A 115,343-nucleotide genomic window follows, 5' to 3' on the forward strand; every position below is an offset into this window, starting at 1 on the left:
AGTGAGCCGGTTATTTTGCTACGTACGATACAGCGCGAATTACTGCTGTTGGTCAACTTAAAACGGCAGTCAGCCCATACGCCTTTGCGCTCGTTGTTTGATAAACACCGGGTGTGGCAAAATCGCCGGGGTATGATGGGAGACGCGCTAAACCGGCTGAATCCTGCGCAGTTGCGTCAGGCGGTAACGTTGTTAACGCGTACGGAAATTACGCTTAAACAAGACTATGGTCAGTCAGTGTGGGCGGAACTTGAGGGGCTTTCCCTTTTGCTCTGCCATAAATCGCTGGCCGATGTTTTTATTGATGGTTGATATGAAATCATTGCAGGCTCTGTTCGGTGGCACCTTTGATCCGGTGCATTATGGTCATCTTAAACCAGTTGAAATTCTGGCGAATCTGATTGGCCTTTCCCGGGTCATTATCATGCCCAATAACGTGCCGCCGCATCGTGCGCAACCCGAAGCGTCCGGCGAACAACGTCAACGCATGGTTGAACTGGCCATTGCCGATAAGCCGCTGTTCTCCCTTGATGAACGCGAACTGAAACGCGATACCGCCTCCTACACCGCGCAAACGCTCAAAGAGTGGCGCGAGGAGCAAGGACCGGAAGTACCGTTAGCGTTTATTATTGGCCAGGACTCACTGCTTACCTTTCCGTCCTGGCATGACTACGACACGATTCTGGGTAACACCCACCTCATTGTCTGCCGACGTCCGGGCTATCCGCTCGAAATGGCGCAGGAAAAGCACCAGCAGTGGCTGGAGGATCATCTGACCCATTCGCCAGATGATCTGCACAACTTGCCTTGCGGGAAAATTTATCTGGCTGAAACGCCGTGGTTTAACATCTCCGCCACGCTCATCCGTGAGCGTCTGGAAAAAGGCGAGCCGTGCGACGACCTGATGCCAGATGCAGTGCTTGACTATATCAATCAGCAAGGGTTGTACCGCTAAGCACCTTGCGTAAAGCCGCCAACAGGCGGTTATTCTCTTCCTGGCTGCGAACGGCTACCCGATAATAGCGCGCATCCAGCCCCGGATAATTAGCACAACTGCGAATCAAGACATGTTGCTCCAGCATTGCGCGTTGCAGATCAAAATCCGCCCGCTCGGAGCGCAATAAGCGATAATTTGCCCTGCCAGGATACACCGTCAGGCCGGGCAGTTCTTTCAACTGCCGATCAAACCTCGCACCCTCTTGCTCCAGCCACTTCCACGTTGCCTGCTGATATGCGCTGTCGTGTAAAATAATCTCGCCTGCCAGTGCAGCAAATGCGTTAATTGACCACGGCATTTGTCGACGGCGCATCTGTGCAACAGCCTGTTCATTACTGTTGACCAGATACCCCAACCGGAGCCCCGGTATCGCATAGAACTTGGTGAGAGAGCGCAGCACCCAAATATGCGGGTTATCACGAAGCAGCGGAATAAACCCCTGCTCCCCGGCAATAAAATCGATAAACGCTTCATCAAGGATCAGATTGATCCCAAGCAACTCACAACGCGCGGCTATTTCGCGCAGCAGGCGGTTATCTGGCAGCAAGCCAGTGGGATTGTTGGGCGTACAGAGAAACAGGCAGTCCAGCTCTGGGGTTAACGCATCGATGATTGCATCAGTAAGCTGCCAACCATCGTCTTCGCGTAGCGCAAACTCATGGATCGTACAGTCTCCCCATTGCAGCGCCCGACGATATTCAGCAAACCCGGGCGTCACGATCATCGCATGGCGTGGTTTAAGATCTTGCACCAAAGTGAAAATCGACTCAGTCTCGCCGCTTCCGGCAAGTATCCATGAGGCAGGAATCTGATGATGCTCCGCCAGCGCCGCATGCAGTTTAGCGTAATCAACATCCGGGTAATGCTCCGCGCAGTCTAGGTTGTCGACGATCGCGCGTTTTAAACTTGCCGGCATACCCAGCGGATTAATATTCGCGCTAAAATCCAACAATTGCTCAGGCGAGATGCCCAACAGTTCGGCGGCTTCTCGGGTATTGCCACCATGCGCGCTCTTCAATAAAGACATCGTGCCGCTCCACGCAAAAAAAGGTATTTTAGTGAAAAATCTCTGCGCAATCAGGGCAAACATCATGTTTTGTGCGAATAACCTCAAGAGGAAAAAATGAGACTCTGGTTAGTACGTCATGGAGAAACTGAAGCCAATGTCGCTGGTTTATACAGCGGCCACGCCCCCACACCGCTAACGGGACGGGGTATCGCTCAGGCGCAAACACTGGGTACGCTGTTACGCCATGTGCCTGTCGACAACGTTCTGTGCAGCGAGTTGGAACGTGCCCGCCATACAACGCAGTTGATCTTAGGCGATCGCGAGGTTCCTGTGCGCAACATGCCTGAGCTCAATGAGATGTTTTTTGGTGACTGGGAAATGCGCCATCATCGCGATCTGGCGCGAGAAGACGCCGAAAACTACGCCGTGTGGTGTAACGACTGGCAGAATGCGACGCCAACCAATGGTGAAGGTTTTCAGGCGTTTTCCCAGCGCGTGGAACGCTTTATTGCTCAGCTCGCTGATTACAAAACGTGCCAAAACCTGCTGGTGGTGAGTCATCAAGGTGTTCTGAGCGTGTTGATCGCCCGTCTGCTGTCCATGCCGGCTGCAGCAATGTGGCATTTTCGCGTCGAACAAGGTTGCTGGAGCGCAATTGATTTTTGCGACGATTTTGCGGTTCTTAAAGTGCTCAACAGCCGGGCAGTATGGCACGACGGGGAGTGAACGCACTGTTTTTTCTGCCGAAGGGCTTCTCTCCCATTGACACCCCATGACAGGCTGTTATTCTCCGCAACCTGACTTTTCCCGCCCTTCAGAGCTTTGCAGAAATTGTTTTACAAAAATGGCGATGCATTCTGCGGCGTGGGGTGGGATGATAGCGCACTTCAAAAGCGCTTTCGGAGACATTTGTCCCGATATCGCCTCTGGTTCAGGTATACTAACAGACGTTTTTAACTCTTTTCACCCAGGGGGAACACTTGCAGGGTAAAGCACTTCAGGATTTTGTAATCGACAAAATTGATGACCTGAAAGGTCAAGACATCATCGCCTTAGACGTTCAGGGCAAATCCAGCATCACTGATTGCATGATTATCTGCACCGGCACGTCCAGCCGTCATGTAATGTCTATCGCAGACCACGTTGTTCAGGAGTCCCGCACAGCTGGCCTGCTGCCGCTCGGCGTAGAAGGCGAGAACGTTGCAGACTGGATCGTCGTTGACCTCGGTGATGTGATTGTCCACGTGATGCAGGAAGAAAGCCGTCGCCTGTATGAACTGGAAAAACTCTGGAGTTAATGCGTGAAGCTGCAACTTGTCGCTGTGGGTACGAAAATGCCTGACTGGGTGCAAACCGGGTTTACGGAGTATCTCCGTCGGTTTCCGAAAGATATGCCCTTTGAGCTGATCGAAATCCCGGCAGGAAAACGCGGCAAGAACGCGGATATTAAACGCATTCTCGACAAAGAGGGTGAGCAGATGCTGGCTGCCGCAGGCAAAAACCGCATCGTCACCCTTGATATCCCTGGTAAACCCTGGGACACGCCGCAACTGGCGACTGAACTGGAACGCTGGAAACTGGACGGTCGTGACGTCAGTCTGTTGATTGGCGGGCCGGAAGGTCTCTCTCCTGCCTGTAAGGCGGCAGCGGAACAAAGCTGGTCACTCTCTGCGTTAACCCTTCCTCACCCTCTTGTTCGGGTTCTGGTCGCGGAGAGTCTGTACAGGGCGTGGAGCATCACCACCAACCATCCTTATCACCGTGAGTGATCATTGATTCTTGAGTAGATTAAGCAGCGGATGAAACTACAGAATTCTTTTCGCGACTATTCGGCTGAGTCCGCGCTGTTTGTGCGCCGGGCGCTGGTCGCTTTTTTGGGGATTTTGCTGCTCACCGGCGTGCTGATCGCCAACCTTTATAATCTGCAAATCGTTCGCTTTACTGATTACCAGACCCGCTCGAACGAAAACCGCATCAAACTGGTGCCTATCGCCCCCAGTCGCGGCATCATTTATGACCGTAACGGAATTCCGCTCGCCCTTAACCGCACCATTTATCAGATAGAAATGATGCCGGAAAAGGTCGACAACGTTCAGGATACCCTCGACGCGCTGCGTAACGTCGTAGACCTGACGGACGACGACATTGCCGCCTTTAAAAAAGAGCGCGCCCGTTCACACCGCTTCACCTCCATTCCGGTAAAAACTAACCTGAGTGAAGTGCAGGTGGCACGGTTCGCCGTTAATCAATATCGCTTTCCCGGCGTCGAAGTTAAAGGCTATAAACGCCGCTATTACCCCTACGGCTCTGCGCTGACCCACGTCATTGGCTACGTATCGAAGATCAACGATAAAGACGTGGACCGCCTGGACAAAGACGGCAAGCTGGCCAACTACGCGGCAACGCACGACATCGGTAAGCTGGGTATTGAACGCTATTATGAAGACGTACTTCACGGCCAGACCGGTTATGAAGAAGTTGAAGTGAACAACCGTGGCCGCGTCATTCGCCAGTTGAAAGAAGTGGCGCCGCAGGCCGGGCACGATATCTATCTAACCCTTGACCTGAAACTCCAGCAGTACATTGAAACGCTGCTGGCGGGCAGTCGTGCCGCGGTGGTAGTCACAGACCCGCGTACCGGTGGCGTTCTCGCACTGGTGTCCATGCCGAGCTACGACCCGAACCTGTTTGTCGATGGTATCTCGAGTAAAGATTACTCCGGGTTGCTCAATGACCCGAATACCCCATTGGTTAACCGCGCGACTCAGGGTGTCTACCCTCCTGCTTCGACGGTTAAACCTTACGTCGCGGTTTCTGCATTAAGTGCGGGCGTCATCACCCGCAATACTGGTCTGTTCGATCCGGGTTGGTGGCAATTACCGGGCTCTGAAAAACGTTACCGCGACTGGAAAAAATGGGGGCACGGCCATCTGAACATCACCCGTTCTCTGGAAGAGTCGGCGGATACGTTTTTCTATCAAATCGCCTATGATATGGGGATAGACCGCCTTTCAGAATGGATGAGCAAGTTTGGCTACGGCCAATATACGGGCATCGATCTTGCCGAAGAGCGCGCCGGAAACATGCCAACCCGCGAGTGGAAGCAAAAACGGTTTAAAAAGCCATGGTACCAGGGTGATACCATTCCGGTCGGCATCGGTCAGGGTTACTGGACGGCAACCCCTATCCAGATGAGTAAAGCGCTGATGATCCTTATCAACGACGGTTTGGTAAAAGTCCCGCATCTGCTGATGAGCACAGCAGAAAACGGCAAGCAAGTGCCGTGGATACAGCCACACGAGCCACCTGTTGGTGACATTCATTCCGGTTATTGGGAAATCGCAAAAGACGGCATGTACGGTGTAGCCAACCGTCCTAACGGTACTGCACACAAATATTTCGCTGGCGCACCTTACAAAATCGCGGCGAAATCCGGTACTGCACAGGTCTTTGGCCTGAAAGCCAATGAAACCTATAACGCACATAAGATCGCCGAGCGCTTACGTGACCACAAGTTGATGACGGCCTTCGCACCCTATGATAAGCCCCAGGTTGCTGTCGCCATAATCCTTGAAAACGGTGGCGCGGGCCCGGCTGTGGGTACCATTATGCGCCAGATCCTTGACCACATTATGTTGGGCGACAATAACACCAATCTGCCTGCAGAAAACCCCGCGGTTGCAGCAGCGGAGGACCAATAATCGTGACGGATAATCCGAACAAAAAAACATTCTGGGACAAAATCCACATCGATCCCACGATGTTGCTTATTTTGCTGGCGCTGCTGGTTTACAGCTCGCTGGTCATCTGGAGCGCCAGCGGCCAGGATATTGGCATGATGGAGCGCAAGGTCGGTCAGATCGCGATGGGCCTGGTCATCATGGTGGTGATGGCGCAAATCCCGCCCCGAGTTTATGAGGGCTGGGCACCCTATCTCTACATCTTTTGCATCATTCTGTTGGTGGCGGTAGATGCCTTCGGCGCTATCTCCAAAGGCGCGCAGCGCTGGCTGGATTTGGGGATTGTGCGTTTTCAGCCTTCCGAAATCGCCAAGATTGCCGTGCCGCTGATGGTCGCGCGCTTCATCAACCGTGATGTTTGCCCGCCATCGCTAAAAAATACCGCCATTGCGTTAGTGCTGATATTTATGCCCACCCTGCTGGTGGCCGCCCAGCCAGACCTCGGAACTTCAATTCTGGTCGCCCTTTCCGGTCTGTTTGTTCTGTTCCTTTCTGGTTTGAGCTGGCGTTTAATCGGTGTTGCAGTGGTCCTGGTTGCGGCGTTTATCCCGATACTGTGGTTCTTCCTGATGCATGATTATCAACGTCAGCGCGTCATGATGTTACTCGATCCGGAAACTGATCCGCTGGGTGCGGGTTATCACATCATTCAGTCTAAAATTGCTATTGGCTCCGGCGGTCTACGTGGTAAGGGCTGGCTACACGGTACGCAGTCGCAGCTTGAGTTTTTACCCGAACGTCATACAGATTTTATCTTCGCGGTATTAGCGGAAGAACTGGGTCTGGTAGGGATCTTAATTCTGTTGGCGCTGTACATTTTGCTGATTATGCGCGGATTATGGATCGCTGCCCACGCGCAAACCACCTTTGGTCGCGTTATGGCGGGTGGTTTAATGTTGATATTATTCGTTTATGTCTTCGTAAATATTGGTATGGTGAGCGGTATTCTGCCCGTGGTTGGCGTTCCTCTCCCACTGGTCAGTTACGGAGGCTCGGCACTTATCGTGCTGATGGCTGGGTTCGGGATTGTTATGTCGATCCATACCCATAGAAAAATGTTGTCGAAAAGCGTGTAAGGGGTACGCAATGCGTAAGCAGTGGCTTGGTATCTGCATCGCAGCAGGAATGCTCGCGGCGTGTTCGAGTGATGATGGTCAGCAACAGGGTGCTGTCGCGCCGCAGCCTGCGGTGTGTAATGGTCCGATTGTTGAAATCAGCGGGGCCGATCCGCGCTTTGAACACCTGAACCCAACGGCGAATCAGGACTATCAGCGTGATGGTAAGAGCTACAAAATCGTCCAGGACCCTTCCCGCTTTAGCCAGGCAGGGCTTGCCGCTATCTATGATGCGGAACCCGGAAGCAACTTAACCGCGTCTGGTGAAGTGTTCGACCCGATGCAGTTAACCGCTGCGCATCCGACGCTGCCAGTCCCAAGCTATGCCAGAATAACTAACCTGGCAAATGGCAGGATGATTGTCGTGCGCATTAACGATCGCGGCCCTTATGGCAACGATCGCGTGATTTCACTTTCACGTGCAGCAGCCGACCGTCTGAATACCTCCAACAATACCAAAGTGCGTATCGACCCGATCATCGTCGCCCAGGATGGTTCCTTGTCCGGGCCGGGAATGGCTTGTACCACGGTAGCGAAACAAACCTATGCCCTGCCCGCGCGTCCTGATTTAAGCGGCGGTGGCAATATGGGCAGCATGCCTGCGCCATCGGATGCGGGTCAGCCGCAAGGCGATATTCGTCCGATCAGCAATTCCACGTTGAAAAGCGATGATACAACCGGTGCGCCAGTGAACAGCAGTGGATTCCTCGGTGCGCCGACCACGCTCGCTGCAGGCGTGCTGGAAGGTAGCGAGCCGACTCCGGCTCCGCAACCGACCACCACCGCACCGGTAACACCAACCGCACCAGCAGCAACACCAGCCGCCGTCGCTGCACCTGCGCCAGCGGCAGTAGCCAACGGACGCTACGTGGTTCAGGTTGGCGCAGTCAGCGAGCAGTCGCGTGCGCAGCAGTATCAAAAACGTTTAAGCCAGCAATTTGGCGTCCCAGGTCGGGTGGTACAAAACGGCGCAGTCTGGCGTATCCAGATGGGGCCGTTCGCCAGCAAAGCTGAAGCCTCCACATTGCAGCAGCGTCTTCAAGCCGAGGCGCAATTACAGTCCTTCATCACCGGCGTGTAATAACGTAAATCAGGTATCTGAACTGTCAGTTTCTGTAAATGACATTAACAAAGTCACGCGGAAAGTCAGATGCCTGCCCGTTTTGCATTTGCTATAGTAGGGCACTTTTTTTAATTTCATCACGGACGTCGTAGTTCAGACCATGAAGACCACTTTTTCCGCTCGTTTCGTGCAGCGTATGGCGCTCACCGCGGCTCTCTGCGCAGCTTCTCTCTCTGCTGCCCATGCCGATGACCTGAATATTAAAACCATGATCCCGGGTGTTCCGCAGATCGATGCGGAGTCATATATCCTGATTGATTACAATTCAGGCAAAGTTCTGGCAGAACAGAACGCTGACACTCGCCGCGATCCCGCCAGTCTGACCAAAATGATGACCAGCTACGTCATCGGCCAGGCGATGAAAGCCGGGAAATTCAAAGAAACTGATCTGGTCACCGTCGGCAATGACGCCTGGGCTACAGGTAACCCGGTCTTTAAAGGTTCATCATTGATGTTCCTGAAACCTGGCATGCAGGTTCCTGTTTCTCAGCTTATCCGTGGTATCAACCTGCAATCCGGGAATGACGCGTGCGTGGCAATGGCGGACTTCGCAGCCGGTAGCCAGGATGCTTTCGTCGGTCTGATGAACAGCTATGTGAACGCGCTGGGCCTGAAAAACACCCACTTCCAGACCGTTCATGGTCTCGATGCTGACGGTCAGTACAGCTCGGCTCGCGACATGGCGATGATTGGTCAGGCGCTGATTCGCGACGTGCCTAACGAATACTCTATCTATAAAGAAAAAGAGTTCACCTTTAACGGCATCCGTCAGTTAAACCGTAACGGCCTGCTGTGGGATAACAGCCTGAATGTCGACGGTATCAAAACCGGTCATACCGACAAGGCTGGCTATAACCTCGTTGCATCCGCAACCGAAGGTCAGATGCGTCTGATCTCCGCCGTCATGGGTGGCCGCACCTATAAAGGTCGTGAAACCGAAAGTAAAAAACTGCTGACCTGGGGCTTCCGTTTCTTTGAAACCGTGAACCCACTGAAAGTCGGTAAAGAGTTTGCTTCAGAGCCCGCCTGGTTTGGTAATACCGATCGTGCATCGTTAGGCGTAGATAAAGATGTCTACCTGACTATTCCGCGCGGCCGCATGAAAGATCTGAAAGCAAGCTATGTGCTGAACACCACGGAACTGCACGCACCGCTGCAGAAAAACCAGGTTGTCGGCACCATCAACTTCCAGCTTGATGGCAAAACTATTGAGCAGCGCCCGCTGGTAGTCCTGCAGGAAATCCCTGAAGGCAACTTCTTTGGGAAAATCATTGATTACATTAAATTAATGTTCCATCACTGGTTTGGCTAAAAATCGAACACTTGAAAGTGTGATTTACGTCCCCATATACTAGGTATCCAGATAACTCCCACGCGCTGTGGGAGTTATTATTTATTGATGTAACGCCGGAGCTGACATGAAAACCAAACTTAACGAACTGCTTGAATTCCCTACTCCATTTACTTACAAAGTAATGGGGCAGGCGTTGCCTGAGCTGGTTGATCAGGTGGTTGAAGTGGTACAGCGCCATGCGCCAGGTGATTACTCTCCGACGGTAAAACCGAGCAGCAAAGGCAACTACCACTCGGTCTCAATCACTATTACTGCTACACACATTGAGCAGGTTGAAACGCTGTACGAAGAATTAGGCAATATCGATATCGTTCGCATGGTGCTGTAAAAACCTGTTGGTTACCCGCTGCATCCCCGCTCGGGTAACCCCTCCCTCCTGTGATATACTTTTTCCCCTCTTTTATATTCTCTACTCTATGTGAGTATCTACGGAGATGCCGTTTTGTATCAGGATAAAATTCTTGTCCGCCAGCTCGGTCTTCAACCTTACGAGCCAGTTTCTCTGGCCATGCACGAATTCACCGATACCCGCGATGAAAACAGTTATGACGAAATCTGGCTGGTAGAGCATTATCCTGTTTTTACCCAGGGTCAGGCAGGTAAAGCAGAGCACGTACTGATGCCGGGAGATATTCCGGTGATCCAGAGCGATCGTGGCGGTCAGGTGACTTATCACGGGCCGGGCCAGCAAGTCATGTATGTGCTGTTGAACCTGAAGCGTCGTAAACTTGGCGTTCGCGAACTGGTTACGCTGCTGGAGCAAACCGTTGTGAATACCCTTGCGGAAATCGGTATTGACGCCCACCCGCGAGCCGATGCGCCTGGCGTATACGTTGGAGAGAAGAAAATCTGCTCTTTGGGGTTACGTATTCGTAAAGGTTGTTCATTTCACGGCTTAGCGCTCAATGTGGATATGGACTTGTCGCCTTTCCTGCGTATCAATCCTTGTGGTTATGCCGGAATGGAAATGGCGAAGGTATCGCAGTGGGATAGCACTGCCACGACCGAGAGCATTCGCCCAAGGCTGCTAGCCAACATTCTGGCGCTGTTGGGTAACCCACCGCACGAGTACATTGCGGACTGAAAATACGCGCATACTTTGCCACGGCATATGTTGTGGCAAATGGCACAAAACAACAACTATTTTACATTTTGCCAGCCTGTCAGGCTGCTTTCTGGCCCGTTTCAATGATATACTGCGTATCACTAATTCAAAAATAGTTGATAAATGCAACATTCCCTTGAATTGAAACGCTTTCCTTCGTAATTCGCAACTGGAACACGCAAGCTATGAGTAAACCCATTGTGATGGAACGCGGTGTTAAATACCGCGATGCCGATAAGATGGCTCTTATCCCGGTAAAAAATGTGGCAACAGAGCGTGAAGCCCTGCTGCGTAAACCGGAATGGATGAAAATAAAACTGCCAGCGGACTCCACTCGCATCCAGGGCATCAAAGCGGCAATGCGCAAAAATGGCCTGCACTCTGTCTGCGAAGAAGCTTCCTGCCCTAACCTGGCTGAATGTTTCAATCACGGAACTGCAACCTTTATGATCCTCGGCGCAATCTGTACCCGCCGTTGCCCATTCTGTGACGTTGCCCATGGCCGTCCGGTTGCTCCTGATGCTAACGAGCCGTTAAAACTTGCTCAGACGATTGCTGACATGGCGCTGCGCTATGTCGTCATTACCTCCGTTGACCGCGACGATCTGCGTGACGGCGGCGCTCAGCACTTTGCTGACTGCATCACCGCTATTCGTGAGAAAAGCCCGTCGATTAAAATCGAAACGCTGGTGCCTGACTTCCGTGGTCGTATGGATCGTGCGCTGGATATCCTCACGGCCACCCCGCCGGATGTGTTTAACCACAACCTCGAAAACGTACCACGTATTTATCGCAATGTTCGTCCAGGTGCTGACTACAACTGGTCACTGAAGCTTCTGGAACGTTTCAAGGAAGCGCACCCGGAGATTCCGACCAAATCAGGTCTGATGGTCGGTCTGGGCGAAACCAATGCGGAAATCATTGAGGTCATGCGTGACCTGCGCAGCCATGGTGTCACCATGCTGACATTGGGACAGTATTTACAACCAAGCCGCCATCACCTGCCGGTTCAACGCTATGTAAGCCCGGATGAGTTCGATGAGATGAAAGCCGAAGCTATGGCCATGGGCTTTACCCATGCAGCCTGCGGTCCATTCGTTCGCTCTTCATACCATGCTGACATGCAGGCCAAAGGGCTGGAAGTGAAGTGATCGTGTAATACTCACTTACATTTCAGCAATAAAAAAACCGGCAAATTGCCGGTTTTTTTTCATGCAGAATATGCAGTATGAGCATCATGCTCCTGACATTACTCTTTATGAGAAAGCTTCTCAGCCTGAACGCTACCATCAGCATCTTTCTTAGCATCGGCATTATCGTCGTTCATTGCTTTTTTGAAGCCCTTGATTGCCGTTCCCAGGTCTCCACCCAGTGTACGTAACTTCTTGGTACCAAACAGCAGAACAACCAGTGCGGCAACCACCAGCAGTTTGGTAATACTAATCTCACCCATAGATACCTTCTTGACTTAAACCAGGCTGCATAAAGCGCCATATTAACCTGAGAATATTAACGGCCTTTCGACGCGCGCACACAATAGCAATCTGTAACAAGGTGAATCAAGCCTTGTTTAAAAAAACGTCATAATAATTGCGGTGGCGCAAAGCGTCGGTTACTTAACACCGGGAGTTGTGCCCTAACCTGCCTCACCCGCTCGGCGGAAACCTCGGCCATAATTAGCGTGGGCGTTTCTGCCGCAGCAGCAATGGTCACACCAAAGGGGTCGATGACCCTGCTTTGGCCGATATTCTTGTTACCGCACTCTCCCGCCGCAATCAAGTAACACGTCGCATCTAACGCTCTTGCCGCCAAAAGCGTAGCCCAGTGATGCTCTTTAAGCGATCCCCGAACCCAGGCTGCGGGTAAGACAAGAATTTCCGCTCCCTGCAATGCGTGCGCCAGCGCCAGCTCAGGAAAGCGCAGATCATAACAGGTCATTAACCCTACTTTTAACCCGTCTACGTCCAGCAGCGGCGCTATGGCGTCCCCTGCATCCACATTACGTGACTCCTGAATCGAAAAGGCATCATAGAGATGTAATTTAGCGTAATGGGCCACGACCTGACCTGCCCGTAGCGCCACCAGCATGTTAAACGCCCGGCCTGGCACAGAAGGAACATGAATTGTCAGGATTGTCGTCATCTCGTTTTGCGCGCTTTCTCGCAGCAAGCGCGTCAAAAATCCGCCCTCCAGCAGTTGAGCTGATTTCACTGACAGGTCTGGGTCCAGATCGTCACGGGCCAGAAGCGCCTCCGGTAATACCAGCAGCGACGCTCCCTCTCCTGCAGCCTGTGACATCAATAAGACGCAGGTTTCTGCATTTTTTTCCCATGAAGGTCCCACGGCAAATTGCCCTGCTGCAACGAACATATTTCCTCCAGAAAACGTTGTTAGGCTCGCCAACCACGATTATTCAGCGTTACACTCATCCTATATACAATCAAATAGCAGGATTATGCAGTGTTACAACTCCTTTTAGCGGTTTTTATCGGTGGTGGTACAGGTAGTGTAGCAAGATGGATGTTGAGCATGAGGTTTAACCCGCTCCATCAGACCATCCCATTCGGTACGCTGGCTGCAAACTTACTTGGCGCATTTATCATTGGTATGGGTCTGGCGTGGTTTAATCGCATGACTAACATTGATCCAATGTGGAAGGTACTGATTACCACTGGCTTTTGCGGGGGACTAACAACGTTCTCCACTTTCTCAGCTGAGGTGGTGTTTTTGCTACAGGAAGGACGCTTTGGTTGGGCTATGGTGAATGTACTGGTTAATCTGTTGGGATCATTTGCGATGACCGCCCTGGCATTCTGGCTGGTTTCGGCCTCTCCCGCGCACTGAAGCGAAAAAAAACCCGCAATTAAGCGGGTTTTGAATGCTTGCTGTCGTATGCTTACAGAGCGATTACGTTTGCAGCAGAAGGGCCTTTGGCACCGTTAGTGATTTCGAACTCTACACGCTGACCTTCAGCCAGAGTTTTAAAACCATTGGTCTGGATTGCAGAGAAGTGTACGAACACGTCTTTGCTGCCATCTTCCGGAGTAATGAAACCGAATCCTTTGGACTCATTAAACCACTTAACGTTACCTTTAATCTTAGACATCAAAATTACCTTTACATGAAAAATAGACACAAATGCTGTGTCGGGTATCAGTACAACAATTGTGGTGGACTTTGTCCAGTCGAACTTTATCAAAAAGTGATAAATGTCGCGTTATTTTTCAGTTAAAGTTAATATCACACTGTTTTTAAAAGACTTTTTAATAATCCACCTGACAATACAGGTAGTCCATCAAAACTGGAAACGCATCCATGCAAAGTAGACGTTACCGTTGTTGTACGTTCCCGGAATGTAGGTCATCTGGAACGTTGCCGGACCATACCCTATCGATGCCAGCGGTAACAGCACGGGTACCGGAATGTAGTTCCAGTTATCGCGCGCGGTAAAACCAGCGGTAAAACCGAGACCTGTATGGAAATTTTCATCTGCCAGCGGTCGCCAGGTTTTTTCCCAGCCATAACCACCAATGGGTTCCCATTTATTGTAGGAATCCTTAAAGGCCATTATATAAAGCCCGTGCCAGTTACCTTTATCATCCCAACGAGATTGACCAAAGCCCGCCCCCCATGGGCGTTCATTGTAGCGATCCGTTTTTTCTTTATCATAAGCAAAACGCGCATGCCAGGTAATAGCCGGCACGTACAGATCATAATGTTCTGGCTGCTGCCAGGTTTCACTGACATTGTCTTTAAAAGTAGCGAACCAACCTTTATCTTCAGCAGCGCCCTGGGGAATGAAAGCTAACTGAATAAAAAGAAATGAAAAAATGAGAAAATATCGTTTAGCGACAATCACAACTTAATTACCATCCTGGGATTTATTATTAATTGTAGCAAACCCAACCTTAATGTTAGCTTAACAAAAATGCGCAGCTAAAAAATCAGAATAATCCTCAGCCTATAATTTTTAAGATAAATATCCATGAATTTATTGAGTCATCTGATAGGAACTATTTTCTCTTTATTGCCATTAAATTGTTCTTTCCTGCGGGAAAAGTTAAATAACATTACAATAAATTAACAATTAAGAATCAATATCACCACAAAACACACACAGCGGCGCTGCACTTCACAGTTTTTTATTGTGAGATTCTTTTTTTAACCACGATGCTGAAAAATCGGCTTAGCCATCGCTTGAATCCGTATTTTTATTGATTTTAATCAGCAAGAGTTATCGGTTTATTAGGCACATTCTGTCACCACTTTTTACTTTTTTTAGTTTTTTTACTTTCTGGGCAGCAATGCGACAGGGGAAACGATGTTGACATTTATTGAACTCCTTATTGGGGTTGTGGTTATTGTGGGTGTAGCGCGCTACATCATTAAAGGTTATTCCGCGACAGGCGTACTGTTTGTTGGCGGTCTGGTTTTGCTGATTATCAGTGCGCTGATGGGGCATAAAGTTTTGCCGTCCAGCGCGGCGTCGACAGGCTATACGGCAACAGACATTGTTGAATATATTAAAATTTTGCTGATGAGCCGTGGTGGCGATCTCGGCATGATGATCATGATGCTGTGTGGTTTTGCCGCTTATATGACCCATATTGGCGCGAACGATATGGTCGTTAAGCTGGCCTCCAGGCCTCTGCAATACATCAACTCTCCTTACCTGCTAATGATTGCCGCCTATTTTGTCGCCTGCCTGATGTCACTGGCGGTTTCGTCAGCAACCGGTCTGGGCGTATTGCTGATGGCAACACTGTTCCCGGTCATGGTTAACGTAGGGATCAGCCGTGGCGCCGCAGCGGCCATTTGCGCCTCCCCTGCTGCAATTATTCTTTCACCAACATCCGGTGATGTGGTGCTGGCGGCAAAAGCTGCGGAAATGCCGCTGATCGATTTCGCCTTTAAAACCACGCTGCCAATTTCCATTGCCGCCATCATTGCTATGGCGATTGCCCACTTTTTCTGGCAGCGTTTTCTGGATAAAAAAGAGAACATTTCTCATGAAATGTTAGATGTAGCTGAAATCACCACGACTGCCCCGTCATTTTACGCCATTCTGCCGTTTACCCCGATTGTTGGCGTCCTGATTTTTGATGGTAAATGGGGCCCGCAGCTGCATATCATTACGATTCTGGTTCTGTGCATGCTCATCGCAGCTATTCTGGAATTCGTACGTGGGTTCAACACCCAAAAGGTTTTCTCTGGTCTGGAAGTCGCTTACCGTGGCATGGCGGATGCCTTTGCTAACGTGGTGATGTTGTTAGTCGCTGCGGGTGTTTTTGCCCAAGGTCTGAGCACAATCGGCTTTATTCAGAGTCTGATTTCTATCGCCACCTCGTTTGGTTCGGCGAGCATTATTCTGATGATGGTGCTGGTGATCCTGACTATGCTGGCGGCAATGACTACGGGTTCCGGTAACGCTCCGTTCTATGCCTTCGTTGAGATGATCCCTAAGCTGGCGCATTCCTCCGGCATTAACCCAGCTTACCTTGTTATCCCGATGCTGCAGGCGTCAAACCTTGGACGCACAATCTCCCCGGTCTCCGGCGTGGTGGTTGCTGTTGCAGGTATGGCGAAGATTTCTCCGTTCGAAGTGGTGAAACGTACTTCGGTTCCGGTTCTGGTTGGGCTGTTGGTTGTGATTATCGCAACTGAAGTGATGGTACCAGGCTCTTCTTCAGCCGTCGTTGGCGGCTGATACTCAGTGAAATGTAGGCCGGATAAGGCATTCACGCCGCATCCGGCATTTCGACTGCAACGTTGCCGGATGTCGATGCTAAAGCATCTTATCCGGCCTACGTCAGAAATTAGCATTTAGCCGCCGTGATAGATACGCTGCGGCCTACCCACCTTACCGTGAATAATCTCCGCAATAATCAAATGACGGCTGGCACAGTACTCCAGGTAGCGTCTGGAAGTCGTTCGGCTGATGGTGAGCGCCTGGGCGATCGTTTCTGCTGTATGGTGTACCGTCGGATCGGCGAATAATTTCAACACTGCATTCAGCGTTAACGCATCAATCCCGGTCGGTAAATCCCCTTTCGGCTCGCCCCGCGCGTAGGCATTAAACATCTCATCTATCTGCTTTTGACTGGCGCTATCATTACCGGCCAACATGCGTCGACGCTGTTGATAACGCGTCAGGGTCTGCCCCAGCCGCTCGTAGGCAATGGGTTTGACCAGGTAATCAAACGCGCCGCTGCGCACAGCTTCGGAGACTGTTTCCATGTCGCTGGCCGCCGTGGTAAACACCACACCGCCCGGATAACGCGCCTGGGTTAGCTCATGCAATAAGGTAATTCCCTTGCCGTCCGGCAAGTAGTTATCGAGCAGAATCAAACCGGGCTTAAAACGCTCAATCATCATCCTCGCCTGCTCAAGATTACCCGCCAGCCATATCTGGCTGAAGCCGGGTATATGGCGGATATATTCAGCATGCATTTCCGCCAGTAGCGTTTCATCCTCAACGATCAATAGCGTTAATGGTTCCGTCATTGTTTTTTTTCACTTTCGGAAGAAATAAAGAAAATAAGGTGCCGCAGGGGGAGTTATCTTCGAGCGTAATCACCCCGTCACAGCGCCTCACATAGCTTGCAATAAGATACAAACCGATGCCATGTTCACCTGGTTCATCGGTACGGGTGCTCACACCCTGTTCAAATATTTTTTCACGCAATGCTTCCGGCACACCGCATCCCTGATCGGCAACTTCGATGATCACGTCATCCCCTTCATCGCTCAAATAAAGCTCTACGACCTTGTTGCCTTGCTGGGTGCGCAAGCTCGCTTCAAATGCATTATCAAGCAGATTGCCAACAATTGCTGCAAACTCTGTGCTATCCAGCCCCTCGGGGAGTTGATGCAGTTGGCTGCCCGGAACAATAGTCATGGTGAGACCCAGTTCCCGCGCGCGCTGCACCTTGCCAAACAACAGACCGGCTACCTGACGATCGGCAAACGCGCCGCGCAGGCTGTCAATCAGTTGCTGTTGCGCCTGGGATTCTCCCTGCACCATGGCCAGAACCTTGTCATACTCTTTCATTTGCAGCAGACCATTGATGGTCGACATCCAGTTCAGGTGCTCATGACGCAGCGTTCTCAGGCTCTCTACATACTGTTTGATCTGCGTTAACTGCGCATTAAGAGTAGCAATTTCATCTTTACTACGAAAACTGATGATTGCCCCAAGCAGTTCGTCACCGGAGCGAATCGCCTCACGGTTGGCGATAACGCTCAGTCCATTAAAGTTGACCATCGCATCCTGTCGTTTTTCCGCAATCTGTTGGGTGAAAAAGTCCGCTGGCTGAACCACCTCACTCACCGGTTTTCCAAGCCACTTTCTCCCAGGTGAAGACAGCACCAGCATTTTCCTCGCACTGCGATTTATTGCGGTGATATATCCATCAGGATCCACGGCAATCAATCCTTCATATACCGAGCTAAACAACGCTTCCTGCTGACGCACCACCCGCGCAATTTGTTTCGGTTCCATACCCAACATCTGCCGACGAATATGGGCAGCGAAAAACCAGGAGAGCAGCATAAGTACCAGCAACAGCAGGATAAACACGCCGGCCATCGGAAGTAAGAAGTCCGATCGCCAGCTATCGATTTTGCTGATCAGATAACCAATTGAGACTACGCCAATGATTTTGCCATCGTCATCAAAGATGGGCGTTTTAGCGCGCATTGCCATCCCGATGGACCCTTTACCGGTAATAAAGTAGCTCTCCCCTTTTTCCAGCGCGCCGGGTTTGGTGAACTGCATCGGATAGCCAATCTTTTCCGGGTTCGGATGATATAGACGAATGGAGTTGGTGTCCCCGATAACCACATAGTCGAAGTCAGTTCCGCTCTGCAGTTTGTCGGCAATCGTCGCCAGCCGCTTGTAATCACGATGCTTAACCGCCGTGATGATACTGTCGTTAGAGGCGATGATTTTGGCCTGATTCATTGCCATATCGCGGACATGCGTTGCCAGATAATCTTCAAAGCTGGCGGTAAAGTATTGTGCCAGGGCGGCAATGATAAAAACAGAAACGACCAGAATAAGCAGAAAGATACGTAAAGGAAACGCCAGACTGCGGAAAAAAGGAAACCGTGTTTTATTTTTCTGTTCTGTCATCACATTTTTCCTCACAGACGTTAACTAAAACTAATTTCTCATTGTAGTTGTAATTAAAATGTTCTATTTACACGTTATGGTATAAAACATGATCGTTGCAGATTCCCCACCTTAAATCAATTAAACAAATTAAAACCACACCTTATTTTAGGGTTAAATTAATTAAAAAACTTAAAACCATAAAACACATTAAAACCTTCTAACTTATTGTGAAATAAATCAAAAATTACCTCCAAAATACCCCTTACGATGTATGCAGCAGGGAAAAAAAGAAATACTCCGTAATAAAAAACCATTCCCTTCAATTGCAAACAAAACGTTATCAGGTTGCTAAACAGAGCAACAAAAACAGAAACCCAGTAACAAATATAGCATCGGGGCTCTATTCACTATGTTCGGTAATAATATATTCACGCAAGTTAAACGCTCAGAAAATAAAAAGATGGCGGCTATCGCGCAATTTCTGAAAGAGAATGATTTGAGCGTAGATACGACCGTCGAAGTATTTATCACCGTCACCCGTGACGACCGTCTGATTGCCTGCGGTGGTATCGCTGGGAATATTATTAAGTGTGTCGCAATCTGTGAATCTGTCCGCGGCGAGGGTTTAGCGCTAACGCTGGCGACCGAGTTAATCAACCTTGCCTATGAACGCCATTGTACGCACCTCTTCATCTATACCAAAACCGAGTACGAATCGCTGTTTAAACAGTGCGGTTTTTCTACGCTCACCAGCGTTCCCGGCATTATGGTATTGATGGAAAACAGCACCACACGTCTGAAACGCTACGCCGAATCACTGGCAAAACAGCGTCATGATGGGAAAAAAATTGGCTGTATCGTCATGAACGCCAACCCCTTCACCAACGGACACCGTTTTCTGATCCAACAGGCAGCCGCGCAATGTGACTGGCTGCATCTGTTTTTGGTGAAAGAAGATACCTCACGTTTTCCGTATGAAGACCGCCTGGATCTGGTGCTTAAAGGAACAAAAGACATTCCACGTTTAACCGTGCATCGCGGTTCGGAGTACATCATTTCCCGCGCCACGTTCCCGTGTTACTTCATCAAAGAGCAGAGCGTTATTAACCACTGCTACACCGAAATAGACCTGAAAATCTTCCGCCAGTATCTGGCTCCGGCTCTCGGCGTCACGCACCGCTTCGTCGGTACTGAGCCGTATTGCACTGTCACCTCCCAGTATAACAACGATATGCGTTACTGGCTGGAGACCCCAACGCTTCCCGCCCCGCCGATTGAACTGGTGGAAATTGAGCGGCTGTGTTTCCAGGAGATGCCGATTTCCGCCTCCTGGGTGCGCAAGCTGCTGGTTAAAAAAGATCTCACGGCTATCGCATCCCTGGTCCCTGACGCCACGCTGCAGTATCTGCAAAGCATGGTTGAACGAGCCTCATCGGGTGCGGCAGTCCGCCAAAATACCCCCGCATTAGCAACAGGTGAAAAATGAAAATAAACCAGGCAGCCGTCGCAGGCACACTCGAGTCCGGTGATGTGATGATTCGCATCGCCCCACTCGATTCGCAGGATATTGACCTGCAGGTTAACAGTAGCGTCGAAAAGCAGTTCGGTGATGCCATACGGGCCACCATTCTGGACGTTCTGTCCCGCTACAACGTACGCGGCGTGCAATTGAATGTTGATGATAAAGGCGCACTGGACTGCATTTTACGTGCGCGACTGGAAGCACTACTGGCCCGCGCTGGCGGTATTCCGGCACTGCCATGGGAGGATTGCCAGTGATTTCCGAATCTTTGCAGCAACGTAAAACCCGTACTCGCCGCAGCATGTTGTTCGTACCGGGCGCCAATGCCGCCATGGTCAGCAACTCGTTCATCTACCCGGCAGATGCACTAATGTTCGACCTGGAAGACTCTGTCGCGTTGCGTGAAAAAGATACCGCTCGCCGCATGGTGTACCACGCGCTGCAACATCCGCTGTATCACGACGTTGAAACCATCGTGCGTGTAAACGCACTCGACTCCGAATGGGGAATCAACGACCTTGAAGCTGTGGTACGCGGCGGTGCTGACATCGTACGTTTACCGAAGACCGATACCGCGCAGGATGTCATCGACATCGAAAGCGAAATTCTACGTATCGAAAATGCCTGTGGCCGTGAGCCAGGCAGCACCGGTCTGTTGGCTGCCATCGAATCGCCGTTAGGCATTACCCGCGCGGTAGAAATTGCCCATGCTTCCGAACGTCTGATCGGTATTGCCCTGGGTGCGGAAGACTATGTACGTAACCTGCGCACTGAGCGCTCACCGGAAGGTACTGAACTGCTGTTTGCCCGCTGCTCTATTTTGCAGGCTGCACGTTCTGCCGGTATTCAGGCGTTCGACACCGTGTATTCCGATGCCAACAACGAAGCGGGTTTCCTGCATGAAGCCGCACACATCAAGCAACTGGGTTTTGACGGCAAATCGCTCATCAACCCGCGCCAGATCGAACTCCTGCACAACCTGTACGCCCCAACGCGCAAAGAGCTGGCTCACGCCCGTCTGGTCGTAGAAGCCGCTGAAGCCGCTGCTCGCGAAGGTCGTGGCGTAGTTTCCCTGAACGGCAAAATGGTCGACAGCCCGGTTATCGAGCGCGCCCTTCTGGTTATCTCCCGTGCAGAACTTTCCGGCATTCGCGAAGAATAAGGCAAAAAAATGACGCAGAAAATCGAACAGTCTCAACGCCAGGATCGCGTGGCGACCTGGAGCCGTCATGCAGAAAGTGAGCTTTCCGCTTACCAGAGCACCGCAAAAGTAGAATTGCAGGCGCAAAAACCGCGCGACAAAAAGCTGTGCGCTAACCTGGAAGACGCTATTCGTCGTTCAGGTTTACAGGATGGTATGACCATCTCTTTCCACCACGCTTTTCGTGGTGGCGATCTGACGATTAACCTGGTGATGGACGCCATCGCCAATATGGGCTTTAAAAATCTGACGCTGGCCTCCAGCTCTCTGAGCGACTGTCATGCTCCACTGGTTGAGCACATCCGTCAGGGCGTGGTTAGCCGCATTTATACATCCGGTCTGCGTGGTCCGCTGGCGGAAGAAATCTCACGTGGCCTGTTGGCCGAACCGGTACAAATTCACTCCCACGGTGGCCGCGTGCACCTGGTGCAAAGTGGCGAACTCAGCATTGATGTGGCGTTCCTCGGCGTGCCGTCCTGCGACCAGTTTGGCAACGCCAACGGTTATACCGGTAAAGCGTGCTGCGGCTCACTGGGCTATGCCCGCGTAGACGCCGAAAACGCGAAACAGGTTGTCCTGCTGACTGAACAGCTGCTGCCCTATCCGCATAACCCGGCCAGCATTACGCAGGATCAGGTAGATCTGATCGTGCAGATCGATCAGGTTGGCGATGCTGACAAAATTGGTGCCGATGCGACCCGCATGACCACCAACCCACGTGAACTGTTAATCGCCCGTAGCGCGGCTGAGGTCATTGCTAATTCCGGCTACTTCAACGAAGGCTTCTCACTGCAGACAGGAACCGGCGGCGCCTCTCTGGCCGTTACGCGTTTCCTGGAAGACAAAATGCGCAGCCGCGATATCCGTGCCGACTTCGCGCTGGGCGGCATTACCGCTACCATCGTTGACCTGCACGAAAAAGGCCTGATTCGCAAACTGCTGGACGTACAGAGCTTTGACCGTAACGCCGCGGAATCGCTGGCCCGCAATCCAAACCACATTGAGATCAGTGCCAACCAGTATGCCAACTGGGGCTCAAAAGGCGCATCCGTCGATCGCCTGGACGTCGTGGTGCTGAGCGCGCTGGAAGTTGATACCAGCTTCAACGTGAACGTTCTGACCGGTTCTGACGGCGTACTGCGCGGCGCATCCGGCGGTCACTGCGATACCGCGGTTGCCGCTGCGCTGTCTATCATCGTCGCGCCGCTGGTTCGTGGACGCATCCCGACGCTGGTTGATAACGTGCTGACCTGCGTAACCCCTGGCTCCAGCGTTGACATTCTGGTCACTGACCACGGTATCGCCGTCAACCCTGCACGTCCGGAACTGGCAGAACGTCTGAAAGAAGCCGGTATGAAAGTGGTGTCCATTGAATGGCTGCGTGAACGTGCACAGCAACTCACCGGTCAACCACGCGCTATCAAATTCACTGACCGCGTGATTGCCGTTGTGCGTTACCGCGATGGTTCAGTGATTGACGTAGTGCACCAGGTGAAGGAATAAGCCATGCACCTGCTCCCTGAACACGCCACCCAACACGCGGTTTCCATTCCCGAGCTGCTCGCCAGCCGTGATGAGAGACAGGCAAGGCAACAGGACTGGCTGACACGCCACTCTGCGCCGCTGGTCTCGTTTACCGTAGTCGCACCGGGTCCGATTAAAGACAGCGAATTAACTCGTCGCATCTTTAATCACGGCGTAACCGCCCTGCTCGCGTTGGCGGAACAATCCGCCTGGATTGTCAGGGAGCAAACAGCGCTGGTTTCTGCCAGCGGTCCGGAAGGTTTTTTGTCTATTGAGGCTCCGGCCCTCGACCTCAAGCTCGCCACAATTGAACTTGAGCATTCACACCCGCTGGGACGGCTATGGGACATCGATGTTCTGACCCCTGAAGGGGAAATTCTGTCCCGGCGTCATTTCGCACTCCCTGCCCGCCGCTGTCTGCTGTGCGGGCAAAGTGCTGCCGACTGTGCGCGGGGTAAAACCCACGCGCTTTCCGACTTACTCACTCAGATGGAGGCACTGCTGCATGATGCCGATTCCCGCAACATCAACCAATAACGCAGTCCTTCCTCTGGATCTGCCTGATGCTTACGCAACGCTTGCGTGGCGCGCCATGTTGACTGAAGTCAACCTGTCGCCCAAACCCGGCCTGGTAGATCGTATTAACAACGGCGCGCATAAAGATATGGCGCTGGAAGATTTTCATCGCAGTGCTGAAGCGATTCAGTCATGGCTGCCACGTTTTATTGAATATGGGGCGTTTAGCGCACAGCTGTCGCCTGAGGATGTATTGAAAGGACTGCGCCCGCTGGGCATGGCCTGCGAAGCCGATATGTTCCGCGCCACCGCCGGGGTGAACACCCATAAAGGGAGCATCTTTTCACTGGGACTGCTGTGCGCCGCCATTGGCCGCCTGCACCAGCTCCAACTCACTGTTACCGCTGAAACCATTTGCTCTACGGCAGCAACATTTTGCCGTGGCCTGACCGAGCGCGAACTGCGCCAGAACAATCAACAACTCACGGCTGGCCAACGTCTTTATCAGCAACTGGGATTAACCGGCGCACGGGGCGAAGCCGAAGCGGGATATCCGCTAGTCATCCAGCATGCCCTGCCGCACTACCGCGCACTGCTGACTCAGGGCCGCGACCCTGAACTGGCGTTACTCGACACATTATTGCTGCTGATGTCTATCAACGGCGACACCAACGTGGCTTCACGTGGCGGCGCAGAAGGTCTGCGTTGGCTACAGCAGCAGGCCACCGCCCTGATGCAGCAAGGGGGGATTCGTACCCCTGCCGATCTCGAATATCTACACCAGTTCGACCAACAGTGCATTGAACGCAACCTCAGTCCCGGAGGCTGCGCCGATCTGCTGATCGTCACCTGGTTTTTAGCTCAGATTTCACAAGTTCATCATTATCACAATTAAAGATCCTTTCCGGAGAATCACACACATGTCTTTAGCAAAAGATAAAATATGGAAGTTACTGGCCCCATTGGTCGTCATGGGTGTCATGTTTCTTATCCCCGTCCCTGATGGAATGCCTCCACAGGCCTGGCACTACTTTGCCGTATTCGTGGCAATGATTGTCGGTATGATCCTTGAGCCAATCCCGGCAACAGCGATCAGCTTTATCGCCGTAACGATCTGCGTTATCGGCAGCAACTATCTGCTGTTTGATGCTTCAGAACTGGCCGACCCGGCGTTTAAAGCGGGCAAGCAAGCGCTGAAATGGGGTCTGGCTGGCTTCTCCAGCACCACCGTGTGGTTGGTGTTTGGTGCGTTTATCTTCGCACTGGGTTATGAAGTCACCGGTCTGGGCCGTCGTATCGCGCTGTTCCTGGTGAAATTCATGGGTAAACGTACCCTGACGCTTGGCTATGCGATTGTTATCATCGACATTCTGCTGGCACCGTTTACTCCATCTAACACCGCGCGTACCGGTGGCACCGTATTCCCGGTAATCAAAAACCTGCCGCCGTTGTTTAAATCATTCCCGAACGATCCTTCCGCGCGCCGTATCGGTGGATATTTGATGTGGATGATGGTCATCAGTACCAGCCTGAGCTCCTCGATGTTCGTGACCGGCGCTGCACCTAACGTACTGGGTCTGGAATTCGTCAACAAAATTGCCGGTATTCAAATCAGCTGGTTGCAGTGGTTCCTTAGCTTCCTGCCGGTCGGTATTATTTTGCTGATCGTTGCTCCGTGGCTGTCATACGTTCTGTACAAACCAGAAGTTACTCACAGTGCTGAAGTTGCCGCTTGGGCCGGTGATGAACTGAAAGGCATGGGTAAACTGACCCGTAAAGAGATAACGCTGATCGGTCTGGTATTGCTCAGTCTGGGTCTGTGGGTCTTCGGTGGTAAACTGATTGATGCAACCGCAGTGGGCCTGCTGGCTGTTTCCCTGATGCTGGCGCTGCACGTTGTACCGTGGAAAGACATTACCCGTTATAACAGCGCATGGAACACTCTGGTTAACCTCGCCACGCTGGTCGTTATGGCGAATGGTTTAACCCGTTCAGGCTTCATCGACTGGTTCGCCAACACTATGAGCACGCACCTGGAAGGCTTCTCGCCTAACGCGACCGTGATCGTTCTGGTACTGGTGTTCTACTTTGCTCACTACCTGTTTGCCAGCCTTTCCGCTCACACCGCCACCATGCTGCCGGTTATTCTGGCCGTCGGTAAAGGTATCCCGGGCGTCCCGATGGAACACCTGTGTATCCTGCTGGTACTGTCCATCGGTATCATGGGCTGTCTGACTCCATATGCAACAGGCCCTGGCGTTATCATCTACGGCTGTGGTTATGTGAAGTCAAAAGACTACTGGCGTCTGGGTGCTATCTTCGGCGTTATCTACATCGCTATGCTTCTGCTGGTCGGCTGGCCGATTCTGGCAATGTGGAGCTAATCATCCCGGTTCACGCCTGATGAAAATGATGCCAGTCAGCTAAACCTGACTGGCATTTTTTATGATTAAATAGATGATATTCAGAATTTATATAAGTGTCCGAAATCATCATGACATCAACATGGCGTTATTCTTCGTTGCTGGCAGCACTCCTGCTGCCAGTTTCTGCAGCTCAAGCCGATGAACTTCAGGCAAAACAGTACGCTGATTTTGACAGCTACGTGCTGGCTCTCTCCTGGCAAACCGGATTTTGTCAGAGCCAACACGAGCGTAATCGTCAGGAGCCTGACGAATGTCGTTTGCAAAAAGAGAGCGCAGACAAAGCGGATTTCCTGACCGTTCACGGTTTATGGCCCAGCCTGCCTAAATCCATTGCCGCCCGTGGAGTAGACAATCGCCGTTGGATGCGTTTTGGCTGCGCGACTCGCCCCATTCCCAACCTGCCTGAAGCCCGCGCAAGCCGTAAATGCGCGGCCCCCGAAACCGGACTGTCGCTGGAAAGCGCGGCAAAACTCAGCGCTGTAATGCCCGGTGCTGGAGGGAGATCCTGTCTGGAACGTTACGAATATGCCAAACATGGCGCGTGTTTCGGTTTTGATCCCGACACATACTTCGGCACTATGGTACGGCTGAATAATGAGGTTAAGAACAGCGAGGTGGGCAAATTCCTGGCGGAAAACTACGGCAAAACCGTCAGCCGTAACGCATTTGACGCCGCCGTTGCCAAAAGCTGGGGCAAAGAGAACGTCAAAGCTGTGAAGCTAAGCTGCCACGGTAATCCAGCGTATCTCACTGAGATCCAGTTATCCCTGAAAGCCGACAACATCAACCAGACGTTATCTGCCCAGTCATTCTTACCGCAACCGCATCCGGGTAACTGCGGTAAACAGTTTATTATCGACAAAGTCGGATACTGAAACTTGCGACCGACGCTGCGAGCTGGCGTCGGTCCGTAAACTTAGCGTTTTGCACGGGCGTCCGGGCGAACTAAATCAAAACGGTGTGTTTCACTGATCGAATAATACGCCGTTGGCCCACCTGCACGCAGCACCGGCTTCGCTTTCGCCGTCTGATAGATGCCGTCTTCCAGGAGCGTTTCATCTATGTGAATGCCTACCACTTCCCCCAACACCAGCCAGGTATCAACCGGTGAGCCATCAGCAGTAGTTAGTTGCAGAGTTTGCGATAAACGACACTCAAAATTGACCGGGCTTTGCGCCACGCGCGGCACGTTGACTATCCGGCTATCTGCCTTGCTAAGCCCGGCGGCAAAAAACTCGTCCTCACCGTGCGGCAAGCTGGCTGACGTTTCGTTCATCGCAGTGGCCAGCTCAAGAGTCGTCAGGTTCCAGACAAATTCACCGGTTTCGATAATATTCTGCACGCTGTCTTTCCAGCCGCTGCTGGCGAAACCGATAATCGGCGGGTGATAGTTGAAACAGTTAAAGAAACTGTATGGTGCCAGATTGTGCCGACCGTTGCTGTCACGCGACGCAATCCAGCCAATCGGGCGCGGTCCAATGATGGCATTTAGCGGATCATGCGGTAAGCCGTGTCCCTGTGACGGTTGATAGAAATACATAGCGTTCCCTGTTGAAGTTAACGTCAGCGCAGCACAAATTATGCTTCGCTCATCCCCCTGGAAAAAGAAGATCAGCGTAGAACAATCTGCCAACGATTACGACTGAATAAAGTTGAGCAGGTCACCGTTGATCTGTTGCTTATGGGTGGTGCAAATGCCATGCGAGCCGCCGACATATACCTTCAATTGCGAGTCCGGCAGTATTTCCGCCGCGACCTTTCCGCAGGTTTCAAACGGGACAATCTGATCGTCATCACCGTGGATCACCAGCGTCGGGATGGTCATCTTTTTGAGGTCTTCACGCATATCTGTTTCCGAAAACGCGTGTATACAGTCGTACAATGCTTTGATGGAACCTTGTAAACCTTGTTCAACAAAGCTTTCGCGAACGGCTTTCGACTCTTTTGCGCCAGGACGATTGTAGCCATAGAATGCAGCGGTCAGCTCATAGAAAAAGGCGGCGCGATCGTTCACAACCCCCTCACGGATGCCATCGAATACCTCTTTCGGCACGCCATTTGGGTTAAAGTCAGTCTTGATCATGATGGGCGTCACTGCGCCAATTAACACCGCTTTTGCCACCCGCTGCGTCCCATGCCGGCCAATATAACGAGCCACTTCCCCACCGCCGGTAGAGTGTCCAACATGTACGGCATCTTTAAGATTGAGATGCGCGGTAAGTTCAGCCAGGTCATCAGCATACTGATCCATATGATGACCATCCCAGGGTTGGGCCGAACGCCCATGTCCACGCCTGTCATGGGCGATCACACGAAATCCTTTCGATCCAAGGAACAGCATCTGATCTTCAAACGCGTCTGCCGTCAGCGGCCAACCGTGACTGAACACAATAGGTTGTCCACTTCCCCAGTCTTTAAAATGCAAATAGCTGCCGTCTTTCAAGGTAAGTTTGTCGTACTGGCTCATGAGATCTCCTGTCGCGGAACACTGAGTTGTTTGACGCGCCCGCAGCGAGCGCTTAAAAAGCATAATGCAAATTGGAGAACGATCACGTTTTTCGGCTAAAATCACACCATATGCGACAATATTGATGATTTACCTGAATGTGAACTAAATCACTTCAAACATGGGGTAAGTCTCAGTATCATCATAAAAGCTAAACCCTTGCCGCCTGACGGTGAGGGTTTTCTTTTGGGATTATTTACCTGCGCACCCGCAGTATCGACGACATGGAGTAATAAATGTCCAGACCAACTATCATCATTAACGACCTCGATGCAGAACGCATTGACCGCCTGTTGGAGCAACCTGCGTTTGCTGGTTTACCGATTGCCGACGCCCTTAACGCCGAGCTGGATCGTGCCCAAATGTGTTCTCCAGAAACCATGCCGCACGACGTCGTGACCATGAACAGCCGCGTGAAATTCCGCAATCTGAGTGATGGCGAAGTCCGTGTGCGTACCCTGGTGTATCCGGCCACTATGACTGACAGCAACACACAGCTTTCGGTAATGGCACCTGTCGGCGCTGCACTTCTGGGGCTGCGCGTTGGTGATACCATTCACTGGGAACTGCCAGGCGGGACCTCAACGCACCTCGAAGTTATCGAGCTTGAGTACCAGCCTGAAGCTGCAGGCGACTACCTGCGCTAACTCTGTCTTATCAAAGCCACTCGCTTTATCTTACAGGGGATGCATCCGCATCCTCTTTCCGGTTAGATCTCCCTGCTCCTCGCTTTCTTTCCTGTTCGCAAAACATAAATCTGTGTCGTGACTGACAGAATCGTTTTTAATACTATGCTGTCATGTGTTCATGTAATGACAAGGAGAATGTTTATGTACAACACAATCATAATGCCTGTTGATGTATTCGAAATGGAACTGAGCGACAAGGCTATTCGCCATGCAGAATTTCTGGCCCAGGATAAAGGGGTTATCCATCTGCTGCATGTGCTGCCAGGCTCAGCGAGCTTAAGCCTGCACCGCTTTGCAGCCGATGTCCGTCGTTTTGAAGAACATCTGCAACACGAAGCGGAAACCCGTCTGCAAACGATGGTCGGTCACTTCAGCATCGATCCTTCCCGTATTAAACAACATGTCCGCTTTGGCAGCGTACGTGACGTGGTCAACGAGTTGGGTGAAGAGTTGAATGCGGATGTCGTTGTCATTGGGTCGCGTAACCCATCAATCAGCACCCATCTGCTCGGCTCAAACGCTTCCAGCGTTGTCCGTCACGCGACTTTGCCAGTGCTGGTTGTTCGTTAACAGCCACTGATTTGATAAAGAAAACCCCTGCCAGGTTAACGCCTGACAGGGGTTTTTATAGTGCAGGTGAGTCTTACTTTTTTTATGCTACTGTCGTGCGAATCAGATAATCAAACGAACTTAACGAAGCCTTCGCGCCTTCACCTGTCGCGATGATAATCTGCTTATACGGTACGGTTGTGCAGTCGCCGGCAGCGAAAACGCCTTTCACGCTGGTTTCGCACTTGGCATCGATGATGATTTCACCCATACGGTTACGTTCAACGGCACCTTCCAGCCAGTTGGTGTTCGGCAGCAGACCAATCTGAACAAAGATACCTGCCAGTTCCACATTGTGAACATCGCCGCTCACACGGTCACGATACTCCAGGCCAGTAACTTTGCTGCCATCGCCTTTCACTTCTGTCGTTTGCGCATTCAGAATGATGTCGACGTTTTTCAGACTGCGAAGCTTATTTTGCAGCACCTGGTCGGCCTTCATTTCAGGAGCAAATTCCAGCAGCGTCACATGTTCAACAATACCTGCCAGGTCGATAGCCGCTTCAACGCCGGAGTTACCGCCGCCAATCACCGCAACACGCTTGCCTTTAAACAGCGGACCATCACAGTGCGGGCAGTAGGTTACGCCTTTGGTGCGATACTGATCTTCGCCCGGAACGTTCATGTTGCGCCATTTCGCGCCGGTGGCGATGATAATGCTGCGTGCTTTCAGCACCGCGCCGGAGGCCGTTTCAATCTGATGTAGACCGCCTTCCTGCGCTGCCGGGACCAGTTTGCTTGCGCTCTGGCTGTCGATCACATCAACATCATAATCATCAACGTGTGCTTTCAGCGCGCCTGCCAGTTTCTGACCTTCGGTTTTCGGCACCGAGATGTAGTTTTCAATATCTACAGTATCAAGAACCTGACCGCCAAAACGCTCGCCCATCAGACCGGTGCGAATGCCTTTACGTGCAGAGTACACCGCTGCCGCCGCACCTGCAGGACCAGAGCCGACAATCAACACGTCATAAGCATCGCGCTTATTCAGCTCTTCAGCCGCACGTTTTTCTGCGCCAGTATCCACTTTCGCCACGATCTCAGTCAGCGTCATACGTCCCTGACCGAACTCTTTGCCGTTCATAAATACCGCCGGAACGCCCATCACGTTACGATCGGTGATTTCGTTCTGGAATGTACCGCCGTCAATCGCCGTATGCTTGATACGTGGGTTCAGCACCGCCATCAGGTTCAGCGCCTGCACCACATCCGGGCAGTTATGGCAGGAAAGCGAATAATAGGTTTCAAATTCAAAATCACCGTCGAGATCGCGGATCTGCTCCAGCAACGTCTGCGCCTCTTTTGAGGGATGGCCGCCAGTCCACAACAGCGCCAGCACCAGAGAGGTAAACTCATGTCCCAGCGGAGAACCGGCAAAACGCGGTCCCTGGTGAGAACCGGGATTGGTAATAAGGAACGATGGCTTACGCACCGCCAGAGTATTGTCTTCTTTGAAGGTGACTTTTTCTGACAGTTCAGCAATTTCAGTCAGCAGTTCCTTAATTTCTGCCGATTTAGCGCTGTCATCCAGCGTCGCAATCAGCTCAACAGGTTTGGTCAGTTTCTCAAGGTAAGCCCTGAGCTGGGTTTTCATATTTGTGTCGAGCATTCTTCTTCCCTCTCTGAAAACATCATCATGCAAGCCGATTTTGCGGGACTGCATTAATGCAACTTGCGTCATGGTGCTGGAATGAAACAGGCGCAAATTTGCGCCTGTGGAATGCCGGATGCACTACGTTTATCCGGCCTACAAACTATGCGACTTAGATTTTACCAACCAGGTCCAGAGATGGCGCTAAGGTTGCTTCACCTTCTTTCCATTTCGCCGGGCAAACTTCACCTGGGTGGGAAGCGACGTACTGTGCGGCTTTGATTTTACGCAGCAGGTCAGACGCATCACGGCCGATACCTTCAGCAGTAACTTCGATTGCCTGGATGATACCCTGCGGGTCAACAACGAAGGTTGCGCGGTCAGCCAGACCTTCATCTTCACGCATGTTGTCGAAGTTACGGGTCAGGGCGCCAGTCGGGTCGCCGATCATCGCGTATTTGATTTTCGCGATGGTTTCAGAGCTGCTGTGCCATGCTTTGTGGGTGAAGTGGGTGTCGGTAGACACGGAATACACATCTACGCCCAGTTTCTGCAGTTCTTCATAGTGGTCAGCCACATCGCCCAGCTCGGTCGGGCATACGAAAGTAAAGTCAGCCGGGTAGAAGAAGAAGACGCTCCAGCGACCTTCGGTATCTTTCTCGGTTACTTCGATGAACTCACCGTTTTTGAACGCCTGGTTTTTGAAAGGTTTAATTTTGGTATTAATCAAAGACATCTGTACTTCCTCCGTGTTTTCGTTGAGAGATAAGTTAACGAAAATCTCTTCGCAGGGCTAATGCGTTTCCTTTATCAAATCAATAAGCGTTAACTAACAACCCACTCAAACTCATGTTGTGAACCTAAAGATAAAAGTAAAAAAGGCCCCCTTTGCAGGGAGCCTCATTACCCGAGCTACCCGCAGGTAACGTCAGTGCCAGCAGGGCTGGCTATGTGTTGCGCTCTACATTACCTTAACAAAGGTCGTAACAGCGATGGGGATTACATCACCCAACTCAAGAAAGGGCAATCGACAGACCGTCGATCTTACCTATGGCTGTGATAGGTTTTGCAATCAAGCCCCCTTTCCTGCTGATTTTATAAGGAAAATCAATGTTTAAACGCACCTTACTCTTAACTCTTCTCCCCGCTATCGTGCACGCAGAGGAGCTCCCTGCCCCAGTTAAAGCCATTGAGAAACAGGGAATTACCATCCTGAAGCCCTTCGACGCGCCGGGAGGAATGAAAGGCTATCTGGGAAAATACCAGGACATGGGGGTCACTATCTATGTCACACCTGACGGTAAACATGCCATCTCCGGCTACATGTATAATGAAAAAGGCGAAAACCTCAGTAATGCGCTCATAGAAAAAGAGATCTATGCCCCTGCCGGACGTGAGATGTGGCAGCGAATGGAAAAAGCGTCGTGGATTCTGGACGGGAAAAAAGAGGCCCCGGTCATCGTCTACGTGTTTGCCGATCCCTTCTGTCCTTATTGCAAACAGTTCTGGCAGCAGGCGCGCCCATGGGTAGATTCCGGTAAAGTTCAGTTGCGTACATTACTGGTTGGCGTCATAAAACCCGAAAGCCTGGCCACCGCTGCGGCAATTCTGGCAACCAAAGATCCGGCTAAAACCTGGCATGACTATGAAGCCTCCGGCGGGAAAATGAAGCTGGAAATCCCGACTTCGGTCCATCCTGAACAGATGAAGGTACTGAATATCAACCAAAAACTCATGGATGATTTAGGTGCTAATGTGACGCCCGCGATCTACTACATGAGCAAAGACGATACGTTACAACAGGAAGTGGGATTACCCGATAAAGATAAATTAAATATTATTATGGGAAATAAATAAAGGTAACAGAATGAGTGATTGTTATGGTTCTCATTTCAATCACTCTTTTAAATGTATTTTTATCGTAACCATCACGCAATCTGTGTTATTTTAGTTTAAGTTAATTATTCATTAAGTACACAAGCATAAATTTTAAGAATGATTAGAATTTAAATTATTCAATAATTGAATTATTCAACATATTACCATCACGGGAAGGTATGCATGGCTAACCTCTATGACCTCAAAAAATTCGATCTTAACCTGTTGGTAATTTTTGAATGTATTTATCAACATTTGAGCATCAGTAAAGCTGCGGCCACACTGTATATCACCCCTTCAGCCGTCAGCCAGTCATTACAGCGACTGCGGACACAGTTTAACGACCCCTTGTTTATTCGCTCCGGCAAAGGCATTACGCCCACGGTCACAGGGGTAAATCTTCATCTTCACCTTGAAAAGAATCTTAATAATCTGGAACAAACCATCAATATCATGCACGGTTCCAGCCTGAAAAATAAATTTGTAATCTACAGTCCGCAAATTACAACCAATCTGAATGTGACATCTTTAATTAATAACCTCAGAGAAAACTCAGATATTGAAATTGAGCATCATGATATATTGATGTCAGCAGAATCGGCTGAAAATATCCTTGCCTATCGTAAAGCCGATCTGGTTATTTCAATAACACCGATCCACAATCGGTCTATTGTATGCACTCAGTTCAAGACCATTGAGTGTGTTTTAGTATGCAGCGGCAACCACCCCAGAATAAATGAAGCGAGTACGCTCAAACAAATTCAGCAAGAGCAATTTACATATTTTTCCTCTGAAGATCAGGGGATTAAAGACTATCGTTCCCGTGCCAGTGAATCGATGGCATTCCATAAAGTGGGGTTTAGTAGCGACTCCTTACTCTCAATTGCTAACGTTATCGCCACTACGGATATTATTGGTGTAATCCCCAAACAAATTTATGAACTCTATCAACCAGCATTGAAATTTAAAGAAATTAAAACCGATTTTGAATTGCCAAAAATCAAATTATTCATCATGTATAACCGCGCATCACTGAATAATAAAGCCTTTGCAGATTACATAAACAAACTGTCTTTAGATAGTTAATGATAACGCATTTAAATTCACATGAATTATACAACAGCACAATAGCATACAAATAATTAATACATTTAAATATTGCATGCCGCAAGAAAAAGCCTATTTTATTACGGACATTTATTATGGTTGCAAATAATAAAAATTCGATATAGGTTTTGTATGTCTGTTTATAAAATACCGCTGGATAAAAATGTTCTGCAAGCTGCGCAGGAACGTATCGCATGGACACTTGAAACCTTGCCGCGTGTCTGCGTTTCTTTCTCTGGGGGTAAAGATTCAGGGCTAATGTTGCATCTGACCAGCGCCATTGCCCGTCAGTTACAGAAAAAAATAAACGTCTTATTTATCGACTGGGAGGTTCAGTTTTCCTGCACTATCGATTATGTCCAGGCGCTACGCGAGAGTTATTCCGATGTCATTGAAGAATTTTATTGGGTCGCTTTGCCGCTGACGACGCAAAATTCACTGTCACAGTTTCAGCCTGAATGGCAATGCTGGGAACCGGGCACTCAATGGGTGCGCCAACCGCCTGCAGATGCCATTACCGATCCCGAATATTTCTCTTTCTACCAACCCGGTATGACTTTCGAGCAATTTGTTCGCGAGTTTGCTGAGTGGTTTTCGCAGAAACGACCGGCCGCCATGATGGTCGGGATCCGCGCCGATGAGTCATATAATCGCTTCGTCGCCATTGCGAACTCGAATAAACAGCGTTTTGCCGATGATAAACCCTGGACCACCAGCGCCCCCGGCGGGCATACCTGGTATATTTATCCGATTTATGACTGGAAAACTGCAGACATCTGGACGTGGTTTGCGAAGTCAAGACTCCCTTGTAATCCCCTGTACAACCTGATGTATCAGGCGGGTGTTCCCACACGATATATGCGCATCTGCGAACCCTTTGGACCAGAACAACGCCAGGGACTGTGGCTTTACCATGTTATTGAGCCTGAACGCTGGGCGATGATGTGCTCCCGCGTCAGCGGGGTAAAAAGTGGCGGGATATATGCTGGTCAGGACAACCATTTTTACGGTCACCGCAAAATATTAAAACCCGAACATTTAAGCTGGCAGGAATACGCCATGCTGTTATTGAAGAGTATGCCGGAAACGACCGCTGAACATTACCGCAATAAAATCGCCGTCTATTTACAGTGGTATAAGAAAAAAGGCATGGAGAATATCCCACAAACCCAGGAAAGAGATATTGGTTCAGTGGATATTCCGTCGTGGCGGCGTATCTGCAAGGTCCTGCTGAATAACGACTATTGGTGCCGGGCACTCTCATTTAGTCCAACGAAACCCAAAAACTATCAACGTTACAATGAGCGCATGAAAACAAAACGCCAGGAATGGGGACTCTTATGCAACAACGATTAACTCAGGAACTCCTCGGCTTTCTTTCTGGTTTATCAGAACCAGAGAGAATTGAAGCCATAAATGAATTCAGAAAAGCAATACACAGCGTCAGTCCCTTCCGCGAGGAGCCCGTAGATTGCGTACTTTGGGTTAAAAATGATCATATTTCACCCAATGACTACAACCCCAATAACGTTGCGCCACCGGAGAAAAAGCTGCTGCTGAAGTCCCTCGAGGCTGACGGGTTTACGCAGCCCATTGTAGTGGTTCACTCAACGGCTGAAGAATACGAAATTGTCGACGGTTTCCACCGCCACGAGTTAGGTAAAGCCAAAGCCTCACTGAGGCCCAGGCTGAAAGGATATCTGCCGGTTGCCTGTTTAGAACGCGAACGCCATGAGCGAATGGCGGCAACCATTCGCCACAACCGCGCTCGCGGGCGTCATCAAATCCACGCCATGTCCGAGATTGTCCGCGAGCTATCGCAACTGGGATGGAGTGAAGAAAGAATTGGCAAGGATCTCGGTATGGACAACGACGAGGTGTTACGCCTGAAGCAAATCAACGGCCTGCAAGCGTTGTTTGCCGACCGTCGATTCTCCAAAGCCTGGACCGTGAAATAGCTACAGCGAAACCAGACGCTCGGCTGCCGCTAACAGCGTCGATTCTTGCTTGGCAAAACAGAGGCGAATCAGTTTATGCGGGAAAGGATCGGCGCAGAACACCGACAGCGGGATTGCCGCAACGCCCACTTCAGTGGTCAGCCACTGGCAAAACTCCACGTCGTTAAGCGAGGAAACGGCGCTGTAATCGACCAGTAAAAAGTACGTGCCTTCACACGGCAGAATTTCCAGTCGGCTGTCACGCAACGCGTTCACCAACACGTCGCGTTTTTTCTGATAAAACGCGGGCAGTTCGCGATAGTGTGCAGGATCTTCTCGTAGCATATCCGCCAGTGCGAGCTGAGCCGGCGTGTTGACGGAAAACGTCAGATACTGGTGCACTTTTCGTAGCTCAGCGCTAATGGCGGCTGGCGCAACGCAGTATCCGACCTTCCAGCCGGTCATGTGGTAGGTCTTACCAAACGATGAAACAGCAATAGCGCGTTCCCGCAGCTCTGAATGTGCCAGCACGCTGGCATGCCCCTGTTTGGCGAAACAGATATGCTCATACACTTCGTCGCTGATGACAAAGATCTCGCGTTCTTTAATCGCCTGCCATAGCGCGTCGAAATCGGCGTGATGCCACACAGTGGCAGAAGGGTTATGCGGCGTGTTCAGGATAACCAATCGGGTACGGTCGCTGAGTAAGGCACCAAACGCCTGCCAGTCGACGCGAAAAGCCGGTGGTTGCAGGGCGATACGTTTAACCACACCGCCGGATAATTCAACCGCAGGCGCATAGCTGTCGTAGCTCGGGTCAAAACAAATCACCTCATCACCAGGGCGCACCAGCGCAGTGATCGCGGCATACAATGCTTCTGTGGCTCCCGCCGTGATGGTCACTTCACTATTCGCGTCAGGTTTATAGCCGTACAGGTCTGCCGTTTTATCCGCGATAGCTTCGCGCAGCGGCTGCACGCCCGTCATCGGCGCATACTGGTTTGCGCCATGCGCGACGTGATACGCCAGACGCTCTTGCAAAAAGAGTGGACCGTCAAAATCAGGAAACCCCTGCGAGAGGTTAATGGCCTGATGCTGCTGCGCCAGCGCACTCATTTGCGTGAAGATAGTAGTGCCCAGATTAGGCAGTTTGCTTTGCGGAATCAGCGGGTTATTACTCATTATTGTTATCCCAGCGTGTGATGTTGTGGTTGAAGCCACTATAGCACGATGCTAGTATTTGGCAATCAAGACGTTCAGACGTCTATATAAAAATAACCAGCCTGGACAGGACAGCCAAAAGGACAACACAACATGAGTAATACCGAAATTCGCGTCGTCACCGGCCCGGCCAACTATTTTTCCCATCCCGGCAGCCTGGTAAGACTCAACGATTTTTTCTCTGCCGACCAACTTTCACGCGCCGTGTGGGTTTATGGTGAACGCGCCATCGATGCAGCCCGCCCTTACCTGCCAGAGGCTTTTCATCTTGCCGAGGCTAAACGCCTGCTGTTTACGGGACATTGCAGCGAAACCGATGTTGCTCAACTGGCAAAAGAGTCGGGAGAGGATCGCAGTGTGGTGATTGGCGTGGGAGGCGGTACATTGCTCGACACCGCTAAAGCGTTGGCCCGTCGTCTGGATCTGCCGTTTGTCGGTATTCCTACGATTGCGGCGACCTGCGCTGCCTGGACGCCACTCTCCGTCTGGTATAACGATGCGGGCCAGGCTCTACATTTCGAAATTTTCGCTGACGCGAATTTCCTCGTGCTGGTCGAACCCGAGATCGTTCTCAATGCGCCAGAAGAATACTTACTGGCGGGGATCGGCGACACGCTGGCAAAGTGGTATGAAGCCGTCGTGCTCGCACCTCAGCCGGAAACACTGCCATTGACAGTACGTCTGGGTATTCAAGCCGCGCAAACCATCCGCGATGTCCTGCTGGAAAGCAGCGAGCAGGCGCTGGCAGACAAACAACAAGGCACGCTAAGCCGCACGTTTTGCGATGTAGTAGATGCAATTATTGCCGGAGGCGGCATGGTTGGTGGTCTGGGCGAGCGCTACACCCGCGTGGCGGCGGCGCATTCTGTTCACAATGGCCTGACCGTCCTCCCACAAACTGAGAAGTTTTTACACGGCACCAAAGTGGCGTACGGCATCCTGGTGCAGAGCGCGCTGCTGGGACAAGATGATGTGCTGGCGCAGTTAATTACCGCTTATCAGCGATTCAACCTGCCAACCCGATTAGCTCAACTGGAAGTGGACATCAATAACCGCGCCGAAATCGACAAAGTGATTGCGCACACTCTGCGCCCGGTGGAGTCCATTCACGCCCTGCCGGTAACGTTAACGCCGGAGACACTGCGCGCAGCATTCGAAAAGGTAGAGTCGTTTACGGTGTGACTAGGGTGCGGGTTGCCTGATGACGGCTTCGCCTTATCAGGCCTACGACGACAAATTACGCCAATACAATGTTGTAGGCCGGATAAGCGTCAGCGCCATCCGGCAAAAAATCAACAGCACTTCGCGCCACCTTTCCCGCCATAGCGCGCATCCTGGCGCTCACGGAAAAATTCTTCGTAGGTCATTGGCGTCTGGTCCGGATGCGTGACGCGCATATGTTCAACATAGTTGTCGTAATCCGGCACACCTATCATTAATCGGGCGGTTTGACCTAAATACTTCCCGGCTTTGGCGAGTGTTTCAAACATAGTGTTTCCCTGTCGTACAAACGCCCTCCCCGTTCAGGAGAGGGCTGGTTGGTTAAGAGAATATTAGTGCGCACCTTTCGCCTGCGCCACGATCTCTTCGACATTCTCAGGCATCGGCTCGTACGGTGTCTCTTTCGAAGTTGGTTTGTCCTCTTTCAATGCTGCCATCGCAGTTTTGATGGAGAACAGACCCAACACCACAACGACGACCATGAAGAAGATGGTGAGACCCGCATCCAGGCGGTTGTTAAACACCAGTTGCGTCAGCTGCGACTGGGTGTACTGCGCCGGAATGTTACCGCTGTCGATCATCGCCTGGAACTTGTTGGCGATAGCCAGGAAGCCGATTTTCGCATCCGGGCTAAACGCTTTCTGCCAGCCAGCGGTCAGGGTACAAATCAGCAGCCAGGCCGTTGGCACCAGCGCCACCCATGCGTAGCGCTGGCGTTTCATCTTGAACAGCACCACAGCACAGAGCATCAACGCCATACCGGCCAGCATTTGGTTAGCGATACCAAACAGCGGCCACAGGGTATTGATACCGCCCAGAGGATCAACCACGCCCTGGTGTAAGAAGTAACCCCAGGCCAGCACACACAGCGCTGTAGCCAGCAGGTTTGCAGGCAGCGAATCGGTACGTTTCAGGCTCGGTGATACCACGCCCAGCAAGTCCTGCAGCATAAAGCGCGCGGCGCGTGTACCGGCATCTACCGCCGTCAGAATAAACAACGCTTCAAACAGAATGGCGAAGTGATACCAGAACGCCACATCCATCATGCCGCCCAGCGCGCCGTGCAGAATGTACGCCATCCCGACGGCCAGCGTCGGCGCACCACCTGCGCGGGAGATGATGGATTGCTCACCCACTTCATTGGCGATTTGATGCAGGGTGTCTGGCGTAATGGCAAAGCCCCAACTGCTGACTACCTGTGCCGCAGAAGCCACTACGTCCACCGTCCCCGCAGGAGCCAGCACCGCCATCGGGCTGTTCATCGCAAAGTACACGCCCGGATCGATGATGCACGCGGAAACCAGCGCCATAATGGCGACAAAGGATTCCATCAGCATTCCGCCGTAGCCGATAAAGCAGGCCTGCCCTTCATTCGCCAGCATCTTCGGCGTGGTTCCGGAGGAGATCAGCGCATGGAAGCCAGATACCGCACCACAGGCAATGGTAATAAACAGGAACGGGAACAAGTTACCGGTCCAGACCGGGCCAGTACCGTCAACAAACTTGGTCAGCGCAGGCATGGTCAGCGTCGGACGCATGATCAAAATCCCTACCGCCAGACCAACAATGGTGCCGATTTTCAGAAAGGTAGAGAGGTAATCACGCGGGGCCAGCAGCAGCCACACCGGCAGGACGGCGGCAACAAAACCGTAGCCCACCAGCATCCACGTCAGCTGTACGCCGGTAAAGTCAAAGTACGGTGCCCAGGTCGGGCTTTCAGCCACCCAGCCGCCGGAAATAATGGCAAACACCAGGAACACCAGACCGATGACCGACACTTCGCCAATGCGGCCCGGGCGCAGATAGCGCAGATAAATCCCCATGAAGATCGCCAGCGGGATGGTGAACGCCACGGTGTAGGTTCCCCACGGACTGTGGGTCAGCGCTTTCACGACGATCATCGCCAGTACCGCGAGAATAATCACCATGATCATAAAACAGGCCACCAGCGCAATAACGCCCGCCGTTGGGCCCATCTCTTCTTTCACCAGTTCGCCAAGGGAACGACCATCGCGACGGGTAGAGACAAACAGCACCATGAAGTCCTGCACCGCACCCGCCAGTACCACCCCGGCGAGCAGCCAGATCATCCCCGGCAGATAGCCCATTTGCGCCGCCAGCACCGGTCCAACTAACGGACCCGCTCCGGCAATTGCCGCAAAATGGTGACCAAACAGCACTTTTTTATCGGTGGGAACATAATCCAGACCGTCGTTATGGCGCACGGCTGGCGTCATACGCGTCGGGTCAAGCGCCAGTACATTTTTCGCGATGTACAGGCCGTAGAAACGATAAGCGATAAGGTAGACACAGACCGACGCCACGACTATCCACAACGCGTTGATCTGTTCACCACGATTTAATGCGATATAGCCGAGGGCAAATGCTCCCATAACGGAGAGCACTGTCCAGACGAGGTACTTCCCTGATTTGTTCATAGTTGTTATCCGTTGTCCGATCCAGAGAGATGTTACATTTTGTTTCTATAACATCTTTTTTGAATTTAACAACCTGACAACCATACAAACCCGAAGTATCACTGAGTATTTACATTGCATTGTTAACTAGATCACTTCATTCACCTGTTAACTCTGCAATTTCATTTTACTTTGCCGGGTGACCTCACCCCATCACCGCAGTGCCTAAACGGCAGGTGCAACAGCGTCGTCCCTGCTCATCAAAGATAACAATTTCCCAGCTTTGATTTTGACGCCCAAGGTGCAGCGGCTGACAAACGCCGCGCACTTTCCCCTGCGATACCGCCCGATGATGCGTGGCGTTGAGTTCCGTCCCCACCACGCACTGCCCGTCGCGCGTCATCAGATAACCCGCCATCGAACCCAGCGTTTCCGCCAGGGCCGCGGATGCGCCGCCGTGCAGCAGGCCAAATGGCTGATGCGTACGGCTATCCACTGGCATTTCGGCTTCCAGCACATCATCACCCAGCCGGGTATAGACCATGCCTAAATGCGCCACCATCGTGTTCTGACTGGTGGCATTGAGTTCATCCAGCGTTAAATGACGCTTCCAGATCATCGTCATGCCCCCAGCGTGGAACCGCCGTCCACCACGATATCCTGTAACGTAATGTGGCTGGCCAGATCAGAGGCGAGGAATAAAATAGTGTTAGTGATCTCTTGTGGCCGGGCAATTTTCCCCAGCGGAATCCCGAGCTTAAACTGCTCGCCAAATCCACGAATACGCTGTTGCTCCGCGTCATCGCTAACCCACAGCGTGCGCTGCATATCGGTGTCGGTCGAGCCTGGCGACACCACATTACAGCGCACACCGCTACCCGCCAATTCAAGTCCGACGGTCAGCGCCAGACTTTTCAACGCGGCCTTTGACGCACCGTAAGCACTCATGCCGATACGCGGCGTGTGCGCCGCATCCGACGCGACTGTCACGATCGCCCCGCCCTGCTGGCGACGAAACTGCGCCATCGTCTGCTGAAACAGATTGAACGCCCCACCAACGTTAACCGTAAACGTCTGCTGCCACTCCTCAACGCTCAACGCATCGGTGGCCCCCATACGCAAAATACCTGCGGCATTGACCAACACATCCAAACGCTCGCGCACTTTGAGGACGCGCTGGCACACCTCAGCCACCTGTCCGGCATTTGCCACATCCAGCACTTCGGTCGCAAACGGGTAGTTATCCTGAGGAAATTCGCGATCGAATCCTGTCACCTCAGCACCAGCCTTCGCAAATGCCAACGCCGTGGTGTAGCCAATCCCTTTACCCGCGCCGGTTACCCAGACGGTTTTCCCGGCAAAATCAAATCCAGCCATTACTTCACCTCACGGGAGAGCAGTGCCCACCATGCGTCAATGGTCGGTTTTTTCGCCAGCATCACGAAATCAATGTCACCATGAACCTTACGCCAGCGCGCCGCCAGCGCCATCATGCGCACGGAATCCAGCCCGTAGTCGATCAGGTTTTCGTCATCCATCGGCTCTTCGGACTCATCCAGCAGCGGCAGAATAACGCTGCGCAACGCATCTTTACTGGCCGGGACCGGCGTCGGCAATAATTCTTGGGTCATTACCACACGCCCAGAGCGCCCCGCCACGTATTTCAGCGACATCAGGTGTTCGTCACGGCTAAAGTCCGCCAGCGCATCGGCAACCATAAACGGCTTGATATCACGCATGAAGGCGTCCGTTGCGGTGGTCATACAGCCAATATGTGCATACACCCCGGTAATGATCAGTTGATTACGTCCAGTTTCCTTGAGCATCTGTTCCAGCGGGGAGCGATGAAATGCGCTATAACGCCATTTCACCAGAATGGTATCCGCTTCATCCGGCGCCAGCGCCTCAACGATCTTTTGTTGTTCCGGCGAACGCGTCAGGCCCGGTCCCCACATATCATTGAGCAGAGCACGATCTTCATCACTCTGTTCTTTCGGCTGAGCGGTGTAATACACCGGAATGTTATGCTCTTTGCAGTACTGGCGCAGCGCGGCGATGTTCGCGATGACCTGCTCCATCATCGGGCAGTTATCGCCCCAAAAGCCGATAAAATAATCCTGCATGTCGTGGATCAGCAGCGCGGCGCGTTCAGGGTCAAATGCCCAGTCGACTTTGTTCACCGGAACATCGAGCGCCGTTGGTAGCGCATAAGCCTGCAGTTTAGGAATTGCCATTTCTATTTCTCCTTCAGGCCAGTGAACGTGATGCCAGCCACTGACGTAATTGTTTTTTATCTACCTTCCCCACTGGAGTCAGCGGTAATGACTCAACGCACTCAACACGATCGGGTAATTTGAATTCCGCTATGCCCTGTTCGCGTAGAAAACGGCGCACCTGCACCGCGCGCAGCGGCTCTTTCACCACCAGCCAGGCACAGCTTTTCTCGCCCATCAGTTCATCATCCATACTGACCAGCGCGGCATGGATCACCATTGGATGGCGCAGTAGCAGGTTTTCAATCTCTTCAGCGGCGATCTTCTCCCCGCCGCGATTGATCTGATCCTTTTCACGCCCCTGAACGGTGATGTAACCATCCGGATCGATAGCGATCAGATCGCCGGAACAGTAAAAGCCGTTGGCGTCAAAGGCGCTGGCATTATGCTCAGGACTTTTGAAATAACCGCGGAAGGTGTACGGACCACGCGTCATCAGGCGTCCGGTCTCTCCCTGGGCTAAAGGGTTGCCGTCAGCGTCTGCTACCCAGACTTCATCATCGGGACACATCGGGCGACCCTGGGTATTGATGATGCGCTCAGGACTGTCGTCCAGACGGGTGTAGTTCACCAGCCCTTCCGCCATGCCGAAGACCTGCTGCAACTGGCAGCCAATCTCGGCTGGAATACGTGCCGCAAGCGTGGCGGAAAGTCTCGCGCCACCGACCTGAAGCAATTTCAGCGAAGCCAGTTGCGCATTGCTGCCCCACTCCGCAATCGCCTGCAACCACAGGCTCACCGCAGGTGGCACCAGCGCCGTGACGTTAACCTGATGCTGTTCAATCAGCGGGAAACACAGAGTGGCACTCGGGTCAGCCGCCAGTACCACGGTGCCGCCGGCCAGGAACACGCCCAGCGCGCCAGGTGAGCTCATGGCGTAGTTATGCGCCGCCGGGATCGCGCACAAATAACGCGTTTCCCCGGTGAAGCGGCAAATCTCATTGCTGCGACGCACGCTGTAGTAGTAATCGTTATGAGTGCGAGGAATCAGCTTTGGCGTCCCGGTCGTCCCCCCAGAAAGCTGGAAGTACGCCACCTCATCAGCAGGCGATGGCGTGGCGCTAAAATCAGTCGCAGGCTGGTTTATCGCCGTTTGCAGATTGTGTTCACCTTCATCATTGCGCAGTTGCACCACGCGCACTGAATTGTGTTCAGCCACAAAAGCGTTAAGAAAATCGTCCCCGCTAAACAGCGCATGCTGGCGATCGGCAATCAGCAGCGCCGGTTCAATCTGTTTGGCATAGGCGTTGAGTTCGTTACGCTGATGGCTGAATAACGCCAGCACCGGGGCTACGCCCAGCTTGAGCAGCGCAAAGAAGGTGATATACAGCTCAGCCACGTTGCCCAGTTGCAACAGCGCGGTTTCGCCGGGTTTGATCCCCTGACGACGCAGGCTGCAGGCAAGATTATCAGCGGCCTGATTCAGTTGGCGATAGCTCAGATGGCGTTCACCATCAATTACCGCCGTATGCTCGCTGTCGGCGTGACGGGTCAGAATGTCGGTCAGCGGCAAATCCTGCCAGTAACCTTTTTCACGATAGCGGCGGGCAAACTCTTCCGGCCAGCGGGTGAAAGGAATACTCATTATTGCTCCTTAAAACCAGTCTACAAGGCTCTTAATGCAGTCCAAAAACATTCAACATCGTGGAGAGCTTAGCCCCCGTTTCACGCCATTCCGCAACCGGGGAAGAGGCTGGAACAATTCCGGCTCCGGCAAAGAAACGTACCTGATTGCGCAGCAGCTTCGCACAGCGGATCGTCACCACCCACTCACCGTTACCTTCGGCATCACACCAGCCGACAATGCCGCCGAACAGTTCGCGATCGAACGGCTCCAGCTCAGCGATAAGCTTGCGCGCAACCTGATGTGGGAAGCCGCTCAGCGCAGGCGTCGGATGCAGCAGGCACGCCAGCGTCAGGGCGTTTTCCTGCGCGTTGGCTTTACCTTCAAACGGCGTGCCGAGATGCCAGAGCGTCGGCGTGGTAACCAGCTGCGGAGAAGAAGGCAGTTGTAGTTCACGGCTGCGATCGCGCAATACCGTTTTCATCGCTTGCGTCACCAGTTCGTGCTCATGGCGGTCCTTCTCAGATGCCAGCAGGCGGATCCCTGCTTCGCGATCCAGCACATCATCAGGCTGACGACGTGCAGAGCCCGCCAGCGGCAGAGAACTGAAACGATCGCCTTCTTTGCGCAGTAACAGTTCCGGGCTGGCACCAATCAATACGCCGCCGTCTTCAATCGGTACATGGAAGTTGTAGCTCGCCGGATTTTGCGCCACCAGGCGCTCCAGCAGCGCACCGCTGTCAATGTTGGCATCGGTGGTGATATCGATCAGGCGTGACAACACCACTTTGTCGACTTCCGGAGTGGACGTCAGCGCAGCCGCCCGGGCGACCATATCTTCAAAAAAGTCCTGTTCCGGGATCGATTTACGTTCAACGACGTTCAGCGACTGATGCGCGGTAAAGTAACGTGATGATTGCTGCTTCGCCGTACGAGAGAAGCTCTGCCATGATTGGGGAATAAACAGCGATGATGGCTGGCGGGTATCAAAGGGAATCGCCCCGACCATGACAGGGTTCGCGATGCCCTGAGATTTGGCATCAGCAAACAGTGCGTTCATTTTTTGTTGGAAAGGGCTGTCTGGCGAATCGCCATCAATTGCCGGTTCCGCATAGCGGGCGAAGCATCCTGACGTCGTAAAACTACGGTACGGCGACATAAAGAAAAAACTGTCGGGAGCGAGCGTCGGCATAGTCTGCGTTTTTTCCTCGGCCAGTGACGTATCCATATCATCCTCCAAAAATGATAAAGGCTCTAATAATGATTATCATTTATATTTTCGGTCGCTAACCTAAAAGTAAAGCGGCGGTATGTCAACTCTTGTGGTAGCACAATGTGCGACTTTGGCTTGCATCCTTGCTCGCTAACAATGAAAATGAGAAGCATTACTCATACAGATAACAGGAAGCCGATTCGTGAGTCTCCCCTCTTTTTGCCGCACCGTGTTCTTACTGGCAGGTTTATCTCTTTCAGGAATTTCTTCAGGTCACGCCGCCGACTGGCCGCGTCAGGTTACTGACAGCCGCGGCACGCATACGCTGGAACATAAACCACAGCGAATTGTCTCCACCAGCGTGACCCTCACCGGCTCGCTGCTGGCGATTGATGCCCCGGTCATTGCCAGCGGTGCCACTACGCCGAACAATCGCATCGGCGATGCGCAGGGCTTTTTACGCCAGTGGAGCGAAGTGGCAAAAGAACGCAAACTGAGCCGCCTGTATATCGGCGAACCGAGCGCCGAGGCTGTCGCAGCTCAAATGCCGGATCTGATTCTGGTTAGCGCCACCGGGGGAGATTCTGCCCTCGCGCTATACGATCAGCTGTCCACCATTGCGCCAACGCTCATCATTAATTACGACGATAAAAGCTGGCAGTCGCTGCTGACCCAGTTAGGTGAAATTACCGGTCAGGAGCAACAGGCAGCTGCGCGAATTGCCGAGTTTGATAAGCAACTTCAGGCGGTTAAGCAACATATTACCCTGCCACCACAGCCGGTCAGCGCGCTGGTATATACCGCCGCGGCGCACAGCGCCAACCTGTGGACGCCTGAGTCAGCGCAAGGCAAGCTGATGGAGCAGTTAGGGTTCACGCTGGCAACGCTGCCTGCCAACTTGCACACCAGCCAGAGTCAGGGCAAACGCCACGATATCATCCAGCTTGGCGGTGAGAACCTGGCGGCAGGCCTGAACGGTGAAGCGCTGTTCCTGTTTGCTGGCGACAGCAAAGATGCCGACGCTATTTACGCCAATCCGCTTCTGGCGCATCTGCCTGCCGTGCAGAATAAACGCGTTTACGCCCTGGGTACGGAAACCTTCCGTCTCGACTACTACAGCGCCACGCTGCTGCTGCAACGTCTGTCGGCTCTCTTTTAATTGTCAGCGCCGGATGCGGCTCACGCCTTATCCGGCCTACAACCGTAGAGCACAACGCGATCAGACATTCACAGGGACTTGCCGGAATCGGCGCACTTCTCCCAACAACAGCAGCAGTAGCAGACCGACAATCACCAGCCCAAACCCACTCACGCTTGCCGAAGCAACCGGCGTCATCATCGCGCCCAGACCACCTAACAACGCCGCGCCAATCGCATCGCCGGTGACGTTCTGTGCGGTCCACAAACCATTAATTCGCCCGAGCATCGCTTCCGGTGTCTGCGTCTGTAACAGGGTGTACTGCAACAAAGAGCTGACCGCGCTCAACCAGCCAAACAGCGCCAGACAAACCACACCAAGCTGCCAGACGGGCATCAAGCCAAACAGGCCGATAGCCAGAAATGAAGCCACGGTCGATGCCAGCATAATCAGTCCCGGGCGAACGCTGTGCGCCAGTTGTCCGCTAGTCAATGCGCCCACGGCTGCCCCTAGCGGAATAGCCGCATACAACAGGCCAATTTGCGCACTCGACATGTGCCAGTTAATCGCCAACGCCGGATACAGCACACGCACGGCGCTCGCCATGGTTAACAGACCACCGAGCAGCGCAATGCCGCCAATCAGCGGGCTGGCAAGCAGAAAGCGGAATGCCGCCAGCAGCGATTTCAGCGGATGCTCGCGCGGCTGCGGCGGAGGCGGCAACGCAGGAAGGCTCAGCAACGGTAGTAAGGTAATGAAGGTTCCCGCTGCCGCCAGTCCGTAGTTCCAGGCCACGCCGCCAGTCGCGAGCAGCACCCCGCCAAGCATCGGTGAAATTACCGATCCCAGACGCACCGTCAGCATGGTAATCGCCCCAGCCTGCATCAAATTCTCGCGCCCAACCAGCGCTGGCGTCGCAGCCAGCAATGCGGTCACGCCCAGAGAGGCAAAGAAACCGTCCCATAAGCCAAGCAGATAAATCGCCAGCAACGACGGTTCGGGCAGCAGCGCATTCAGACACAGGCCAATAAAGCCAATACCACAGGTTCCACGCACCAGCAGGATCACTTTTTTACGCTCATAGCGGTCGGCCAGCACTCCGCCCACCATCAGGCCAATAAACATTGCGCTACCGGTCAACGTCACCGACAACCCCACCTGCCAGGTCGACTGGGTCATCATCTGGATCTGTACCGGAACCGCCACGCCGAGTAGCCCCAGAGAGACAATGGAAATAAAACGGGCGAGGAAGACAGCGCGAAATGCTGGGTGGGTCTTTAACAGGCTGAGATTGAGCAGCCAGGATTGTCGATTCATTACAGAGCCTTACCAGGTACTTTTTCAATATCCATTCGATGGCTGCACATGCTAACATATCCAAATAAGATCGATAACGATAATTACTATCATTATCAGGGATGTTGATATGTCATGCTCTGTTTCCGCGACACGTGCCTTCGCCGTGCCCGGACTATTGTTGTTACTTGTTCTCACCACGTTATTAAGTCTGGTTATTGGCGCCAAGTCGCTACCTGCCTCCGTGGTGCTGGATGCGCTCACCGGCAGTTGTCAAAGTGCTGATTGCACCATCGTGCTGGACGCGCGCCTGCCGCGCACGCTGGCGGGGCTGCTCGCCGGTGGCGCGCTGGGCCTGGCTGGCGCACTTATGCAAACGCTCACGCGTAACCCTCTCGCCGATCCCGGCATTCTGGGTGTCAACTCCGGCGCCAGCTTCGCTATTGTGCTGGGGGCCGCGCTGTTCGGCTTTTCCTCTGCGCAAGAGCAGCTGCTGATGGCCTTTTGCGGTGCGCTGGCTGCGTCGCTGATCGTAGCTTTTACCGGCAGTCAGGGCGGCGGGCAGTTAAGCCCGGTACGTCTGACGCTGGCGGGCGTTGCGCTGGGCGCGGTGCTGGAAGGATTATCCACCGGCATCGCCCTGCTCAACCCGGACGTTTACGATCAGCTGCGTTTCTGGCAGGCCGGCTCACTGGATATCCGCAGCCTGCAAACGCTGAAGGTTGTGCTGGTACCGGTACTGATTGCCGCGGCTGTCGCACTGTTCCTCAGTCGCGCCCTGAATAGCCTGAGCCTCGGCAGCGACACCGCTACCGCGCTTGGCAGTAAAGTCGCTCGCACGCAGTTTATTGGCCTGCTGGTTATTACCGTACTGTGCGGCAGTGCGACCGCGATTGTCGGTCCTATCGCCTTTATCGGCCTGATGATGCCGCACATGGCACGCTGGCTGGTGGGGGCGGATCACCGCTGGTCACTGCCCGTAACCCTACTGGCAACGCCTTCTCTGTTACTGATTGCCGATATAATCGGTCGCCTGATTGTCCCCGGCGAGCTGCGCGTGTCGGTAGTCAGTGCGTTTATCGGTGCACCGGTGCTTATCTTTCTGGTACGCCGTAAATCGCGCGGAGGTGGCGCATGATGCACCTCTCCCGCCGCCTGATAATCAGCAGCCTGCTGCTGGTTGCAGGTTGTCTCGTCATGGGTTTGTGGAGCCTGCGTAGCGGCGTTGTTACGCTGGAAACCCAGCAAATTATTGCCGCCCTGCTCGGCGATGCGCCGCGCAGTATTACGCTGGTGGTGACCGAATGGCGTTTGCCACGCGTGCTCATGGCGCTATTGATTGGCGCAGCGCTCGGCGTGAGCGGCGCAATATTCCAGTCGCTGATGCGCAACCCGCTGGGCAGCCCGGATGTGATGGGTTTCAACACCGGGGCCTGGAGCGGTGTGCTGGTGGCAATGGTGCTGTTCGGACAGCATCTCACCGCTATCGCGCTGGCAGCCATGCTGGGTGGGATCCTGACTTCTCTGGTGGTCTGGGCGCTCGCCTGGCGCAATGGTATCGACACCTTCCGGCTGATTATTATCGGTATCGGCATTCGCGCCATGCTGGTGGCGTTCAACACCTGGCTGCTGCTGAAAGCATCATTAGAAACCGCGCTGACGGCTGGGCTGTGGAACGCCGGATCGCTCAATGGCCTGACCTGGGCCAAAACCTGGCCGTCTGCCCCGCTGATTATCATCATGCTGGTATGCGCCGCGCTGCTGGTACGCCGGATGCGCTTACTGGAAATGGGTGATGACAGCGCCTGTGCGCTTGGCGTCAGCGTTGAGCGTTCACGTCTAATGATGATGCTGGTTGCGGTGGTACTAACCGCTGCCGCAACCGCGCTGGCCGGTCCTATCTCGTTTATTGCTCTTGTCGCGCCGCATATCGCGCGACGTATAAGCGGTACATCGCGCTGGGGATTAACCCTGTCGGCGCTGTGCGGCGCGTTGCTGTTGCTGATGGCGGATTTATGCGCCCAACAGCTGTTTATGCCTTATCAGCTTCCGGTGGGCGTTGTCACCGTAAGCCTCGGCGGTATTTATCTTATCGTCTTGTTAATTCAGGAGTCCCGCAAAAAATGATCGAATCAGTAGCCCGTTTGCGTGGCGACCAGTTAACGCTGGGTTATGGCAAATTTACCGTGGCGGAAAACCTCAATGTGTCGATTCCCAACGGCCATTTCACCGCGATTATCGGGCCAAACGGCTGCGGGAAATCAACATTACTGCGCACGCTGAGTCGTCTGATGACGCCCGCGCACGGCAAGGTCTGGCTCGACGGCGAGCATATTCAGCACTATGCCAGCAAAGAAGTCGCCCGTAGAATAGGTTTGCTGGCGCAAAACGCCACCACGCCGGGGGATATTACGGTACAGGAGCTGGTTGCCCGCGGACGCTACCCGCACCAGCCGCTGTTTACCCGCTGGCGGCAAGAGGATGAAATTGCGGTCTCAAACGCCATGCAGGCGACGGGTATCACCCACCTGGCATCACAAAGTGTGGATACCCTTTCCGGCGGACAACGTCAGCGTGCATGGATTGCGATGGTGCTGGCGCAGGAAACGTCGATTATGCTGCTCGATGAACCCACCACCTGGCTGGATATCAGCCATCAGATTGATCTGCTGGAACTGCTGAGTGAGCTAAATCGGGAAAAAGGCTACACGCTGGCCGCCGTTTTGCACGACCTGAATCAGGCCTGTCGTTATGCAACACATCTGATCGCGCTGCGTGACGGAAAAATTATTGCCGAGGGTGCACCGAAGGAGATCGTCACCGCGCAGCTTATTGAAAAAATCTATGGACTGCGCTGTATGATTATCGACGATCCGGTTGCCGGAACGCCGTTGGTGGTGCCGCTTGGACGCAACAAATAACACGCGTTACAGTATGGCGGCCAGCTTGCCGCCATACGACAATTCATCACACCATTTGCTGATCAATAAACGTCATTTTTTGCTTACGCGACATCATGGCATGGTTCAACAGAACACCACCACACGCCACCATTCCCCCCAGTAATGCGGCCAGAATAACGATCATTGATTTAGCCGGACCATCTTTTTTCACCGGCAGCGAAGGTGAAAGTTGATATTTAAACGGTGTGAATTTTACGTCGCTCACATTCATCGCTAACAGCTGCTCAACGTGATATTGACGATTACGTAATTCCCCGTTAATTTCAGCAACATCCGTTACTGATTTTTCTATTTCTAATTTACGTTCGATGCCGTCAGCACCCAGTGAAATAGAGAAATCGGGGTCATCTTTCACAGCCTGACCATTACTATAAACCGGTTTTTTAATCCCGGCAGCATTGGCGATCTCCAGCGAGTAGTTCAGTCGCTGGATATTTGCTTCCAGCTGGTTTTTGAGCCTGACGCGATCCATCTCCAGTCTCTCTTTCTCATAACTGGTTTTGATGGACAATTTATTGCGAATATCTTCCAACGTTTCCTTCACCACAAGGGCAGAAATATACTGGATATATCCCTTCAGCACTGACTGGGCTTCTTCGGCCTGAGGTGCGGTAAAACTCAGCGTCCATGAGGTATACAGCGAAGTTTCGTTCTTCTTACCCAGGTTAGTATCAACCGCTTTCATTTTCTCACTGAGCCTGACAATTGCCTGATGCAACTCCATTTCGTCGATATCAGCACCTTTCAATTGATCCATTACGTAAGGCGAAGAGCGCAGATATTCTTCTAACAATGAAGGCGACTGGAATTTTTTGATAAACAGGTTAAACACATCACCACTGCTAACGCTAATATCCATATCCAGCACGCGCAATTTGGTCAGCGTATTCTCTAATCCCTGCCATTGAACCGCTTCCGCTGGCGTCACGATGGCCTGACTGGTCCATTTTTGTGGCAGCAGAAAAGAGACCAGAATACCCACACAGGCAAAGGCGAAAACGGTCGCTATAATTTTCGTTCTTGCGCGCCATAAGATTTCGATTAGATTCACTAAATCGATTTCATTTGCGTTTGCCGTTGGCTGAGGATACCCAGTAAATTCCGAAACGTTATCTTGCTTTATATTTAATGATGACATGTTGCGTGACCTGAAAACTTTCCTAAAAGAAAAACATTCCTGTGGGAGAAGTCTACCAGTTAGTCAGAATTATCCGAAACATTCTTTGTGCTTGTTGCCCTACCAAAAATTATATTCGGAATTTATTCACCCCTTTCATCACCTTGCACCGCACAAAAAAGAACAATTCCATAACATATTTTTTACATTATGGAATTGTTCGATCACCGCGATAGCAATATTCGTCTTGTTACACAGATTTATTAATCAGTGTATTTATTACAGGTCCTATCACCTCAAATGCGGTGGGGGAAATAATATCAACATGCGCGCAATCCTGGCGGTAAACATCCAGACTGGATATCCACGGCGACCAACTGCGCTCAGGACTCACACCCGGTACTAACGTGCGCTCAGCGACGAAAAGCGTGGCGTGACCTGCAAACGGCACGCTGTGCGCCGTGGTAAGCAGGCGAACCGCATCGGCGTAGTTGCCTTCGATTGCGTTAAATAAAGCCTCTGACGCATTCCCCTGCTGCGCCGCCAGAAACGCTTCGCGTTCACGCTCGATCTCCGCCAGTACCGCTGGATCCAACCCATTAGCCTCTTTTTCTTGCCAGTTTTGCGTTTCCGGCGGCCAGGTATCCAACAGCCCGAGGAATGCAACCGTCTCTCCTCTGGCATGTAAGCGCGCGGCGATCCCCTGTGCCAGCGTGCCGCCCAGCGAATAACCTAATAAATAGTAAGGTCCGTGAGGCTGTTGACTGAGCAACGTTGCCAGATGATGTTCGCATACCGCGTCGAGGTTTTCCGCCGTCTGCATAGGCCCATCCGGTCGTGGCGACTGAATACCTATAATCGACCACTGCGGGCTGAGATATCGCGACAGCACGCTAAACTGCCAGGCAAAACCCGACGCCGGATGAAAACAGAACAGCGTTGGGCCGTGACTTTCACGCAGCGGCAGCAGTGCCTCAAATCCCAGACGCTGCGACTGTTCATCATCAGTGCTCTCCAACAGAGCGCTCAGTTGTTCAACGGTAGAGGCCACCATAATCTGCCCCGGCGTCACCTGACGCTCAAAAACCCGGCTCAACTGTGCTGCCAACTTCATCGCCAGCAACGAATGTCCGCCAAGCGCAAAGAAGTCTGCCGCCACGTCATTCACCTCGCAATTCAGTAAAGCCGCAAAAGACTGCGCGATGGTGGTTTCAGTCCCTGCTCGCGGTGCGCGCCCGGAAACACGCGACGTCAACTGTGGCATCGGCAGCGCTTTACGATCCAGTTTACCGTTCGCGCTAAGCGGCAGCTCCGCCAGTTGCAACAATACTGTCGGCACCATATGCGCAGGCAGTTTTTCACGCAGCTTTTCCCGCAACGCGGACGTATCCAGCGGTAAACCCGATTGTGACACCAGATACCCCACCAGTTGACGCGCATCGCCGCCTGTCGCCGCCGCCTGGTTGAATACGCAGGCGTGGGCAACGGCATGCTCGACATCTGGCAATTGCTGCATCACCCGGTCAATCTCGCCGAGCTCAATGCGTTGTCCGCGAATTTTAAGCTGGTCATCGCTGCGCCCAAGGTATTCCACAGCGCCATTTTCCAGCCAGCGAGCCACATCCCCGGTACGGTACATGCGTTCGCCAGCGTTAAACGGATCGGCGATAAAACGGCTTGCGGTCAAATCCGGACGGCCCAGATAACCTTGCGCCAGTTGGATCCCCGTCAGATATAAGTCACCAGCCACGCCGAAAGGCACCGGGCGCATCATGGCATCCAGAATACGTAAACCGGTATTCCATACCGGATAGCCAATCGGCACGCTGTTGCCGGTTACATCAGCAAGGTCTTCCCCCCAGGCCGGATACCAGCTCACATCAACCGCCGCTTCCGTTGGTCCGTACAAATTGTGCAGTGGCGCATGAGTTAACTGTTCCCACTCACGGCATAAATCTGCAGGCAAGGCTTCGCCGCTGCAAAATACCCGTTTCAGCGAGGCACAACTCTCCCGCGCGGTTTCCGGCGTCAGTGAAGCGACAAAAGCGGCCAACATAGAGGGAACAAAGTGCGTGGTCGTCACCCCATATTGGGCAAAGAACTGCTGCATCGCCAGCGGGTCGCGGTGCGCCTCAGGCTCTGCCATTACCAGCTTTGCCCCGGCAATAAACGGCCAGAAAAACTCCCATACCGAGACGTCAAAACTGCACGGTGTTTTTTGCGCCACCACATCATCCGCGGTCAGCGGATAGTGATTTTGCATCCACAGCAGACGGTTAACGATGGCGGTTTGCCCAACCATCACCCCTTTTGGTCTACCGGTAGAACCGGAAGTAAAAATGATATAGGCAGTATGATTGGGCTGAGATACTGCCAGCGGAGCAGCATCTTCTGCTGGCAGGGGTGAGTCATAGCACAGACTTTCCAGCCCAGGAATATCGCTAAAGCGCGCCAGTTGCTCATTGGTCGCGATCAACAATTTTGGCTTCGCGTCTTCGAGCATCATCCGCAGGCGATCGTCCGGGTATCCGGTATCCAACGGCAGCCAGGCTGCACCGGCTTCAACAATACCGTGCAGCGCCAGCGTCAGGAACACGGAACGCGGTAATGCCACGGCGACGCTGTCGCCAGGCTTGACGCCGCGTGCACGCAAAAGGCTCGCCAGCGCCACGACCTGCTGGCGCATTTCGCGATAGCTAAACTGATAGCGGGCATCGGCCAACGCCGGGGCATCCGGCGTTTTATCGGCCTGCGGTGCCACCAGCGCGCTCAGCGTAATGAACGGGATCTCGACGATCGTGTCGTTAATCTTCGCCAGCCGCTCATGTTCTGTTGGCAACAGCATCCCGGCGTCGCCGCAGCATAGCGCCGGATTGTCGGCAAACTGCTCGATAAGCCCGATTAAACGCGAGGCATGCTGCGCCAGCATTTCTGCATCGTAGCGCTGTTTATTGGCCAGAATTTCAATACTCAGCCCACCGTTTTCATCCGGGAATAACGCCAGCTCAAGATCGTTCACCGGCCCTGTCGCCAGCGTGTGGGTTTGTGCCTGAACGCCGGGAATATTCAGCTGATAGTCGAATATTTTCACGTTCAGCACCGGGCCAAACAGCGGCTCGGCACCGGCTGCACGCCCGCTGTCGCGAACGATTTGTTCGGCATCATAACGTTGATGCCGACGCATTTTCTTCAACTGTCCGGCCAGTCGTTGTGCAAGTGCAGGCAAGCTTTCTGCCGCATCCAGCCTCACACCAAATGGCAGTACGTTTAAAACCGGTCCAGTGGAGGTCAACGCCGCCGACCCCATACGCCGCATAAAGATAAACCCGGCGGCATAATCCATTCGGCTGCATAAACGTCCCAGCCACAATGCCACCAGCGCGAGGGCCAGATCCGCACGCTGAACGTCAGGCATACGTGCCGCAAGCCGACGAAACGCCCCTTCAGGCGCGGTTAACTTCATACGAATAATATCCGCGCTGGCCGATCGTCCCGGCAACGGATTGTTCGACAGCGAGGCAGGAGGCGGGAGTTGCTTTCGCTGCTCGCGCCAGAAAGCGCCGTCGCGTTGCCAGGCATCGCTTTGACGGTACTGTTGATACTCTTCCACCACCTCGGCGAACGGCGTAAAAGGCGAGTCAGGCGTAGGCTCGCCGTGTAGCCATGCGCGATAAATTGCGGCTATCTGGCGGGTAATGGCTGGAAAACTGAAGCCATCGACCAGCAAATGATGGTAACGCTGATACCAATACCAACGCTTTTCTCCCACCTGTATAAGCAGGTGAAAAACCAGCGGCTTATTGCCATCAGCACGTATGTCCTGCTGCAGGTCTGCCTGCATCAACGCACGCGCCGCCTCATGTGGATTGGCTTTTTCGCGCAGGTCGATAATTTCAGGTTGCGCAAAGGCGAGCGCAGAATCCACCCATTGCCAGATCTCACCGTTATCTTCGCTAAACCGCATCCGCAGAGTATCGGCCTGCTCCAGGCCAGCCACAACTGCTTTCGCCAGCAACGACGCGTCCAGTTCGCCAGTTAATTCTACGTAGTGCGCCACGCTCCACGCCGAGGGCAATGTGGAGAGTTTTTCCGCCATCCAGATCCCCGGCTGAGCCGCCACTAACGGTAAACGCTGAGTCATGGAGCCTCCTGCACATCGACGTAGTTCGTTGGCGTCAGCGTGGTCCAGTTTGCATCCAGCCATTGCTGGCAGGCTTCCTGGGATTGAGGTTCGCAAGCAATTTGCCAGCCAGCAGGAAGCGAGCACTGCTGCGGCCAAAGGCTAAACTGACGTTGGGGATTTTGCAGAATGTAAAACTGGCCCTGCGGATTATCGAAGGGGTTACTGAATTCCATACTCAACTCCTGTCGTGGAACATCGTCCGGTTAAATCGTGTCGGTAAGCGGTTGCCAGAGCGTCATTAGCCCTTGCATCAGACCGCCGCGCCAGCAAAGCGCATCGTGTCCGCCATCAACCTGACGCCAGAAAATAGACTGTGGTGCAGAAGGTAACTGGGCATATAACGCCTGATTAGCGCGATAAATAATGGGCTCGCGGATCCCCGTTTCCAGGACAATACGCAGCCCCTGAGCGCTGACGGTCCCGGTCTTCAGTTGCTCGACGATCGCCCCGTCCTGATGACCACCACGATGCGGCCACCAGTAAGAACCGGACTGGCTAAGCACACAGCCAAAGCGCGCGGGCCAGTTCAGCCCGGCATACAGCGATGACAACCCGCCAAAACTTTGCCCAGCCACCACGGTGCGCTGCGGATCGTCACTAAACGCGGTCGTTGTCTTCACCAGTGGTAATAGCTCCTCCTGCACCGCCAACCAAAAATCCGCATTACACGGTAGCTCATGGCTGCGGTGAGCCGTATCAATGGCATCAATCAGAATATAAACGGCAGAAGGAAGGTGTCCGCGATGCGTGAGTGAAGTCAACGCAGGCCAGACCGGCATACTCTGTGCCCAAAACTGCCCATCCAGCAGGATAGCCAACGGACGCGTTTCGGGTTGAGCATCACCGGTGGTAAACACCCATACGCGACGCGTATTGCCGAGCCTGGCGCTATGCCATTGCAGGCAAACTGCGGGTGAATCTGGGTTTTCAGGTCGATCCCATCCAGGCTGTACGGGTGCCTCCGGCATTTCCAGCGCAGACACCGCGTGGCCACGACCGCCCCGCCAGCTCTGCGGATTAAGGGGATCGGCAATGGCCTGCGGCAGCAATTGCCGCCAGCCTTCACGCAGGATGCTTCGGTCAGGCGCAGCGTCCGCCGCCAGCGAGGAGAAGATATCGTTTCGTGCTGTTGGGATAAAACAGTAGCTGCCACGCCAGTTGGCGCTGAGGGAAACACTCCAGCACCAAACATTTGTTCCATCAATGCGTCGCATCGACTGAGGGATGGCATTTTGATGGTGGTCGGTGACGCCGGTGATATAAACCCAAACGCGATGAATGGCTGACTCTTTTTCCGTTCCCCGTGGGTCACGCCACCAGAAGGTTACCCGATAATTTCCGTTGTCTTCACGCTCCCACTCCGGGCCTTTTTTCGACTGCCACCACGCCTCGCTTCCCATCTTTAACGTCGTCACAGCCATAACCCCATGTTTATTGTGAAATTTTATGATCTAGCGTGAAATATATTGATAATATTATTGATAACTATTTGCATTTGCAATAGCGTATTGTCGCGCTGTGGGAAGCGCGTACAGTTTTTCACCACTTATAAACCGACCTGGCGCTGCGTACTTTTTCTGGAATGGATAGTTTACGCAGATGCGGGCGACATCAGGCCAAATGCCGCACCACGGCACATTGGTACTCGTGGCTAAAAGAACAGCAGGACATACAATGAACAACAAGATTCATTCACTGGCCTTATTGGTCAATTTAGGGATTTACGGGGTAGCCCTGCCAGCAATGGCAGAAGATCAAACCGATAGCGTCGCTGTCTCTCATGAAGACACCATCGTCGTTACCGCCGCCCAGCAGAACCTGCAGGCGCCGGGTGTTTCAACCATTACCGCTGATGAAATTCGTAAGAACCCTCCCGCTCGCGATGTGTCGGAAATCATCCGTACCATGCCTGGCGTTAACCTGACCGGCAACTCAACCAGCGGTCAGCGCGGCAACAACCGCCAGATCGATATTCGCGGCATGGGGCCAGAAAACACCCTGATTTTGATCGACGGTAAACCGGTTACCAGCCGTAACTCCGTACGCCAGGGCTGGCGCGGCGAGCGTGATACCCGCGGCGATACCGCCTGGGTTGCTCCGGAAATGATTGAACGTATTGAAGTGCTGCGCGGTCCTGCCGCAGCACGCTATGGCAATGGCGCAGCTGGCGGTGTGGTGAATATCATCACCAAGAAAGGCGGCGATGAGTGGCATGGTTCCTGGAATACCTATTTCAACGCCCCGGAACACAAAGAGGAAGGTTCAACCAAGCGTACCAACTTTAGTCTGAATGGACCGCTGGGCGGAGATTTCAGCTTCCGCCTGAACGGTAACCTCGACAAAACCCAGGCCGATGCCTGGGACATTAACGACGGTCACCAGTCAACACGTACGGGCGATTACGCAGATACGATGCCTGCGGGTCGTGAAGGGGTAAAAAACAAAGATATCAACGGCCTGCTGCGTTGGGATTTTGCCCCAATGCAATCGCTGGAGTTTGAAGCTGGCTACAGCCGTCAGGGCAACCTGTATGCGGGTGACACCCAAAACACCAACAACGATAACAAAACCAACGGACTGGTGAAAAAATACTACGGTAAAGAAACCAACCGTATGTACCGCCAGAACTATGCGCTGACGTGGAACGGCGGCTGGGACAACGGCATTACCACCAGCAACTGGGCGCAATACGAACACACCCGTAACTCCCGTTTGGGTGAAGGTCTGGCAGGTGGCCTTGAAGGGTTATTTAACAGTAATCAATTTACCGACACTGACCTGGCGGATGTCACCCTGCACAGCGAAATTAGCATTCCATTCGACCTGTTAGTTAACCAGAACCTGACGCTCGGTACCGAATGGAACCAGCAGCGTATGAAAGACATGAGTTCCAATACCCAGACCTTTATGGGCGGGAACATACCTGGTGCCAGCAGCACCGATCGTAGCCCGTATTCGCAAGCTGAAATTTTCTCCCTGTTTGCTGAAAATAACATGGAGCTGACCGACAGCACCATGTTGACGCCGGGTCTGCGCTTCGACCACCACAGCGTCGTTGGCGACAACTGGAGCCCGTCCCTGAACCTGTCCCAAGGTCTGGGCGACGACTTTACGCTGAAAATGGGTATCGCACGGGCCTATAAAGCACCTAGCCTGTACCAGACTAACCCGAACTATATTCTGTACAGCAAAGGCCAGGGCTGCTATGCCACCGGATCTGCGACGGGCATTGGTTGCTACATGATGGGCAACGATGACCTGAAGGCCGAAACCAGTATCAACAAAGAGATTGGTCTGGAGTTCAAACGTGACGGTTGGCTGGCCGGCGTCACCTGGTTCCGCAACGATTACCGTAACAAGATCGAAGCGGGGACTGTACCGCTAAGCAGAACGTCAATTACCCAGAAAAACCCGACTACGGGTAAAGAAACAACAACCTACACCGATATCTATCAGTGGGAAAACGTACCTAAAGCGGTGGTGGAAGGCCTGGAAGGGACGTTAAACGTACCGGTTAGCGAAACCGTTACCTGGACCAACAACATCACTTACATGCTGCAAAGTAAGAATAAAGAGACCGGCGAACGCTTGTCGATTATTCCTGAATACACGCTGAACTCAACGCTGAGCTGGCAGGCGCGTGAGGATTTGTCACTGCAATCCACCTTTACCTGGTACGGCAAACAGCAGCCGAAGAAATATGATTACCAGGGTAAACCAGTGACCGGCAGTTCAGCCCAGGAAGTGAGTCCGTACAGCATCGTCGGCCTGAGCGCGACCTGGGATGTGACGAAAAACGTCAGCCTGACCGGCGGCGTGGATAACGTCTTCGACAAACGTCTGTGGCGTGAAGGTAATGCCCAGACCACCAGCGACAACAAGACTGGCTATTATATGGCGGGCGCTGGCGCGTACACCTATAACGAACCGGGTCGGACGTGGTTCATGAGCGTTAACACACACTTCTGATAACGCTTTCCCTCTCCTCGCTGCGGGGAGAGGGAAATCATAACTATGATGCACACCACGCACACACCGCTCACTTTCGCAGACCACACGCTGCACATTGTCGAGTTCGATCCCGACAGCTTCCATGAGCACGACCTGCTCTGGCTCCCCCACCACTCTCAGCTTCAATCCTGTGGACGTAAGCGTAAAGCTGAGCACTTAGCAGGGCGTATTGCCGCAGTACACGCTTTGCGCGAATTTGGCCTTAAAACGGTACCCGGCATCGGTACACAACGCCAACCGGTATGGCCGCAGGGGCTGTTTGGCAGTATCAGCCATAGCGCATCAACTGCGCTGGCGGTGGTATCAAGACAGCCGGTGGGTATTGACATAGAAGCCATTTTTACGCCACAAACGGCAACCGAACTGGCAAGTAGCATTGTCACTCATGCTGAGAAAGAATTGTTGGCAAACAGCGGCTTGTCTATTGAACAGGCGCTCACCCTGGCGTTTTCCGCCAAAGAGAGCGCTTTTAAAGCAACCCGGACATCAAGACAAGCAGACGCCGGGTTTACGCAATATCAAATCGTGGTGTTACAGCGTAACCAGATGATCCTCCGCGCGCACCACCAAACGTATCGTGTGCAATGGCGTTTTTCGGACAACGCTGTAATCACACTGGCAACAGTATAGAATTCAAAGCAGTTCGCGGGCCAGAGCCGCGATGGCTGCGGCGTCAAAGCCATGGTGCTGGCGTAACCAGCCTCGATCCGCCGCCGCCGCGTACTCCCCATCCGGGATGCCTAAACGCTTCAAAATTGCCCCCATTCCGGCCTCTGCCAGCACTTCGGCCACCAGGCTTCCCAACCCGCCATTAATATTATGCTCTTCCACGGTAATCACCGCTTTACAGCCTTGTAACGCAGATAACAGGGCTTTGGTATCGCAGGGGCGAATTGAAGGCACACTGACCACCTTCGCCTGAATTCCCGCGTCAGCTAACAGCGCGGCGGCATCAACAATTTCATGAACTGTCGAGCCCGTTGCCACCAGCGCCACATGCTCCCCCTCACGCAGCGTCAACACCGCCCCCGGAACAAAACGGTAACTCTCGTCATGAAGTTCCGGCAGAGCTTTTCCATCAAGACGAATATATACCGGTCCCTGATAGCCAATCGCATAATCGATAATCTGTCGGCACTCTCGTGGCGAAGATGGGGCGAAAATCTGGATATTGCCGAAGCCTCGCATAATGGCAATATCATCGATCGAATGGTGAGTGCTCGCCAGCGGGCCATAGCTGGCACCAGCATTAAGACCGAATAGCTTCACATTGGTATTGTTGTAGCAAACATCGACTTTAATTTGCTCATTGGCACGGGAGATAAGAAATGGCGCAGCGTTACAGGTGACGGCGACCTTACCGCCAAGTGCAAGTCCTGCCGCCGTTCCAACCATGCTTTGTTCGGCAATACCTACGTTGACCAGGCGACCGGGAAACTGCTTTATAAAAGGAGCAATTTTCGCGGTTGATGTCGAGTCCGCTACGACCGGCACCAGGTCAACACCTTGTTCCACTGCATCAATGAACGCCTGAACCATGACGTTCGCGAGGTGTTCTGCATTACTCATCTTTTAATTCCTCCAGAGCCAGTTCGATCTCTTCACCTTTTGGCACCCGATGGTGCCATTCAGGGCGCCCCTGGATAAAAGATATACCCGCGCCTTTCGTGGTATTGGCAATGATGACGTTAGGTTTGCCATCCTGCTTAAGTCCTTCCAGCGTGGCGACAACCGACGCCATATCATTCCCCTGACACTCAGTCACCGTCATACCAAATGCCTGCCATTTTGCGGCAAGCGGATCGGTATTCATGATTTCGCGAGTCGGTCCGGCTAATTGAAGATTGTTCTTGTCATTAATAATGATCAGGTTATCGAGGCCATAATGAGCAGCAGCCAGCGCCGCTTCCCAGTTACTTCCTTCGGCCAGTTCGCCATCGCCTGTGATTAAAAAGATGCGGCGTGAACTGTTACTTTTCTTCGCAGCCAGAGCCAGTCCCACCGCAACAGGTAAACCGTGGCCCAGAGCACCGGTATTCAGCTCAATACCCGGCGTTTTCTGGCGCACCGGGTGTCCGGGAAGATGTGAATTGGCATGTTGATAGGTTTCCAGCCAGTCAACGGGAAAAAAACCCGCCTCCGCCAGAACGCAGTAGTAACAGCCTACCGCGTGACCTTTAGACTGGATGTAGATATCCCGAGCCTCATCAGCGATACGCTCCGGAGCGACATTGAGTATACGAAAATAGAGTGCCGTCAACAGCTCAACTTGAGACAAGTCCGCACCAGTATGCCCACCCGCAGGGCTGTTAGCATTTAATCTAACAATGTGACGGCGAACCGCCCGCGCTTTGCGCTCAAGAGTCTGGATATCATAGTTCCAGGGATTCATTTAGCACCTCTGAATTTATTTTCAATATGGAATATTTATTCCGCATGGGACTAAAAAAACCAGAATTTCCCATACGTCACATCTTCAGGCTTACGCCGTTGTATCATACTCAGGAACATTCTGCCTCCTTACCGCGACCACACTGACGCTGGTAATAATAAGTTGACCTGTAACCATCATGAATATATATTCACAAATGATTCTTTATTCAATTATGCAACCTAATTTTCGTATTTGTCCATAGCTGTTTTGGAGGATTGGTTAAAGTTAGAGCTTTATCACACTTACCTGTCTTCAATTTTCGCGTATGATAAAACGCATTAAGATAATGGCGGTACGTAAATGATTTTCGAGGAAATATATGGCTAAGCAGGACGAACAACGGCTATTGGTTAAAATCGCTACCCTTTACTATCTTGAAGGACGCAAACAGTCCGATATTGCTCAACTTCTCTCGCTTTCTCAGTCGTTTATCTCCCGCGCCATCACCCGCTGTCAGAAAGAAGGGGTGGTGAAAATCAGCGTTGTCCAGCCCTCAAATATCTTCCTGAATCTTGAAAAAGGGATCGAGGAACGTTACGGCATTAAGCAGGCCATTGTGGTTGATACCGAAGAGGATGCCAGCGACCACACCATCAAACGCGCCATTGGTTCTGCCGCAGCCCACTATCTGGAAACCAGGCTGCGCCCCAAAGATCTGGTGGGCGTTTCCTCATGGAGTTCGACTATCCGAGCGATGGTGGATGAAGTCCATACGCAGAACCTGAAGGCCGGCGGCGTAATTCAATTGTTGGGCGGCGTGGGTCCCAACGGCAACGTACAGGCCACAATTCTGACGCAGACGCTGGCACAACATCTGAATTGTGAAGCCTGGCTGCTTCCTTCGCAGAGTATCGAAGGCTCGGTTGAAGAGAAAAACCGTCTCGTTGCCAGCAAAGATGTCGCCGATGTGATTTCACGCTTTGATAATGTAGACATCGCCATTGTTGGCGTCGGGATCCTCGAACCGTCCCAATTGCTGAAAACATCAGGCAACTACTACCACGAAGATATGTTGCAGGTACTGGCAGATCGCGGCGCGGTCGGAGACATTTGCCTGCATTACTACGACAACAAGGGCCAGCCGGTATTGCAAGATGACGAAGATCCAGTGATTGGCATGGCCCTGGACAAGGTAAAAAAATGCCCGAATGTCGTGGCGCTTGCTGGCGGTACAGACAAAGTCGCGGCAATTAAAGGGGCGTTGAACGGAGGTTATATCGACGTGCTCATTACCGACTATCCTACGGCCCGCATGCTGGTCACCTCCTGATCCTCAATTCGCTGATAGCCTTTGCACGAAAGATAAAAAGCAAAGGCTGTGACTAAAATCCATATATTTCAATAGACTGAATGGTTTCACCTCGCCTTAATTTACTCTTTTTTCTGTTATTGTCCCGTCTGTGTAAGTGTGATTCTCAGCACAATTGATGATTTTTTCTGTAGCCCAACGGAAAGATTGTGGCTAAGGTATTAAATAAATAATCACTATCGAATATATATTCAATAATTGAAAAGCGATGTCACAGCCAGGCCTGATGTAGTAATGACGCGACAATGAGGGGGCTTTATCCTCCAAACCGGGACGCAATGTGACTCAGGAGATAATCTATGTGTGCAGCGAAGAAAGAGTTCATCATTGCGCTGGATGAAGGCACAACTAACGCCAAAGCGGTTGCGCTTGATGCACAGGGCAATGTGGTGGCAAAGTTTTCTCAGCCACTGGCGATTCAGACCCCTCGGGATGGCTGGGTTGAACAATCTGGCGAGGTGTTGATTGATGCTTCTATTGGTGTCATTGCCAAAGCTGTGAATCATGTTGGTGCTGAAAACGTCGCAGCACTGGCTATCAGTAATCAGCGTGAAACCGCCATAGGCTGGTATCGCCAGACTGGCAGACCGCTAAATTCCGCAATCACCTGGCAATGTACGCGCAGTGCGGCTTACTGCGAGGAACTGCGGCATGAAAATAAAGAACAACTAATAAAATCAACCACTGGTCTGCCAATCGCACCACTTTTCTCCGCATCAAAAATGCGCTGGCTACTGGAATCCGTGACCGATGGCCCACAGCTGGCTGCGCAGGGACAAATTTGCCTGGGAACGATCGACAGTTGGTTGCTATGGAATTTAACCGCTGGTGAAGCCTTCTGCTGTGACTATTCCAATGCCGCCCGCACACAGTTGCTAAACCTGCACTCTGGAGAGTGGGATGAAGCCATGCTGGCACTCTTCCACATTCCGCGCGCCGCCTTACCGGAAATAAAACCCTCCAGTGGATTATTTGGTCATACTCGTGGACTCAATGGCATCCCAGACGGCATTCCTGTGATGTCGATGGTGGGTGACTCACATGCCGCTCTGTTTGGCCATGCTCTTGGCGAAATGGGATGCGTTAAAGCAACTTACGGTACCGGGTCATCGGTGATGGCGCCGGTCAAATCAGCCCAATGCGATATTGACGCACTGGCTACAACCATCGCCTGGCACGATGGAAACAGCATCATATACGGACTGGAAGGCAATATCCCGCACACGGGTGATGCGGTGGCATGGATGGCAGACAGTACGGGTCTGAGCGAACTTTCGGATGCCGAACTGACCTACGAACTCAACACCCTTCCCGCCTCCGTTGATTCAACCCTCGGCGTTTATTTTGTGCCAGCACTGACCGGGCTTGGCGCACCGTGGTGGGATGACAGTGCCCGTGGAGTCATCTGCGGACTCAGTCGGGGAGTTAAACGAGCACATCTCATTCGTGCCGCACTTGAGTCGATTACCTATCAAATCGCCGATGTTGTAGTTGCCATGCAGCAGCACGATGATTTCAAGTTAACTGCATTAATGGTTGACGGTGGCCCCACCAAAAACGACTGGCTAATGCAATATCAGGCAGATCTGCTTGGTTATCCGGTTATGCGTAGCGATGTGCCAGAACTTTCCGCCATTGGCGCGGCATTACTGGCGCGTAAAGCGCTTTACCCTGGCTCACTGACTGATTTAAAAGCTTTTTTAACCGTACATAGCACATTTCAACCCGACATGGATCGCCACCATCGGTTGCAAAAAAGATGGCAGGAATGGCGCCATGCGGTAAACAGAACATTATGGAAACCGGCCCCGTCCGCCTGATGCCTCACCTGGGAAAACGCGCGACGTTATTTACCACATATACAGGAGGACACCGGACCATAAGAAATTCAAGCTTTACGTTGTTTCACCGTACCCGACAATAACAACACAGAGAGAACATTGTCATGAAATTACGTTTAACGCTGTTAACTGCTGCAACCCTGACTGCTTTGTCTTTTACTGCTCATGCAGCGGAAAAAGGGACAATCATGATTATGGTGAATTCACTGGATAACCCGTATTACGCCTCAGAAGCAAAAGGTGCCAGTGAAAAAGCCAAGGAACTGGGCTACAAAACCACAATTTTGTCGCACAGTGAAGATGTGAAAAAACAGAATGAATTGATTGATACGGCAATCGGCAAAAAAGTCCAGGGTATCGTTCTGGATAATGCAGATTCAACGGCCAGCGTCGCGGCAATTGAAAAAGCGAAAAAAGCTGGAATTCCCGTCATATTAATCAACCGTGAAATTCCCGTTGATGATGTTGCACTGGTGCAAATTACCCACAATAACTTCCAGGCGGGTTCCGAAGTTGCAAATATTTTCGTCGAGAAGATGGGCGAAAAAGGTAAATATGCTGAACTGACGTGTAACCTTGCGGATAATAATTGTGTTACGCGCTCCAAATCCTTCCACCAGGTTATTGATCAGTTCCCGGATATGGTTAGTGTCGCCAGACAGGATGCCAAAGGTACGCTTATCGACGGTAAACGTATTATGGACAGCATCCTACAGGCCCACCCGGACGTGAAAGGTATCATCTGCGGTAACGGTCCTGTTGCACTGGGCGCTATTGCTGCATTAAAAGCGGCGAACCGCAGCGACGTGGTAGTGGTCGGTATCGACGGCAGCAACGACGAACGTGATGCGGTGAAAGCAGGCACTCTACAGGCAACCGTCATGCTCCAGGCTCAGGCTATCGCAGCACAAGGGGTTACCGATCTGGATAACTACCTGCAAAAAGGCATAAAACCCGAAAAGCAACGCGTCATGTTCCGCGGAATTCTTATCACTAAAGAAAACGCAGATAAAGTGCAGGATTTCAATATCAAGTCCTGATCCCGGGTTGTTGCGCCTCTCAGGAGGCGCAGAGGAGAACATTATGTCTAAAAAAGCCTGGCTTGCGCTGGCCTTGTTGACCGTGGGCGGATGCCGCATCGTCTCGCAGCAGGAACTTGCGGACCTCAAGTCGCCACCGAATCCACACATGGCCAATATTGATCAAACGTGGCAAAACAAAATTGTTCCGCAAATTGTCGGGCAGGCTCGTCCGGTGGCCGATTTATTAATGGCCTTGCATGCTGAAAAAGATTTTGATAGCGCCTGTAAAAATCTCGGCTACCGTTCTCAGGAAGAGAATCCCTGCATCTTTTACGTACAAGTAGAAGGAAAAATTAGCAATCTTGATACCGCCTCTCGTAGTGGAAAAATGACTATCGCCGATAAAAGCGGCAACAGCATTATTGTGCAGATTGGTCCGACGCTGCGCGGCACACAATTACGCGATGCCTTTAAAGGCACAAGTTATAGTGATTTCAATGACCAGGTATTATTTGGTGAATATGGTCGAGGAATTAACGAACAAGCAATAAAGATGATCCAATCTGCGCAGCTTAAAACCGGAGAATCAGTACACGTTTATGGTGTTTTTTCTGAGTGGGAGATACCAAAATCCATCCCGGTTATTACACCAGCGAAAATTGAATCTGTAGGAGGACAATAACATGCAGCAGCAAGATATCGTCACTCCTCATTCCGTCGAATCTGAAGTTATTATCGAAACACACGATTTATCGCGTGTTTACCCTGGGGTAGTGGCATTAGATAGCGTCAACTACCGGGTATATCGGAATAAAGTAAACGTGCTGATCGGAGAAAATGGTGCGGGTAAGTCCACCATGATGAAAATGCTTGCTGGTGTCGAAAGTCCCTCTTCCGGACAAATTATTATGGATGGCATACCCGTCACATTAAATTCGACCCATCAGGCCGAAAAACTGGGTATCAGCATTATTTTTCAGGAGTTGAATTTATTCCCAAACATGAATGTCATGGATAATATTTTCATGGCTAACGAGTTCTTTCAAAAAGGGAAAATCAACGAAAAATACCAATACGCACTAGCAAAATCCTTACTGGAAAGACTCGAGCTGGATGTTGATCCGTATACACCTCTGGAGGAACTAGGGATCGGTCATCAGCAACTGGTCGAAATTGCTCGTGCGCTCTCCAAAGATACCCGCGTTTTAATCATGGATGAACCAACCTCCGCACTCAGCCAGTCTGAGGTGAAAGTGTTGTTTAACGTCATTGAGCAACTTAAACGGCGCGGTGTCACCATCATCTATATATCTCACCGTCTGGAAGAGTTGATGGAAATTGGTGATTACATCACGATTTTCCGCGACGGTCGTTTTATCAGCGAACGCCCAGTCAATGATGCCAGTATTCCGTGGATCATTGAACAAATGGTGGGTGACAAGAAAAAACATTTTGATTATCAACCCGCACCAAAAGGTGAAACGGTTCTATCCGTACAGGGTCTCACAGCCCTTCATCCGAGCGGCGGCTATAAGCTTAATGACGTGACGTTTAGCCTCAGTAAAGGCGAAGTCATCGGAATCTATGGTCTGCTGGGCGCTGGACGCACGGAACTGTTCAAAGGTCTGGTGGGACTTATGCCCTGCCAGAGTGGGAGCGTGCAGCTTAACGGCGAATGCATTGATAAAGCCCATTTTCAGTCACGTCTTAAAAAGGGGCTGGCGTTGGTGCCTGAAGACCGTCAGGGCGAAGGCGTTGTTCAGATGATGTCGATTCAGTCCAACATGACGCTGTCTGACTTCAGCCTGCAAGGCTTTCGCCGTGCCTGGAAATGGCTGAACCCGCACAAAGAGCAGTCCAGTGTGAAGGCAATGATCCAGCAACTGGCTATCAAAGTGAGCGATCCCGAACTGCCTATCACCTCATTAAGCGGCGGTAATCAGCAAAAAGTGGTGCTGGGTAAGGCATTGATGACGCAACCGCAGGTGGTTTTCCTTGATGAGCCCACCCGAGGCATTGATGTGGGTGCGAAAACCGACGTGTATCACCTTATTGGCAAAATGGCGCAGCAAGGGCTGGCGGTGATGTTCTCTTCATCAGAGCTGGACGAAGTGATGGCGCTGGCGGACCGCATTCTGGTGATGGCCGATGGCCGAATCACCGCTGATGTCCCCCGTCATGCGGTTACCCGCGAGACATTAATCGCGGCTTCTACACCTCAAGATTAATCAGGCTGGAATCCATCATGAACCAGAAATATATGATTTATATGTACCTCCTGAAGGCCAGAACGTTTATCGCACTGCTGCTGGTTATCGCATTCTTTAGCGTGATGGTACCTAATTTCCTGACCACCTCTAACCTGTTGATCATGACCCAGCACGTCGCCATCACGGGCTTACTGGCAATTGGTATGACGCTGGTGATACTCACTGGCGGTATCGATCTGTCCGTCGGGGCGGTAGCGGGTATTTGCGGCATGGTTGCAGGCGCCTTGCTTACCAACGGTCTGCCCATCTGGGGTGGCAACATCATCTTCTTCAACGTACCAGAGGTCATAATCTGTGTTGCCCTCTTCGGCGTTGTCGTTGGTTTTGTCAACGGTGCCGTCATCACGCGTTTCGGCGTTGCGCCGTTTATCTGTACGCTCGGCATGATGTACGTTGCCAGAGGATCTGCTCTTCTGTTTAACGACGGCAGCACTTACCCAAATCTTAACGGCATGGACGCGCTGGGCAATACCGGTTTTGCCACGCTGGGTTCAGGTACTTTGTTGGGGATTTATCTCCCTATCTGGCTGATGATTGCCTTCCTGCTGCTGGGCTACTGGGTAACCACCAAAACCCCACTTGGCCGCTATATCTACGCGATTGGAGGGAACGAGTCAGCCGCACGTCTGGCGGGTGTCCCTATCGTAAAAGCGAAGATCTTTGTGTACGCCTTTTCCGGCCTGTGTGCCGCTTTTGTTGGGCTGATTGTGGCTTCACAACTGCAAACCGCACATCCGATGACCGGCAATATGTTTGAGATGGATGCCATTGGCGCAACTGTGCTGGGCGGAACTGCGCTCGCGGGAGGACGCGGACGCGTCTCCGGCTCCATTATCGGTGCCTTCGTAATTGTCTTCCTCGCCGATGGCATGGTGATGATGGGCGTCAGCGACTTCTGGCAGATGGTTATCAAAGGTGTGGTTATCGTCACCGCCGTTGTTGTCGATCAGTTCCAGCAAAAGCTGCAGAACAAAGTCATTCTTATGCGTCGCCATGAAGAAAAGTTGGCGGCAGCACCTTCAGTAAATACCGTATCCAGTTAAGCAGCAACATTCCGCCGGGCATCTTTTGCCCGGCCTATACAGGGGATAAAAATATGCAACGTGATTTTCATGGTAAGACAATTGTCATCACTGGTGCTTGTCGAGGGATTGGCGCAGGTATCGCCGAACGTTTTGCCCGCGACGGCGCAAACCTGGTGATGGTATCTAATGCAGAGCGCGTCCACGAAACAGCGGAACAGCTTCGTCAGCGCTATCAGGCAGATATTTTATCTTTGCAGGTGGATGTCACCAATGAGGCGCAGGTGCAATCTCTGTACGAGCAGGCCGCAGCGCGCTTCGGCACCATTGATGTCTCGATTCAAAACGCGGGTGTTATCACCATCGACTATTTCGACCGCATGCCGAAAGCCGATTTCGAAAAAGTCCTCGCCGTAAATACCACTGGCGTATGGCTCTGCTGTCGGGAAGCAGCAAAATATATGGTTAAGCAAAACCAGGGCTGTCTGATTAATACCTCTTCCGGTCAGGGACGCCAGGGTTTCATCTATACCCCACACTACGCCGCCAGCAAGATGGGCGTAATTGGTATTACGCAAAGCCTGGCGCATGAGTTGGCACCGTGGAATATCACCGTCAACGCCTTTTGCCCAGGGATAATCGAAAGCGAAATGTGGGATTACAACGATCGTGTCTGGGGCGAAATTCTCAGCACAGATGAAAAACGCTATGGCAAAGGTGAACTGATGGCGGAATGGGTTAAAGGCATCCCCATGAAACGCGCGGGCAAACCTGAGGATGTCGCCGGACTGGTCGCTTTTCTCGCCTCTGACGATGCGCGTTATCTCACCGGACAAACCATCAACATCGATGGCGGCCTGATTATGTCTTAATGCCCACCAGGGTATCTGTTAAGAGAGTCATCACTATGATTACAAAAGATTTTGCTCAACAACTGTTTAATCTTGAGGGGCGCGTCGCTTTCGTTACTGGCGCAGGTAGCGGCATCGGTCAGACTATCGCCTGCGCACTTGCCAGCGCGGGCGCGCACGTGATCTGTTTTGATTTGCGCGAAGACGGCGGGCTGAACGCGACCGTTGATGCTATCACCGCTATTGGCGCCCAGGCTGCGCTCTATACGGGCGATGTCCGCCAGCTTAGCGACCTTCGCGCCGCGGTAGCCCTGGCGAAGGAACGCTTTGGTCGTCTGGATATTGCGGTCAATGCCGCAGGCATTGCCAACGCCAACCCTGCGCTGGAAATGGAAAGCGAGCAGTGGCAGCGCGTTATCGACATTAACCTCACTGGCGTGTGGAATTCCTGTAAAGCCGAAGCCGAGCTGATGCTGGAATCCGGTGGTGGCTCGATTATTAACATCGCATCCATGTCCGGGATTATTGTTAACCGAGGCCTTGAACAAGCCCATTACAATAGCGCTAAGGCGGGGGTGATTCATCTGTCGAAAAGCCTGGCGATGGAGTGGATTGGAAAAGGAATACGCGTGAACTCCATCAGCCCGGGATATACCGCCACGCCGATGAATACTCGACCGGAAATGGTTCATCAGACGCGGGAGTTTGAAAGCCAGACGCCAATTCAGCGCATGGCAAAAGTGGAAGAGATGGCGGGCCCGGCACTCTTTCTGGCCAGCGATGCCGCTTCATTTTGCACCGGTGTAGACCTGGTTGTAGATGGCGGATTTATCTGTTGGTAAACAGCAATACGCCCGCAGCCATTGTTAGCTGCGGGCGTTAATTTATTCGCGGCTACAGGCAGCCAGCGTTTTTCGTTGCCGCCCGTGTTCATCAAAGTTCCCTGCGGCCAACCAGCGCTGTAACACGGCGTCACACTGGGGCCATTCGCTATCAATCATTGATAACCAGTCGCTGTCGCGATTACGCCCCTTGCGCACAATCTTCTGGCGAAAGCGACCTTCGAAGATAAACCCAAGGCGTTCCGCTGCCCGTCGAGAAGCGGTGTTCAGAGAATCGCATTTCCACTCCACGCGACGATAGCCCAACGCAAATGCCTGGCGCAGCAGCAGCCAGATGCTTTCGGTGCCAAGAACCGTATTTTTCATACGCGGTGACCAGGTCACATGACCAATTTCGACCGAACCGTGCTCTCGTTCAATCGCCATAAAGCACACCAGTCCGACAGCTCGTCCTGAACGCTGTTCAATGACGGCATAGGGAACCAGAGATGCATCAGTAACTTTCCCCTGCACCCAGCAAACTGCGGCCTCGACGCTTGTGGGGCGAGAGCTTGCAAGCCAGGTCCAGTCGCGATCGTCCGGCGCCTGCGCGTAAGCATCAAACAAATCGGCGGCATGGCTGTCGGCATCCAAGGGAACCAGTCGACAATATTGCCCTATCAGCGTTTCCCGTGGCAGTACGGCAACGCCATTCCAGTCCGGCACGACATCGCCGACGGTCTGCCCATAAAGATTTATTTCCGGCACGATTCAACCCCAGTAGCGAAGTAAAAAATAGTTATAACACTGGCCATTACACCTTCAAAGCGTCGCAAGGGTGATTTTGACGACGAACAGAAAATCAGCAGTCCTTCTATACTGATTAAAAATCAACGCGGAAGAGAGCCTTATGCCACTACCTGATTTTCATGTTTCCGACCCTTTTACGTTAGGCATTGAACTGGAAATGCAGGTGGTCAATCCGCCAGGTTACGACCTGAGTCAGGATTCTTCCCGGCTGATTGACGCCGTAAAACCGCAGCTCACCGCCGGAGAAGTGAAGCACGATATCACCGAAAGTATGCTGGAGATGGCGACCGGAGTTTGCCGAAATATCGACCATGCTGATGCTGAATTGTCCGCTATGCAGCAGATAATTATGCGAGTTGCTGCAGAGCATCACCTCGCCATTTGTGGCGGTGGCACACATCCATTTCAAAAATGGCAACGTCAGGAAGTCTGCGATGACGAACGCTATCGGCGCAACCTGGAAAATTTTGGCTATCTTATCCAGCAAGCGACGGTATTCGGCCAACATGTGCATATCGGCTGCGCAAACGGCGATGATGCCATTTACCTGCTACACGGCCTGTCGCGATTTGTCCCCCATTTTATTGCGCTCTCGGCCGCCTCACCTTATATGCAGACGTCCGACACGCGGTTTGCCTGCGCGCGCCTGAATATTTTCTCCGGATTTCCCGATAATGGCCCGATGCCATGGGTGAATAACTGGCAGGAATTCGAGGGGCTATTCCGTCGACTGGCTTACACCAGCATGATTGATAGCATTAAAGATTTACACTGGGATATCCGCCCCAGCCCGCACTTTGGCACGGTAGAGGTTCGGGTAATGGATACGCCGCTGACCCTTGATCATGCGGTCAATATGGCAGGACTTATTCAGGCTACCGCCCACTGGTTACTCACCAAACGCCCGTTCAAACACCATGAGCGTGATTACCTGTTGTATAAATTCAATCGTTTTCAGGCCTGTCGCTTTGGTATGGCGGGAATCGTCACCGACGTCAATACCGGCGACGGCTGCCGCCTGTCAGAAGACACATTGCGATTACTGGAGAATATCGCTACCTCTGCGGGTAAAGTGGGCGCAACCAGCGCGATTGAAGCTATACATCTGCAGGTTAAAAATGGTCATGATGAAGCACAAAACATGCGTGACTTTGTCGCCGAAGGCGGGTCACTGAGTGGCCTGGTGAAAAAACATTGTGAGATTTGGGCGGGGTTGTAAGCGTGGGTATTTGCGTTGCCCGCTGAGATCCCGGACAATAGCTTTTTAACTCAAGTTTAACAATGTCATGAAACACCCGCTTGAATCACTGATGACTGTCGCAGGGATCCTGCTACTGGCTTTTTTGTCTTGCCTGCTGCTGCCCGCCCCCTCGCTTGGCCTGGTGCTGGCGCAAAAACTCGTCGCCATTTTTCATCTGATGGATCTCAATCAGTTTTATACTTTGCTGTTTTGCCTGTGGTTTTTACTGCTAGGCGTGATTGAATATTTGGTGCTGCGCTTCATCTGGCGGCGCTGGTTCTCGCTGGTGGATTAGGCCCGCGAGAACCCCTCTGCTGTTAATGCGTTCGGCTATGATTTTCTTTGCGATAAGCTCCCGGCGGCTGGCTGAACGTACGGGTGAAAATACGCGTAAAGGTCTGCTGCGAATCGAATCCGTATTTCAAACAGATGTCGTACACTTTCTGGTCGGTATCGCGTAGATCGCGCGCCGCCAGCAGCAGCTTGCGCTCGCGGATGTAACGCCCAAGACTTTCGCCTTTGTACTGCATAAAAAGACGCTGCAGGTGCCATTTGGAATATCCCGCATGGCGTGCAATATCATCAATGCGCAATGGCTGATTCAAATTATCATCAATCCATTCAACAATCGTATCAATTACCTGAGCAGAAATCGTCATCATGCTCTCCCCTGTATTCATTGAGTCACCTGTTGCCACCAGGCCGTAAACGGTTGGTCCGGTTCGGACAGTATTACCGGTTCACCCAGCATTGGCGTCAGCAGTCGGTAATCCTGATGACGGCTGGCAAGCGCCAGTCGTTTGTATGGATCATCCCAGGTATGTTTCGCCAGAACGAAACGGCCGGCATGCCCTGGCAACACAGCCTTCGCATGTAGATCTGCCGCAGCCTGCGCCGTCTCTTCCGGCATCATGTGAATAAACTTCCAGTCCTGGTCATACTGACCGTTCTCCATAATCGCCAAATCGACAGAGCCAAACTGCTCGCCGATGGCTTTAAAATGCGGTCCATAGCCGGAATCGCCGCTGTAATAAACGTTCTGCTCCGGCGTTTCGAACATGAAGCTCGCCCATAGCGTTTGGTTGCGTTTGATACCGCGTCCCGAGAAATGACGAGCAGGCAGCACATGAACGATCAGCGAATCCGTCACTCTGACGGACTGATTCCAGTCCCGTTCTTCGATTATCTCGCTGCGCATTCCCCAGTAACGCAGATGCGACCCGACGCCAAGCGGTGTAATCACCCGCTTAATTTTTGGCATTAGCGCCTTGATAGTGGCGAGATCCAGATGGTCATAGTGATCGTGGGAGATGATGAGCAAATCAATCTCCGGCATCGTCTGCGCAGTCCATGGATAATCACCGGCAAAGGCCTTGTTCAGGAACGAGAACGGTGCGGCATAATTGCTGAACACCGGATCAATCAGGATACGTTGACCCGCCAGCTGTAAATACCACGAAGAGTGGCCCAGCCAGACCAGGGTATCCTGCTGCGGCGAAAGCCCGGCGAGATCGGTCGCGACCATAGGTAACGGCTGCGCTGGACGTGCATTTTCACGCTTAGCGACCAGAAACTCCCACCAGGCCGCCAGCATACCTTTGTTGCCGGTATAGCCCGGTGTCGGCACCTGGTTATGAAACTGTCCATCACGATAGTGCGGTGACTGTTCAACCTGACTCAGCTGTGCCCCTTGCGGTGCCTGACCAAACCCGGCATTGAGTACAAACGGTAAACTTGCAGCTGCGGCAATAAGCATAATAACAACCACACAAACTGTGAGACGCTTCATATCCTGACCTTAAACGCGCCCCCTTTCCGCTGGTTTGCGCGACTGACTCTTGATTATGAGTGAGTAAGCACTCATTATAGAAATCGAAAGTTCTCCGTCAAGATGATTTTCAATCTTTGACATTCGCCGTTGCGGCGCAGCAATCGCCGTGATTCAATCATGTTTTTTACAGACTTAAGGGTAAAGTGTAGTGGCTCGTCCGAAGAGTGAAGACAAAAAACTGGCATTACTGGAAGCTGCAACCACAGCATTTGCACAATCAGGTATTGCGGCGTCTACCGCCGTGATAGCCCGCAATGCAGGGGTTGCGGAGGGAACGTTGTTTCGCTATTTCGCAACCAAAGATGATTTGATCAACGAGCTTTACCTCTTTTTAAAGCAAGACCTTTGTCAGTCGATGATGGCAAATCTGGATCGCTCAGTGACCGATGCCAAATCCATGACTCACTACATCTGGAACAGCTACATTAGCTGGGGCCTGAACCACACCTGCGGGCATCGCACGATTCGCCAGTTAGCCGTTAGCGAGAAAATCAGCAAAGAAACAGAACAGCAGGCTGACGATATGTTCCCGGAACTGCGCGATCTTTGTCATCGTTCCGTACGACCCGAGTTTATGTCTGACGAATATCGCGCCTTTGGCGACGCGCTGTTTCTTTCTCTGGCAGAAACCACCATGGAGTTCGCCGCCCGCGACGCTGCCCGCGCAAATGACTATATTTCGATGGGATTTGAAGCCATGTGGCGAGCACTGACCCGCGAGGAACAATAATGGACGGCCAGACCCTACCTGCCTGTGCGAAACGCCTTGCGCTTGAACTGCCTTTTACCGAACACTGCTGGCCATTTGGCCCGGAATACGATGTCTTCAAGGTTGGCGGTAAAATTTTTATGCTGGTCACGGAGCTTCGCGGACGGCCGCTTATTAACCTGAAATCCGATCCGCAAAAATCACTGTTAAACCAGCAGATCTATCCCAGCATTAAGCCCGGCTATCACATGAATAAAAAGCACTGGATCTCGGTCTATCCTGGTGACGATATTACCGAGTCATTACTGGCAGAGCTGGTGAATGATTCCTGGCACCGCGTCGTCGACGGCTTGCCGAAGCGGGATCAAAAACGCCTGCGTCCAGGTTGATTTATCGCTAACCCCGATAAGTGTTTTTGCATTTTCCTGTCTTATCTTTTTCCTGCTAACCCTGTACCCTGCTGAAACAAAACGCACCCGCAGGGTATGAAAAATCACCAGGAGTAGTTATGGATATTGTTTCTGTCGCCTTAAAACGTTACTCCACTAAGGCATTCGATCCGAATAAAAAACTGACCGCTGAGCAGGCCGAAAAATTAAAAACGCTGCTGCAGTTTAGCCCGTCCAGCACCAACTCTCAGCCATGGCACTTTATTGTCGCCAGCACTGACGAAGGTAAGGCGCGTGTGGCTAAATCCGCAGCCGGCGGCTTTGTATTCAACGAACGTAAAATGCTGGATGCTTCCCACGTCGTGGTGTTCTGCGCCAAAACGGCGATGGACGATGCGTGGCTGGAACGCGTGGTGGATCAAGAAGAAAGCGATGGTCGTTTCGCCACGCCTGAAGCGAAAGCCGCAAACCACAAAGGCCGCACTTTCTTTGCCGACATGCATCGCAAAGAACTGAAAGATGACAACCACTGGATGGCAAAACAGGTGTACCTGAACGTCGGTAACTTCCTGCTGGGCGTTGCGGCGATGGGTCTGGATGCTGTGCCGATCGAAGGCTTTGATTCAGCAGTCATGGATGCAGAATTTGGCCTGAAAGAGAAAGGTTTCACCAGCGTAGTGGTGGTTCCGGTGGGTCATCACAGCGTAGAAGATTTCAACGCCGCGCTGCCGAAATCTCGTCTGCCGCTGGAAACGACGCTGACGGAAGTCTAATCCTCCGCATTTGCATAAGCTCCGCACAGCGGTCATCATAGACCGCTGTTTATTAAGGAGACATTATGCAGGAATTGATATCTCAGGTAGAAGAACTCGGCATTGAAATAAATCACACCACCTCGCTGGTGATGATTTTTGGCATTATTTTTATCACCGCCATTATTGTTCACGTTATTTTGCACTGGGTGGTACTACGCGCATTTGAAAAGCGCGCCAACGCCAGCTCCCGCCTGTGGCTACAAATCATCACGCAGAACAAGTTATTTCACCGGCTGGCATTCACCCTGCAGGGTATCATTGTCAATATACAGGCTGCACTCTGGCTACAGAAAGGCAGCGAAGCCGCAGAAATATTAGTAACCTGCGCACAGCTGTGGATCATGATGTACGCCCTGCTGTCACTGTTTTCTCTGCTGGACGTTATTCTCAATCTGTCACAAAAACTCCCTGCTGCGTCGCAACTGCCGCTAAAAGGCATATTCCAGGGCATCAAGCTAATCAGCGCAATCCTCGTCGGAATATTGATGATTTCCCTGCTGATTGGCCAGTCACCGGCAATACTGATAAGCGGTTTGGGTGCAATGGCCGCCGTGTTAATGCTGGTATTTAAAGATCCAATTCTCGGACTGGTGGCCGGAATACAGCTCTCCGCCAACGATATGTTAAAGCTTGGCGACTGGCTGGAAATGCCGAAATACGGCGCAGACGGTGCTGTTATCGATATTGGCTTAACCACCGTCAAAGTGCGCAACTGGGATAACACCATCACCACGATCCCAACCTGGTCACTGGTATCAGACTCTTTTAAAAACTGGAGCGGAATGTCGGCTTCGGGTGGTCGGCGAATTAAACGCAGCATCAGCATTGATGCCACCAGTATCCATTTTCTTGATGAGGATGAGCGTCAGCGGTTGCATAAAGCCCACCTGCTGAAACCGTATTTAACCACACGTCACCAGGAAATCAGCGAGTGGAATCAGCAATTAGATGCGCCTGAATCGGTCTTGAATCACCGCCGGATGACGAACATTGGCACCTTTCGCGCTTATCTGAATGAGTATTTGCGTCATCATCCGCGTATTCGCAAAGATATGACATTAATGGTGCGCCAGCTTGCGCCAGACGATCATGGTTTACCGATTGAAATTTATGCCTTTACCAATACGGTGGTCTGGCTGGAATATGAAAGTATTCAGGCTGATATCTTCGACCATATATTTGCCGTAGTCGAAGAGTTTGGCTTGCGCATTCATCAGTCGCCTACCGGAAACGATATTCGCGCGCTGTCTGGCGCGTTTCAGCGATAAAGCTCAGGTACTGGCGCGTGAAATATAGCGCCAGTCCATCATCACCCTTTCCGTCTGCGCGTCAGGATTTTCTATTTTATTCAGCAACAATCCTACCGCTTTGCGGCCTATATCCCGTGAGGGCTGCTCAATGGTTGAAAGCTGTGGAGAAACCATTTCTGCCAGTTCCGTACCGTCGAAACCAACAACGGCGATATCCTGCGGGATCTGTAATCCGGCATCGAAAATAGCGCGCATCGCACCAGCGGCTAGCGTGTCCGATACGGCAAACACCGCGTCGGGTTTCACCTCTGCGGCAAGTAGTGTTTTCATCGCCGCAATTCCTGCACTGGAACTTAATTCACTGGCATATTCCACAGCCTGATATTCAAGCGACAATGCATGCAGCGCCGCTTTATAGCCGCGTTCGCGCAAACGAGCATATTTATAACTCAGGTCATGATTGATTAAGGCAATTCGTCGGTAGCCCTTATCCACCAGGTGAGATATCACCGACTGTGCGGCGTCAACATCGTTAATCCCCACGCAGGAAACCGCGCCTTTGTCAGCATATTCCGCGCACTGAACCCAGGGCGCATCGCCAATCAGCGTAGTCAGTTCCGGTAATTTTGAGAATGCATCCATGGTGATAATGCCATCGACGATTTTCCCCGACAGGAGCTTCAACGCCGATTTTGAGCGGGCTGTATCCGAGCCGGAATTACACAGCAAAATGCGATAGCCATTCTTCTCCGCCTCCTCTTCAATGCCTTTAACAACCTCTGCACAAAAAGGGTTGGCAATGTTGGAAACCATCACCAAAATCATCGAACTACGTGCCGTACGCAGCTGACGCGCCAGCAGGTTGGGCTGATAATTGCTTTCTTTAATAGCCTGTAGCACACGCTCGCGATTTTTGGCTTTGACGGTATCACTGTGATTCAGCACACGCGATACCGTCGCCACCGACACACCGGCAAGCTGGGCGATTTTTTGAATAGACATAACGACGACACATCCTGCGGTTTACGCTTTGCGTTGAGGCTACCATAAAATCGCCGACTGGCGAACCGGATGCGTGTTTAGCGCTGTACTGATATCCAACGCTGCTGCTGATGGCTTTTTATAATTGCATCAATGATATACATCACATCCGCACCATCAGAAAAAGACGCAAATCGACGCTCTGCCGTCGCGGGCATTTTGCCTGCCAACACAGCCTGATAAAACTGCTGCATCATATTCTTGAACGCATCCGGCCAGCCCTCAATATGCCCGCCCGGAAAGTGCGCACTGGCAGCTACATCAGCATTCATCAATCCAGGGTCGTCCGTCAGGATCTGGTTCGCCTGCTGACGGTGCCCGACCCAAAGCTGTTGCGGCGTTTCCTGATCCCAGTGCAGTGAACAGTGGCTACCGTTAATTTCAAAGCTCAGGTGATTCTTGCGCCCTGCACTCACCTGCGAAACGCTAAAGCAGCCTTTGCTGCCATCATCAAAACGTACTAGCACCGATCCACGATCTTCCGTCGTAACCGCTTTATCCTCAAATTGCACATCAGCCGTTTGCTGGCCAAACGTAGCGTTACTGGCAATGCTGGCTTTACGTACCGGCCAGACGATAGCCAAATCGGCCATCACCTCGACAATACGTTTTCCAGTCACGAATTGCACCGTATCACACCAGTGCGAACCGATATCCGCTACCGCCCGCGAATCCCCACCCTGTGCGGCATCGACCCGCCAGTTGTAGTCAGTCTCCAGCAGCATCCAGTCCTGCAAATAGCTCCCCTGAACGGCAAACAGACGGCCCACGCTGCCGCTTCTGACCATACTGGCCGCCTGCTGCACCATTGCAAACTGGCGATAGACAAAGCTCACGCCGTGCACCACTCCCGCCTGCTGTGCCAGCGTTTCCAGTTCACGAGCCTCATCCGTCGTCATACACAGCGGCTTTTCTGAAAACACGTGCAGGCCCGCGCGTAAAATCTGCCGATTGATGTCGGCATGCAGATGATTCGGCGTACAGTTATGCACTACCCGCAGTCCGGGATGCGCCAGCAGCGCCTCAACGCTGCCGTACGCATGAGGAATATGAAGAGCATCTGCGCGTTCCTGGGCAACCGCCAGCGAGCTATCACAGAGCGCCACCACGTTCACACCGCCGAGTCGACGCAATGCCTCAATATGTGCAGGCCCAATAAATCCGCTGCCAATAATGCCAACCTGTATCATTTGCGTACCTCATCGCCAGCGGCGAAATCATCAAATGCGCGTGCAGAAACCGGAATAATATGGCGGCGTATAAAATCGCTCCCTTCACGCGCCCCGGTTTGCGCGTCTTTCAGGCAACACTCCCATTCCAGTACCGCCCAGCCAGGGAAATCATATTGTGTGAGCTTGCTGAAGATCGATTTGAAATCAACCTGCCCGTCCCCCAGGGAACGGAAACGCCCAGCGCGATCGAGCCACGGCTGATAGCCGCCATAGACACCGCTGCGGCTACTGGCGTGGTACTCAGCGTCCTTGACGTGGAACGCTTTAATACGCGAGTGGTAGACATCGATAAACCCAAGGTAATCCATCTGCTGCAATAACAGATGGCTCGGGTCATAGAGAATGTTGCAGCGAGGATGATTATCAACCAGTGCCAGAAAACGCTCGAACGTCACGCCATCATGCAGATCTTCGCCGGGATGGATCTCAAAGCAAACATCCACCCCATGATGATCAAAGCGATCGAGAATCGGTCTCCAGCGACGTGCCAGCTCCAGAAAAGCCTCTTCAAAGCGCTGACGATTATGCGGTGGCCACGGGTAAAAGAAAGGCCATGCGAGCGAACCTGAAAACGTGGCATGTGCCGTCAGCCCCAGTCTTTGTGAAGCCGCAGCAGCCTGGTGTAAGGTTTCGATGGCCCACGCCTGTCTGGCCTGCGGATTAGCGCGTACAGACGGCGGAGCAAATCCGTCAAAAGCGTCATCATAAGCCGGATGGACGGCAACCAGTTGACCTTCAAGATGGGTAGATAATTCGCTAATCACTAACCCATGCCCGGCCAGCATTCCGCGAATATCATCACAATAGGCCTGACTTACAGCAGCTTGTTCGACATCAAACAGCGACTTGTGATTACACGGGATTTGTAATGCCTTATAGCCCAGCTCCGCCGCCCATTTTGCCACGCCCTCCAGGGTGTTAAATGGCGAGCGATCCCCGATAAATTGCGCCAGAAAAATGCCAGGTCCCTTGATGGTTTTCATAACCCCTCCTGAAAATTACGCCTGCTCTTTGTCGTCATACTTGAAAGAGAAAAGGAAAATCACGGCAATCACTGCGGCAGCGACTGCCGGGATCCACCAGAATGTAGTCCACGCCTGAGGCACGGTTTGCCCCGCCACCAGCCGGTTGTAAAGTGCGCCTGAAATTTGCGAGCCCAGCAGCATACCGATCCCATAGGTAAACATGACGATCATGCTTTGCGCCTGACCTTTTACTTTTTCCCCGGCGATACGATCGGTGTAAATAAAGCCGACCACGAAGAAGAAGTCATAGCACACACCGTGCAGCAGAATGCCGAGATACAGCAGGAATCGGCCCTCTTCGCTGATGCCGAGGGCAAAGAAGGCATAACGCACGAACCAGGCGCACATCCCGATTAACAGCATGTATTTCACGCCCAAACGTCTGAACAGTAACGGGATCACCAGCATGAAGAATATTTCAGACATCTGACCAAACGACATCGCCGTACTGACGTCGCCGACGCCCGCATCAGCAAGAAACGACGCGGTATACGCGTAATAGGTTCCCAACGGTACAGAGATAAGCGTCGCGCAGAGCGAGAAGACAAAAAAGTGACGGACCTTGAGTAAGGCAAAAGCATCCGCACAAAACAGATCACGAACTTTCACCGGCAGTCCTTTCGCCGGTGCAGGCGTGTTGGGCAGCGTCAGGCTGTAGAGCGCCAGAATCACAGAGATAATCGCCGCCAGCGTAAAGATGCCGGTGGTGTCCGAAATTCCGGTTACACCGATAAAGATCCCCGCGACAATCCAGCCAATGGTGCCAAACACCCGTACCACAGGGAAGGTTTTGTCCTTATCCGACAGGCTATGAAAAGCAATATTGTTGGTAAGCGCCAGCGTTGGCATGTAGCACAACGTGTAGCCAAACAGCAGACCAATCAACAGTGCACCGTTTTGCGCCATCAATGCCTGCGGAACAAACCACAGGATTGCCGCGCCAGCAAGGTGCATCACCGCCATCACCTTTTGCGAGGCAAAAAAGCGGTCTACCAGCATCCCTAAGACGAATGGCGACAGAATAGAGGCAATGGGCCCGGCTGAAAACGCATCGCCAATCAACAGCGACATGTTGTGCTGGCTCATCACCAGCCCCAGCGTGACGGACCAACTTCCCCAGATAAAGAACTGTAAGAACATCATTAGCGACAGCCGGGGCACCAGCAGCCGGTACTGTACGCTCTGTTTTCCACTACTTTCGGTTGTTGACACCATTTTTGCCCCACACTTAAAAAGTAATCGATTACAAAATAGATTCAATAGAAAAGTAATCGATTACAAAATAAAGATCCTGTCAGCAGCAACAAAATTGCGAGAACGGTCACGATAAACGTTGAGTGAGGATCCGATCCCATCCTGACGATGGGATCGGTAATAACAAGATCGGTAGAAACTTAGCGGGACTTACGACGCAGCAGTTTGAAGGCAACAAACAGGAACAGGATCCACACTGGCAGCAGGATAGCTGACAGGCGCATCTCATCCATCGTACACATCAGCACCAGAATCATGCCAAGGAAAGCAATACACAGGTAGTTCCCTGCCGGATATAGCAGCGCTTTAAACTGCGTGTCACGTCCCTTACGACGCATCGCCGCGCGGAATCGCAGATGTGCCAGGCAGATCATAATCCAGTTCAGCAGCAGCGTCGCCACCACCAGCGCCATCAGTAGGCTAAAGGCCTTTTGCGGCAGCACATAGTTGATGAGTACCACCAGCGACGTAATAGCACCGGAAAGGATCAGTGAGTTCACCGGTACGCCGCGACGGCTGACGCGGGTTAAGAACTTCGGCGCGTTCCCCTGAACCGAGAGACCAAATAGCATACGGCTGTTAGAGTAGACGCCGCTGTTATACACCGACAGCGAAGCCACCAGGATGACAAAGTTCAGCGCAGAAGCCACCACGTTGCTGTCAAGATTATGGAAAATCATCACGAACGGGCTGCTATTGGATTTCACTTCCACCCACGGGTACAGAGCCAACAGCACCACCAGAGAACCGATGTAAAACAGCAGAATACGGTACACCACCTGGTTTACCGCTTTCGGAATGCTTTTTTGCGGATCCTGCGCTTCTGCGGCAGTAATTCCGATAAGCTCCAGCCCGCCAAAGGAGAACATAATCACCGCCAGCGACAGAATTAATCCGTTCCAGCCGGTAGCAAAAAAGCCGTTGTAACGCCACAGGTTATCGATGCTTGCATGTTCCCCGCCGTTACCGGAAAACAGCATCCACACACCAAAACCAATCATGCCGATAATAGCCAGCACTTTAATCAGCGCGAACCAGAATTCCGTTTCGCCATACAGGCGTACGTTGACCAGATTGACGGCGTTGATGATCACGAAGAATGCCGCGGCCCAAATCCAGGTCGGGACATCGGGCAGCCAGTACTGCATATAGATCCCGGCCGCTGTCAGTTCCGCCATGCCGACCAGCACAAACATCACCCAGTAGTTCCAGCCGGAGAGAAAACCCGCGAACGGTCCCCAGTATTTATAGGCAAAATGGGCAAAGGATCCGGAAACGGGTTCTTCCACTACCATTTCGCCCAGTTGACGCATAATCAAAAAAGCGATGATCCCGGCAACACCGTAACCCAGTAACACCGCAGGTCCCGCCATCTGAATCGCCGGGCCAATGCCCAAAAACAGGCCGGTACCAATTGCACCGCCCAGTGCAATTAACTGAATATGGCGGTTTTGCAACCCCCGCTGAAGCGTCGGCTCATTCGTTGACGCGGCATCAGACACGCTGGTGTCAGATGCAGTTGACGCGTTTTTCACGCCCTTCCCCTGTGTCGTTTTTATTGAAGGGGCTTCTTTTAACATTTCAACCTGGTTGTCGCAAGGCGCAATAATCGATTGGATGCGCCGGGCTTCCTTGCCCAACGCACCGAGGCTCGGGAGAAAAATCAGAAGTCGTAACTGACGGAAACCTTCAGCGTGCGCGGCTCACCCTGGAACAGATAAGTCCCGGTATCATCAATACCTGACCAATAATTCTCGTTGGTGACGTTATCAACCCCTGCACGCAAAATCATCTGATTCTGGTTTTGATTGAGTGACATACGGTAACGCACACCTAAATCCAGTGTGGTAAAACTGTCGAGTTTCTTGGTATTTGCCGCGTTGGCATATTGAGCACCAGAATGGTTCAGCCGCGCCGTCGCGGTGAGTCCTTCAACAGGTTTAATATCATATTCAGCACCCAGCACCGCATAGAAGTCCGGTACGCCGATTGCCGTCTTACCGTCGTTGACACCGTTTTGATTTTTACTGAGCGTCGCATCCAGCCACGTTGCACTGGCATTCAGCCGCAGTCCTAACATCGGCTCACCAAAAACATTCAGCTCCACACCACGGTTACGCTGCTCGCCGTTGATTGCGTAATACCGGGTCTGGCTATCCAACTGTGCGACCGGCATTTTGATTTCAAACAGCGCCAGTGAACCGCCTACACGTCCAAAGTCTGTTTTGACCCCAACCTCATTCTGTTTTGCATGGATGATTCCGGTGCTTTGACCGTAGTTCACTGCACTGCTTGGCGCGGTGCTGCCTGGCTGTAACGATTCGGTATGGTTCGCGTATAGGGAGAGTTCCTGCCACGGCTTGTATACAACACCGTACGTCGGCATCCAGCGGCTGTCGTCAAAACTGTTCTTAACGTTTTCAGCGCCAGTTTCTTTGTTGTAATCACGCACCACGACCTTTTGGTGGCGCGCGCCGACGGTAAACAGAAGCTGATCATCAAGCAGACCCAACGTATCGCTGAGTAACCACCCCTGACTACGCGTACGCCCACTGGTTAGCGGATCGCTATAGTTGCCTCCCGTCGCCGTCACCGCCGGTTTTGGTACATTCTGCGTATCGTAGATATTGACGTCCGGGCGCGCGGCACGTGACCCCATGCGCCAGGCGATTTTGTCTTCTTTAGTGACGGCGGAATAACCTACGTTAACCTTATGCGACACAAAACCCGTATCAAAATTCCCGCGCAGTCCTGCCATCCCGCTGAACGCATCAATAATACGATTGGTATCTAAGCGTCCGGCTTTCGCATCACCGGCCTGGTTGTATATTTCCGGAGCGCTGTACAAGCCAATCTCATGCGCGTGCTGCGCACCTAAACCGGCATAAGCGGTCCAGTTCTCGGTCAGATCATATTCCGTGCGCGCCATCCCGAACTCATTCTCAATATCGCTATAACCCCATCTCTGGCTATAGTTGTGCGTATTTTTCGGTAGATCGGGGACAAATGGCACATAGTAAATATTGATCCCCATGTTGCCACCGTGAAACGTCTTTTTCTGATACCCAACGTCTAATGAACTGCGGAAACGGTCGCCGCGGTAATCCAGTCCCAGCGATGCCAGCGTGGTACGACGTTTATCGTCATCAACCGCCCCCTCCCCTTCACGATGCAACAGATTCACACGGGCACCGAACTGGTTATTGTCCCCAAAACGGCGTCCGGCATCGAGCGACGTTCCCACCTGTGAGTCACTGGTGTAATCCATACCGAGGCGTGTGATCGGCGTATCGTCTGCATGCTTGGGTTCAAGATTAATCATTCCGCCAACGCCGCTACCGGCAGCGCCATTGAGTAATCCATTCGCGCCTTTAAAGATTTCAACACGATCGATCATCTGCGTATCCACCACCTGACGCGGCAGCACACCAGATAATCCACCAAAGGTCATATCATCGCCGTCAAGTTTCAGACCGCGAATACGGTATGTCTCTGCATAGTTACCGTAGCCTTGTACCGCCTGCACGCTCGCGTCATTGGCGACAACATCGGCAACGGTCTTAGCTTGCTGATCTTCGACCAGTTTTGAGGTGTAGCTTATAACGTTAAATGGTACATCCATGGCATTTTGCTGACCAAGCATCCCCAGCCTGCCGCCATTAGCAACCTGACCGTCGAGAAAAGCGGGCAGTAACGTATCTCCACCGGGTTTAAAATCACTTCTCTCTGCAGCCTGTACCACAATGGTCTCTTCCGCTTCTGTGGGGGTCTCAGCAGCATTCACCGTGCCGGAAAGCGCGCCAATAGTAGCGGCCAGCACAGTTTTTCTCATTAAGTGTGCGTATGTTTTAGTGTTGTCCATAGCCATGCCATTAAAAGTCTGACGACGTTGCCGGAGGGCCCCCCGGCAACATGTTGTTATTATTTATTCAGATCGATACGCACCACGTTATCTGGCGCAGAGGTGGAGTGGTCTTTATTAAATTTCTGTTTCACGGTAACAAACAGGGTTTGCCCATCCGCCGAGAGCAGCAGGCTGTTAGGGTTAGGCGGTAAGTCCCAGCTTTTCTTCACGCTGTAATCGGTCGCATTCAAGCTGAGTAATTTCCCTGAATCACGCTGGGTAATATAGATTTCGTTGCGTTTTGCGTTGAATTTCACCGCCAGCGAATCACCCACATCCAATTTTTTCAGCAGGTTACCAGTATGGATATCCAGCACCAGGGTAGTCTTCGCTTTCGAGTTGTCGGTGACAAACAGGCGACCCGTTTGTGCGTCCTCCGCCATATTCAGCAACAGCGCAGGTTGTTCTCCCAGCGGTTGCCAGCGTTTTTCTACGCGCTGATTACGCGGGTTGATAACGAGAATTTCACCGCCGCCGTTAGCTGCATAAATTCGCTGCGTCACTTCTGAATAATGCAGTCCGGTCATCCATTTGCCCGTATTTTTAATGCGGGTTTTTAGCTTCAGGGTTTCAGCGTCAACCACCCAAATCACCGCCGGATCCGCCACGGCACCAATATAGAGCAAACCGTTATGCAGCAGCACCTGGCGCGCACCATACGGGAAACCTTCTGGGTTACGTTCCGGGAACAGTACGCGATTTTTCACTTTGCCGTCAGCGGTATTCAGCGCGCTCAGGCCACCATCCAGTGAGTTGGTGACATACACTGTTTTACCGTCCGGCGAGATAGCCATACCAAAGTTTTTCATATCGGTATGACTCAAGCCGAGCGTTTTAAGCGTTTTTGGATCCAGCTTGTAAACCACGCCGCCCTGCACATCTTTAAATCCTTCGGCGCTGGCAACGTACAACGCATCTCCTGCCGGGCTAAGCGCCATTTCATATAACCCATCCGCCAGCGCGCGTTGTTGCACATCACTGACGGCAGGTTGCGCTGTTTTTTCCGTAACGCTGGCGTTGCTGGCTGGCGTGGTATGCGCCGCACAACCGCTTAACGCCGCAGCAATCAGCAATGCCAGCGCGGATGTTGTTTTTTTCATTGTCGGGATCCTTACCAGAAGTAATACAGGGAGTTAATAACAAAAGAGAATGAGAACTATACGCATTATCTTTACTGAATCAAGAATAATTACCCGAGAGTAAAAAACATGAAACAGAGGTTTGAAGATGCAGACAGGTGCGCGCGACTTCCGGTTTTTCATAATTACAGTGAATTATTCTGGACGAAAAGGCATCGCAGGCCACAGAATGCGCTTTACTGTTTTTCTAACATTTTCAAACGGGTGAACCTGTTGTACTTCAGCCACTCGTTTTTTAGCCAGGCCAGGCAACGACTGTCATGAATAAGATCATCAAACGACTGGAAATCGTCAAAAGCGCTATTGAACTGGAAGATGAGGAGATTATTTTCCAGCAGGTGGCGCATCTTAAAAATGAGCCTTTGTCAGTCGTACCTGGCACCATTGTGCAGGCGATCGAAGAACGACGCTTTAGTGATGCCCTGCGTGAAATATCGGCCTGGCTGCAATCTCAACGAGCAGTCTCTGCGTGGCAGGATCCAGCCATTGCCGCCAGTAAGCTGGAACTCAAAGCGCTCGAAACACAGCTGCGTGACCTGATCGATAAGCGCAACACGCGCATTCAAATCCTCGATGATTTCAACGATCTGTATCACCTTCGTCTTGGACCGCTGATGAGCCGCATCCTCGAACTGCGTAAACAGCTCGCCGCCAGCGCCCAGCGCAAACAGGAAGCAGAGCGAAAACGCCGGGAAAAAGACTATCAATCCTGTCAGCACTATATTTCCCAGGCTGTTGATCAACTGGCCAGGCTCAAGCAGCACTGGATGAACCAGAATTCAGATTCGCGCGAATCGGTGGAAACACGCCAACGTATTCAGCAGCAAACTGAACTGATTACCGCCCTGCTGGCGGAGATTCGTGAGCTGGAAAACGACTTTTCTCGCCAGGACGACAGCGCAACCCGTCGGGCACAGGAAGAGGCCAGCCATGAATATGATGAATATCAGGAGCAGCAGCAGGATGCACAGCATCGTTTTAGCCGTGACCAGCGGCTTTCCTCTGATGAACGTAATGAGTTAAAACGCCTGTGGCGTCAGGCCAGCCGTCTTTGCCACCCGGACGTGGTAGCCGATGATCTGAAAGAGAAGGCGCATCAGATGATGGTGCAGCTTAACCAGGCGCGCCAAAATGCCGATCTTGCCACCGTCCGGGCGCTACTGACTCAATTGCAAAGCGGCCTCGAACCGATGATGGCGAGTGACCGATTGAACGATTTGCAGCATTTACGCAGCAAAATACAGCAGCTCAGAGAACAAATTAACGCGCTGCTCAAAGAGATTACCGAACTGGAAGCCGAGAACGCCTGGCGGCTTGCCACCTCCGTGACAGATAAAGAAGCCTACTTCTCCGATCAACAACGGGCGCTTACGGAAATCCGCAATACGCTGGAACAGCAGGTGCATCAGGTTGAACAGGAACTGTTGGCGGGCTAAGCCCTATCAGCAATAGCAATCAGAAAAAATAACCTCTTCAAGTGAGTTTTTAAAATTAAGCACAAAAAGCCAAAAATAGGATAATTCCCTAAAAAATTCACAACACTAAGAATTATCAACCTGAATACTCGAGTTTCAGGTCGATAACTGCAAATTTAGCGATATTTCTCTCTTCCCCTCGACGCCCCTTCTCTTTGTCCTGGTCTTGATTAAGAATTCTCCTACCAACCAGTAAGCCCATTAAGAAAAACGGGTATCCATCTGAAATATAATGTTTTTCATATAAATCCCCTCCAAAATGGATAGGAATACCCTGTCTTTATAGTAATCACTCAATCATTATTCACGCGATTCATAAGCGAAATCTATCAATCATTTACGCAGAGCTGAAATAAACGATTTATCTTAAATTTTAACAAAGTGTAATATCTACTTTAAGAATAGTTAATGATTCTAATAAATACAGAAAATATCTGTTTAATCTGGAATTAATAAGGATACGTTCACAGCACAGAACGTTATACGAGATTTAATTAACATTTCACGCGTCGCAAGAAACTCTTTTTTAACCTACAAAAAGAGGCGGCTGCTTGCACCAAAATTTCAAGGAGATCGTTATGTCAAAGGCTATTTTTTTGGGTGACTCAATTTACCCTTGGCTAGGCATGCGAGAAATCCTACGTGGCTCATCATTATATATTGATATCGCGTATTACTCCTCCCAGACGCTATCTGCTGTCAAAATGCTTCCTTATGAAACGGATTGCATCATCATTAATCCTGACAAATCAGATTTTTTAAAATATGCCAGGATTATCCGCAACATGGCTTTACGACCTGTCACCAAAATTATTGTTTTGGCAGATGAAGCTACTTTTACTCTTTTTCAAACCGTTTGTGGGAAGAACATGCTGTTTCTTGATCAAGATACCAGTCTTGATCGGCTACACCATACCGTTACACGTATCACAAAGAACAATAACCAACATAATATCAAAGCATTACAAAACAAGATCACAGCAAACGAATTCAACGTAATGATGATGCTTGCCCGAGGATGGTCACTGACACAAATCGCCGGGGCATCACAAAAAAGTGAAAAAACCATCGGGGCGTACAAAAGCAATATTGCCAGAAAACTCGGCAAAAATAACACCCGGCTCAAGTACACCATTTCCCACTATAGCCAGCCGTAACTGACTTATTTAAGGACAATTATCACGGTTATTATTTAAAAAGGTTTTCTTTCGACTCGCTTTTTAATTCCGCATCGCACGGAAGGAAACCCTATTCCCAAAAATCTATTACCGGGTAGCACATCCGCGTGCCAACCATAGCCAACAACTCAATGTATTAACACATGCATAACAGGAATGTAGACGAGGGTTATATATGAACAAAGTTTACAGCATTATTTGGAACGCGGCGCTCGGTATCTGGGTGGTCGTTTCTGAATTAACTAAAGGAAAGAAAAAAAGCAGCTCGCGTAAAACGGTTGCAGTATTGGCAGCGGGGGCATTACTCAGCACCTCTCCGCTTGTTATGGCGGATGAAACTGGCGATCATGATATTTCCGTTGATTATAACAATATTGTTATTCAACCGGGCACGAACGACGACATCCACAATGATGGCTTCCTCTACAAGAACGCCACTAACGGTGCAGTGTTAAACGTCACTGGCGTATTGCCGAAAATTGAACAAGGCCAAACCGGGCTGGTCGAATCAGCCACTATTGAGCAGTTGCTAGAGCAAAAGAAGATTACGCTCACGGCGAACATTGGGGGCGTTAGCACCCCGATTACCGAAGTTGAAGATCTGAAAAAGTATTACTTCAACCAGCCATCAACGACACCTTCGCAAGATAAAGAAATTCCTATCATCGATCCTGCATTAGAAACCCCTGCGGCTATGCAGGTCTACAACACCGATGAACTGGTTCGCTATCTGACCGAAACTCCGTTAGATGGCATAACGTTAAATACCTATGACTCAACCCTTTCTAAAATCTACAACAACTTTGGCATTGCGCAGGCCAGCGACGGTTCGACGGCCAATCTGAACATTGGTAACGATCAGAAAAATGCCCGCGATGCAGAAAACACCATCAAACTCCTTGCCAAAAATAGCGCCTTGCTTGAAGCCAGCGGTACAGGCAGCAAGGTTAACTGGATTTCCGATAACTACATCTCTTTTGGCGCCGCCCCCGTCGTCCCGAACGAAACATTTAACGGTTCTCAGACAATGGACCAGTTCGGCAAAGTATTGACTATCGATACCTACGGATACGATAGCAACGGTGATGCAGTGAAAACCGGCACTCAGGAGTTTGATATCACCAATACTCAGGAACTGGGCGATCTTAACGACTGGCTGCTGGGCGAAAGTGATGCAACGGTTTTAAATTCGCAGGGGCAAAAGGTCAGTCAACTACAGCTGATGCTGGATGCCAATCGCGGCACGATGTCGCTCAAAGACGTTGAAGATTGGTATGCGGATCTGATTAGCAGCGTTTTGCAATCCGATACCGTAACCGGCTCGGTTGATTGGCAATACCAGGTCTGGAAGGATGGTAAAAGCCATACCAATAACGCCACGATCGGTAATACCGAGCTGCACGCCGTATACGCGCATGGCGCGGGTGCGACCGGCACTGTGACCAAAGATTCTGTGCTGGCGGTAGATGGCAGCATTAATGGCGTGATGAAAGGCGCAGATGGCGCTGTCATTACTAACCAGGGTTCCCTCAACGCACTGCGTACTTCCACAGGCCACAGTCTGGCGATTGGTATGCTGGCGGAAAATGCTACGGCAACCAACACCGGCACCATCAACTCCGGTTTGTTCATCGATAAAGATAGACGACAGGCTGTTAATAGCTACGGCGCTATCGGTATGCAGGGCAAAGGGACCAGTACTGTCACCAACGATGGCATCATAAACCAGGCTGTCACAACAGGTAACTATGGTACCGCCTCTGCGGCCAACCCGTGGGATACCAATACCACGGTAACAACGCCAATTACGCTGGCCATTGGGATGCTGTTGTCAGGAGACTCAACCGGGGTTAACAACAAAACGATCAATGTGGTGGACGGTAACGCCAACGGCGCCTCCTTCGGGAAAGGTACCGCTTATGGCGTTGAAGTGGCTGAAAATGCCAATTTCACTAACAGTACTGACGCCACGATTTATCTCGGTCGTGATGGTTCTAACACCGCACAGGATGTCGAATTGACTGGCGGCGCTAACCTCAGCGCAGGTATCCATGTGCGCGGCGCAGGGACTGTGACTAACGAAGGGAAAATTACCCTCGGAACCGGCGTACGTAACGCAGCCGGCTTACTGGTCGCTGGTGCGAGCGGGAATGTTATCAACTCCGGCGAAATCTCAGTTAATGGTGCGACATCCGGACTGTCAAACTACGGGATGTCGGTGCATAACAGCGGCGCAAATGCTGGTCAAACTATTCGTAATGACGGCCAAATTAATGTTAACGGCAAAAGTAATATTGGCATTCATGTTCGTGCAGACAGCTCGGATGCCAAAGTCACCACCAGCCAGGCCGGTCAAATTACAGTGAACGGTGAAGGTAGTATCAACGAGCGTAACTACGCTATTTGGGTTGAAGGCTCCGCTGGAAAGCAGGCGATTGCGGATATCTCTTCCGGTATTACGCTGAAGGGCACCGGGGACATCGGGGTGCACGTTCGTGGCAGTGCGACGGCGAATATCAATAACGACAGTAGCCCTGTATTTAACAGCACCGACCAGATAGGCTACTTTTTATACGGCTCCAATGCTGTCGCTAACATTGGCAAGACGGAGATGAATGATAATGGTCAGATTAATACCACTATCTTCCGTGTTGCTGAGGGCGCCAAATTTGCCGGTAACAGTAAGGACCCCGTGAGCGGAGCTTACTCCGATCTTAAACTATCACTCAGCGGTAACAACTCTGTTGGTGTACTGGGTACAGGGAAAGGTACTGACGTTGTCACCGGTGAAGCGACATTCAACATTGGGGGGATGGGCGCAACTGCCATTGTGATTGAAGGCGGCGCAAGCGGTAATATTAGCGATAAAACCATCATCAATTTGACCGGTGTAGGAACCACTGCCGGGATTGTTGACGGCAAGGGGCATAATTTAAACGGCTCCGAACAGGGTAAAACGGTGGAGACAACCCTCACCTCTGATGCCAGCATTACCTCTGAAGCTAGCGGCAACAAGGTTATCGCCTATGTGGCGAGGAATCTGGGTAACCTGATCCTCAACACCAAATCGGTTATCGATCTGGACAGCGTAAACAGCATCGGCGTTGATGTGCAAGAAGGCGGGAGCTTAACTAACAACTCTTCCAGAGCCCTGCATGTCAGCAACGGTATTGGCGTACTGGCTTCAGGTGCCAGCGCCCAGATAAAAAGACTGGGCCAGGTAGCCGTTGATGATGGAACCGCAGGGGTTCTGCTGACCAATGGTGCAAGCCTGAGTATTACCGGTGATGCCGGCGATGCCATCACGACCAATGGTACGGCCGATGGTATTCGTCGGGATGCGGGCGCAGGCTCTTTGACCGCCAGAGGAGTTTCCATCAGCGCATTGGGTACGGGTGCAGGTATTCAGAACGATGCCAACAACACCGATATCACGCTCAACGACGTGACCATCAATGCCAACAATGGTCAGGGGATTCGGACTAGCGTGGCGCTGAACATGAATGACGGGCTGAACAATATCCTCAACGTCAACGGGAAAGGTACCGGCTTTGCCTTTGAACAACGCAATGGCGGTTCGGTGACGGGCGATCTGACCATCGGCAAAGGCTATACCATTGAGGTACTGAACGGCGAAGGTAGCGGTATCCGTGCTAACACCAACGGTAATGTCACCACCAATGCCGACATCAACGTGCATGACAGCGCAGGCGGTTCGGCGATCATTGCAAAAAATATTACAAAATTGAACAACAGCGGCAAGATTATTTCTGCCAGCACCACCTCACCGGTGATTGACGCCAGCGGCGACAGCAGTAAAACCATTACCAACACGGGAACCCTGCAGGCCATCAACGACACGGCCGTGGCCATTCAGTCCGGCAAAGGCAATGACACCATTGATATCAGCGGCGGTGTAACCAGCGGCGTAATCAATACCGGCGAAGGTGCGGACATCTTTAACTGGCGTAGCGGCACCTATGCTGGCGAAGTGAATTTCGCCGGTACTGGCGGTAACAATAAAGCCAACATCGGCAATGTGACGCTGGATAAAACACGCCACATCACTACTGAAGCAGGTAGCGGCAACGCCCTCACCTTCACAGATACGAAAGGTGCGAAGATTGGTACGCTGGCAAGCGACAACCTGACCACTGGCACCAACATCGGCACCGGCTGGGATTCGCTGACCATCAGCGGCTCAAACGCAGATGTCCGCGTCGTAGAAAACCTGACGCTGGCAAGCAAAACCATTGCCGTAAACAATGGCGCAACCCTGAGCACCGGCGACCACGTCGAGCCGACCAGTACTGCCGCAAGCATTGGCGATTACAATGTTACGACCCAGGGCGCAGGCAGCCGGGTTATCTTCGATACCCAGGGTGATGCTTCAGCGGCGCAAATTTATCGCGGTATCATCAGCGGCAACGGAAAATTTGAACGTGCAGCGGGCGGCACCACGGTCTTCACCGCTAACAATACCTACACCGGCTCTACCACTATCGCTCAAACCGGTACGCTGCAGTTGGGTGACGGTGGAAATACAGGCGAAGTCAGCGCCGTGTCTGACATTATCGACAACGGCATATTGGCGATTAATCGCGCCAACACCGTGTTGCTCAACGGCGTGATCTCCGGTATTGGCGCGCTGCAGCAAATCGGCGGCGGCATTACCCGTCTGAACGGTAACAACATCTACACCGGCGACACCACCGTTACCAACGGCACGCTGCTGGTGAATGGCGATCAAAGCGCGGCGCGCGGTGCCACCACCGTTAGCGGCACGTCCACACTTGGCGGTAATGGCACTATCGGCGGCAACGTGCTGATGAACGATGCCACGACCCTCAGCGCCGGTGACGGTGGTGCGGGTACGTTATCCATTAACGGTAATCTGCAGCTTGGTAGCAAAACGACTTCCGCTTTCGAACTGGGTCAGGCCTATACGCCAGGCGGCGCGCTAAACGATCTGATTAACGTCGCAGGCGATCTGCAACTGGACGGGACTCTGGATGTCACCACTTCACAGGGCGGTAACTTCGGACCGGGCGTTTACCGTATCTATAACTACGGCGGCACGCTGGATAACCAGACGCTGGAATTAGGCGCGATACCGGATAGCCAGGACAAGAGCAATATTTTTGTCCAGACCTCCATCGACAAACAGGTCAACCTGGTGAACGCCAACGGCGTTACCCTGCAGTTCTGGGACGGCGCAACCGTCAATCAGAGCCACGGCGCGTCGGGCATTGAAGGCGACAACAAAATTGACGGTGGCGATGGCAAATGGATGGCAATCGGCAGCCAGGGTGATAACAACTGGACCACCGCAACCGGTGAAGGTAACGCCCCTTGGGCACAGAAGTCCTTCGCCGTCTTCACCACCAAAGGCGGTACAGTTACCGTGGACAACGCCGCGGGAGAAGTTAACTTCTCCGGGGCACAGTTTGATGCCGATGGCTATGTCGTTAAAGGCGATGCGCTTAACGCGTATGCCACCACGGAAAACGCGACCCACGCAGGCCAGACGCCGGGAACTGGCGAACTGCTGCTGCGCGTTGGCGCCGGTGGCGCGGGGCAAAACTATACCGCGACCATTGAGTCTGTTATCCGCGAAGCCAGTACTGCTGACAAGCTGACGCTGGTGAAAACCGACCTTGGCCGTCTGATCCTCAGCGGCGATAACGAGTATCGCGGCGGCACACGCATTGATGGCGGCACGTTGCAGATCTCCTCCGACAGCAATCTCGGCCAGAGCGGAACTGACCTGGCAATCAATAACGGTTCAACGCTGCAACTGGGCGCGGACCTGACCAGCAATCGCACCATTGAGCTGGGAGCGAATGAGAACGCAGCGGTGTTCGATCTCAATTCGCACCACTTCACGCCAACCGGGGAGATTACCGGCGACGGTAAACTGAAAGTCACCAGTAGCTCTAGCGATGCGGGCAGCACCTTGTCGCTCGACCGCGCAAACAGCTACAAAGGCGACACAGAAATTGCCGGTACCGGAAACGCCAACAATGTGACGGTCAACGTCAGCAAAACCGGAGCCTTTGGCAGTAATGAAAGCAGCACCGTGAACGTCAATAAGGGCGCGACGCTCAATGTCAGCGGGACAGATACCAGCCTGAAATCCCTGACCATGAACATCGCCGACAGCCTGTTAACGCTGGCAGATAACGTCACCGCAGCGAGCGCAATGCTGAACCTGACGGGCACGGCGAAAGCGGTGTTAACCAACAACGCCACCGCGGGCAACGCGACGGTTAACGTGTCAAAAGACAGTACTCTGGCGCTGGAAGAAGACGCCAGCGGCGGCAATGCCACCGTGAACAACAGCGGACTGATGACCTTTGCTGACCAGACGATGGCAGAAAATACCGTCGTTAAAAACCTGGCGGGCGGTAAGGTCGATATCAACGCAGTCGACAGCGCAACATCGATCGGCTCCTTGTCCGGCGCAGGTAATGTCGAACTGGGCAATAAAGAGCTGTCGCTGGGTAATCTGCATCTTGATGACACCATCAGCGGCATTATCAGCGGCAACGACGGTAGTCTGGTGAAAATCGGTGACGGTACGTTAACGTTGACCGGCGACAATACTTACACCGGCACCACGGACGTCAATGAAGGCATACTGCTGGTCAACGGTAATCAGTCTGCGGCTACCGGCCAGGTGACAGTGAAATCCGGGGCAACGCTCGGCGGTAACGGGATTATTGGCGGCGCGGTTGATGTGCTGGACGACGCTCATATTACCGCAGGTGCGGCCATCAACAGCGTGGGTAAACTGACTACCGGTTCGCTGACGCTCAATGATAACGCACAGCTGGATTATCAGTTTGGTCAGGCTTACACCCCGGGCGGTGCCTTCAACGACTTGATTGACGTAAACGGCGATCTGACGCTTGACGGTAAGCTCAACATTGAAACCTCACCGGGCGGCAGCTTTGATGTCGGCGTCTATCGCGTCATCAACTACACCGGCACATTGACCAACAATGTGATGGATATTGCTAACGCGCCGGAAGCGGCTGACAGCCTGTACGTGCAGACATCGGTGAAAAATCAGGTCAACCTGGTCAACCACGCCGGACTGACGCTGCGCTTCTGGGACGGCACCGGTGGTGAGAATGGCGAGCTGAAAAACAACGGCGTCATCAACGGCGGCGACGGTATCTGGCAATCCAGCCAGGGTAACGACAACTGGACTACCGATGAATCAACGCCGGAAGGCGCGCTGAACGCACCGTTTACCGATGCCGCGTTTGCCATCTTCCAGGGTGAAGCAGGCAACGTGACCGTCGATAACAGCAAAGGCGACGTCATCGATTAGCGGCGCGCAGTTCGCCACCGATGGTTATCGCGTGGGCGGCGAAGCCATTACCACCGATACGGCCAACACCCTGATTCGCGTTGGCGATGGCACAGTAGACGGCGCCAACTACACCGCGACTATCGACAGCGTTATCCGTGGTACCGGTGGCCTGAATAAAGGCGATCTCGGTACCCTGATCCTCACGGGCGACAACACCTACAGCGGTGGAACGACCATCACCTCCGGGACGCTGCAGGTAGCGGGCGATACCAACCTGGGTGCGGCAGATACGGGAATTACCTTTAATGGCGGTACGCTGAAGTATGGCGAAGCGTTTGATACTGCCCGTCAGGTGACACTGGAATCCGGAGGCGGGACATTCGACACCAACGGGCATGACGTTTCTCTGCTGACTGAAGTCGAGGGTAACGGTCAACTGACCAAAACCGGTAAAGGCTCCCTCACCCTGACGCTGGATAACACCTACACCGGTGGCACCACCATCGAACAAGGTGTTTTACAGCTGGGTAACGGCGGTGATATCGGCAGCATTCAGGGGGATGTCGTTGATAACGGCGTACTCAACGTCAATCGTGGCGATACCCTGGCGCTGACCGGCAATATCAGTGGTAAAGGCCAGTTGCATCAGACCGGTAGCGGCATTACCGAGCTGCAAGGTGAAAACAGCTACAGCGGCGCGACGTTGATCGCCAACGGCGTGTTGCAAGCGGGTAATACCAACACCCTGAGTAGCGCATCTCACCACTATGTGGTCGCAGACACCACGTTGAACACTCAGGGTTACAACCAAACGGTAGCAGGCCTGAGCAACGGTGGCGATGTCTCGCTCATCGGTCAGCAGACTGGCACAACCTTAACGGTCAAAGGGGATTACACCGGCGAAAAAGGGACTATCAACATGGCGGCTATCCAGAATGGTAGCGGCGCAGGCATTGCCGACCGTCTGATTATCGATGGCGGTAAAGCCAGCGGTAGCACGCTGCTGGATGTCGATGGTTCTGGTCTCGGCGCGCCGACCATTGGGGATGGTATCGAAGTGGTGACAGCGCTCAATGGCGCAACCACCACCGCACAAACGTCGCGGGATGCCTTCCATCTTGCCGCCGATCGTATGGCTGCAGGTGCGTTTGAGTACCAACTGCATGCGGGCAATGCTCAAGGCCTGGGTGAAAACTGGTATCTGAGAAGTGAATACCGTCCAGAAACCATGCTGTATTCTGGCCTCGCCAGCGTCGTACGTCAGGGTGATATTAGCCTGTTGGGTAACATGCATCAACGTATGGGTGACGAGGTTAAACCGGGCATTGATGAAGACAATCGCGCGTGGGCAAGAATGATTGGCTACTCCGGTAAAACCAAACTGGATGACGCGGCCGGTACACAAACCAGCTCCCATACCATGGGCATTCAGGTCGGCGTTGATATGTATGCTAACGAAAGCTGGAAAGCCGGGATGTATACCAGCATCCTTGATATCGACAGCAACGTGAAAGGCACCAAGACAGGCAGCGATGGCAAAGGCGGTAACATCGACGACAACGCATTTTACGTCGGTGGCTATGCGACCTGGTTCTCGGGTGACGATATGTATGTTGATAACGTCCTGCAGTACGGTAACCATAAATCCCGCCTGGCGGCGACCGGTAACAACGGCTCGTATACCGTCAGAGGCAACACGCTGACGGCGTCGACAGAGGTAGGTAAATCGTTCCGTTTAGGTGCCAGCGCATGGAGTCTGGAACCTCAGGCTCAGTTGATCTACCAGTACAGCGACTTTGATAACAGCACGCTGGATGGTGTGACCCCAACGAAAGTGAAAATGGATACCGCGGATTCCTTTACCGCGCGTCTGGGCGTGCGTCTGGTCGCTGACTATGACACCAACCATGGCAAATTCCAGCCGTACGGCAGGGTTAACGTCTGGCAGGGTCTGGGTTCAAAAGACAAAACGCACTTTAGCAATGCGGTAGCCACCACTACGCTGGAATCTTCACAGCAGTACTCCAGCACTGAAGTTGCAGCCGGCCTGTCATGGTCTATCGACAGAAACCTGCAGGTCTACGGTGAGCTGGGTACGCAATTCAGCAACGGCGGCAGTAAGTCGCAGGTAGAAGCCCCGGTCAATGCCTCTATCGGCTTTAAGAAATCGTTCTAAGCAGACATAACTCGCCAGCCCCCTGTTCTGCAGGGGGCTTTTTTTTTGCCGTTCAGGGCCGCCTGATACGCTACGCTTATCGGGCCAACAGACTTACCAGCAACGCGAACAATTAAGGGATTGGGAAACGTAAATAAGGAGGGATTAACGATTATATTGTGCTAAGAGTGAAGGGATCTCTTCTGCCAGCACCGGGGGAGAAATGAAAAAGCCTTGAATTTTGTCACAACCAATCTGCATCAACCGTTCCAGTTGGGACTGGGTTTCCACCCCTTCGGCAAGAACTTCAATACCAAAATTATGCGCCAGGGAAATAATACCCTCAACAATCTTTGTTGATCGGGTGTCGGGCTCAATACCGGTGACAAATTCCTTATCAATTTTTAAGGTATCAAAAGGATATTTCAACAGGTAATTAAGATTAGCATGACCGGTTCCAAAATCATCAAGCGCAAGCTTGACCCCTATCGCCTTTAATTCCGTCATATTTTTAGCCGCAATCTGGCTGTCACACAGCGGTGACGTTTCCGTGACCTCTATTTGGCATCGATGGACCGGCAATCCGGAAGTGGCAAGATTTTGTCTGACGCGTTGGGGTAACAGAGGATCGCAGAATTCAAGCGCGGAAATATTGACGGATAATACAATGGGGTCAGGCCAGGAAGTTGCAACATCCCACGGAGAGTGAGTAACCATATCTTCAATGGAAATAATATTGCCGCTATCTTCCAGTAAGGTAATAAAAACATCGGGAGAGATCATACCCATCTGAGGACTATTCCAACGCATTAACGCTTCAAATCCGCTTATACGCTGAGCATGCAAATTGAAAATAGGCTGATAAACCATATAAAGTTGACTGGTATTCAAAGCCTTTTCAAGCGCAGTTAGCACCTCATTGGAATTAAACATTCCCCTCTCCCTCTACAAATCATAAAATTAAAAACCAGTCAAAATCACTCCCGAATTGTATCTACTATTAGGTGTATTACATCAGAAAAGAATGGTCAGGTTAGGGTAAAAAAGACATACGATGGGTAAATCTGACAATTAACTTATTTAAATCAGAGGTATTGATCAGGCCAAGCTTGGCGACGACTCTCATCTTATGTGCCTGAATCGTTTTATAGTTCAGGCTAACTAACTCAGAAATTTCTTTGGCTGTATAACCACTTACCAGTAAGTTCAGGATCTGCTGTTCTCTTTCGGTTAATCTCTTCTGCGAACGATACAGTCGGGGGTTCCATTTCCCGACTGATAATGTCGCCAATTGACCAAAATCACGCAGTGAAGATTTTTCAGTCAAAACTATTGTTTTTTCGACATATAATAACTCTACGCATAATTTCGCCACCAAACTATCAGCAACAATCACCACGACGTTATTATAAAATTTGAATCGGTTTTTATTCAAAAACTGAACAATGTCTGAACACGCTTGTTCATTATCAATGATATTAAAAACCATGGTTTGATGCTGGCATAATGATGACTGATGCAACATATCCTCAAACTGGAATGTTTGTATCGGTACATGTTTGCTGGTCAGGTAGGCAAACATACCATTGCCCACAAAATTATCACTGCCACACATCAACATCCTGTTCACCGTTCCTTATAAGCTTCTAATCTTGTTACTCATTAAAAATTTAATAATGATTTTCTCGACTTCAGTCTCTTCACGACGATTTTTAAAGTCGAACTCACATGAAATCTGATGACAGGAATACAACTGATTATCCTCATCAAATTCATTGATCGGGATGACATCGATCACTTTTAAGTCCAGTTGTAAACTGCCAAAGGTATCGAAATCCAGAGATGCATTTTTAATCACCGCATCTTTATAAAGAAAACGGGCGTTTACATCTTTAACGATTAACGCACAACCCCCCTGCGAGATATTTTTAATCTTGAGAGAGTAGTTTTCTCCATTTTTGTAACGACCAAAACAGAAAAAGTCATAACCCTTCAGGAATGAAAAACGCTGATTTTGTCTCTGCTGGGCAAAGAAAATCATATCCGGGATGAAGTAGGATAATCCTGCTTCCGCACCTGCTGACGAGGTTTGTTCGAACCTGGCACTAAATTTTACAATCCCGCTTTCGCTGTGCAGGATAAAGTATTGGACCTTTTCAGGAACAATATCTCCGTGTCCGGAGATGACAAACCGTTCGAAATCAACCTTCTCTAACTGCGTGATAACGCTACTGTCTCCACACAGGATTTCCAGTTTCGTTTTCTTATGAAGCTCTTCACGAAGGATAGCGATGATTTCAAACTTGTCTTCCTTTGCTAAGCCAAAGCTCATTCTAAAACCCTTATTTCCATATTTAAGATATGTCCCGCCTTTGGTTACTCACAAAACGCGAGATCAGCATCCACCCCTGGTGCTTAATTACCATAGTGGATTCCATGTCAAACAGTTGGTTAAAAATTAAGTTTTTAACTATCTTTAGTCATTTATTGATACGTAAAAACATTTAATCAGGATTAATTCTAGCTTAAGACATGCCTAAAACCACGCGAACTTGTTGATTAACTATAACAAAAATGAATAACAAGCTTTTTTGAGATATGATTTTGAGATAACAAATAGCAAGAATTGTACAGAAAAAAATAGAGAAAAATGGAGCTTTTATGGCCGGAAGACTACGCAGTATGCGGGTTGCCGCGCTTTCACAGGAAGGAGGAAAAATGCTTACAGCACTATATCATTAATCAGGGAAATAGAACTGATTAGTTATTCTTCTAAACTGAATAATCTTATATTTACAATAAATTTCCCTTAAGGCAGAAAAAAAGCCAGCATCCTGCTGGCCCGGTAAGTACCGAATCGAACTATAGTGGCTTACTATCTTACAGAGGGCACAACGTTAAAAATTCAATACTGCTGCTTAATTATTGATCGGGATGAATCTGCGATGATCATCACTGCTCCCGCCAACATTAACGTGTCTTTCAACACCAACCGTCCGGCGCCTGACAAGTACGGAAATCCGTAGTGTAAATCACCCAGTGGCATTACCCACGCCTCTGGTGTGGTTATTAAAAATGATAAGGTAACAATTGGTGTGGCAAATGCCAGAACGCCGCCAATTAATCCCAACCAACGGCTAACAGGATTAGCCAGCACCAGCAAAGCGATAAGAACTTCGACTACGCCCAGGCCATTTGAGAACGTATACGTGTTATTCGCCGTCTGCCATTCACGAGCCTGCGGTTTGAATTCACCTTCGTGGGTTAAATGTTGTTTGTATTCTTCTGGATGCTCATAAAAAAATGACATTACCGGACTATTGGCGACAAACGGCGTAATGCTGTCGGCTTCGTAAGGTACAAATTTTAATAAACCAATCCAGATAAAAACAATCGCGATACTCAGGCGAATCAAGGTTAATCCAACCCTATCGCCTTTGCCCAATATACGAAGATACTTTTCCATCCCGGCTCTCCTCACTTGTACAAAATTGCCGTTGCGTGAGTGCTGCTATCAATGCGCATTGAGGTAATTTTCCAGGAAGTCGCATTCTTTTCCTGCGCCAGTTTCGCAATGGCATCTTCCACCACGGAAGGAGAGCCAGACACGGCTGATACGCTAATGTGGGCAACCTCTGTTTGCGCTAACGCGGAAAATGTCACCGGAGCAGTCAGTAACGCAGTCATAAGTAACGTAGATTTAAACATGTTCATTTCTATTTCCATTAACGAGTTATTTCAGTGGGAATATAATAAAACATGTCACTTTATTTTATTCCATCCGTAACGCCAGAATAACTGTCAATTAGTATCAGGAATATAAAAAACAAATAAAAAAAAGCCCCACACGGGTGGGGCAAATATGCAGACTACGCTATTATCATTTAATGAGAGAAAAGAGATCGTTTAGTGATTCGCTCATGCTTGGATGGGTAAATATTTGGTCACGCAATGTGGTATAAGGTAACCCTGCATCCATAACCGTCTTGATGATATTAATCATTTCATGAGAATCCACACACAACAGCGATACGCCTAATATTTGTTTCGTTTCACTATCCACCACCGCTTTAAGAACACCACGCGTATCATTCATCACCCGCGCTCGCGGGATAGCCGCTACCGGCAACGTCACGACTTGAACCGCCGCACCGCTGGCGCGAGCCTGTTCTTCAGTCATTCCGACGCGGGAAAGCGGCGGCGTCATAAAGACGGAATACGGTACGTTTTGACGATCGCCCGTGTTACGTAACCCCTCGCCTAGCAGGTTGTCACGCACAATACGGAAGTCATCCAGCGAGATATAGGTAAATTGTAATCCACCAGTGACATCGCCCATTGCCCAAATGTTATCTGCCGATGTACGCAAATATTTATTCACAACAATGGCACCACGATCGTTTACATCCACACCCGCTTTCTGCAATTGCAGGTTTTCTGTCGCCGGTTTGCGACCTGATGCTACCAACAGCGCATCCACCGTCTGGGCCCCCTCCGGCATGTGCAGCTGTACTGCACCATCATGAGAGGAGACCGACTGCACGTTGGCATTGAGGATCAGCTCGACGCCTTTGTCGCGTAAAATGTTGGCGATAGCGTCAGCAATATCCCGGTCTTCACGAGGCAAAAACTGCGGAGCTGCTTCATAAATAGTGACTTTGCTACCAAAGTTGGCAAACATTGATGCGAATTCAACGCCGATATACCCACCGCCCAAAATGCCCAGACGCTCTGGACGTTGCGTCAAATTCAACAGCCCGGTGCTGTCAAATACGCCAGGTGTCGTGGTTAATCCCTCAACGTTTGGAATCGTTGACTGGGCGCCAGTATTAATAAAGATTTTCTCGCCGCTCAGCTCAATCTCGCCTGTTGACTGCACGACTCGCACAGTATGGTTATCAACGAATTCAGCACGACCTTCAATCACATCCACGTTTTCCAGATCGTCAAGATTATGGAAATTTTTATCGCGCAGAAAACTGACAACGGATGCCTTGCGTTGCATTGCCTCGGCAAAGTCATGCTGAAGTTCAGCATCATGTACCAGCGTTTTAGTTAGGATACAGCCGATGTTGATGCATGTCCCGCCATACATGGTGTTTGACTGTTCAATAATCGCTACCCGCCAACCCGTTTTGGCCAGTGTTGCCGCCAGCGTTTTACCCGCTTTGCCAAATCCAATAATAATCGCCTGATACTGATTCATGCTGTCTCTCCGCCAAGTCACTGTTCGTTTGATGAACTGAAATATAGCTCTAACTCTGCCTGAACAATGTATCCACAACTCGCCGATAACTGTCAGATCGTCTAAATCAGCCTTAAAGATGACTAACATTTCGAGAATGAATAATTACACTAACACTTTGAAGGTATTAATATAATAATGAAATAAAGAGATAATAGAGTTTCAATAAACGACAACAAAAAAATGTTCAGGAGTCTCCATGGATGCCCTTAGCCGATTACTGATGCTTAACGACCCACAAGGCTCAATTGACCAAAACTGCCTACTGAGCAGGGACTGGCAACTGCCGCACGCAGCAGGTGAATTGTCCATTATCCGCTGGCATACGGTCACACAAGGTGCAGCCCAACTGGACATGCCCGATGGGACATCTTTTACTCTGCGGCCCGGTACTATCGTGATTCTGCCGCAAAACTCCGCACATCGGCTCTGCCAGTCTGGCGATGAACAAACACACATTGTTTGTGGCAGCCTTCGATTGCACGCTTCCTCACGCTATTTTTTAACTGCGTTACCGGAAGTATTGGTTCTGGCACCTGATGAAAATAGCCCTGTCAGCCATTGGCTCAAGGCCATGATTGCTTTGATGCAACAGGAATCCATGAGTACTCTGCCAGGTTCCAGTGTAGTCTGCAGTCAACAATGCGCCACACTGTTCGCCTTAGCCGTTCGCGAATGGTTAACCAAGGCGACCCCCGTTCAAAACGTGTTGAATCTACTGCTTCATCCCAAACTAGGGGCTGTCGTCTTCATGATGCTGGAGTCCCCGGCGTTTGCCTGGACCGTCGAAGAACTGGCGAAACGTGCGCATATGTCGCGGGCCAGCTTCGCGCAGCTATTTCGTGAAGTCTCAAACTCCACGCCGCTCGCAGTATTAACCACTTTACGCCTGCAATTCGCTGCCCAGATGCTGTCACGTGGGTCGCAGCCATTGGTTGTGGTGGCCGAGTCGGTGGGCTACGCCAGCGAATCGTCATTCCATAAAGTCTTTTTACGAGAATTTGGCTGTACGCCGGGCGAGTACCGCAAACGCGTGAAGGCACTGGAGGTATAACGCAGCGCCTGCTTCGGCGACCAAACCGACGCAGGCGAGCGTTTCAAAGCATTACTTTTGGCTACGGTGTCTGTGCAGCCACATCAGCTTATACGCAGCCGGAATAATGAATAGCGACAGCAATGGCGCGGTGATCATGCCGCCAATCATCGGCGCGGCGATGCGGCTCATGACTTCTGAGCCTGCTCCCGTCCCCCACAAGATAGGTAACAGACCCGCGATAATCACCGCCACGGTCATCGCTTTTGGCCGCACGCGCAGCACGGCACCGTGATATAACGCTTCATCCAGCTTGTCCGCCGTAAAGGTTTGCGGATTTTCCAGCGCGGGTTCGGCTTCAATAGCGTGGCGCAAGTACATCAGCATCACCACGCCAAACTCCGCAGCAACACCTGCCAGGGCGATAAATCCGGTCCCTGTTGCGACCGACATATGGAAACCCATCCAGTAAAGGAACCAGATGCCGCCCACCAGCGCAAAAGGCACACTGGTGATAATCAGCAGCGCTTCGCCAAAGCGACGGAAGGCCAGATAAAGCAAGACGAAGATAATCATCAGCGTCATTGGCACCATCAACTTGAGCTTATGGCTGGCGCGCTCAAGCAGCTCGAATTGCCCCGAAAACGCCACGCTGGTCCCCGGCTTTAACTGGACCTTTTCAGCAATAGCCTTTTTCAGATCGTTCACCACTGAGACCATGTCACGATCTCGGGCGTCGATGTAAATCCAACTGGTTGGTCGCGCATCTTCGGTTTTCAGCATCGAAGGCCCCGAAACCACCGTCACATCGGCGACATCCGCCAGCGTAATTTGCTGTTTCATGGGCGTCAGAATCGGCAGATTACTCAATGCTTCCGGGCTATCACGATAGCTCTGCGCATAGCGCAGGTTGATAGGATAGCGTGCAATCCCTTCCACCGTTTCGCCCACCATTGCCCCTCCTACCGCTGAAGTGACAAACAGCTGCACTGCACCTACGGTCATGCCGTACCGGGCCGCTTTTTCACGATTGATATCTACGTTGAGATAGCGTCCGCCCACCAGACGCTCGGCCAGCGCCGAAGAGACACCCGGCACGGTTCTGGCCACCTCTTCAATTTGCTCCGCCGTGGCGTCGATATCTGCCAGAACATTACCCGACACCTTAATGCCAATTGGGCTTTTGATCCCCGTAGAGAGCATGTCGATACGGTTACGAATCGGCGGAACCCACAGATTCGCCAACCCCGGCAAGCGTACGGTTTTGTCCAGCTCGGCGATGATTTTGTCCATCGTCATCCCCGGACGCCACTGGTCCTGCGGCTTCAGTTGGATCGTCGTTTCAACCATTTCCAGCGGCGCGGAGTCTGTTGCGGTTTCTGCCTTACCGGTTTTACCAAACACGCGTGCCACTTCAGGAACGGTCATGATCAGCTTGTCGGTTTTTTGCAGCATGTCCGCTGCCTGCGCCGCTGAGATCCCCGGCAATGTCGAAGGCATATACAGCAGATCACCTTCGTTAATCTGCGGCAGGAATTCACCACCGACTTTATTCAGCGGGTAGACAACCGTCAGTATTGAAAGCACCGCCACCAGAATGGTGGTCTTGGGCCAGTGCAACACCTTCAGCAACAACGGATGGTAAATACGGATCAGAAAACGGTTAAGCGGGTTGCTGCTTTCGGCCGGTATTTTTCCACGGATCCAGAATCCCATCAGGATCGGAATAACCACAATCGCCAGAAATGCCGCGCCTGCCATGGCATACGTTTTGGTGAACGCCAGCGGGCCAAACAGTCGCCCTTCTTGCCCCTCAAGCGTGAAAATGGGGATAAACGACAACGTGATGATCAACAGGCTGATGAACAATGCCGGGCCGACTTCTACCGAGGCGTCAGTAATAACCTTCCAGCGCGTTGCGTTATCGAGCTTTTCATTCGGATGATGATGCCCCCACTCTTCCAGCCGCTTATGGGCGTTTTCAATCATCACGATTGCGGCATCAACCATCGCCCCGACGGCAATGGCAATTCCCCCTAGCGACATGATGTTGGCGTTCAACCCCTGGAAATGCATCACGATAAACGCGATACACAGCCCCAGCGGCAGGGAAATAATCGCCACCAGCGCCGAACGCAGATGCCACAGGAACAGCGCACACACCAGCGCCACGACGATAAACTCTTCCAGCAGCTTGTAGCTGAGGTTATCAATGGCGCGATCGATGAGCTGACTGCGATCGTATGTTGTAACTACCTCTACGCCTTCCGGCAGGCTGCTTTTCAGCGTATCAAGCTTGGCTTTAACGGCAGAGATCACCTCACGCGCATTTTTACCGGAACGCAGGATAACCACCCCTCCCGCGACTTCGCCTTCGCCATTCAGTTCGGCGATCCCACGGCGCATTTCCGGCCCAATCTGTACGCGCGCCACATCGCGCAGGTAAACAGGTACACCGTCGGCCCCTGTTTTCAGGACGATGTTATTGAAATCATCAAGCGTTTGCAGATATCCACTGGCACGGACCATATATTCCGCTTCGGCCATCTCAACAGATGAGCCGCCCGCTTCCTGATTCGACGTATCCAGCGCCGATTTCACGTCCGCCAGGCTGATGCCATATTGCGTCAGCTTCATCGGATCGATAACGACCTGATACTGTTTAACCACGCCGCCTACCGAGGCGACTTCCGCCACGTTAGGAATCGTTTTTAACTCATACTTTAAAAACCAGTCCTGAAGAGAACGTAATTCCGCCAGATCATGTTTCCCGCTGCGATCCACCAGCGCATACTCAAATATCCAGCCGACGCCCGTGGCGTCCGGTCCCATTTCCGCGCTAACGCCAGCCGGTAATTTTCCCTGAACCTGGTTGAGATACTCCAGTACGCGCGAGCGCGCCCAGTAAGGATCGGTACCATCTTCGAAAATGACGTACACGTAGGAATCACCAAACTGCGAGAAACCGCGCACGGTTTTCGCGCCGGGTACCGACAGCATGGTGGTGGTCAGCGGGTAGGTCACCTGATTTTCAACAAGTTGCGGCGCCTGACCCGGATAGCTGGTTTTGACGATCACCTGAACATCAGAAAGATCGGGCAGCGCATCAACCGGCGTATTAATGATGGTCCAGGTTCCCCAGACGCTGAGAAACAGCGCCCCCATCATCACCAGAAAACGGTTTGCCACCGAACGACGGATAATCCATTCAATCATTTATCATGTCCTCAGTGTGAATGGGTCGCCTGGGCTGGCATGGCGGCTGCGTCTTGCGTCTTACTGTTCTGAGCGCGCATACGGTCCAGTGCGCCAGAGATATTCGCTTCGGAATCAATCAGGAACAGGCCACTGGACACCACTTTTTCGCCTTCGGTCAGGCCGGAGCGGATAGCCGTCAATCCTTGAGATTCATGGAATACCGCAACCTGTTTCGGCACAAATCGGCCTTCGTTATCAACGGTGATTACCCGCTGCTCGGTACCCGTATCAATCAGCGCTTTAGACGGGATCAGCAGCATTGGCTCGCTTTGTGTTTTCAGTTGCAGGTAAGCATTCATCCCAGGCTTGAGCGCCTCATCGGGGTTATCAACCTGCAAACGGATTTGCAACGTCCGCGTGGTCGCATCAACGCTTGGTAAGATACTCCACTTGCTGATGGTGAAAGGCTTATCCGGCCAGGCGGGCACGGTGATGGTAAATTGCGAGGCATCTTTAATCAGCCAGGCGATTGATTCCGGAACCGACGCGCTGACCCATACCGGGTCCATACCCTGAATTTTCGCGACCACATTGTCTTTAGAAATGTTCATACCGGTACGCAAATCGAATGCGGTGATCACCCCATCGATAGGGGCTTTCAGGGTAAAGCGAGTCTGAATTTTACGCGTCGATTTTAAGCGCTGGATATCTGCTTCAGGCATTCCAGCCAGACGTAATCTCTCCAGAATCCCTTCCACCTGCGTCGCGCTACCGCCCGTTTCCCGCAGCAATAAATATTCACTCTGCGCCTCAACCCAATCAGGAATAGTCAGGTCGATCAGCGGCGAACCCTGCTTAATTTTGTCCCCCACTGTCAGCGGGTAAACCTTCTCGATAAAGCCCGCAGAACGTGCCTGAACAATAACAAACTGGTATTCGTTATAACTAACGTTGGCCGGGAAAGTTTGCGCGTAGTGCAGTGGTCCACGACGCACTGGCTCTGTTTTCAGCCCCAGGTTCTGGGTCTGTGTAGGATCGATGCGCACGCCTGGTGATGACGCGTTCGCGGTCTCTTCATCGGCATATTTCGGGATCAGATCCATATCCATAAACGGCGATTTACCCGGTTTATCAAAGCGCGTGTTCGGATACATGGGGTCATACCAGAACAACACTTTTCTGGCTTCTTTTTGCTGAACTGGCCCGGCTACAGACGATATTTTTGCCGATGAATAATAAGTATAAACACCGACAGAAATAATCCCGCCGGCAATCATGCTACCGAGAATAAGCGCGGTATTTTTAATATTTAAAGACGCCATAGTAATTTCCATTGCGCGATAGTCTCGCCCGCGTTTGCAAAAACCCGGGCAAGAATAAAAGAGACCAGCGAGAACGTTATTTACTGATGTGAATATCGCGTAACACAGAGAGATTTCCCTGCTGAACAAACGTAAACGCGACCTTATCACCAGGCTTAATATCATCAGCCTTCGTATCAGCAACCAGCGTAAAGCGCATCGTCATGGCCGGCCAGTTCACCGCTGGAATAGGGTCATGTTTGATCGTGATTTTTTTACTCTCCATATCAACAGCTTCAATCACCCCGGTAGCACTAATGAGTTGTTCCTGTTGAGCCGCTGGCTGCATATTCATCATCTCGCCATGCTGATTTTCATTGGCCTGGGCGTTAAACATAACCATAGAGAAAAAGCTAAACAGCACGGCTTTGGCGGTAGTATTCATATATCATGCTCCTGAAAAGTTAATATTAAGGATTACTCCACCCAACCGCCGCCTAAGGCAGCAAACAGCTTAATTTCATTAACCTGTTGGGCGTAATTAAGATCGAGCAGCGATTGCTGCGTAGCGAATAAAGAACGTTCTGCATCTAATACTTCGATATAGCTAACTGCACCATTCTGATAAAGCGCTCTGGCGCGCTGTAGTGTGATTTGCAATGAATCCAGGTAACGCTGCTGCCCGCTAATTTGATCGGCAATGCTTTGGCGCAACACCAGTGCATCCGCCACTTCTTTAAACGCGTTCTGAATTTTTTGTTCGTAATTCACTACTGACTGTTGCTGGCGAATTTCTGCCAGGTCGAGATTGGACTGATTACGTCCGGCGTTGAAGATTGGAAGATCTATTTTGGGGACAAAATTCCACATGCCGCTGGAGGCATTAAATAAATTGGAAAGATCGCTACTGCTACTGGACACGGAACTGGTCAAGGTTATCGACGGAAAAAATGCCGCCCGCGCAGCACCGATATTGGCATTTGCCGCCAATAATCCGTGCTCAGCTTCCATAATATCCGGGCGCTGCAACAGTATTTGCGACGAGAGTGATGGCGGCAGCGTTACCGGTTTAATATCCCCACGGCTGCGCGCCTGGTCATCGGGTAATTTCCCGTATGTACCCAGCAACAGCTGCAGCGCGTTATTGGCCTGTGCCAACTCACCTTTACGCTTGGCAATTTCGCTACGCGTACTTTCGATTACACCGCGCGCTTGTTCCAACGCCAGTACATTGGTACTACCGGTTACCAGTTGCTTCTCTACAAAAGCGTAAGATCGTTGATAGTTTTGCAGCGTTTCTTCAGCAACTTGCAGCTGTGCGTAAGCCAGACGCTGATTAAAATAACTTTGCGACACGTTGGAGATTAATGAGATGTGCACCGCCCGACGCGCTTCTTCGCTGGCAAAGAAATTCTGTCGCTCAGCTTCACTCATATTTCTTAGCCGCCCAAAGAAATCCAGGTCGAAACTGAGATTGAGTCCAGCTTCGAATTCACGATCGGTGCTGCTATCACCTTTTAATTTACCGCTGTAGGTACCGCTGGAGCCTGCCGTGATTTGCGGATAACGGTCAGCGTCCGTGACGCCATACTGCGCTCGCGCTTCCTGAACCTTCAGCGTCGCCATGCGTAAATCGCGGTTATTGATCAGCGCCTCACCAATCAACGCCTTCACCTGGTCGTCAACAAAAAAGGTTCGCCACCCCGTGTCCTGGTATTCACCAGGAGCCGACACCAGGGAATTCTGGCTTAAAGAAAATTGCTGTGGCACCGGCAAAGCCGGGCGCTGATAGTCCGGCGCCAATGAACAACCAGCGAGCACGAATGTAGCGCTGAGAGTAAGAAGCTTAAATTTGCTCATAGTTCTTCTCGTCCTGACCGGACTGATGTCCCTAAAATAAGTAGGAATTTATAGTCTTGTACTTTAACGAAGTGACTCTGTTTAACCGGTGACAGGAAAATGACAAAACTGTCATTTTCCTAATAACAGATTGCTATCCGATCCCGCTTCCCTAGAATTGAAAGTCCGCACAACCAGTGCGAGAAGGAGAATGCGATGAAGGTTTTGATAGTCGAAGATGAGAAAAAAACCGGTGAATACCTGACAAAAGGCCTGACGGAAGCGGGTTTTGTCGTGGATTTAGCGGATAACGGCCTGAACGGGTATCACCTGGCGATGACCGGCGATTACGACCTGCTCATACTCGACATCATGCTGCCGGATGTAAACGGCTGGGATATCGTGCGGATGCTGCGTTCCGCCAACAAAGGAATGCCCATTCTTCTCCTCACCGCACTGGGTACCATTGAGCATCGGGTTAAAGGTCTGGAATTGGGTGCTGATGATTACCTGGTTAAACCGTTTGCCTTCGCCGAACTGCTGGCACGGGTCAGAACGCTGCTGCGCCGGGGCGCTGCGGTGATTGTCGAAAGCCAATTTCAGGTCGCGGATTTAATGGTCGATCTGGTCAGCAGGAAAGTCACCCGCAGCGGTACGCGCATCACCCTAACCAGCAAAGAGTTTACGCTGCTTGAGTTTTTCCTGCGCCATCAGGGGGAAGTTTTACCCCGCTCACTGATCGCCTCCCAGGTCTGGGATATGAATTTTGACAGCGATACTAATGCTATCGACGTCGCTGTTAAGCGTCTGCGCGCCAAAATTGATAACGATTTTGAGCCGAAACTGATTCAGACCGTGCGCGGTGTGGGATATATGCTTGAGGTTTCTGATGACCAGTAAACGATGGCGGCGCCCTTTTTCACTGGCGACACGACTGACCTTTTTTATCAGCCTGGCGACAATTGCTTCATTTTTCGCCTTTGCATGGATAATGATCCACTCCGTGAAAGTCCACTTCGCCGAGCAGGACATCAACGATTTACAAGAGATTAGCGCCACGCTGGAGAGGATTATTAACCAACCCAACGAGCCAGAATCACGCCGCCTGGAAACGCTAAAAAATGTGGTGGCGGGTTATTCGAACGTCATTATTTCTCTGGAAGATAGCAACCAGAAGGCCATTTTTCATTCGCCCAATGCGCCGGATCTCCGGCAATTTATCGCCAGCGCAAGGCCGGATAAAAATGCCCATGCCAGTGACGTTTTTATTATCTCAGGCCCCACGCTGCAAACCTCCAAACATATTCACGGACAGAAAACATCGTCTAACTGGCGAATGATTCGCCTGCCGGTAGGACAGCTTGCCGATGGAAAACCAGCGTATACCTTGTATCTGGCATTATCGATCGACTTTCATCTGCACTATATTAACGATCTGAAAAACAAGCTGATTATGACGGCATCGCTGATTAGCATGATGATTGTTTTTATCGTGCTTTTCGCCGTATACAAAGGCCATGAACCGATCCGTAATGTCAGTCGTCGCATCCAAAATATCACCTCGAAAGATCTCGATGTACGCCTCGATCCGCAAGCGGTTCCTATTGAACTGGAACAGCTGGTGAGTTCGTTTAATCACATGATCGAACGCATCGAGGACGTATTTAAACGCCAGTCGAACTTCTCGGCGGATATTGCTCATGAGAT

The 115,343-nt window shown here is 51.8% G+C and carries 100 protein-coding genes and 1 pseudogene (2 of these 101 only partly in view); 55 read left to right on the forward strand and 46 right to left on the reverse strand.

Annotated features, from left to right (window positions below):
- Positions 1-312, forward strand: the final stretch of a protein-coding gene (gene holA, locus OGY18_RS16330) for a DNA polymerase III subunit delta (RefSeq protein ID WP_126318843.1). The gene continues 720 nt to the left of window position 1, outside the view; only the last 312 of its 1,032 coding nucleotides appear in the window; its start codon lies beyond the left edge, outside the window; the stop codon is at positions 310-312.
- A gap of 1 nt (position 313) precedes the next feature.
- Positions 314-955 (forward strand): nicotinate-nucleotide adenylyltransferase, encoded by a 642-nt coding sequence (nadD, locus tag OGY18_RS16335; protein ID WP_286553638.1) that lies wholly within the window; start codon positions 314-316, stop codon positions 953-955.
- On the opposite strand, the gene cobD is transcribed toward nadD, so the two are convergent.
- Positions 930-2,024, reverse strand: a complete 1,095-nt coding sequence (cobD, locus tag OGY18_RS16340; RefSeq protein WP_286553641.1) for a threonine-phosphate decarboxylase CobD — start codon at positions 2,022-2,024, stop codon at positions 930-932. The genes nadD and cobD overlap by 26 nt on opposite strands.
- Positions 2,025-2,120: 96 nt before the next feature.
- Between cobD and OGY18_RS16345 the strand changes: the two genes are divergently transcribed.
- From OGY18_RS16345 to lipA, 10 genes are all read left to right on the forward strand, one after another.
- On the forward strand, positions 2,121-2,732 hold the full coding sequence (locus tag OGY18_RS16345; RefSeq protein WP_284969384.1) for an adenosylcobalamin/alpha-ribazole phosphatase: 612 nt from the start codon (positions 2,121-2,123) through the stop codon (positions 2,730-2,732).
- A 254-nt stretch (positions 2,733-2,986) separates the two neighbouring features.
- Positions 2,987-3,304: a ribosome silencing factor gene (rsfS, locus tag OGY18_RS16350; RefSeq protein ID WP_003022728.1), complete on the forward strand. Its 318-nt coding sequence runs from the start codon at positions 2,987-2,989 to the stop codon at positions 3,302-3,304.
- Between the two features lie 3 nt (positions 3,305-3,307).
- Positions 3,308-3,775, forward strand: a complete 468-nt coding sequence (gene rlmH / locus OGY18_RS16355; protein WP_003022725.1) for a 23S rRNA (pseudouridine(1915)-N(3))-methyltransferase RlmH — start codon at positions 3,308-3,310, stop codon at positions 3,773-3,775.
- 30 nt (positions 3,776-3,805) lie between these two features.
- Entirely contained in the window at positions 3,806-5,707 is a 1,902-nt protein-coding gene (mrdA, locus tag OGY18_RS16360) for a peptidoglycan DD-transpeptidase MrdA (RefSeq protein ID WP_003831292.1), read from the forward strand.
- A gap of 2 nt (positions 5,708-5,709) precedes the next feature.
- Positions 5,710-6,822, forward strand: a complete 1,113-nt coding sequence (mrdB, locus tag OGY18_RS16365) for a peptidoglycan glycosyltransferase MrdB (protein ID WP_003022718.1) — start codon at positions 5,710-5,712, stop codon at positions 6,820-6,822.
- A 10-nt stretch (positions 6,823-6,832) separates the two neighbouring features.
- Entirely contained in the window at positions 6,833-7,942 is a 1,110-nt protein-coding gene (gene rlpA, locus OGY18_RS16370) for an endolytic peptidoglycan transglycosylase RlpA (protein WP_286553644.1), read from the forward strand.
- Positions 7,943-8,084: 142 nt separating this feature from the next.
- Positions 8,085-9,296 (forward strand): D-alanyl-D-alanine carboxypeptidase DacA, encoded by a 1,212-nt coding sequence (dacA, locus tag OGY18_RS16375; protein ID WP_003022711.1) that lies wholly within the window; start codon positions 8,085-8,087, stop codon positions 9,294-9,296.
- A 106-nt stretch (positions 9,297-9,402) separates the two neighbouring features.
- Positions 9,403-9,666, forward strand: a complete 264-nt coding sequence (gene ybeD, locus OGY18_RS16380) for a DUF493 family protein YbeD (RefSeq protein ID WP_003022706.1) — start codon at positions 9,403-9,405, stop codon at positions 9,664-9,666.
- A 114-nt stretch (positions 9,667-9,780) separates the two neighbouring features.
- Positions 9,781-10,422, forward strand: coding sequence for a lipoyl(octanoyl) transferase LipB (lipB, locus tag OGY18_RS16385; protein ID WP_003831286.1), 642 nt, complete (start codon positions 9,781-9,783; stop codon positions 10,420-10,422).
- Between the two features lie 206 nt (positions 10,423-10,628).
- Positions 10,629-11,594, forward strand: a complete 966-nt coding sequence (gene lipA / locus OGY18_RS16390; RefSeq protein ID WP_003022702.1) for a lipoyl synthase — start codon at positions 10,629-10,631, stop codon at positions 11,592-11,594.
- 98 nt (positions 11,595-11,692) lie between these two features.
- On the opposite strand, the gene tatE is transcribed toward lipA, so the two are convergent.
- On the reverse strand, positions 11,693-11,896 hold the full coding sequence (gene tatE / locus OGY18_RS16395; RefSeq protein WP_003022699.1) for a twin-arginine translocase subunit TatE: 204 nt from the start codon (positions 11,894-11,896) through the stop codon (positions 11,693-11,695).
- Between the two features lie 128 nt (positions 11,897-12,024).
- Positions 12,025-12,813: a deaminated glutathione amidase gene (locus OGY18_RS16400; RefSeq protein ID WP_126955860.1), complete on the reverse strand. Its 789-nt coding sequence runs from the start codon at positions 12,811-12,813 to the stop codon at positions 12,025-12,027.
- Between the two features lie 90 nt (positions 12,814-12,903).
- On the opposite strand from OGY18_RS16400, the gene crcB reads away from it, so the two are divergent.
- Positions 12,904-13,287, forward strand: coding sequence for a fluoride efflux transporter CrcB (gene crcB, locus OGY18_RS16405; RefSeq protein WP_126318851.1), 384 nt, complete (start codon positions 12,904-12,906; stop codon positions 13,285-13,287).
- Positions 13,288-13,339: 52 nt separating this feature from the next.
- Here crcB and cspE read toward each other — a convergent pair whose 3' ends face one another.
- Together cspE and pagP are read right to left on the reverse strand one after the other, a co-directional pair.
- Positions 13,340-13,549 carry a transcription antiterminator/RNA stability regulator CspE gene (cspE, locus tag OGY18_RS16410; protein ID WP_000034825.1) on the reverse strand — a complete coding sequence of 70 codons (210 nt, stop codon included), beginning with the start codon at positions 13,547-13,549 and terminating at the stop codon, positions 13,340-13,342.
- Positions 13,550-13,738: 189 nt separating this feature from the next.
- Positions 13,739-14,302 carry a lipid IV(A) palmitoyltransferase PagP gene (gene pagP / locus OGY18_RS16415; RefSeq protein ID WP_003831280.1) on the reverse strand — a complete coding sequence of 188 codons (564 nt, stop codon included), beginning with the start codon at positions 14,300-14,302 and terminating at the stop codon, positions 13,739-13,741.
- 462 nt (positions 14,303-14,764) lie between these two features.
- Between pagP and dcuC the strand changes: the two genes are divergently transcribed.
- Positions 14,765-16,150 (forward strand): anaerobic C4-dicarboxylate transporter DcuC, encoded by a 1,386-nt coding sequence (gene dcuC, locus OGY18_RS16420; RefSeq protein ID WP_275397069.1) that lies wholly within the window; start codon positions 14,765-14,767, stop codon positions 16,148-16,150.
- A gap of 116 nt (positions 16,151-16,266) precedes the next feature.
- Here the strand turns inward: dcuC and dpiA are convergent, their stop codons facing one another.
- Together dpiA and dpiB are read right to left on the reverse strand one after the other, a co-directional pair.
- Positions 16,267-16,947 (reverse strand): two-component response regulator DpiA, encoded by a 681-nt coding sequence (gene dpiA / locus OGY18_RS16425; protein WP_003022133.1) that lies wholly within the window; start codon positions 16,945-16,947, stop codon positions 16,267-16,269.
- On the reverse strand, positions 16,916-18,577 hold the full coding sequence (gene dpiB / locus OGY18_RS16430; RefSeq protein ID WP_286553647.1) for a sensor histidine kinase DpiB: 1,662 nt from the start codon (positions 18,575-18,577) through the stop codon (positions 16,916-16,918). The genes dpiA and dpiB overlap by 32 nt, the downstream gene beginning before the upstream one ends.
- Positions 18,578-18,968: 391 nt before the next feature.
- On the opposite strand from dpiB, the gene citC reads away from it, so the two are divergent.
- From citC to rna, 8 genes are all read left to right on the forward strand, one after another.
- Complete coding sequence (gene citC, locus OGY18_RS16435; RefSeq protein WP_003831277.1) at positions 18,969-20,045, forward strand: [citrate (pro-3S)-lyase] ligase; 1,077 nt, start codon at positions 18,969-18,971, stop codon at positions 20,043-20,045.
- Positions 20,042-20,338 (forward strand): citrate lyase acyl carrier protein, encoded by a 297-nt coding sequence (gene citD / locus OGY18_RS16440; protein ID WP_003831276.1) that lies wholly within the window; start codon positions 20,042-20,044, stop codon positions 20,336-20,338. Before citC ends, citD begins: the two co-directional genes overlap by 4 nt.
- A complete protein-coding gene (locus OGY18_RS16445; RefSeq protein ID WP_003831275.1) occupies positions 20,335-21,243 on the forward strand; it encodes an aldolase/citrate lyase family protein in 909 nt (302 codons plus the stop codon). The genes citD and OGY18_RS16445 overlap by 4 nt, the downstream gene beginning before the upstream one ends.
- Positions 21,244-21,252: 9 nt before the next feature.
- On the forward strand, positions 21,253-22,785 hold the full coding sequence (gene citF, locus OGY18_RS16450) for a citrate lyase subunit alpha (RefSeq protein ID WP_286553650.1): 1,533 nt from the start codon (positions 21,253-21,255) through the stop codon (positions 22,783-22,785).
- A gap of 3 nt (positions 22,786-22,788) precedes the next feature.
- The gene (gene citX, locus OGY18_RS16455; protein WP_275397066.1) at positions 22,789-23,343 is read left to right on the forward strand and encodes a citrate lyase holo-[acyl-carrier protein] synthase; all 555 of its coding nucleotides are present in this window, start codon (positions 22,789-22,791) and stop codon (positions 23,341-23,343) included.
- Positions 23,312-24,217: a triphosphoribosyl-dephospho-CoA synthase CitG gene (gene citG / locus OGY18_RS16460; RefSeq protein WP_003831272.1), complete on the forward strand. Its 906-nt coding sequence runs from the start codon at positions 23,312-23,314 to the stop codon at positions 24,215-24,217. The genes citX and citG overlap by 32 nt, the downstream gene beginning before the upstream one ends.
- Before the next feature lie 25 nt (positions 24,218-24,242).
- Complete coding sequence (citT, locus tag OGY18_RS16465) at positions 24,243-25,706, forward strand: citrate/succinate antiporter CitT (RefSeq protein WP_003831271.1); 1,464 nt, start codon at positions 24,243-24,245, stop codon at positions 25,704-25,706.
- Between the two features lie 110 nt (positions 25,707-25,816).
- Positions 25,817-26,623 carry a ribonuclease I gene (gene rna, locus OGY18_RS16470; protein WP_126318859.1) on the forward strand — a complete coding sequence of 269 codons (807 nt, stop codon included), beginning with the start codon at positions 25,817-25,819 and terminating at the stop codon, positions 26,621-26,623.
- Positions 26,624-26,664: 41 nt separating this feature from the next.
- On the opposite strand, the gene OGY18_RS16475 is transcribed toward rna, so the two are convergent.
- Together OGY18_RS16475 and OGY18_RS16480 are read right to left on the reverse strand one after the other, a co-directional pair.
- Positions 26,665-27,288 (reverse strand): flavin reductase family protein, encoded by a 624-nt coding sequence (locus OGY18_RS16475; protein ID WP_063940716.1) that lies wholly within the window; start codon positions 27,286-27,288, stop codon positions 26,665-26,667.
- Between the two features lie 96 nt (positions 27,289-27,384).
- Entirely contained in the window at positions 27,385-28,215 is an 831-nt protein-coding gene (locus OGY18_RS16480) for an alpha/beta fold hydrolase (protein WP_286553654.1), read from the reverse strand.
- Positions 28,216-28,490: 275 nt separating this feature from the next.
- On the opposite strand from OGY18_RS16480, the gene rnk reads away from it, so the two are divergent.
- Both rnk and uspG read left to right on the forward strand, forming a co-directional pair.
- Positions 28,491-28,901 carry a nucleoside diphosphate kinase regulator gene (gene rnk / locus OGY18_RS16485; RefSeq protein WP_003831264.1) on the forward strand — a complete coding sequence of 137 codons (411 nt, stop codon included), beginning with the start codon at positions 28,491-28,493 and terminating at the stop codon, positions 28,899-28,901.
- A gap of 183 nt (positions 28,902-29,084) precedes the next feature.
- Positions 29,085-29,513, forward strand: a complete 429-nt coding sequence (gene uspG / locus OGY18_RS16490; protein ID WP_003022101.1) for a universal stress protein UspG — start codon at positions 29,085-29,087, stop codon at positions 29,511-29,513.
- Between the two features lie 82 nt (positions 29,514-29,595).
- Here uspG and ahpF read toward each other — a convergent pair whose 3' ends face one another.
- Together ahpF and ahpC are read right to left on the reverse strand one after the other, a co-directional pair.
- Complete coding sequence (gene ahpF, locus OGY18_RS16495) at positions 29,596-31,161, reverse strand: alkyl hydroperoxide reductase subunit F (protein ID WP_003831260.1); 1,566 nt, start codon at positions 31,159-31,161, stop codon at positions 29,596-29,598.
- A 154-nt stretch (positions 31,162-31,315) separates the two neighbouring features.
- The gene (ahpC, locus tag OGY18_RS16500; protein ID WP_002894394.1) at positions 31,316-31,879 is read right to left on the reverse strand and encodes an alkyl hydroperoxide reductase subunit C; all 564 of its coding nucleotides are present in this window, start codon (positions 31,877-31,879) and stop codon (positions 31,316-31,318) included.
- Between the two features lie 374 nt (positions 31,880-32,253).
- Here ahpC and dsbG point away from each other — a divergent pair, with 374 nt between their 5' ends.
- From dsbG to OGY18_RS16520, 4 genes are all read left to right on the forward strand, one after another.
- Complete coding sequence (dsbG, locus tag OGY18_RS16505) at positions 32,254-33,000, forward strand: thiol:disulfide interchange protein DsbG (protein WP_286553656.1); 747 nt, start codon at positions 32,254-32,256, stop codon at positions 32,998-33,000.
- A 204-nt stretch (positions 33,001-33,204) separates the two neighbouring features.
- Positions 33,205-34,107 (forward strand): DNA-binding transcriptional repressor CitR, encoded by a 903-nt coding sequence (gene citR / locus OGY18_RS16510; RefSeq protein WP_148362274.1) that lies wholly within the window; start codon positions 33,205-33,207, stop codon positions 34,105-34,107.
- A gap of 153 nt (positions 34,108-34,260) precedes the next feature.
- A complete protein-coding gene (locus tag OGY18_RS16515; protein WP_149384117.1) occupies positions 34,261-35,484 on the forward strand; it encodes a phosphoadenosine phosphosulfate reductase in 1,224 nt (407 codons plus the stop codon).
- On the forward strand, positions 35,469-36,086 hold the full coding sequence (locus OGY18_RS16520) for an IbrB-like domain-containing protein (RefSeq protein ID WP_286546676.1): 618 nt from the start codon (positions 35,469-35,471) through the stop codon (positions 36,084-36,086). The genes OGY18_RS16515 and OGY18_RS16520 overlap by 16 nt, the downstream gene beginning before the upstream one ends.
- Here the strand turns inward: OGY18_RS16520 and OGY18_RS16525 are convergent, their stop codons facing one another.
- The gene (locus OGY18_RS16525) at positions 36,087-37,247 is read right to left on the reverse strand and encodes a pyridoxal phosphate-dependent aminotransferase (protein ID WP_286546674.1); all 1,161 of its coding nucleotides are present in this window, start codon (positions 37,245-37,247) and stop codon (positions 36,087-36,089) included.
- A gap of 132 nt (positions 37,248-37,379) precedes the next feature.
- Between OGY18_RS16525 and OGY18_RS16530 the strand changes: the two genes are divergently transcribed.
- On the forward strand, positions 37,380-38,468 hold the full coding sequence (locus OGY18_RS16530; RefSeq protein WP_191235666.1) for an oxidoreductase: 1,089 nt from the start codon (positions 37,380-37,382) through the stop codon (positions 38,466-38,468).
- Positions 38,469-38,578: 110 nt separating this feature from the next.
- Here OGY18_RS16530 and OGY18_RS16535 read toward each other — a convergent pair whose 3' ends face one another.
- The 7 genes from OGY18_RS16535 to entC form a co-directional block, all read right to left on the reverse strand.
- Positions 38,579-38,776, reverse strand: a complete 198-nt coding sequence (locus OGY18_RS16535) for a YbdD/YjiX family protein (protein ID WP_003022064.1) — start codon at positions 38,774-38,776, stop codon at positions 38,579-38,581.
- A 63-nt stretch (positions 38,777-38,839) separates the two neighbouring features.
- Entirely contained in the window at positions 38,840-40,945 is a 2,106-nt protein-coding gene (gene cstA / locus OGY18_RS16540; protein ID WP_003831201.1) for a pyruvate/proton symporter CstA, read from the reverse strand.
- Positions 40,946-41,129: 184 nt separating this feature from the next.
- On the reverse strand, positions 41,130-41,543 hold the full coding sequence (gene entH / locus OGY18_RS16545) for a proofreading thioesterase EntH (RefSeq protein ID WP_003022055.1): 414 nt from the start codon (positions 41,541-41,543) through the stop codon (positions 41,130-41,132).
- Between the two features lie 2 nt (positions 41,544-41,545).
- Entirely contained in the window at positions 41,546-42,301 is a 756-nt protein-coding gene (gene entA, locus OGY18_RS16550; protein ID WP_286553657.1) for a 2,3-dihydro-2,3-dihydroxybenzoate dehydrogenase EntA, read from the reverse strand.
- On the reverse strand, positions 42,301-43,158 hold the full coding sequence (locus tag OGY18_RS16555) for an isochorismatase (RefSeq protein WP_286553658.1): 858 nt from the start codon (positions 43,156-43,158) through the stop codon (positions 42,301-42,303). Before OGY18_RS16555 ends, entA begins: the two co-directional genes overlap by 1 nt.
- A 13-nt stretch (positions 43,159-43,171) precedes the next feature.
- Complete coding sequence (entE, locus tag OGY18_RS16560; RefSeq protein WP_286553659.1) at positions 43,172-44,782, reverse strand: (2,3-dihydroxybenzoyl)adenylate synthase EntE; 1,611 nt, start codon at positions 44,780-44,782, stop codon at positions 43,172-43,174.
- Positions 44,783-44,813: 31 nt separating this feature from the next.
- Positions 44,814-45,989, reverse strand: a complete 1,176-nt coding sequence (gene entC / locus OGY18_RS16565) for an isochorismate synthase EntC (protein ID WP_286553661.1) — start codon at positions 45,987-45,989, stop codon at positions 44,814-44,816.
- A 187-nt stretch (positions 45,990-46,176) separates the two neighbouring features.
- On the opposite strand from entC, the gene fepB reads away from it, so the two are divergent.
- Positions 46,177-47,133, forward strand: a complete 957-nt coding sequence (fepB, locus tag OGY18_RS16570) for a Fe2+-enterobactin ABC transporter substrate-binding protein (protein ID WP_286553662.1) — start codon at positions 46,177-46,179, stop codon at positions 47,131-47,133.
- A 60-nt stretch (positions 47,134-47,193) separates the two neighbouring features.
- Here fepB and entS read toward each other — a convergent pair whose 3' ends face one another.
- Positions 47,194-48,429, reverse strand: a complete 1,236-nt coding sequence (gene entS / locus OGY18_RS16575) for an enterobactin transporter EntS (RefSeq protein ID WP_286553663.1) — start codon at positions 48,427-48,429, stop codon at positions 47,194-47,196.
- 109 nt (positions 48,430-48,538) lie between these two features.
- Between entS and fepD the strand changes: the two genes are divergently transcribed.
- From fepD to fepC, 3 genes are read left to right on the forward strand one after another with little or no spacing between them, the layout of a single operon-like run.
- Positions 48,539-49,546 carry a Fe(3+)-siderophore ABC transporter permease gene (fepD, locus tag OGY18_RS16580; RefSeq protein ID WP_286553666.1) on the forward strand — a complete coding sequence of 336 codons (1,008 nt, stop codon included), beginning with the start codon at positions 48,539-48,541 and terminating at the stop codon, positions 49,544-49,546.
- The gene (gene fepG / locus OGY18_RS16585; protein ID WP_166465318.1) at positions 49,543-50,535 is read left to right on the forward strand and encodes an iron-enterobactin ABC transporter permease; all 993 of its coding nucleotides are present in this window, start codon (positions 49,543-49,545) and stop codon (positions 50,533-50,535) included. Before fepD ends, fepG begins: the two co-directional genes overlap by 4 nt.
- Positions 50,532-51,329, forward strand: coding sequence for an iron-enterobactin ABC transporter ATP-binding protein (gene fepC, locus OGY18_RS16590; protein WP_003831189.1), 798 nt, complete (start codon positions 50,532-50,534; stop codon positions 51,327-51,329). The genes fepG and fepC overlap by 4 nt, the downstream gene beginning before the upstream one ends.
- 46 nt (positions 51,330-51,375) lie before the next feature.
- On the opposite strand, the gene wzz(fepE) is transcribed toward fepC, so the two are convergent.
- The 4 genes from wzz(fepE) to fes all read right to left on the reverse strand — a co-directional run bounded on the left by wzz(fepE) (position 51,376) and on the right by fes (position 58,092).
- Positions 51,376-52,509 carry an LPS O-antigen length regulator Wzz(fepE) gene (gene wzz(fepE) / locus OGY18_RS16595; RefSeq protein ID WP_149335033.1) on the reverse strand — a complete coding sequence of 378 codons (1,134 nt, stop codon included), beginning with the start codon at positions 52,507-52,509 and terminating at the stop codon, positions 51,376-51,378.
- A 229-nt stretch (positions 52,510-52,738) separates the two neighbouring features.
- The gene (gene entF, locus OGY18_RS16600; protein WP_286553670.1) at positions 52,739-56,629 is read right to left on the reverse strand and encodes an enterobactin non-ribosomal peptide synthetase EntF; all 3,891 of its coding nucleotides are present in this window, start codon (positions 56,627-56,629) and stop codon (positions 52,739-52,741) included.
- Positions 56,626-56,844, reverse strand: a complete 219-nt coding sequence (locus tag OGY18_RS16605) for an MbtH family protein (RefSeq protein WP_003831185.1) — start codon at positions 56,842-56,844, stop codon at positions 56,626-56,628. The genes entF and OGY18_RS16605 overlap by 4 nt, the downstream gene beginning before the upstream one ends.
- Before the next feature lie 30 nt (positions 56,845-56,874).
- A complete protein-coding gene (fes, locus tag OGY18_RS16610; RefSeq protein ID WP_286553672.1) occupies positions 56,875-58,092 on the reverse strand; it encodes an enterochelin esterase in 1,218 nt (405 codons plus the stop codon).
- 253 nt (positions 58,093-58,345) lie between these two features.
- Between fes and OGY18_RS16615 the strand changes: the two genes are divergently transcribed.
- Together OGY18_RS16615 and entD are read left to right on the forward strand one after the other, a co-directional pair.
- Positions 58,346-60,640: a TonB-dependent siderophore receptor gene (locus OGY18_RS16615; RefSeq protein ID WP_079934798.1), complete on the forward strand. Its 2,295-nt coding sequence runs from the start codon at positions 58,346-58,348 to the stop codon at positions 60,638-60,640.
- A gap of 48 nt (positions 60,641-60,688) precedes the next feature.
- Positions 60,689-61,312, forward strand: a complete 624-nt coding sequence (entD, locus tag OGY18_RS16620; RefSeq protein ID WP_149384185.1) for an enterobactin synthase subunit EntD — start codon at positions 60,689-60,691, stop codon at positions 61,310-61,312.
- Between the two features lie 3 nt (positions 61,313-61,315).
- On the opposite strand, the gene OGY18_RS16625 is transcribed toward entD, so the two are convergent.
- On the reverse strand, positions 61,316-62,251 hold the full coding sequence (locus tag OGY18_RS16625; RefSeq protein WP_003831178.1) for a transketolase family protein: 936 nt from the start codon (positions 62,249-62,251) through the stop codon (positions 61,316-61,318).
- Complete coding sequence (locus OGY18_RS16630; protein WP_003831177.1) at positions 62,244-63,074, reverse strand: transketolase; 831 nt, start codon at positions 63,072-63,074, stop codon at positions 62,244-62,246. The genes OGY18_RS16625 and OGY18_RS16630 overlap by 8 nt, the downstream gene beginning before the upstream one ends.
- Positions 63,075-63,435: 361 nt before the next feature.
- Here OGY18_RS16630 and OGY18_RS16635 point away from each other — a divergent pair, with 361 nt between their 5' ends.
- The 8 genes from OGY18_RS16635 to OGY18_RS16670 all read left to right on the forward strand — a co-directional run bounded on the left by OGY18_RS16635 (position 63,436) and on the right by OGY18_RS16670 (position 72,273).
- A complete protein-coding gene (locus OGY18_RS16635) occupies positions 63,436-64,386 on the forward strand; it encodes a sugar-binding transcriptional regulator (protein WP_003831176.1) in 951 nt (316 codons plus the stop codon).
- Positions 64,387-64,724: 338 nt separating this feature from the next.
- Positions 64,725-66,245, forward strand: coding sequence for an FGGY family carbohydrate kinase (locus OGY18_RS16640; protein ID WP_003831175.1), 1,521 nt, complete (start codon positions 64,725-64,727; stop codon positions 66,243-66,245).
- A 125-nt stretch (positions 66,246-66,370) separates the two neighbouring features.
- A complete protein-coding gene (locus OGY18_RS16645; protein WP_003831174.1) occupies positions 66,371-67,306 on the forward strand; it encodes a D-ribose ABC transporter substrate-binding protein in 936 nt (311 codons plus the stop codon).
- Positions 67,307-67,349: 43 nt separating this feature from the next.
- Positions 67,350-67,970 carry a DUF2291 family protein gene (locus OGY18_RS16650; protein ID WP_100272793.1) on the forward strand — a complete coding sequence of 207 codons (621 nt, stop codon included), beginning with the start codon at positions 67,350-67,352 and terminating at the stop codon, positions 67,968-67,970.
- 1 nt (position 67,971) lies between these two features.
- Complete coding sequence (locus tag OGY18_RS16655) at positions 67,972-69,516, forward strand: sugar ABC transporter ATP-binding protein (protein WP_057066476.1); 1,545 nt, start codon at positions 67,972-67,974, stop codon at positions 69,514-69,516.
- 17 nt (positions 69,517-69,533) lie between these two features.
- Positions 69,534-70,601 carry an ABC transporter permease gene (locus tag OGY18_RS16660; RefSeq protein WP_003831171.1) on the forward strand — a complete coding sequence of 356 codons (1,068 nt, stop codon included), beginning with the start codon at positions 69,534-69,536 and terminating at the stop codon, positions 70,599-70,601.
- Between the two features lie 53 nt (positions 70,602-70,654).
- Complete coding sequence (locus OGY18_RS16665; RefSeq protein ID WP_003831170.1) at positions 70,655-71,452, forward strand: SDR family oxidoreductase; 798 nt, start codon at positions 70,655-70,657, stop codon at positions 71,450-71,452.
- 35 nt (positions 71,453-71,487) lie between these two features.
- Positions 71,488-72,273 carry an SDR family oxidoreductase gene (locus tag OGY18_RS16670; RefSeq protein ID WP_003831169.1) on the forward strand — a complete coding sequence of 262 codons (786 nt, stop codon included), beginning with the start codon at positions 71,488-71,490 and terminating at the stop codon, positions 72,271-72,273.
- A gap of 42 nt (positions 72,274-72,315) precedes the next feature.
- On the opposite strand, the gene OGY18_RS16675 is transcribed toward OGY18_RS16670, so the two are convergent.
- A complete protein-coding gene (locus OGY18_RS16675; protein WP_286553673.1) occupies positions 72,316-73,020 on the reverse strand; it encodes a GNAT family N-acetyltransferase in 705 nt (234 codons plus the stop codon).
- Positions 73,021-73,162: 142 nt separating this feature from the next.
- Between OGY18_RS16675 and OGY18_RS16680 the strand changes: the two genes are divergently transcribed.
- The gene (locus tag OGY18_RS16680; RefSeq protein WP_286553675.1) at positions 73,163-74,281 is read left to right on the forward strand and encodes a YbdK family carboxylate-amine ligase; all 1,119 of its coding nucleotides are present in this window, start codon (positions 73,163-73,165) and stop codon (positions 74,279-74,281) included.
- Between the two features lie 67 nt (positions 74,282-74,348).
- On the forward strand, positions 74,349-74,597 hold the full coding sequence (locus OGY18_RS16685; RefSeq protein ID WP_148362285.1) for a DUF1158 domain-containing protein: 249 nt from the start codon (positions 74,349-74,351) through the stop codon (positions 74,595-74,597).
- A gap of 22 nt (positions 74,598-74,619) precedes the next feature.
- On the opposite strand, the gene OGY18_RS16690 is transcribed toward OGY18_RS16685, so the two are convergent.
- Positions 74,620-74,961 (reverse strand): RamA family antibiotic efflux transcriptional regulator, encoded by a 342-nt coding sequence (locus OGY18_RS16690; protein ID WP_003021996.1) that lies wholly within the window; start codon positions 74,959-74,961, stop codon positions 74,620-74,622.
- Positions 74,962-74,978: 17 nt separating this feature from the next.
- Entirely contained in the window at positions 74,979-76,091 is a 1,113-nt protein-coding gene (locus OGY18_RS16695; RefSeq protein ID WP_008784042.1) for an MBL fold metallo-hydrolase, read from the reverse strand.
- A gap of 190 nt (positions 76,092-76,281) precedes the next feature.
- On the opposite strand from OGY18_RS16695, the gene OGY18_RS16700 reads away from it, so the two are divergent.
- The 4 genes from OGY18_RS16700 to OGY18_RS16715 all read left to right on the forward strand — a co-directional run bounded on the left by OGY18_RS16700 (position 76,282) and on the right by OGY18_RS16715 (position 79,314).
- Positions 76,282-76,863, forward strand: a complete 582-nt coding sequence (locus tag OGY18_RS16700) for a TetR/AcrR family transcriptional regulator (protein WP_149281865.1) — start codon at positions 76,282-76,284, stop codon at positions 76,861-76,863.
- Positions 76,863-77,231, forward strand: a complete 369-nt coding sequence (locus tag OGY18_RS16705) for an MmcQ/YjbR family DNA-binding protein (RefSeq protein WP_008784040.1) — start codon at positions 76,863-76,865, stop codon at positions 77,229-77,231. Before OGY18_RS16700 ends, OGY18_RS16705 begins: the two co-directional genes overlap by 1 nt.
- A gap of 119 nt (positions 77,232-77,350) precedes the next feature.
- Positions 77,351-78,004 (forward strand): oxygen-insensitive NAD(P)H nitroreductase, encoded by a 654-nt coding sequence (gene nfsB, locus OGY18_RS16710; RefSeq protein ID WP_003831162.1) that lies wholly within the window; start codon positions 77,351-77,353, stop codon positions 78,002-78,004.
- A gap of 65 nt (positions 78,005-78,069) precedes the next feature.
- The gene (locus tag OGY18_RS16715) at positions 78,070-79,314 is read left to right on the forward strand and encodes a mechanosensitive ion channel family protein (RefSeq protein ID WP_003831160.1); all 1,245 of its coding nucleotides are present in this window, start codon (positions 78,070-78,072) and stop codon (positions 79,312-79,314) included.
- A 3-nt stretch (positions 79,315-79,317) separates the two neighbouring features.
- On the opposite strand, the gene OGY18_RS16720 is transcribed toward OGY18_RS16715, so the two are convergent.
- The 7 genes from OGY18_RS16720 to OGY18_RS16750 all read right to left on the reverse strand — a co-directional run bounded on the left by OGY18_RS16720 (position 79,318) and on the right by OGY18_RS16750 (position 88,852).
- Entirely contained in the window at positions 79,318-80,298 is a 981-nt protein-coding gene (locus tag OGY18_RS16720; protein ID WP_003831159.1) for a LacI family DNA-binding transcriptional regulator, read from the reverse strand.
- Between the two features lie 77 nt (positions 80,299-80,375).
- On the reverse strand, positions 80,376-81,527 hold the full coding sequence (locus OGY18_RS16725; protein ID WP_286553678.1) for a Gfo/Idh/MocA family protein: 1,152 nt from the start codon (positions 81,525-81,527) through the stop codon (positions 80,376-80,378).
- Positions 81,524-82,552 carry a sugar phosphate isomerase/epimerase family protein gene (locus tag OGY18_RS16730; RefSeq protein WP_286553680.1) on the reverse strand — a complete coding sequence of 343 codons (1,029 nt, stop codon included), beginning with the start codon at positions 82,550-82,552 and terminating at the stop codon, positions 81,524-81,526. The genes OGY18_RS16725 and OGY18_RS16730 overlap by 4 nt, the downstream gene beginning before the upstream one ends.
- A gap of 15 nt (positions 82,553-82,567) precedes the next feature.
- On the reverse strand, positions 82,568-83,809 hold the full coding sequence (locus tag OGY18_RS16735) for an MFS transporter (protein ID WP_284969590.1): 1,242 nt from the start codon (positions 83,807-83,809) through the stop codon (positions 82,568-82,570).
- Between the two features lie 179 nt (positions 83,810-83,988).
- Positions 83,989-85,383, reverse strand: a complete 1,395-nt coding sequence (pheP, locus tag OGY18_RS16740; protein ID WP_008784036.1) for a phenylalanine transporter — start codon at positions 85,381-85,383, stop codon at positions 83,989-83,991.
- A 128-nt stretch (positions 85,384-85,511) separates the two neighbouring features.
- Entirely contained in the window at positions 85,512-87,680 is a 2,169-nt protein-coding gene (locus OGY18_RS16745; protein ID WP_435658656.1) for a TonB-dependent receptor, read from the reverse strand.
- An 89-nt stretch (positions 87,681-87,769) separates the two neighbouring features.
- The gene (locus tag OGY18_RS16750; RefSeq protein WP_286553685.1) at positions 87,770-88,852 is read right to left on the reverse strand and encodes a YncE family protein; all 1,083 of its coding nucleotides are present in this window, start codon (positions 88,850-88,852) and stop codon (positions 87,770-87,772) included.
- Positions 88,853-89,151: 299 nt separating this feature from the next.
- On the opposite strand from OGY18_RS16750, the gene OGY18_RS16755 reads away from it, so the two are divergent.
- The 3 genes and pseudogenes from OGY18_RS16755 to OGY18_RS16765 all read left to right on the forward strand — a co-directional run bounded on the left by OGY18_RS16755 (position 89,152) and on the right by OGY18_RS16765 (position 101,041).
- Positions 89,152-90,327, forward strand: coding sequence for a coiled-coil domain-containing protein (locus tag OGY18_RS16755; protein ID WP_286553687.1), 1,176 nt, complete (start codon positions 89,152-89,154; stop codon positions 90,325-90,327).
- A gap of 617 nt (positions 90,328-90,944) precedes the next feature.
- Positions 90,945-91,523 carry a LuxR C-terminal-related transcriptional regulator gene (locus tag OGY18_RS16760; protein ID WP_003831151.1) on the forward strand — a complete coding sequence of 193 codons (579 nt, stop codon included), beginning with the start codon at positions 90,945-90,947 and terminating at the stop codon, positions 91,521-91,523.
- A 196-nt stretch (positions 91,524-91,719) separates the two neighbouring features.
- Positions 91,720-101,041, forward strand: a pseudogene (locus OGY18_RS16765) (autotransporter outer membrane beta-barrel domain-containing protein).
- A gap of 144 nt (positions 101,042-101,185) precedes the next feature.
- Here the strand turns inward: OGY18_RS16765 and OGY18_RS16770 are convergent.
- The 6 genes from OGY18_RS16770 to rclA form a co-directional block, all read right to left on the reverse strand.
- A complete protein-coding gene (locus OGY18_RS16770; RefSeq protein ID WP_003831149.1) occupies positions 101,186-101,953 on the reverse strand; it encodes a putative bifunctional diguanylate cyclase/phosphodiesterase in 768 nt (255 codons plus the stop codon).
- 100 nt (positions 101,954-102,053) lie between these two features.
- Complete coding sequence (locus tag OGY18_RS16775) at positions 102,054-102,635, reverse strand: helix-turn-helix transcriptional regulator (protein WP_174785022.1); 582 nt, start codon at positions 102,633-102,635, stop codon at positions 102,054-102,056.
- Between the two features lie 21 nt (positions 102,636-102,656).
- Entirely contained in the window at positions 102,657-103,352 is a 696-nt protein-coding gene (locus OGY18_RS16780) for a flagellar brake protein (RefSeq protein ID WP_286553689.1), read from the reverse strand.
- Between the two features lie 573 nt (positions 103,353-103,925).
- Entirely contained in the window at positions 103,926-104,486 is a 561-nt protein-coding gene (gene rclC / locus OGY18_RS16785; RefSeq protein WP_126318916.1) for a reactive chlorine resistance membrane protein RclC, read from the reverse strand.
- A gap of 11 nt (positions 104,487-104,497) precedes the next feature.
- Positions 104,498-104,728 (reverse strand): reactive chlorine resistance periplasmic protein RclB, encoded by a 231-nt coding sequence (gene rclB / locus OGY18_RS16790; RefSeq protein ID WP_186336574.1) that lies wholly within the window; start codon positions 104,726-104,728, stop codon positions 104,498-104,500.
- A gap of 172 nt (positions 104,729-104,900) precedes the next feature.
- Positions 104,901-106,226, reverse strand: a complete 1,326-nt coding sequence (rclA, locus tag OGY18_RS16795; RefSeq protein ID WP_286553691.1) for a reactive chlorine resistance oxidoreductase RclA — start codon at positions 106,224-106,226, stop codon at positions 104,901-104,903.
- A 238-nt stretch (positions 106,227-106,464) separates the two neighbouring features.
- Between rclA and rclR the strand changes: the two genes are divergently transcribed.
- Positions 106,465-107,319, forward strand: coding sequence for a reactive chlorine-specific transcriptional regulator RclR (rclR, locus tag OGY18_RS16800; protein WP_048214745.1), 855 nt, complete (start codon positions 106,465-106,467; stop codon positions 107,317-107,319).
- Positions 107,320-107,370: 51 nt separating this feature from the next.
- Here rclR and OGY18_RS16805 read toward each other — a convergent pair whose 3' ends face one another.
- From OGY18_RS16805 to OGY18_RS16820, 4 genes are all read right to left on the reverse strand, one after another.
- Entirely contained in the window at positions 107,371-110,514 is a 3,144-nt protein-coding gene (locus tag OGY18_RS16805; RefSeq protein WP_286553694.1) for a CusA/CzcA family heavy metal efflux RND transporter, read from the reverse strand.
- An 11-nt stretch (positions 110,515-110,525) separates the two neighbouring features.
- Entirely contained in the window at positions 110,526-111,818 is a 1,293-nt protein-coding gene (locus OGY18_RS16810) for an efflux RND transporter periplasmic adaptor subunit (protein ID WP_286553696.1), read from the reverse strand.
- Between the two features lie 76 nt (positions 111,819-111,894).
- A complete protein-coding gene (gene cusF / locus OGY18_RS16815; RefSeq protein ID WP_126318926.1) occupies positions 111,895-112,242 on the reverse strand; it encodes a cation efflux system protein CusF in 348 nt (115 codons plus the stop codon).
- Between the two features lie 32 nt (positions 112,243-112,274).
- On the reverse strand, positions 112,275-113,657 hold the full coding sequence (locus tag OGY18_RS16820; RefSeq protein ID WP_286553698.1) for an efflux transporter outer membrane subunit: 1,383 nt from the start codon (positions 113,655-113,657) through the stop codon (positions 112,275-112,277).
- Positions 113,658-113,852: 195 nt separating this feature from the next.
- On the opposite strand from OGY18_RS16820, the gene cusR reads away from it, so the two are divergent.
- On the forward strand, positions 113,853-114,536 hold the full coding sequence (cusR, locus tag OGY18_RS16825; RefSeq protein WP_286553700.1) for a copper response regulator transcription factor CusR: 684 nt from the start codon (positions 113,853-113,855) through the stop codon (positions 114,534-114,536).
- Positions 114,526-115,343, forward strand: the 5' portion of a protein-coding gene (locus OGY18_RS16830; protein ID WP_063941362.1) for a Cu(+)/Ag(+) sensor histidine kinase. Its footprint extends 634 nt past the window's final position; the window shows 818 of its 1,452 coding nt (coding positions 1-818); its start codon is at positions 114,526-114,528; its stop codon lies off the right edge, out of view. The genes cusR and OGY18_RS16830 overlap by 11 nt, the downstream gene beginning before the upstream one ends.

It is taken from the genome of Citrobacter sp. Cpo142 (genome assembly GCF_030332425.1).
Lineage (GTDB): Bacteria > Pseudomonadota > Gammaproteobacteria > Enterobacterales > Enterobacteriaceae > Citrobacter > Citrobacter portucalensis.

Bases quoted from the DNA above. Each gene is read 5' to 3' on its own strand.
- nadD (WP_286553638.1), top strand. From the start codon at position 314: ATGAAATCATTGCAGGCTCTGTTCGGTGGCACCTTTGATCCGGTGCAT.
- cobD (WP_286553641.1), bottom strand. From the start codon at position 2,024: ATGTCTTTATTGAAGAGCGCGCATGGTGGCAATACCCGAGAAGCCGCC.
- OGY18_RS16345 (WP_284969384.1), top strand. From the start codon at position 2,121: ATGAGACTCTGGTTAGTACGTCATGGAGAAACTGAAGCCAATGTCGCT.
- mrdA (WP_003831292.1), top strand. From the start codon at position 3,806: ATGAAACTACAGAATTCTTTTCGCGACTATTCGGCTGAGTCCGCGCTG.
- rlpA (WP_286553644.1), top strand. From the start codon at position 6,833: ATGCGTAAGCAGTGGCTTGGTATCTGCATCGCAGCAGGAATGCTCGCG.
- dacA (WP_003022711.1), top strand. From the start codon at position 8,085: ATGAAGACCACTTTTTCCGCTCGTTTCGTGCAGCGTATGGCGCTCACC.
- ybeD (WP_003022706.1), top strand. From the start codon at position 9,403: ATGAAAACCAAACTTAACGAACTGCTTGAATTCCCTACTCCATTTACT.
- lipA (WP_003022702.1), top strand. From the start codon at position 10,629: ATGAGTAAACCCATTGTGATGGAACGCGGTGTTAAATACCGCGATGCC.
- tatE (WP_003022699.1), bottom strand. From the start codon at position 11,896: ATGGGTGAGATTAGTATTACCAAACTGCTGGTGGTTGCCGCACTGGTT.
- OGY18_RS16400 (WP_126955860.1), bottom strand. From the start codon at position 12,813: ATGTTCGTTGCAGCAGGGCAATTTGCCGTGGGACCTTCATGGGAAAAA.
- cspE (WP_000034825.1), bottom strand. From the start codon at position 13,549: ATGTCTAAGATTAAAGGTAACGTTAAGTGGTTTAATGAGTCCAAAGGA.
- dcuC (WP_275397069.1), top strand. From the start codon at position 14,765: ATGTTGACATTTATTGAACTCCTTATTGGGGTTGTGGTTATTGTGGGT.
- dpiA (WP_003022133.1), bottom strand. From the start codon at position 16,947: ATGACGGAACCATTAACGCTATTGATCGTTGAGGATGAAACGCTACTG.
- dpiB (WP_286553647.1), bottom strand. From the start codon at position 18,577: ATGACAGAACAGAAAAATAAAACACGGTTTCCTTTTTTCCGCAGTCTG.
- citC (WP_003831277.1), top strand. From the start codon at position 18,969: ATGTTCGGTAATAATATATTCACGCAAGTTAAACGCTCAGAAAATAAA.
- citD (WP_003831276.1), top strand. From the start codon at position 20,042: ATGAAAATAAACCAGGCAGCCGTCGCAGGCACACTCGAGTCCGGTGAT.
- citF (WP_286553650.1), top strand. From the start codon at position 21,253: ATGACGCAGAAAATCGAACAGTCTCAACGCCAGGATCGCGTGGCGACC.
- citX (WP_275397066.1), top strand. From the start codon at position 22,789: ATGCACCTGCTCCCTGAACACGCCACCCAACACGCGGTTTCCATTCCC.
- citG (WP_003831272.1), top strand. From the start codon at position 23,312: ATGATGCCGATTCCCGCAACATCAACCAATAACGCAGTCCTTCCTCTG.
- citT (WP_003831271.1), top strand. From the start codon at position 24,243: ATGTCTTTAGCAAAAGATAAAATATGGAAGTTACTGGCCCCATTGGTC.
- rna (WP_126318859.1), top strand. From the start codon at position 25,817: ATGACATCAACATGGCGTTATTCTTCGTTGCTGGCAGCACTCCTGCTG.
- OGY18_RS16475 (WP_063940716.1), bottom strand. From the start codon at position 27,288: ATGTATTTCTATCAACCGTCACAGGGACACGGCTTACCGCATGATCCG.
- OGY18_RS16480 (WP_286553654.1), bottom strand. From the start codon at position 28,215: ATGAGCCAGTACGACAAACTTACCTTGAAAGACGGCAGCTATTTGCAT.
- rnk (WP_003831264.1), top strand. From the start codon at position 28,491: ATGTCCAGACCAACTATCATCATTAACGACCTCGATGCAGAACGCATT.
- uspG (WP_003022101.1), top strand. From the start codon at position 29,085: ATGTACAACACAATCATAATGCCTGTTGATGTATTCGAAATGGAACTG.
- ahpF (WP_003831260.1), bottom strand. From the start codon at position 31,161: ATGCTCGACACAAATATGAAAACCCAGCTCAGGGCTTACCTTGAGAAA.
- ahpC (WP_002894394.1), bottom strand. From the start codon at position 31,879: ATGTCTTTGATTAATACCAAAATTAAACCTTTCAAAAACCAGGCGTTC.
- dsbG (WP_286553656.1), top strand. From the start codon at position 32,254: ATGTTTAAACGCACCTTACTCTTAACTCTTCTCCCCGCTATCGTGCAC.
- citR (WP_148362274.1), top strand. From the start codon at position 33,205: ATGGCTAACCTCTATGACCTCAAAAAATTCGATCTTAACCTGTTGGTA.
- OGY18_RS16515 (WP_149384117.1), top strand. From the start codon at position 34,261: ATGTCTGTTTATAAAATACCGCTGGATAAAAATGTTCTGCAAGCTGCG.
- OGY18_RS16520 (WP_286546676.1), top strand. From the start codon at position 35,469: ATGCAACAACGATTAACTCAGGAACTCCTCGGCTTTCTTTCTGGTTTA.
- OGY18_RS16525 (WP_286546674.1), bottom strand. From the start codon at position 37,247: ATGAGTAATAACCCGCTGATTCCGCAAAGCAAACTGCCTAATCTGGGC.
- OGY18_RS16530 (WP_191235666.1), top strand. From the start codon at position 37,380: ATGAGTAATACCGAAATTCGCGTCGTCACCGGCCCGGCCAACTATTTT.
- OGY18_RS16535 (WP_003022064.1), bottom strand. From the start codon at position 38,776: ATGTTTGAAACACTCGCCAAAGCCGGGAAGTATTTAGGTCAAACCGCC.
- cstA (WP_003831201.1), bottom strand. From the start codon at position 40,945: ATGAACAAATCAGGGAAGTACCTCGTCTGGACAGTGCTCTCCGTTATG.
- entH (WP_003022055.1), bottom strand. From the start codon at position 41,543: ATGATCTGGAAGCGTCATTTAACGCTGGATGAACTCAATGCCACCAGT.
- entA (WP_286553657.1), bottom strand. From the start codon at position 42,301: ATGGCTGGATTTGATTTTGCCGGGAAAACCGTCTGGGTAACCGGCGCG.
- OGY18_RS16555 (WP_286553658.1), bottom strand. From the start codon at position 43,158: ATGGCAATTCCTAAACTGCAGGCTTATGCGCTACCAACGGCGCTCGAT.
- entE (WP_286553659.1), bottom strand. From the start codon at position 44,782: ATGAGTATTCCTTTCACCCGCTGGCCGGAAGAGTTTGCCCGCCGCTAT.
- entC (WP_286553661.1), bottom strand. From the start codon at position 45,989: ATGGATACGTCACTGGCCGAGGAAAAAACGCAGACTATGCCGACGCTC.
- entS (WP_286553663.1), bottom strand. From the start codon at position 48,429: ATGAATCGACAATCCTGGCTGCTCAATCTCAGCCTGTTAAAGACCCAC.
- fepD (WP_286553666.1), top strand. From the start codon at position 48,539: ATGTCATGCTCTGTTTCCGCGACACGTGCCTTCGCCGTGCCCGGACTA.
- fepG (WP_166465318.1), top strand. From the start codon at position 49,543: ATGATGCACCTCTCCCGCCGCCTGATAATCAGCAGCCTGCTGCTGGTT.
- fepC (WP_003831189.1), top strand. From the start codon at position 50,532: ATGATCGAATCAGTAGCCCGTTTGCGTGGCGACCAGTTAACGCTGGGT.
- entF (WP_286553670.1), bottom strand. From the start codon at position 56,629: ATGACTCAGCGTTTACCGTTAGTGGCGGCTCAGCCGGGGATCTGGATG.
- OGY18_RS16605 (WP_003831185.1), bottom strand. From the start codon at position 56,844: ATGGAATTCAGTAACCCCTTCGATAATCCGCAGGGCCAGTTTTACATT.
- fes (WP_286553672.1), bottom strand. From the start codon at position 58,092: ATGGCTGTGACGACGTTAAAGATGGGAAGCGAGGCGTGGTGGCAGTCG.
- OGY18_RS16615 (WP_079934798.1), top strand. From the start codon at position 58,346: ATGAACAACAAGATTCATTCACTGGCCTTATTGGTCAATTTAGGGATT.
- entD (WP_149384185.1), top strand. From the start codon at position 60,689: ATGCACACCACGCACACACCGCTCACTTTCGCAGACCACACGCTGCAC.
- OGY18_RS16625 (WP_003831178.1), bottom strand. From the start codon at position 62,251: ATGAGTAATGCAGAACACCTCGCGAACGTCATGGTTCAGGCGTTCATT.
- OGY18_RS16630 (WP_003831177.1), bottom strand. From the start codon at position 63,074: ATGAATCCCTGGAACTATGATATCCAGACTCTTGAGCGCAAAGCGCGG.
- OGY18_RS16635 (WP_003831176.1), top strand. From the start codon at position 63,436: ATGGCTAAGCAGGACGAACAACGGCTATTGGTTAAAATCGCTACCCTT.
- OGY18_RS16640 (WP_003831175.1), top strand. From the start codon at position 64,725: ATGTGTGCAGCGAAGAAAGAGTTCATCATTGCGCTGGATGAAGGCACA.
- OGY18_RS16645 (WP_003831174.1), top strand. From the start codon at position 66,371: ATGAAATTACGTTTAACGCTGTTAACTGCTGCAACCCTGACTGCTTTG.
- OGY18_RS16650 (WP_100272793.1), top strand. From the start codon at position 67,350: ATGTCTAAAAAAGCCTGGCTTGCGCTGGCCTTGTTGACCGTGGGCGGA.
- OGY18_RS16655 (WP_057066476.1), top strand. From the start codon at position 67,972: ATGCAGCAGCAAGATATCGTCACTCCTCATTCCGTCGAATCTGAAGTT.
- OGY18_RS16660 (WP_003831171.1), top strand. From the start codon at position 69,534: ATGAACCAGAAATATATGATTTATATGTACCTCCTGAAGGCCAGAACG.
- OGY18_RS16665 (WP_003831170.1), top strand. From the start codon at position 70,655: ATGCAACGTGATTTTCATGGTAAGACAATTGTCATCACTGGTGCTTGT.
- OGY18_RS16670 (WP_003831169.1), top strand. From the start codon at position 71,488: ATGATTACAAAAGATTTTGCTCAACAACTGTTTAATCTTGAGGGGCGC.
- OGY18_RS16680 (WP_286553675.1), top strand. From the start codon at position 73,163: ATGCCACTACCTGATTTTCATGTTTCCGACCCTTTTACGTTAGGCATT.
- OGY18_RS16685 (WP_148362285.1), top strand. From the start codon at position 74,349: ATGAAACACCCGCTTGAATCACTGATGACTGTCGCAGGGATCCTGCTA.
- OGY18_RS16690 (WP_003021996.1), bottom strand. From the start codon at position 74,961: ATGACGATTTCTGCTCAGGTAATTGATACGATTGTTGAATGGATTGAT.
- OGY18_RS16695 (WP_008784042.1), bottom strand. From the start codon at position 76,091: ATGAAGCGTCTCACAGTTTGTGTGGTTGTTATTATGCTTATTGCCGCA.
- OGY18_RS16705 (WP_008784040.1), top strand. From the start codon at position 76,863: ATGGACGGCCAGACCCTACCTGCCTGTGCGAAACGCCTTGCGCTTGAA.
- nfsB (WP_003831162.1), top strand. From the start codon at position 77,351: ATGGATATTGTTTCTGTCGCCTTAAAACGTTACTCCACTAAGGCATTC.
- OGY18_RS16715 (WP_003831160.1), top strand. From the start codon at position 78,070: ATGCAGGAATTGATATCTCAGGTAGAAGAACTCGGCATTGAAATAAAT.
- OGY18_RS16720 (WP_003831159.1), bottom strand. From the start codon at position 80,298: ATGTCTATTCAAAAAATCGCCCAGCTTGCCGGTGTGTCGGTGGCGACG.
- OGY18_RS16725 (WP_286553678.1), bottom strand. From the start codon at position 81,527: ATGATACAGGTTGGCATTATTGGCAGCGGATTTATTGGGCCTGCACAT.
- OGY18_RS16730 (WP_286553680.1), bottom strand. From the start codon at position 82,552: ATGAAAACCATCAAGGGACCTGGCATTTTTCTGGCGCAATTTATCGGG.
- OGY18_RS16735 (WP_284969590.1), bottom strand. From the start codon at position 83,809: ATGGTGTCAACAACCGAAAGTAGTGGAAAACAGAGCGTACAGTACCGG.
- OGY18_RS16745 (WP_435658656.1), bottom strand. From the start codon at position 87,680: ATGAGAAAAACTGTGCTGGCCGCTACTATTGGCGCGCTTTCCGGCACG.
- OGY18_RS16750 (WP_286553685.1), bottom strand. From the start codon at position 88,852: ATGAAAAAAACAACATCCGCGCTGGCATTGCTGATTGCTGCGGCGTTA.
- OGY18_RS16755 (WP_286553687.1), top strand. From the start codon at position 89,152: ATGAATAAGATCATCAAACGACTGGAAATCGTCAAAAGCGCTATTGAA.
- OGY18_RS16760 (WP_003831151.1), top strand. From the start codon at position 90,945: ATGTCAAAGGCTATTTTTTTGGGTGACTCAATTTACCCTTGGCTAGGC.
- OGY18_RS16770 (WP_003831149.1), bottom strand. From the start codon at position 101,953: ATGTTTAATTCCAATGAGGTGCTAACTGCGCTTGAAAAGGCTTTGAAT.
- OGY18_RS16775 (WP_174785022.1), bottom strand. From the start codon at position 102,635: ATGTGTGGCAGTGATAATTTTGTGGGCAATGGTATGTTTGCCTACCTG.
- OGY18_RS16780 (WP_286553689.1), bottom strand. From the start codon at position 103,352: ATGAGCTTTGGCTTAGCAAAGGAAGACAAGTTTGAAATCATCGCTATC.
- rclC (WP_126318916.1), bottom strand. From the start codon at position 104,486: ATGGAAAAGTATCTTCGTATATTGGGCAAAGGCGATAGGGTTGGATTA.
- rclB (WP_186336574.1), bottom strand. From the start codon at position 104,728: ATGTTTAAATCTACGTTACTTATGACTGCGTTACTGACTGCTCCGGTG.
- rclA (WP_286553691.1), bottom strand. From the start codon at position 106,226: ATGAATCAGTATCAGGCGATTATTATTGGATTTGGCAAAGCGGGTAAA.
- rclR (WP_048214745.1), top strand. From the start codon at position 106,465: ATGGATGCCCTTAGCCGATTACTGATGCTTAACGACCCACAAGGCTCA.
- OGY18_RS16805 (WP_286553694.1), bottom strand. From the start codon at position 110,514: ATGATTGAATGGATTATCCGTCGTTCGGTGGCAAACCGTTTTCTGGTG.
- OGY18_RS16810 (WP_286553696.1), bottom strand. From the start codon at position 111,818: ATGGCGTCTTTAAATATTAAAAATACCGCGCTTATTCTCGGTAGCATG.
- cusF (WP_126318926.1), bottom strand. From the start codon at position 112,242: ATGAATACTACCGCCAAAGCCGTGCTGTTTAGCTTTTTCTCTATGGTT.
- OGY18_RS16820 (WP_286553698.1), bottom strand. From the start codon at position 113,657: ATGAGCAAATTTAAGCTTCTTACTCTCAGCGCTACATTCGTGCTCGCT.
- cusR (WP_286553700.1), top strand. From the start codon at position 113,853: ATGAAGGTTTTGATAGTCGAAGATGAGAAAAAAACCGGTGAATACCTG.